This is a genomic window from Halorubrum alkaliphilum (genome assembly GCF_017873815.1).
GTDB lineage: Archaea > Halobacteriota > Halobacteria > Halobacteriales > Haloferacaceae > Halorubrum > Halorubrum alkaliphilum.
In genome coordinates this window covers 168,325-257,054 of sequence record NZ_JAGGKQ010000001.1, presented here as the reverse complement: position 1 = coordinate 257,054, position 88,730 = coordinate 168,325, and the positions used below count along the sequence as shown (strand labels likewise).

At 66.5% G+C, this 88,730-nt stretch carries 84 protein-coding genes, 3 tRNA genes and 1 pseudogene (1 of these 88 running past the window's edge); 39 read left to right on the top strand and 49 right to left on the bottom strand.

The window, feature by feature from the left end; genetic code table 11:
* Positions 1 to 7: 7 nt before the first annotated feature.
* On the bottom strand, positions 8 to 1,021 hold the full coding sequence (locus tag J2751_RS01240) for an acetamidase/formamidase family protein (RefSeq protein ID WP_209482637.1): 1,014 nt from the start codon (positions 1,019 to 1,021) through the stop codon (positions 8 to 10).
* Positions 1,022 to 1,099: 78 nt separating this feature from the next.
* A complete protein-coding gene (locus tag J2751_RS01235; protein WP_209482636.1) occupies positions 1,100 to 1,477 on the bottom strand; it encodes a winged helix-turn-helix transcriptional regulator in 378 nt (125 codons plus the stop codon).
* A 69-nt stretch (positions 1,478 to 1,546) separates the two neighbouring features.
* Here J2751_RS01235 and J2751_RS01230 point away from each other — a divergent pair, with 69 nt between their 5' ends.
* Positions 1,547 to 1,996 carry a DoxX family protein gene (locus J2751_RS01230; RefSeq protein WP_209482635.1) on the top strand — a complete coding sequence of 150 codons (450 nt, stop codon included), beginning with the start codon at positions 1,547 to 1,549 and terminating at the stop codon, positions 1,994 to 1,996.
* A 29-nt stretch (positions 1,997 to 2,025) separates the two neighbouring features.
* On the opposite strand, the gene J2751_RS01225 is transcribed toward J2751_RS01230, so the two are convergent.
* Genes J2751_RS01225 through J2751_RS01215 form a run of 4 tightly spaced genes read right to left on the bottom strand, consistent with a single transcriptional unit; the run spans position 2,026 to position 3,905 of the window.
* Positions 2,026 to 2,181: a 30S ribosomal protein S14 gene (locus tag J2751_RS01225; RefSeq protein WP_209482634.1), complete on the bottom strand. Its 156-nt coding sequence runs from the start codon at positions 2,179 to 2,181 to the stop codon at positions 2,026 to 2,028.
* Positions 2,178 to 2,525 carry a hypothetical protein gene (locus J2751_RS01220; protein ID WP_209482633.1) on the bottom strand — a complete coding sequence of 116 codons (348 nt, stop codon included), beginning with the start codon at positions 2,523 to 2,525 and terminating at the stop codon, positions 2,178 to 2,180. Before J2751_RS01220 ends, J2751_RS01225 begins: the two co-directional genes overlap by 4 nt.
* Complete coding sequence (locus J2751_RS15915; protein ID WP_449405235.1) at positions 2,429 to 2,668, bottom strand: DUF7511 domain-containing protein; 240 nt, start codon at positions 2,666 to 2,668, stop codon at positions 2,429 to 2,431. The genes J2751_RS01220 and J2751_RS15915 overlap by 97 nt, the downstream gene beginning before the upstream one ends.
* Positions 2,631 to 3,905, bottom strand: coding sequence for a CobW family GTP-binding protein (locus J2751_RS01215; RefSeq protein ID WP_209482632.1), 1,275 nt, complete (start codon positions 3,903 to 3,905; stop codon positions 2,631 to 2,633). The genes J2751_RS15915 and J2751_RS01215 overlap by 38 nt, the downstream gene beginning before the upstream one ends.
* A 102-nt stretch (positions 3,906 to 4,007) precedes the next feature.
* Between J2751_RS01215 and J2751_RS01210 the strand changes: the two genes are divergently transcribed.
* Positions 4,008 to 5,249, top strand: a complete 1,242-nt coding sequence (locus tag J2751_RS01210) for an FAD/NAD(P)-binding protein (protein ID WP_245202526.1) — start codon at positions 4,008 to 4,010, stop codon at positions 5,247 to 5,249.
* An 87-nt stretch (positions 5,250 to 5,336) separates the two neighbouring features.
* Positions 5,337 to 5,819 carry a VOC family protein gene (locus J2751_RS01205; RefSeq protein ID WP_209482650.1) on the top strand — a complete coding sequence of 161 codons (483 nt, stop codon included), beginning with the start codon at positions 5,337 to 5,339 and terminating at the stop codon, positions 5,817 to 5,819.
* 9 nt (positions 5,820 to 5,828) lie between these two features.
* Here J2751_RS01205 and J2751_RS01200 read toward each other — a convergent pair whose 3' ends face one another.
* Complete coding sequence (locus tag J2751_RS01200; protein ID WP_321168522.1) at positions 5,829 to 6,272, bottom strand: SRPBCC family protein; 444 nt, start codon at positions 6,270 to 6,272, stop codon at positions 5,829 to 5,831.
* Positions 6,273 to 6,394: 122 nt separating this feature from the next.
* Here J2751_RS01200 and J2751_RS15680 point away from each other — a divergent pair, with 122 nt between their 5' ends.
* The gene (locus J2751_RS15680; protein WP_280900817.1) at positions 6,395 to 6,523 is read left to right on the top strand and encodes a hypothetical protein; all 129 of its coding nucleotides are present in this window, start codon (positions 6,395 to 6,397) and stop codon (positions 6,521 to 6,523) included.
* Between the two features lie 120 nt (positions 6,524 to 6,643).
* Here J2751_RS15680 and J2751_RS01195 read toward each other — a convergent pair whose 3' ends face one another.
* The gene (locus J2751_RS01195; protein ID WP_209482630.1) at positions 6,644 to 7,513 is read right to left on the bottom strand and encodes a hypothetical protein; all 870 of its coding nucleotides are present in this window, start codon (positions 7,511 to 7,513) and stop codon (positions 6,644 to 6,646) included.
* 157 nt (positions 7,514 to 7,670) lie between these two features.
* Between J2751_RS01195 and J2751_RS01190 the strand changes: the two genes are divergently transcribed.
* The 4 genes from J2751_RS01190 to J2751_RS01175 all read left to right on the top strand — a co-directional run bounded on the left by J2751_RS01190 (position 7,671) and on the right by J2751_RS01175 (position 12,933).
* Complete coding sequence (locus tag J2751_RS01190; protein ID WP_209482629.1) at positions 7,671 to 8,735, top strand: succinylglutamate desuccinylase/aspartoacylase family protein; 1,065 nt, start codon at positions 7,671 to 7,673, stop codon at positions 8,733 to 8,735.
* A 136-nt stretch (positions 8,736 to 8,871) separates the two neighbouring features.
* On the top strand, positions 8,872 to 9,861 hold the full coding sequence (locus J2751_RS01185; protein WP_209482628.1) for an ABC transporter ATP-binding protein: 990 nt from the start codon (positions 8,872 to 8,874) through the stop codon (positions 9,859 to 9,861).
* Entirely contained in the window at positions 9,858 to 11,894 is a 2,037-nt protein-coding gene (locus tag J2751_RS01180) for a PrsW family intramembrane metalloprotease (protein WP_209482627.1), read from the top strand. The genes J2751_RS01185 and J2751_RS01180 overlap by 4 nt, the downstream gene beginning before the upstream one ends.
* On the top strand, positions 11,887 to 12,933 hold the full coding sequence (locus tag J2751_RS01175) for an ABC transporter permease (protein ID WP_209482626.1): 1,047 nt from the start codon (positions 11,887 to 11,889) through the stop codon (positions 12,931 to 12,933). Before J2751_RS01180 ends, J2751_RS01175 begins: the two co-directional genes overlap by 8 nt.
* Positions 12,934 to 13,418: 485 nt before the next feature.
* Here the strand turns inward: J2751_RS01175 and J2751_RS01170 are convergent, their stop codons facing one another.
* Entirely contained in the window at positions 13,419 to 14,288 is an 870-nt protein-coding gene (locus J2751_RS01170; protein ID WP_209482625.1) for a DUF2797 domain-containing protein, read from the bottom strand.
* Between the two features lie 82 nt (positions 14,289 to 14,370).
* Between J2751_RS01170 and J2751_RS01165 the strand changes: the two genes are divergently transcribed.
* Entirely contained in the window at positions 14,371 to 14,727 is a 357-nt protein-coding gene (locus J2751_RS01165) for a BsuPI-related putative proteinase inhibitor (protein WP_209482624.1), read from the top strand.
* A gap of 46 nt (positions 14,728 to 14,773) precedes the next feature.
* Here J2751_RS01165 and J2751_RS01160 read toward each other — a convergent pair whose 3' ends face one another.
* Both J2751_RS01160 and menD read right to left on the bottom strand, forming a co-directional pair.
* A complete protein-coding gene (locus J2751_RS01160; protein WP_209482623.1) occupies positions 14,774 to 15,184 on the bottom strand; it encodes a hypothetical protein in 411 nt (136 codons plus the stop codon).
* The gene (menD, locus tag J2751_RS01155; RefSeq protein WP_209482622.1) at positions 15,181 to 17,157 is read right to left on the bottom strand and encodes a 2-succinyl-5-enolpyruvyl-6-hydroxy-3-cyclohexene-1-carboxylic-acid synthase; all 1,977 of its coding nucleotides are present in this window, start codon (positions 17,155 to 17,157) and stop codon (positions 15,181 to 15,183) included. Before menD ends, J2751_RS01160 begins: the two co-directional genes overlap by 4 nt.
* A gap of 91 nt (positions 17,158 to 17,248) precedes the next feature.
* Here menD and J2751_RS01150 point away from each other — a divergent pair, with 91 nt between their 5' ends.
* Positions 17,249 to 17,893 (top strand): nucleotide exchange factor GrpE, encoded by a 645-nt coding sequence (locus J2751_RS01150; RefSeq protein ID WP_209482621.1) that lies wholly within the window; start codon positions 17,249 to 17,251, stop codon positions 17,891 to 17,893.
* A gap of 13 nt (positions 17,894 to 17,906) precedes the next feature.
* Here the strand turns inward: J2751_RS01150 and surE are convergent, their stop codons facing one another.
* Complete coding sequence (surE, locus tag J2751_RS01145; protein WP_209482620.1) at positions 17,907 to 18,746, bottom strand: 5'/3'-nucleotidase SurE; 840 nt, start codon at positions 18,744 to 18,746, stop codon at positions 17,907 to 17,909.
* 105 nt (positions 18,747 to 18,851) lie between these two features.
* Between surE and J2751_RS01140 the strand changes: the two genes are divergently transcribed.
* On the top strand, positions 18,852 to 19,208 hold the full coding sequence (locus J2751_RS01140) for a DUF5798 family protein (RefSeq protein WP_209482619.1): 357 nt from the start codon (positions 18,852 to 18,854) through the stop codon (positions 19,206 to 19,208).
* A gap of 9 nt (positions 19,209 to 19,217) precedes the next feature.
* On the opposite strand, the gene J2751_RS01135 is transcribed toward J2751_RS01140, so the two are convergent.
* Positions 19,218 to 19,814, bottom strand: a complete 597-nt coding sequence (locus J2751_RS01135) for an acyltransferase (RefSeq protein WP_209482618.1) — start codon at positions 19,812 to 19,814, stop codon at positions 19,218 to 19,220.
* A 254-nt stretch (positions 19,815 to 20,068) separates the two neighbouring features.
* The gene (gene purD, locus J2751_RS01130; RefSeq protein WP_209482617.1) at positions 20,069 to 21,352 is read right to left on the bottom strand and encodes a phosphoribosylamine--glycine ligase; all 1,284 of its coding nucleotides are present in this window, start codon (positions 21,350 to 21,352) and stop codon (positions 20,069 to 20,071) included.
* A 194-nt stretch (positions 21,353 to 21,546) separates the two neighbouring features.
* Between purD and J2751_RS01125 the strand changes: the two genes are divergently transcribed.
* Positions 21,547 to 23,712 carry a thioredoxin domain-containing protein gene (locus J2751_RS01125; protein WP_209482616.1) on the top strand — a complete coding sequence of 722 codons (2,166 nt, stop codon included), beginning with the start codon at positions 21,547 to 21,549 and terminating at the stop codon, positions 23,710 to 23,712.
* Positions 23,713 to 23,753: 41 nt separating this feature from the next.
* Positions 23,754 to 24,836, top strand: coding sequence for a geranylgeranyl reductase family protein (locus J2751_RS01120; RefSeq protein WP_209482615.1), 1,083 nt, complete (start codon positions 23,754 to 23,756; stop codon positions 24,834 to 24,836).
* A 19-nt stretch (positions 24,837 to 24,855) separates the two neighbouring features.
* On the opposite strand, the gene J2751_RS01115 is transcribed toward J2751_RS01120, so the two are convergent.
* The 3 genes from J2751_RS01115 to gcvT form a co-directional block, all read right to left on the bottom strand.
* Positions 24,856 to 25,308, bottom strand: coding sequence for a TRAM domain-containing protein (locus J2751_RS01115; protein ID WP_209482614.1), 453 nt, complete (start codon positions 25,306 to 25,308; stop codon positions 24,856 to 24,858).
* Between the two features lie 46 nt (positions 25,309 to 25,354).
* Positions 25,355 to 27,073 (bottom strand): tRNA uridine(34) 5-carboxymethylaminomethyl modification radical SAM/GNAT enzyme Elp3, encoded by a 1,719-nt coding sequence (locus J2751_RS01110; protein ID WP_209482613.1) that lies wholly within the window; start codon positions 27,071 to 27,073, stop codon positions 25,355 to 25,357.
* Between the two features lie 81 nt (positions 27,074 to 27,154).
* Positions 27,155 to 28,336, bottom strand: coding sequence for a glycine cleavage system aminomethyltransferase GcvT (gene gcvT, locus J2751_RS01105; protein WP_209482612.1), 1,182 nt, complete (start codon positions 28,334 to 28,336; stop codon positions 27,155 to 27,157).
* A gap of 128 nt (positions 28,337 to 28,464) precedes the next feature.
* Between gcvT and J2751_RS01100 the strand changes: the two genes are divergently transcribed.
* Positions 28,465 to 29,133 carry a S26 family signal peptidase gene (locus tag J2751_RS01100; RefSeq protein ID WP_209482611.1) on the top strand — a complete coding sequence of 223 codons (669 nt, stop codon included), beginning with the start codon at positions 28,465 to 28,467 and terminating at the stop codon, positions 29,131 to 29,133.
* Between the two features lie 191 nt (positions 29,134 to 29,324).
* Here the strand turns inward: J2751_RS01100 and J2751_RS01095 are convergent.
* Positions 29,325 to 29,810: pseudogene (locus J2751_RS01095) on the bottom strand (NYN domain-containing protein); the annotation flags it as partial.
* Positions 29,811 to 30,065: 255 nt separating this feature from the next.
* Between J2751_RS01095 and J2751_RS01090 the strand changes: the two are divergent.
* The gene (locus J2751_RS01090) at positions 30,066 to 30,335 is read left to right on the top strand and encodes a hypothetical protein (protein ID WP_209482610.1); all 270 of its coding nucleotides are present in this window, start codon (positions 30,066 to 30,068) and stop codon (positions 30,333 to 30,335) included.
* 1,094 nt (positions 30,336 to 31,429) lie between these two features.
* Here J2751_RS01090 and ilvD read toward each other — a convergent pair.
* The 3 genes from ilvD to purS all read right to left on the bottom strand — a co-directional run bounded on the left by ilvD (position 31,430) and on the right by purS (position 34,218).
* Positions 31,430 to 33,226, bottom strand: a complete 1,797-nt coding sequence (ilvD, locus tag J2751_RS01085) for a dihydroxy-acid dehydratase (protein WP_209482609.1) — start codon at positions 33,224 to 33,226, stop codon at positions 31,430 to 31,432.
* 63 nt (positions 33,227 to 33,289) lie between these two features.
* The gene (purQ, locus tag J2751_RS01080) at positions 33,290 to 33,970 is read right to left on the bottom strand and encodes a phosphoribosylformylglycinamidine synthase I (protein ID WP_209482608.1); all 681 of its coding nucleotides are present in this window, start codon (positions 33,968 to 33,970) and stop codon (positions 33,290 to 33,292) included.
* Positions 33,967 to 34,218, bottom strand: a complete 252-nt coding sequence (gene purS / locus J2751_RS01075; protein ID WP_209482607.1) for a phosphoribosylformylglycinamidine synthase subunit PurS — start codon at positions 34,216 to 34,218, stop codon at positions 33,967 to 33,969. Before purS ends, purQ begins: the two co-directional genes overlap by 4 nt.
* A 181-nt stretch (positions 34,219 to 34,399) precedes the next feature.
* Between purS and J2751_RS01070 the strand changes: the two genes are divergently transcribed.
* Together J2751_RS01070 and J2751_RS01065 are read left to right on the top strand one after the other, a co-directional pair.
* Positions 34,400 to 35,380 (top strand): formyltetrahydrofolate deformylase, encoded by a 981-nt coding sequence (locus J2751_RS01070; protein WP_209482606.1) that lies wholly within the window; start codon positions 34,400 to 34,402, stop codon positions 35,378 to 35,380.
* Between the two features lie 99 nt (positions 35,381 to 35,479).
* Positions 35,480 to 35,722, top strand: coding sequence for a hypothetical protein (locus J2751_RS01065; protein ID WP_209482654.1), 243 nt, complete (start codon positions 35,480 to 35,482; stop codon positions 35,720 to 35,722).
* Here the strand turns inward: J2751_RS01065 and J2751_RS01060 are convergent.
* Positions 35,717 to 38,626 (bottom strand): ATP-dependent helicase, encoded by a 2,910-nt coding sequence (locus tag J2751_RS01060; RefSeq protein WP_209482605.1) that lies wholly within the window; start codon positions 38,624 to 38,626, stop codon positions 35,717 to 35,719. The genes J2751_RS01065 and J2751_RS01060 overlap by 6 nt on opposite strands.
* Before the next feature lie 133 nt (positions 38,627 to 38,759).
* Here J2751_RS01060 and J2751_RS01055 point away from each other — a divergent pair, with 133 nt between their 5' ends.
* A complete protein-coding gene (locus tag J2751_RS01055) occupies positions 38,760 to 40,433 on the top strand; it encodes a S8 family serine peptidase (protein WP_209482604.1) in 1,674 nt (557 codons plus the stop codon).
* A 27-nt stretch (positions 40,434 to 40,460) separates the two neighbouring features.
* On the opposite strand, the gene J2751_RS01050 is transcribed toward J2751_RS01055, so the two are convergent.
* Positions 40,461 to 41,351: a hypothetical protein gene (locus tag J2751_RS01050; protein ID WP_209482603.1), complete on the bottom strand. Its 891-nt coding sequence runs from the start codon at positions 41,349 to 41,351 to the stop codon at positions 40,461 to 40,463.
* Positions 41,352 to 41,472: 121 nt separating this feature from the next.
* Between J2751_RS01050 and J2751_RS01045 the strand changes: the two genes are divergently transcribed.
* Positions 41,473 to 41,546 (top strand) — tRNA-Tyr (locus J2751_RS01045).
* 375 nt (positions 41,547 to 41,921) lie between these two features.
* Here J2751_RS01045 and J2751_RS01040 read toward each other — a convergent pair.
* Positions 41,922 to 44,021, bottom strand: coding sequence for a lamin tail domain-containing protein (locus J2751_RS01040; RefSeq protein ID WP_209482602.1), 2,100 nt, complete (start codon positions 44,019 to 44,021; stop codon positions 41,922 to 41,924).
* 260 nt (positions 44,022 to 44,281) lie between these two features.
* Positions 44,282 to 45,514 (bottom strand): mandelate racemase/muconate lactonizing enzyme family protein, encoded by a 1,233-nt coding sequence (locus J2751_RS01035; RefSeq protein WP_209482601.1) that lies wholly within the window; start codon positions 45,512 to 45,514, stop codon positions 44,282 to 44,284.
* A gap of 209 nt (positions 45,515 to 45,723) precedes the next feature.
* Between J2751_RS01035 and rqcH the strand changes: the two genes are divergently transcribed.
* The 4 genes from rqcH to J2751_RS01015 all read left to right on the top strand — a co-directional run bounded on the left by rqcH (position 45,724) and on the right by J2751_RS01015 (position 51,023).
* Positions 45,724 to 47,877, top strand: coding sequence for a ribosome rescue protein RqcH (gene rqcH, locus J2751_RS01030; protein ID WP_209482600.1), 2,154 nt, complete (start codon positions 45,724 to 45,726; stop codon positions 47,875 to 47,877).
* A 67-nt stretch (positions 47,878 to 47,944) separates the two neighbouring features.
* The gene (locus J2751_RS01025; RefSeq protein ID WP_209482599.1) at positions 47,945 to 48,325 is read left to right on the top strand and encodes a DUF5820 family protein; all 381 of its coding nucleotides are present in this window, start codon (positions 47,945 to 47,947) and stop codon (positions 48,323 to 48,325) included.
* 103 nt (positions 48,326 to 48,428) lie between these two features.
* The gene (gene purF / locus J2751_RS01020; RefSeq protein ID WP_209482598.1) at positions 48,429 to 49,928 is read left to right on the top strand and encodes an amidophosphoribosyltransferase; all 1,500 of its coding nucleotides are present in this window, start codon (positions 48,429 to 48,431) and stop codon (positions 49,926 to 49,928) included.
* 72 nt (positions 49,929 to 50,000) lie between these two features.
* Positions 50,001 to 51,023: a halocyanin domain-containing protein gene (locus tag J2751_RS01015; protein WP_209482597.1), complete on the top strand. Its 1,023-nt coding sequence runs from the start codon at positions 50,001 to 50,003 to the stop codon at positions 51,021 to 51,023.
* Between the two features lie 67 nt (positions 51,024 to 51,090).
* On the opposite strand, the gene J2751_RS01010 is transcribed toward J2751_RS01015, so the two are convergent.
* Positions 51,091 to 51,651 carry a DUF420 domain-containing protein gene (locus tag J2751_RS01010; RefSeq protein ID WP_209482596.1) on the bottom strand — a complete coding sequence of 187 codons (561 nt, stop codon included), beginning with the start codon at positions 51,649 to 51,651 and terminating at the stop codon, positions 51,091 to 51,093.
* Positions 51,652 to 51,806: 155 nt separating this feature from the next.
* On the opposite strand from J2751_RS01010, the gene J2751_RS01005 reads away from it, so the two are divergent.
* The 5 genes from J2751_RS01005 to J2751_RS00985 all read left to right on the top strand — a co-directional run bounded on the left by J2751_RS01005 (position 51,807) and on the right by J2751_RS00985 (position 55,859).
* A tRNA-Leu gene (locus tag J2751_RS01005) sits at positions 51,807 to 51,891 on the top strand.
* 177 nt (positions 51,892 to 52,068) lie between these two features.
* Positions 52,069 to 53,190, top strand: a complete 1,122-nt coding sequence (locus J2751_RS01000; RefSeq protein ID WP_209482595.1) for a pyridoxal phosphate-dependent aminotransferase — start codon at positions 52,069 to 52,071, stop codon at positions 53,188 to 53,190.
* A 104-nt stretch (positions 53,191 to 53,294) separates the two neighbouring features.
* The gene (locus J2751_RS00995) at positions 53,295 to 54,497 is read left to right on the top strand and encodes a methionine adenosyltransferase (RefSeq protein ID WP_209482594.1); all 1,203 of its coding nucleotides are present in this window, start codon (positions 53,295 to 53,297) and stop codon (positions 54,495 to 54,497) included.
* Between the two features lie 98 nt (positions 54,498 to 54,595).
* Positions 54,596 to 55,048, top strand: a complete 453-nt coding sequence (locus J2751_RS00990; protein WP_209482593.1) for a DUF5804 family protein — start codon at positions 54,596 to 54,598, stop codon at positions 55,046 to 55,048.
* A 67-nt stretch (positions 55,049 to 55,115) separates the two neighbouring features.
* A complete protein-coding gene (locus J2751_RS00985; protein ID WP_209482592.1) occupies positions 55,116 to 55,859 on the top strand; it encodes a ThuA domain-containing protein in 744 nt (247 codons plus the stop codon).
* A gap of 945 nt (positions 55,860 to 56,804) precedes the next feature.
* Here J2751_RS00985 and J2751_RS00980 read toward each other — a convergent pair.
* The 3 genes from J2751_RS00980 to pyrB form a co-directional block, all read right to left on the bottom strand.
* Positions 56,805 to 57,665, bottom strand: coding sequence for a hypothetical protein (locus J2751_RS00980; protein ID WP_209482591.1), 861 nt, complete (start codon positions 57,663 to 57,665; stop codon positions 56,805 to 56,807).
* Positions 57,666 to 57,942: 277 nt separating this feature from the next.
* Positions 57,943 to 58,401, bottom strand: a complete 459-nt coding sequence (gene pyrI / locus J2751_RS00975) for an aspartate carbamoyltransferase regulatory subunit (protein ID WP_209482590.1) — start codon at positions 58,399 to 58,401, stop codon at positions 57,943 to 57,945.
* Positions 58,394 to 59,347 carry an aspartate carbamoyltransferase gene (gene pyrB / locus J2751_RS00970; protein ID WP_209482589.1) on the bottom strand — a complete coding sequence of 318 codons (954 nt, stop codon included), beginning with the start codon at positions 59,345 to 59,347 and terminating at the stop codon, positions 58,394 to 58,396. The genes pyrI and pyrB overlap by 8 nt, the downstream gene beginning before the upstream one ends.
* Before the next feature lie 197 nt (positions 59,348 to 59,544).
* Between pyrB and J2751_RS00965 the strand changes: the two genes are divergently transcribed.
* Positions 59,545 to 59,862, top strand: coding sequence for an ASCH domain-containing protein (locus J2751_RS00965; protein WP_209482588.1), 318 nt, complete (start codon positions 59,545 to 59,547; stop codon positions 59,860 to 59,862).
* 102 nt (positions 59,863 to 59,964) lie between these two features.
* On the opposite strand, the gene J2751_RS00960 is transcribed toward J2751_RS00965, so the two are convergent.
* On the bottom strand, positions 59,965 to 61,062 hold the full coding sequence (locus tag J2751_RS00960; protein ID WP_209482587.1) for an alcohol dehydrogenase catalytic domain-containing protein: 1,098 nt from the start codon (positions 61,060 to 61,062) through the stop codon (positions 59,965 to 59,967).
* 309 nt (positions 61,063 to 61,371) lie between these two features.
* Positions 61,372 to 61,445: transfer RNA gene (locus J2751_RS00955), tRNA-Lys, on the bottom strand.
* A 162-nt stretch (positions 61,446 to 61,607) separates the two neighbouring features.
* Here J2751_RS00955 and J2751_RS00950 point away from each other — a divergent pair.
* From J2751_RS00950 to J2751_RS00930, 5 genes are all read left to right on the top strand, one after another.
* The gene (locus tag J2751_RS00950; protein ID WP_209482586.1) at positions 61,608 to 62,648 is read left to right on the top strand and encodes a TAXI family TRAP transporter solute-binding subunit; all 1,041 of its coding nucleotides are present in this window, start codon (positions 61,608 to 61,610) and stop codon (positions 62,646 to 62,648) included.
* Between the two features lie 70 nt (positions 62,649 to 62,718).
* Positions 62,719 to 63,186, top strand: coding sequence for a DUF1850 domain-containing protein (locus J2751_RS00945; RefSeq protein ID WP_321168516.1), 468 nt, complete (start codon positions 62,719 to 62,721; stop codon positions 63,184 to 63,186).
* Positions 63,183 to 65,903, top strand: coding sequence for a TRAP transporter permease (locus tag J2751_RS00940; RefSeq protein WP_209482585.1), 2,721 nt, complete (start codon positions 63,183 to 63,185; stop codon positions 65,901 to 65,903). Before J2751_RS00945 ends, J2751_RS00940 begins: the two co-directional genes overlap by 4 nt.
* Before the next feature lie 107 nt (positions 65,904 to 66,010).
* A complete protein-coding gene (locus tag J2751_RS00935) occupies positions 66,011 to 67,474 on the top strand; it encodes a DHH family phosphoesterase (RefSeq protein ID WP_209482584.1) in 1,464 nt (487 codons plus the stop codon).
* Between the two features lie 64 nt (positions 67,475 to 67,538).
* Positions 67,539 to 68,978, top strand: coding sequence for an FAD-dependent oxidoreductase (locus J2751_RS00930; protein WP_209482583.1), 1,440 nt, complete (start codon positions 67,539 to 67,541; stop codon positions 68,976 to 68,978).
* Between the two features lie 16 nt (positions 68,979 to 68,994).
* Here the strand turns inward: J2751_RS00930 and J2751_RS00925 are convergent, their stop codons facing one another.
* The 6 genes from J2751_RS00925 to nth all read right to left on the bottom strand — a co-directional run bounded on the left by J2751_RS00925 (position 68,995) and on the right by nth (position 73,496).
* On the bottom strand, positions 68,995 to 69,504 hold the full coding sequence (locus J2751_RS00925) for a hypothetical protein (protein WP_209482582.1): 510 nt from the start codon (positions 69,502 to 69,504) through the stop codon (positions 68,995 to 68,997).
* Positions 69,501 to 69,995: a phosphopantetheine adenylyltransferase gene (locus tag J2751_RS00920; protein ID WP_209482581.1), complete on the bottom strand. Its 495-nt coding sequence runs from the start codon at positions 69,993 to 69,995 to the stop codon at positions 69,501 to 69,503. The genes J2751_RS00925 and J2751_RS00920 overlap by 4 nt, the downstream gene beginning before the upstream one ends.
* A gap of 49 nt (positions 69,996 to 70,044) precedes the next feature.
* The gene (locus J2751_RS00915; RefSeq protein ID WP_209482580.1) at positions 70,045 to 70,623 is read right to left on the bottom strand and encodes a winged helix-turn-helix domain-containing protein; all 579 of its coding nucleotides are present in this window, start codon (positions 70,621 to 70,623) and stop codon (positions 70,045 to 70,047) included.
* A gap of 87 nt (positions 70,624 to 70,710) precedes the next feature.
* Entirely contained in the window at positions 70,711 to 71,790 is a 1,080-nt protein-coding gene (locus tag J2751_RS00910; protein WP_209482579.1) for a glutamate--cysteine ligase, read from the bottom strand.
* A 213-nt stretch (positions 71,791 to 72,003) separates the two neighbouring features.
* Positions 72,004 to 72,573, bottom strand: coding sequence for a DoxX family protein (locus J2751_RS00905; RefSeq protein WP_209482578.1), 570 nt, complete (start codon positions 72,571 to 72,573; stop codon positions 72,004 to 72,006).
* 239 nt (positions 72,574 to 72,812) lie between these two features.
* Positions 72,813 to 73,496 (bottom strand): endonuclease III, encoded by a 684-nt coding sequence (gene nth, locus J2751_RS00900; protein WP_209482577.1) that lies wholly within the window; start codon positions 73,494 to 73,496, stop codon positions 72,813 to 72,815.
* Positions 73,497 to 73,579: 83 nt separating this feature from the next.
* On the opposite strand from nth, the gene J2751_RS00895 reads away from it, so the two are divergent.
* Positions 73,580 to 73,948 (top strand): hypothetical protein, encoded by a 369-nt coding sequence (locus tag J2751_RS00895; RefSeq protein WP_209482576.1) that lies wholly within the window; start codon positions 73,580 to 73,582, stop codon positions 73,946 to 73,948.
* 26 nt (positions 73,949 to 73,974) lie between these two features.
* Here the strand turns inward: J2751_RS00895 and J2751_RS00890 are convergent, their stop codons facing one another.
* Positions 73,975 to 75,063, bottom strand: coding sequence for a threonine aldolase family protein (locus tag J2751_RS00890; RefSeq protein ID WP_209482575.1), 1,089 nt, complete (start codon positions 75,061 to 75,063; stop codon positions 73,975 to 73,977).
* Positions 75,064 to 75,212: 149 nt separating this feature from the next.
* On the opposite strand from J2751_RS00890, the gene J2751_RS00885 reads away from it, so the two are divergent.
* Complete coding sequence (locus tag J2751_RS00885) at positions 75,213 to 76,745, top strand: carboxypeptidase M32 (protein WP_209482574.1); 1,533 nt, start codon at positions 75,213 to 75,215, stop codon at positions 76,743 to 76,745.
* Between the two features lie 31 nt (positions 76,746 to 76,776).
* Here the strand turns inward: J2751_RS00885 and J2751_RS00880 are convergent, their stop codons facing one another.
* The 6 genes from J2751_RS00880 to trpC form a co-directional block, all read right to left on the bottom strand.
* A complete protein-coding gene (locus J2751_RS00880; RefSeq protein WP_209482573.1) occupies positions 76,777 to 77,859 on the bottom strand; it encodes an NAD(P)/FAD-dependent oxidoreductase in 1,083 nt (360 codons plus the stop codon).
* Positions 77,860 to 77,945: 86 nt separating this feature from the next.
* Positions 77,946 to 79,118, bottom strand: a complete 1,173-nt coding sequence (locus tag J2751_RS00875) for a 3-dehydroquinate synthase II (protein ID WP_209482572.1) — start codon at positions 79,116 to 79,118, stop codon at positions 77,946 to 77,948.
* A 62-nt stretch (positions 79,119 to 79,180) separates the two neighbouring features.
* Complete coding sequence (locus J2751_RS00870; protein WP_209482571.1) at positions 79,181 to 79,972, bottom strand: 2-amino-3,7-dideoxy-D-threo-hept-6-ulosonate synthase; 792 nt, start codon at positions 79,970 to 79,972, stop codon at positions 79,181 to 79,183.
* A gap of 106 nt (positions 79,973 to 80,078) precedes the next feature.
* On the bottom strand, positions 80,079 to 81,023 hold the full coding sequence (gene trpA, locus J2751_RS00865; RefSeq protein ID WP_209482570.1) for a tryptophan synthase subunit alpha: 945 nt from the start codon (positions 81,021 to 81,023) through the stop codon (positions 80,079 to 80,081).
* Positions 81,024 to 82,325, bottom strand: a complete 1,302-nt coding sequence (gene trpB / locus J2751_RS00860) for a tryptophan synthase subunit beta (RefSeq protein ID WP_209482569.1) — start codon at positions 82,323 to 82,325, stop codon at positions 81,024 to 81,026.
* Positions 82,322 to 83,101, bottom strand: a complete 780-nt coding sequence (gene trpC, locus J2751_RS00855) for an indole-3-glycerol phosphate synthase (protein ID WP_209482568.1) — start codon at positions 83,099 to 83,101, stop codon at positions 82,322 to 82,324. The genes trpB and trpC overlap by 4 nt, the downstream gene beginning before the upstream one ends.
* Before the next feature lie 300 nt (positions 83,102 to 83,401).
* On the opposite strand from trpC, the gene J2751_RS00850 reads away from it, so the two are divergent.
* On the top strand, positions 83,402 to 83,866 hold the full coding sequence (locus J2751_RS00850) for an MGMT family protein (protein WP_209482567.1): 465 nt from the start codon (positions 83,402 to 83,404) through the stop codon (positions 83,864 to 83,866).
* 19 nt (positions 83,867 to 83,885) lie between these two features.
* Here the strand turns inward: J2751_RS00850 and J2751_RS00845 are convergent, their stop codons facing one another.
* Positions 83,886 to 84,581: a DUF47 domain-containing protein gene (locus tag J2751_RS00845; protein ID WP_209482566.1), complete on the bottom strand. Its 696-nt coding sequence runs from the start codon at positions 84,579 to 84,581 to the stop codon at positions 83,886 to 83,888.
* Positions 84,582 to 84,737: 156 nt separating this feature from the next.
* Between J2751_RS00845 and J2751_RS00840 the strand changes: the two genes are divergently transcribed.
* Positions 84,738 to 85,136, top strand: coding sequence for a DUF5778 family protein (locus J2751_RS00840; RefSeq protein WP_209482565.1), 399 nt, complete (start codon positions 84,738 to 84,740; stop codon positions 85,134 to 85,136).
* 28 nt (positions 85,137 to 85,164) lie between these two features.
* A complete protein-coding gene (locus tag J2751_RS00835; protein WP_209482564.1) occupies positions 85,165 to 85,785 on the top strand; it encodes an alpha/beta hydrolase in 621 nt (206 codons plus the stop codon).
* Positions 85,786 to 85,824: 39 nt separating this feature from the next.
* Here J2751_RS00835 and J2751_RS00830 read toward each other — a convergent pair whose 3' ends face one another.
* The 4 genes from J2751_RS00830 to J2751_RS00815 form a co-directional block, all read right to left on the bottom strand.
* A complete protein-coding gene (locus J2751_RS00830; protein ID WP_209482563.1) occupies positions 85,825 to 86,154 on the bottom strand; it encodes a transcription factor S in 330 nt (109 codons plus the stop codon).
* 48 nt (positions 86,155 to 86,202) lie between these two features.
* Entirely contained in the window at positions 86,203 to 86,919 is a 717-nt protein-coding gene (locus J2751_RS00825) for a hypothetical protein (protein WP_245202523.1), read from the bottom strand.
* The gene (locus tag J2751_RS00820; RefSeq protein WP_209482562.1) at positions 86,916 to 87,845 is read right to left on the bottom strand and encodes a hypothetical protein; all 930 of its coding nucleotides are present in this window, start codon (positions 87,843 to 87,845) and stop codon (positions 86,916 to 86,918) included. Before J2751_RS00820 ends, J2751_RS00825 begins: the two co-directional genes overlap by 4 nt.
* Before the next feature lie 90 nt (positions 87,846 to 87,935).
* Positions 87,936 to 88,730, bottom strand: the 3' portion of a protein-coding gene (locus J2751_RS00815; protein WP_209482561.1) for an RAD55 family ATPase. Its footprint extends 42 nt past the window's final position; the window shows 795 of its 837 coding nt (coding positions 43–837); its start codon lies beyond the right edge, outside the window; the stop codon is at positions 87,936 to 87,938.

Genomic DNA, 88,730 nt, shown 5'->3' with positions numbered 1-88,730 from the left:
TGGCAAGTCAGACAGTAGCAATCAAGTTACTTGTTTCCGGCCATGTCGGCTTCCTCCCCGGCCTACTCGCTTCGCGCTTCCGACCGGTCGGAAGCTCTTGCTCGTTGAGGCCGGGGGCTCCGCCTCGAAAGATGCTGATCTCCAGACCACCGACGAGGCTGGAGAACAGGTACGCCTCGGTCGTCGAGAAGCCGTGTTCGTGCGTCAACAGAGGTAACAGGTCCGCGTTTGCGCGCTCGACTGCCGCCTCCATCGTCTCCGCGCTCGCGATCGTCTTGATCGCGTCACCCGTGTCGACGAGCGGCCGGTCGATCGAGACCGCGGGCTCCTCGACGACGCGGAGCGTGACGTCGATGTCCGTCCCGATCTCCGCGCCGGTTCCACACATCTCGCCGTCCGCCATGACGGCCTTCGAGTCCCCCATCGCGAGCATCGCCCCGTCCTGAAAGACCGGGAAGTAGGCGGTCGTCCCCGTCGTCATGTCCGTCGTGTCGAGGTTACCACCGTGGTCGTCCGGCGTCAACGTCGTGATCGGCTCCGTCGCCGTCGCGACGCCGATAGTTCCGATCACGGGATCGATCGGCAGGTCGATCCCCTCGAAAGAGACGGTTCCCGCGACCGAGTCGCCGCCATCCTCTCCGCCCGCATCGCCGCTCCCGCCCGCACCGTCGACCTCGGTGATCCGCGTCGCCGGGTGCTCGATGTCGTCGCGGTCCTTGAGCAGGCCGAAGCCGGGTGCGGTCACGACCCGGCCGCGGTCCTCGTTGACGCGGATGTCCTCGATGTCGACTGCCAGCACGTCACCGGGAGTCGCCCCCTCGACGGCGATCGGTCCCGTGGCCGCGTTCACCTCCTCCGGGATCTCGTCGAGTCGATCGCTTTCGGTCCGGATGGCTCCGTTCAGACTGTCGATCGTCTCGATCGTGAGTGATTCCCCATCAGCGGCCGTGTACACCGATTCCATCTCCGGCGCGAACTCGTAGACGTGACCGTCGCGATACGAGACCGTCTCTCGTGGCATACCGACAGATGGGTGGGGAGTGACTAAAACGTACCCGGCGTCGCCGCTCCACCGGCGGACGGAAGGCGTCCAGCGTGGCTACGCCTCACACTCGGCAAGCCACTCGTTGGCCCACTCGTCGATCTCCGCGAAGACGGGCGCGAGCGACTCGCCCTTATCGGTGAGGCTGTAGTACGTTGCGACGGGGGCGTCCTCCTCCATTCGACGCGCGACGAAGCCGGAGTCCTGGAGATCATCGAGCACGCGCGAGAGGGTTCGCGCGTTGGCGTCGGTCTCGCGCTTGAGCTCGTTGAACCTGTGCTCGCCGTTCTGAAGCTCGTAAAGGACGACGAGCCGCCACCGCGAGCCGATCTGTTCGAGCGAGTCGATCACCGGACACGGCGTCTCGGAGAGCGTTTCGGCCGTCTCGTCCGTGCCCGTCGATCCCTCCGCGTCGGCGAAGTCCTGTGATGACATCGGTGTTACCTACTTACTCTATTGTCCGGGAAGCGATATATAGGTTCCGTTCGTATACGTGATTACACAATGTTAGCAGAAGTTGCTGCGTTACCGTTACAGCTCGATACCCCGTTCGCCGGCGAACTGTTCCTTCTCGGTCGGCTGCTGTTCGGGGGCGTACTCGCCTTCATGGGACTGAACCACTTCATGGATCTCGACACGATGGCCGGCTACGCCGAATTTAAAGGACTTCCCGCACCGCGATTCTCCGTGGTCGCATCCGGCGTTCTCCTCGTGCTCGGCGGGATCGGGATCGTTGTCGGCGCGTACCCCGTGATCGCTGCTGGGGGGCTCGCCGTCTTCCTGCTGGTCTCCGCCGTGACGATGCACGACTTCTGGTCGATCGACGACCCCGAGGACAAACAGTCCGAGATGACCAGCTTCCTCAAGAACCTCTACGGTGCCGGCGCTGCCATCGCGCTGCTCGCCGTGGGCGGCACCGCGTGGCCGTACGGTCTCGGGATCGGCCTGTTTTAAGCCGCCCCGACTAGCCGCACCCGCGCCGATCAGTCGTACTTTTCGAACCCCATGTCGCGGGCCATCTCCCGGAAGGCCTGCCGACTGAGATAGATGTCGTACTTCCCGACTAGTCCCTGCTCGCGGCCGCTAACACGGCAAACCCGGCGCTCCGATCCGTTTTGATCGTCGGTCGCGTCGGTCATCGCCGCTCCGCCGTTCGTCTGAGTTCGTCCGGAACCGTACTGTCGGTGGCGATGTCATCGAGCGCCTCCTCGGCACCACACCGACCCAACCCGTCGATTGCTCGGCGTCGCAGGCCACCGGGAAGCCCTCGGGTGCGGACGAGCACCGCAAGGTCTCTGATCCGGCCGTCCGCCGCGAGCGTGGCGATCGCCTCTTCGCGGCGTCCGTGTTCGACGTTACCCTTGACTGCCCGCTGGAACGGCCCCGTCATCGGCACGCCTCCACGGAACAGTACGATCCCGCCGACGCGGAGATCCACGTCGTCGCCACCGGGTCCGCCGACGCGGTCGAGTAGATCGTACACTGATCCGGCTGGTCGTCTCGCTGTTCGACGACTGTATTACACTGCCAATCCGTCTCGTCGGTCGGCTGCCGCTCCCCGCGAGCGTCTCCCGAGTCGGGTGGCGACTCAGTCCGCAAGACCGATCTCCTCCCCTTCGTCGGCATCAGTCGTCGTGTCGGCCCCCGCGTCGTCTTCGGCTGGCGGCTCGAACGTCGGAAACCGGTCGTCGAACGCTGACCAGTCAGCCGCCATCTCCCGGTCCGTGAGCACACAGTCGTCGAGTCGCTCGCGGAGCGCGTCGTGGTCCATCTCGGTGCCGATCAACACGAGTTGGGTGCCGCGATCACCCCATTCCTCGTCCCAGCTCTCGTCGAGTTCCGGGATCGCCTCGCGTCGCTCTCGACGTTCCTCCGGCGGAAGCGCAGCGACCCACGGCCCAGCCGGAGCAACTCTGACGGACCGTCCTGCGACGTTGAGCATGATCGCTTCGGTCTCGCGGCCGGCCAGCCAGAAGTGTCCCTTCGAGCGGACGACCGACTCCGGAAACTCGTCGAGAAGCGTGGCGAACCGCTCCGGATGGAACGGGCGACGCGCCTCGAAGACAAATGAGGTCACGCCGTGTTCTTCCTCCGCCGACTCGTGGGGGTCCTGTAGCTCCCGCATCCAGCCCCGAGACCGGCTGGCCTCCTCGAAGTCGAACCGACCGGTGTCGACGACGTCGTCGCCTTCGACGCGGCCATGCGTCGTCCGGAGGATCTCCGCGCGAGGCTGGAGGGTTTCGAGGACCGACTCGATCTCAGCCAGCGTCGCTTCGTCGACGAGATCACATTTGTTGAGCAACAACACGTCACAGAACTCGACCTGTTCAACGAGAAGGTCGGCGAGGGGTTTCTCCGTGCCGTCGTCGTCCAACAGTTCGGTGGAGTTCATCGCCGAGTGGAACTGGTGGGCGTCCACGACGGTGACTGCGGTGTCCATGTGACACGCATCGAGCGGCTCGATTCCGGTCTCCTCGTAGAACTCGGTTGGATCGAGATCCGACTGGTCGAATCCGAGTGTCAGCGTCTGTGCGACCGGTAGCGGTTCGGCGACGCCGGTTGACTCCACGATGATCGCGTCGAACTCCCGCTCTCTGGTGAGGTTCCCGATGGCGTCCAAGAGGTCACCACGGAGCTCACAGCAGATACAGCCGTCGTCGAGTTCGATCAGCTCCTCCTCGTCGGCCGAGATGTCGGAGGACTCGGCGACGAGTTCGGCGTCGACGTTCACTTCGCCCATGTCGTTGACGAGGACGGCGAGGTCGCGGTCGCCGCTCTCGGACAACAGGTGATTGAGCGTGGTCGTTTTGCCGGCACCGAGCGTTCCCGATAGCACCGTGACGGGCGTCGTCTCACGTTCCATGTGTTACTAACGATAATCTTCTCGTAAATAGTTCTTGTTATCTTGAACAATAGATTTATTAACTTTTCACTGCTCCGTTCGAACACGACCGTGCCCATTCGCATGAACGAGAACCACCCAAATGGCGGATTCGACTGTGTGATACTCGGAGGCGGTATCCATGGAACACATCTCGCAGGACGACTGATCGAAGACGCCGGAGTTGACCGCCACGCGGTCGCTGTCGTCGATCCAAACGACCGACTGTTGAGTTCCTTCCGCCGGAAAGCGAACGCGATCGGGATGGACGCGCTTCGCTCGACGTACGTCCAGCACGTCGGCACGGAGCCGTTCAGCCTCGAATCGTTCGCGGAAGCCACCGGACGCGAGGACGAGCTCAGGCCGACCGTCGACTATCCCGACCGGCCCTCATTGGACCTGTTTCTGGATCACGCCGACCGGTTCATCGACTCAAACGGACTCGATTCGCTCCACAGGCAGGCCCGGGTCGAGCGCATTGAGAGGGGAACCAACGGTGAGCTCCAGCTCGAAACGTCCACCGGTCGGATGGACACTGCCGCCTGTGTGCTCGCCATCGGTCACGGGGGACGGAACCGCGTTCCCGACTGGGCACGAGGCGTCGACGGCATCGACCACGTCTGGGGCGACTTCGACCCCGAAGCGGACGCCACCCGAACCATCGTCGTCGGTGGGGGGATCACTGCCGTCCAACTCGCGTGTGTCCTGAGCGAGCGGGAGTCGGTGACGATGGTGAGTCGTCACCCACTGGAGTGGGAGGTCTCGGAGGCGGATCCGCCGTGGCTCAACTGGAACCATATCGAACGAGAGCTCCACCAATATCCGCGGGCCTCGAAGGCGCGGCTCGATGCCGTCCGCGATGCCGGACACTCAGCGACGGTGCCGCCGTACTTATACGAGCCGCTCGACGCGCAGATTGGCGACGGGCGGCTTCGGCTGCTCGAAGGTGACATCGAGACTGCGACCACGACCGAAGGCGGTGTCGCACTCCGGCTTCAGGACGGAGAGGTGTTGAAGGGTGACCGTGTCGTCTGTGCGACCGGGTTCGAGCCGGCTTTTCAGCAGCCGTTCACCGACCGGCTGGCTGCGGATCTGGATCTCGCACGCGGGTATCGTGGGCTTCCGATGCTCATCGACGAGACGCTGGCGTGGGAAACGACCGATGGTGCGGCTCTCCCGCTGTACGTCTCCGGTGCGCTGGCGCTCGGCGTGGTCGGCCCGTATGCGCCGAACATCCCCGGGGCCAAGCGCGCCGCTGATCGAATAACGCGTGCTGTCGAAGCCCGCCGAGTGGAGCCGACAAACACTCCAGTTCGTGCCGAGTGACGGAGACCAGCGTGCGAGACGGCAGATTACAGGCAATTCCTTTTAGCATGGACGGTAAGAGCCACGTGTACACAACCCATGACTGAAATGAGCGACCCGCCGCCAACGACCGGACTCCACCACGTCACGAACATCTGTACCGACATGGAGGCGACCGTCTCCTTTTATGAGGAGACGCTCGGCTGGCACACGGTCAAGCGGACGCAGAACTACGACGATCCGGGGACGCCACACTACTACTTCTCGTCGACGCCGAGCGGCGAACCGGGGACAACCGTCACCTACTTCGAGTACCCGAACTCACAGGGTGCGCCCGGTCCCGGCGCGAGCCACCATTTCGCGTTCGGCGTCGCCGACGAGGAGACGCTCCGCGAGTGGCAGACGTATCTCCGCGACCGCGACGTCAACGTCTCCGAAATAAAAGACCGGACGTACTTCAAAAGCATCTACTTCAGCGATCCGGACGGCCTCGTCTTCGAGTTGGCGACGCAGGGTCCCGGGTTCACCCAGGACGAGGCGGAGCCGGGGAGCGAACTCATCGACCCGTTCGAGGCGGGCTACGAGAACTGACCGGTCCGGTCACTCGTCCTCGACGAGCGTTGCGAACCGGTCGAGCGCCCGCCGGCAAACCGGCACGTAGCCGGCGGCGACGATCGGGACCTCGATCGCGACCCGACACCGCTCCGAATCGTCTGCGTACGCCTCGACACGGTGACCTGTGGCCGGGATCCCGGCGACGCGCCAGCGCCACTGCCGCCCTGAAAAGGCGGTGACCTCGAAGGGGATCCACGCGCCGGCGACGCGGACGCGACCGCGGGTTCCCTCCCGGACGAAGCGGTCGTCGCTCTCGACGCTCCCGATCGAGGGGCTCCACTCGCTCCACGTTCGGGTGTCTCGGAGGGCTTCGATCGCGCTCTCCGGTGACGTACGGACCTCACGGGCGACGAGCAACGAACACCCCTCGCGGGTCACGGTCGATCTCCGGGCGTTCCCGGCTCGGCTTCCGTCAACGCGGTGAGTCACGGTCCGTCCGTTCGAGTTCGCCACCTATAAGCAGTGTATTAATACTTCCTTATATGATATTAGGTGTCATTATCTCTTCCCACGAAGCGTTAATATATGGGTCCATAGTAGCGGGTTACAAGATGACTGACTCCGATCGCGATACCATGAAAGACGTCTCGCACACCGCACCGAACGACACCTCAGCGGACGCCGTCTGGGAACGAGGCGGACGACACCCGGACGTCGAGGAAGAGGAGGAAGAGGAGTAACGACGCCGCTTTTTAACGGGCACACGTTTTCTACTCGATCATTTATATACCGGTGAGATGCGGGTATCCCCGAGCGCTCCCTGTTATCCCGATCCGTTTCGACCTCAGTCCGATCCGTACTCAGTCCGACTCGTTCTCGTCGCCGTGATCCTCGGTTTCCAAGTCCTCTTCGGACGGACGGGGGTCGATCATCCGTCGGAGCGAGGTCGTCCCCCGACGGCGGCTCCCGCCCTTCGAGATCCGGACTCCCTCGAAGGTCCCCGGCGATCGGTCGGGTGCGGCGTCGACGTGGTCCATGTGGACGACGACGTACGAGAAGCCGAACATGGCGGCGCTGAGGGCGAGAAACGTCAACCACATCACTATCGTCGTGAGCCCGGCTCCCCCCACGGCGACGCCGGCGATCACGTAGACGAACGCGACGAACACGGAAACGACCGTCACCGTCGCGAGGAGGTCGTTGACAGCGGTGACGCGGGCGTTGTACTCGATCCACTCCGCGTAGCTCCGCAGCAACCGTTCGTTGAGGTCGACGGCGTCATGGTCGACGATGTCGTTGTCGCCGTGATCGGTTCTCTCCTCGCCGATGGACCGAGACGGGGGGGACACGATGGCCTCGATCGCGTCCGCGTCGAGCCCCCCGCGGATGTCGGAGGCGGTGTACGTCACGGCAGCGAGACCCGTCGATGCCAACAACAACAGCCCGCCTACGACCGTGAACGGATTGATAAACGCCGCGATCTCCAGGTCGGTCTGGACGAGTATCGACCCGCCGGTGACGACGAGCCCGATGAGAAGCAGGTTCGCTTTCAGGATCTCGATCGCCTTCGTGTCGATCTCTTGAAGCCGACCCACTTGGTAATCGAAGGTCACTCGGAGCTCCTCGTGAGTGACATCGAACGCCGCGGAACCGGGTCGGTCATCGAGGCTCGATCCGGACGACGACTCGCCGCTCCGCTCCGTTTCGTCTCCGTCCCGACCCCTTCTCATGACTTCGGGATCGATCACCACCGCTGTAAGCCTGTCGACGAGACGGGGAGGACCGACTGCGAGGACCGTTTCGGTGAGATCCCGTTCCGGTGGGATGCCCCCTCGCGGAGTGCCGTTCCTGCGGAGCGTTTTTGCGGATCGCACGCAACCGAGAGTCATGAACACCGAACCCGCACCGTCAGAGCCGTTCCAGTACGATGCGTCGGTCGATCCGGGGGAGAAACGACACGTCCGGTATGAGGTCGGCGAGAGCTACCTCGGCGACCCAATCGAGGTCCCAATCACCGTGATCAACGGGGAGCACGGCGGTCCCACCGTCTTCCTCAGTGCGGGGATCCACGGCGACGAGCTCAACGGGGTCAAGGTAGTACAGGAGGTCGCGGATCGATACGATCCCGAGGGACTCCACGGAACGATCGTCTGTCTCCACGTGTGTAACGTCCCGGCCTACGAAGCACAACAGCGATACACCCCGATCTACGATCAGGACATGAACCGGTCGTTTCCGGGGCGGGCCGGTTCGAACACGACCGAGCGCATGGCGAACGTGATCTACCGGCGGTTCGTCGCTCAGTGTGACCTCGGACTCGATTTTCATACCTCGACACGAAACCGGACGACCATCTACCACGCCCGCGCCGACTTGGAAGCACCGGGCGTCGAGCGACTCGCCCGCGCGTTCGCGACCAACGTTGTTCTCTACGGCACCGGCGACGCCGGGTCGCTCCGGTCGGTCGCGACGGCCGACGGCATCCCGACGGTCACCGTCGAGATGGGTCGTGCCCACCGGTTCCAGCCGGTGCTCATCGAGAAGGCTCTTGAGGGGGTCGAAAGCGTCTTCGCCGAGTACGGACTGCTCCCCGACGAGCCGGTCCACTGGCCCGGGTGGTATAAATCGACCGCGGCGGACACCACGAAGCGGTGGCTCCGGGCCGACGCCGGCGGACTCGTCGAGATGGAGTGGGGGCCGTATCCGCTGGTGTACGAGGGCGACGCGATCTGTACGGTGACGAACCACTTCAAAACCGAGGAGCGCGTCGTCGAGGCCCCCTTCGACGGGCTGATACTCGGGGCGCTCGAGAATCCGGTTGCCGCGCCGGGCCACCCGCTGTGTCACCTTCTCGAACTCGACCGCGAGACGAAAGCGGAGATCACACGCGAGATCGAGCGCGGGGAGTTCGACGGGTACCGCGCACACGGCGACGCGTGGGCCGACGACTGACGAGTGAGTCGGGTGACGAGTGAATCGTGTGACGAGTGAGTCGGGTGACGAGTGAGTCGAGACGGGATCGTACCCCGTTCTCGCCGCTGATAGCCGCGGGGGTGGGTTTAACCGACGCCACGACGGAGCCGCCGACATGATCGAGGTCGCGGGCCTCCGGAAGACGTACGGCGACTTTGCGGCCGTCGTCGACAGCGATTTCAGCGTCGGTGAGGGGGAGGTGTTCGGTATCGTCGGGCCGAACGGCGCGGGCAAGACGACGACCCTGAAGATACTCGCCGGGCTCGTCGAGCCGACCGCGGGCGAGGCACGCGTCGCCGGCTACGACTCGACTGAACCGGCAATGCGACACCATCTGGGGTTCCTCCCCGAGGAGTCCCCGTTATACGAGGAGATGACCGCGACCTCCTATCTCCGCTTCTTTGCCGACCTCTACGATGTCCCGCGACCGGTCGCGAACGAGCGGATCGAGGACGCGCTCGATCGGCTGGAGCTCGATCACCGCGACCGGCGGCTCGGTGACGTCTCGAAGGGAATGAAACGGAAGGTCGCGATCGCGCGATCGCTGGTCAACGACCCCGACGTCCTCGTGTACGACGAGCCGGCCTCCGGGCTCGACCCGGTGACGACGAACTCGGTGTTGGAGTTCACTCGCGAGCTTCGCGCAGCCGGGAAGACCGTCGTGTTCTCCGCGCACAACCTGTATCACGTCGAATCCGTCTGTGATCGGGTGGTCATCATGAACGAGGGACGGATCGTCGCCCGCGGCACCGTCGACGGGATCCGAGAGCGACACGGCGAAACGACGTATCACGTGTACACGGACATCTCGCCCGACCTCGAAGCGATCCGCAACGACCACGACGGATCGCTTCCGGACGCGACCGTCGAGGCGGTCGGCGACCGGTTCCGCACCGCGGTTCCGACGATAGACGCGGTCGAGACAGTGCGGGGGGCCGCGGCCACCGCGGGCGGCGCGGTCGTCGACATCAGAACCCGCGAACCCAGCCTCGAGGACGTCTTCCTCGAACTCGTCGGCCGTCCGATGCCGGGTCGGCGCGCCGGCGACCGCATGGACGAGAGCGACGACGCGACATCGACGGACCGACCGGAGGGGAGGGAGTGAGAACTCGGCTGAAGCGGGTCCTCCGGGTGGCCCGCTGGGAGGCGTCGCGCGCGTCGGGGGGCGTCGACCGTCGGACCGTCCTCGCTGCGGTTGCGCTGCTGGCGATCGCCGGGACCGTCGTCGGTGCGGGCGTCGCGGCCGGCGTGGTCGGACTCGACGTCGACCGCGACGTCTACCGAGTGGGCGTCGATGCCGACTCGTCGTACGCGGACGCGGTCGAGGGGGAGCCCGCCCTGACGCTCGTCCCGGCCGAACGCGCGACGCTCGGCACGAACGCGGACCTCGTCGTTCACGACCGCGGCGCGATGGAAGGCGTCGTTGTCCGCGCGACCGACACGTCGAAGGGCGAAGCCGCCGCAGCCGAGTTCCGCGAGGCAGTCGAGGCCCACAACGAGCGACTGATGTACGCCGAATTGAACCGGACGGCCGCATTCCCGCTCACCGTCACGCTCCAGTACGCGAGCCCGTCCGGGCCGTCCGGCGACGATCCGACCGTTGGCGACGATCCGACCGTTGGCGACGATCCGACCGGGGACCGCGGCACCGGAGAGGGCGATGTCGACGGTGTCGACGAGCCGACGAGCGATGGTAGTATGGACGAGCCGACGAGTGGGGACGGTGTCGACGACCGGGACGAGGGGGCCGGTGACGACGAGGACGCCAGTCTCGGCGGCGACGTGGACGACACGAGTGCGGACGCCGACGGCGAGGAGTCCGGTCTCGCTAGCGATGGCGGCGCGGATGGAGAGGACGAGGACGACGGCGGGTTCGCGGTCCCCTCGATCGGCGGCGAGGCGTTCGGGGCCGGAACGGTCGGCTCTCCCGGATCCATCACGCCGCCGTTCCCGTTCGCCTCGCTCGTGCTGGCCTTCGTCTTCCTCGTCCCGATGAACTTCCTCGTACAGGCGTACGGCTCCTCGGTTCTCTCGGAGCGGACGAAGCGCCGCGGTGAGCCCCTTCTCGTCACGCCGCTCTCGCCGGTTGACATCGTCGCGGGCAAGACCCTCCCGTACGTCGCGGTCGCGGTCGCGGTGACCGCCCTGATCGCGGTCGTCGTCGGGGGCGGTCCTGTGTCCGTGTTGGCGATACTCCCCGTCGCGGCCGCGTTCCTCGCGGCGACGTTCGTGGGAGCGGTGTTCGCGCGGTCGTTCAAGGAACTCACGTTCGTCACGGTCGCGGTGAGCGTGCTCCTCACCTCCTACGCGTTCGTCCCGGCGATATTCACGAACGTCACGCCGGTCGCGCTGATATCGCCGCTCACGCTCGTCGTGTTTGACCTCCAAGGTGAGGCCGTCTCGCTCGGCGAGTTCCTTTTCTCGACCGGCCCGACCGCAATCGCTGCCGTCCTCCTGTTCGGACTCGGCCTCGGCGTCTACCGCGAGGAGGACCTGTTCACTCAGAAACCCGTCTCTCGGAAGTTCCTCGACGCCCTCGCAGTCCGGCTGTACGCGGTCGGCGAGGGGGTCCGTCGACCCCCCGGTCTCGCGGCGCGTCTCCCGGACCGGATCCGGGGACTGGCCGCGGTCGCGTTCCTGACCGCGTGTACGATCCCCTTCGTGTTCGTCGCGGAGTTGCTCGCGGTCGCGGTGTTGTTCGCGCTCCCGGTGACCGTCTCTATCCCCGTGTTGCTCGTGACCATCGCGTTCATCGAGGAGGTCGCAAAGAGCCTCCACCTCTACGCCGGGTTCGAGCGCGAGGTCTTCGCCCGCACCGACCGGGTCGCGCTCGCGGTCGGACTCGCCTCCGGGATCGGCTTCTTCCTCGCCGAGAAGGCCACCGCGGTCGTTCAGGCGGTCGGGCTCACGGAGCTGTACGTCGGACGCGCTGCCTTCGGGTCGGTCGCGGGCGTCGCCGGGCTCTCCCCCCTCGTCCTCGCGGCGCTCTTTTTCGCACCGCTCGTCGTCCACGGGGTCACGACGGCGCTCACGGCGGTCGGCGCGAGTCGGAACCGGACGTACTACGCCGTGGCGCTCGCGTTGGCGACGCTGCTCCACGCGGCATACAACTTCGGGGTGTTAGGGATCCATGGATAGTCGACTGACGGTTGCGAAACGCGAACTCGCCGGGCTGCGCGCGGAGAAAACGATCCTGCTGGCGATCGGTATCCAGCTGTTCATCGCCGCGTTCTCGTCGTTTCTCGTGGTCGGGCTCGTCTCGATGTACGACCCGGGGGCGCTTGACGGCGCGGAAGTGGAGGTCGCCGGCGCGGGCGACGCGGTCGCGGACCTCGAACGCGCCGCAGACGAGGTGACCGGCGCGTCCGTCACTCGCTACGAGAGCGCGAGCGATGCCCGTGCGGCATTCGATCGCAACGCTGCCGACGCGGTCGTGGTCGCCACCCGCGACGATCGGGGCGGGATCACGGCGAGCGTGACCGCTCCCGACGCGACCGTCGAGACGACGGTGATCGTCGTCCAGCTCCGGGACCTGCTGCGGACCTACGAGCGGACCGAACGCGAGTCGCGGAGCAGTTGGCTGAGCGAACAGCCGCTCCCGCTTCCCGACCGGACGGGAACGAGCCCCTACTTCACGTTCACGTACACGATACTGATCCCCGTGTTGGTGTTCCTGCCCGTCTTCATCTCCGGGTCGCTCGTCGTCGACTCGATCACCGAGGAGATAGACGAGGGAACCCTTGAGCTGCTCCGGGTCGCGCCCGTGACGATCGGCGAGATTCTCGACGGGAAAGCGCTCGCGGCAGTCGCGATCGCGCCCGGACAGGCACTGTTGTGGTTGCTGCTGTTGGAGGCGAACGGCACTTCCGTAGCCAACGTGGGAACGATCCTCGCGTTAATGACCGCGCTGACGACGCTCGTGGTCGCGGTCGCCGCCGGGATCGCCGCGGTCGCTCCCGACAGACGGGCGGCGCAGTTCCTCTACTCGATCGCCGTGCTCGTCCTGTTCGGCGGCGCGACGGCGATGGCTGGCGGCCCCACGAACGCGGTCGCGCGCCTCGCGATCGACAGCGCGGATCTCGCGACGACGATCACCGTCGCCGTCTACGCCCTCCTCGCCGCGGTGGCGTATCTGGGCGTCCGACGGTTCGTGACGGAGAATGGGATCAGCGGGTAAGCGCAGACGCGTGAAGCGATCGCCCGACGGCATTTGTATTGGAGTGGATCACTCAGGTTGGCAGCGACGTGATCGCATTTAAAAAGAACGTGAGCGGCCGCGACGCTCATTTATAAATGAACGATGCGGTGGCGTCGCCGGCGCGTAGCGCCGGCTGCCGGAGAATGCTCGCCGGTGCCGGTGACCTCCGCCGGAGTCGATGCCCTCCGCTGGAGCGACGACCGGGGCTTTGGAGGTGTTCACCGTTGATCCACGATCGGTCACTTATCACTGACCGCCTCGCGTTTGACGCCGAACTCCGCACCCTCAACCACTTATAAACAGCCACCAGCAACACCGCTCGCTCACTTATAAAAGACCATCACACCGCATTGGTTTCCACTCCCGCTATCGGTCAGGGGCCCGCATCATCAACGAGTTCTTTATAAACGATCGATGTGCGCCTCGGCGGTATCGGCGTTGTCATCGGGTCCGTACGCCACCAGCTACCCGCCGAACGCGCCCAGACTCGACTGGAGGTCGCGCTCGGGGACGTCCTCGGTCAACTCGTAGCCGACCAGTTCCCGCGCGTCGACCGCGTAGGTGGACCCGTTGCGGTCGAGCACCAGCACCCGCCCCTTCCATCCGCGGACGGTCCCCGCCGCCATCGTCTCCGTGACGGGTCGTTCGGAGAGATCGAGGCCGTACTCCAACTCGAACCGCTCGATCGGGTCGAACCGGTCGAGCAGCGCCTCCCACTCCTCGGCGTCGACCGCTCTTCCGAACCCCGCGAGCTTCGTCGGCACCCGGACGCGATCGACGAGGTCGTCGCCGCGCGCGAGTTCGGCCTCGACCTCGCGGGCGACCCGGCCGTCAGGGAACGTCCGGACGTGTGCCGCACGATCCGCTCCTTGCTCGCTAAGCCGGGTTTCGAGCCGCCACAGGCGGGTGACGCCCACCTTGAACGTGTCGGGCGCGAACGCCGCGAGGTACATCGCGTGCGCCTCGTGGCAGTCCATCTCGTCTTTGAGACACGTCCCGGTACACCGCGCACACACCCAGACAGAGGCGTGTGCGTCACAGTACGGCGTGTCCGGGCGCTCACAGGCGACGTGACCGTCGTCGTGGATCGTCCCGGCACACCGGCGGTCGCCGAGTCCGAACGAGAGCCGCGTCCCCGGACTCGCGTCGAGGTAGTCGACCTCGCCGCCGCTCGCGACGTAGAACCTCCCGGATCGTTCCGCGTCGTCGGCACGGGTGCCACCGTCGTCGCCGTCGCGGGTGCCACCGTCGTCGCCGTCGCGGGTGCTATCGCTGTCGACGGGAGCTTTGCTGTCGACGGTGGCTCCACCAGCGTCGTATCCCACGACCTGCACGCTTGACAGGGACGAGCCGGCGAATAATAAGGTTCGTCGTTCGCCACCAGCGTTTATTTACTCGACGCACGAGCGTCGACGTATGCTTTCAACCACGCTCTCGGCGACGGCCGATAGCGACGCGGACGACGACACGTCCGCGGTTCAGCTCTCGCTTACCGTCAGCAACGAGGGAGTCGATCCCCTGACGCTCCGGTTCCGCACGGGCCAGCGGGCGGATTTTATCGCACACGACGCGGACACCGGCGGTCAGGTTTGGCAGCACGCTGAGGGCCGAATGTTCACGCAGGTGCTCGGAAGCGAGACGCTCGCGCCCGGCGAGTCGGCGACGTACCAGGGAACGTGGTCCGACCCACCGACCGGGTCCTATCGGGTCGTCGGCGAGCTCGCCGCTGAGGAACACGACGCGACCGCACGCACGACGGTCACCGTGGAGTGAGGTCGGACCCGTCTCGCCGACCGCTGGAGCCGGACTGCCGACGCGCTCACCGGTCGCTCAGGATCGGGTCGTCGCTGAGTTCGATCTCGATAGCGTCCCCGCCCCGATAGAGCCCACCGCCGATGAACGCCAGTGCGAAGCCGCTGACCGCCGCGCCGACCGCGGCACCCAACTCGGCCGTCTCAGCCGGGATCCCGCCGATCAGGGTACCGACTCCGTTGAGAAGCGCGATACCGCCGAGCGCGAGTATCCCAACTCCGATCAGTCGGATCGGTTCGAGATCGTATCGTTTCTCGCCGCGACCCCCTCGAACGAGCGCGAGACCGCCGCCGAGGAGGAGCAGGCCCTGTACCGCACGGAGCGGGGCGGACCAGAACCCGGTCCCGAACAGCGCCGTCGTCGCTCCGAACACGACGAGCAGTCCCCCGCCGAGAACCGCGAACCAGCCGCGTTTCATTCCTCCACCCCCGGATCTGCGGACTCCCGCTCCGCGGCGTCTCTCGTGTCCACGTCGCGAACGGCACTCTCGACTCTCGACTGGAGTCGCTCGCGGATCCGATGGCTCGACTCGCCGTCGGTTCGCACCTCGATGAGGTGTGAGCCCTCGGACTCCTGTGCCCGCGTGTATGCCTCCTCGAAGGCTTCGAGGGCGACATCTCTCCCTTCGAGGGCGTCGACCCCCCCTTCGTGTCGGGCATCATCGCTGCCACCCGGCCGGGCGTCGACCCGCGCGTAGTCGAGTCCGTGAAGTTCCGCCATCGGTTCGAATTCGATTCCGTGTGGCGTCTTGAACGCCTCCGTGAACGGGGGCTCGAACGACTCGATCGGCAGCGCGTGAAAGATTCCGCCGCCGTCGTTGTTGATCAGAACTATCGTGGCGTCGACGTCACAGCGGTCGAGCGCCAGGAGCCCGTTCGTGTCGTGATAGAGGGCCAAGTCCCCCACGACGAGGGTAAGGGCGTCGGTCGTCGCCGATCCCGCGCCGAGCGCGCTCGAAACGATCCCGTCGATCCCGGAGACGCCCCGGTTGCCGATGGCGGTGACGTTCGTCGTCGACGGCGGGACGAACCGGTCGAGGTCCCGAACCGGCATGGAGTTCGAGACGAACAGCGTCGACGGGTCTGGGATCGCGTCGGCGACGACCCGGAGGACATCGCCCTCGTGGACGCCGACTGGCTCCGGATCCGTTGCCCCGTGGTTCCCGGGCGAGTCGGTCGTGCGCCCGTGGACCGCCTCGGCGGTCCGGTCCGCGGTCTCCCACTGCTTGCGCCACGCCGAGTCGCCGCCGCTGCCCGGAACGAGCCGCGAGAGCCGCGCACACAGCCGGCTCGGCTCGGCGACGACGAGATCCGTGGCGGCGAACTCGGCCTCGCGCCAGCGACCCGTCGGATCGACGACGTACTGGTCGGCTCCCGTCGCGGCGAGGTACTCCCGGAGCGGTTTCGAGGTCGGTGACGCGCCGAGCCGGAGGACGACTTCGGGATCGAGCCACGCCTCGCCGGCGTCGGCCCGTCCGTCCACTGCGCCCGTCTCTGTCGAGTCGTCGTCGGAGCCGCCCCCGGCGAGGTCGGCCGACAGGTAGGCGTCGTACGCACCGATCACGGGCGCGACGCGGGTGTGGCCGCCGTACCGAACTCCGGAAAGCGGGTCCGCTAGGATCGGGTAGCCCGTAGCGTGTGCGAGCGCGGTCACGCCTTCCGGGTCGAGTCCGGGCGGATCCGCCGGTCCGGCGACGATCAGCCCCCGATCGGCGGAGAGCTCGCCAGCCAGCTCGCGAAGCGCGTCGTCGTCCGGCTCCGGACTCCCGGGAGCGACGTCGACGTACGGGCCGTCACGCCCGTGCGCCGCGGTCGGATCGAGGTCGTCCGGAACGTCTCCGGGAACCGGCGTCGGCTCCAGCGGCTTCGCGAACGGGACGTTGAGATGGACCGGGCCGGCGTCCGCGCCCTCGGCGGTCGCAACCGCGCGAGCGACGGTCGTCCGGACCGACCGAAGGGGTCGCTCGGCGGCGGCCGGCTCGGGGAGGTCTTTATAAAGCTGGACGGCGTCGCCGTACAGCTTCTCCTGATCCGCGGTCTGGTTCGCGCCGGAGTCGCGGAGCTCCGGCGGTCGGTCGGCAGTGAGCGCGAGCAGGGGGACGCGCGCGTTGCTCGCCTCCATCACCGCCGGGTGGTAGTTGGTGGCGGCGGTTCCCGAGGTACAGATCAGCGGTGTCACCTGCCCGGTTCGTCGAGCCCGCCCCAGCGCGAAGTAGGCGGCCGAGCGCTCGTCCAGCACCGAGAAGACGTGGAGGTCGTCGTGGCGCGTGGCGGCCATCGTCAGCGGCGTGGAGCGGCTGCCCGGCGAGACGACGACGGCGTCGACACCCGCGGCGACGAGCTCGTCGATCATCGCCCGCGCCCACAGCGTGTTCCGGTTCGGCGCAGTCATTGCCGGCGGTACGGTCGGGCGGAATAAGTAACCCGGCAACTCGCGACCGCGTTCTACAACGCTTATACGCGCCGGCGGACTTCGATCGGACATGAGCGACGACGACGCCGTCGAGGTCGAGACTCCGGAGTCGGACGACGCGGTGGAGACCACTGACGCGGCGGGTGCCGCCGACGCGGCCGAGGCGACCGAATCCAGCGAAGATGAGAACACGACCGCGGAGCCCTCCGACCTCGCCGACCGCGTGGCAGACTACGACGCGGAGCTCGCCGACGAGGTGGCGGAATTGGAGACGGAGCTCGACGAGCGACGCGAGGAAGTCGACGAACTGACAAGCAAGCTCGCACGAGTCCGAGCCGACTTCAGCAACTACAAGGAACGCGCCAAGCGCAAGCGCGACGAGATCCGCGAGCGCGCCTCCGAGGCTCTCGTCGAGCGGATCGCCCCCGTCAGGAACGACCTCCTCAGAGCCCTCGATCAGGAGGCAGGAAGCGACCTCCGACCGGGCGTGGAGTCGACGCTGGAGAAGTTCGACGAGGTGCTCGCCGACGAGGGCGTCGATCCGATCGATCCCGACCCCGGAAGCGAGGTCGACCCGGCGCGCCACCAAGTGATGCTTCGAGTCGAGAGCGACCAACCCGAGGGAACCGTCCACGAGGTGTACGAACCCGGCTACGAGATGGGTGACCGCGTCATCACCGAGGCACAAGTCACCGTCAGCGCGGGCGACGAGTAGCGGTCCCTTCCCATCACCTTCCGGGTATCCTGCCGTTTCCGTCGTATCGCTCAACGAGCTCGCCGAGAGTCCCGTTCTCGTCCGTGCCGTGCGGGACCGTCAGCGGCGAGACGGACACTTCCCCGTCGACGACTGCCCGCCGGTCGGTTCCCACCTCGTCCGGAACTGCTTCGGGCGTCATGCGACCCCAGATCGGATCGTCGAACCCGATCCGGCGGCTCCCGTCCGGCGCTTCGTCACCCTCCCGGTGATCGGCGGTCATCCCGTACCAGTCGGACGGCGTCGTGGCTCGCATCGGAGCGCCAGCCCCCGTCTCGCCGTCGTCCGCCATCGGCGCGTTCACGTTCAGGTAGTCCGCGGTCTCGAACACGTCCGCGTCGAACGCAGCGTTGACGAGGTACCGTGTCGCGAGCACGGCGTTGTCGAATCGCTCCGGCCGTAGTTCCCGCTGTCGCCAACCGGGGTGATCCCCGGGCACGTACATCGACGCTGCGACCGCGGGAACGTCGAAGAAGGCGGCCTCCACGGCCGCGGAGACCGTCCCTGACCGGCCGAGAACGTACGATCCGAGGTTCGCACCCTTGTTACAGCCGGCGACGACACAGTCAGCGTCGGGGACGAGCTCGTCCAGTCCGGCGACGACGCAGTCGACGGGAGTCCCGTCAACCGCATATCCAAGTTCGTGACTCGCCACGTCGACCTCGTCGGAGAGGGCGCGTCCGATCGAGGAGCGGTCGCCGGTCGGCGCGACCGTTACGACCTCGTACTCCGCCGAGAGGGCGTCGTACATCGCTCGCAACCCCACGGCGTCGATGCCGTCGTCGTTCGTCAACAGGATCCGGTCGACACTCATGTATCGTCCTTGCCGGGTCCGGGCAAAAGTCCGTCGTCGAGACAACTTCGCAGATCCTCGACGCGAACGGAAAGGCACAGGTAGGGTCGGGACGACGGTGGCTGTATGGGATTCGGCGACACGGCAAAACGCATCCAGCAGCTCGCGGACAAGGCGGAACGGACGTACCAGAAGATGAACGAGCTCCTCGAAGAGGTCAAGGAGACACAGGAAACGGTGACGGACACCGCCGACCGCGTCCAAGCGCTCGAAAACGAGATGGCCGAACAGCGGGCCGTCATGGACGCGGTCGCCGAGGAGGTCGGCGTCGATCTCGACAGCGTCAGCACCGAGGCGCACATTACGGAAGCAGAGGGCGAAGCCGACGAGAGCGACGGTGACGAGAGCGACGACGACGCGGACGAAACCGCTCCCGAAGACGACGGATCCGCGTCCGCGGACGACGCCACATCCGAGAGCTGATCGGAGCGCCTACTCCGGGGCGGATGCGTCGCCCGTGGCGTCGCTTTCGACATCGTCGTCGATGTCATTCTCGGCGGCGTCCGCCCGCGAGACGACCTCGGCGGGCACGCCGGCGACGGTCGTCCGCGGCGGGACGTCCTCGACGACGAGTGAGTTGGCGGCGACTCGTGCCTCCTCGCCGACCGTGACGCCCGGAAGGACGATCGCTCCCGCCCCGACCATCGCCCGGTCCTCGATAACGATGTCGCCGAGCCGGTACTCGTCCTGGAGGAACTCGTGGCACAACAGGGTGGCGTCGTACCCGATGATCGCGTCGCTGCCGACAGTGATCCGTTCGGGCCAGAACACGTCGGGCGTCGATTCGAGCCCCCACGAAACCCCCGATCCGACGGTCACGCCGATCCGCGAGAGCAGCCAGTTCTTGAGTCGGAGGCTCGGACTCACGCGCGCCAGCGAGATCGCCACGTAGTTTCGGACGACCGCGAGCGGCGACTTCGCGTCGGGCCACGACCACAGCGAGTTCCGAACCCCGCCGGTGTGGTGTCGCTCCAGTCGATCGCGTCGATCCCGTTTTCGCCCGTCGCCGCCGGTTCCCTCGTCGCTCACGGCGGATAGTTGACGTGGTGGACTATAAGTGCCGCTCACCGTCGTTGACGTGGAACCGATCGGATCTCGGTTGCGGCCCCGTGGTTCAAATCGCAACCCGCGCCCACCACCGTTGCGAGCGACGAGAGCTCACGGTCGGCCGAGGCGGGTGTGCGGTCCACCGCCGTGAGGAGGGAGCGGACCGCCTGTTCGCTGTTCGCGCCACTCATACCGCGAGCCATACCTCGCGCGTCAGGGCGATGTTTCGGTCCCGCTCAGTTACGGATCTTGTCCATGTGTTCGACTCGTCGATCGAGCAGATCCGGCTTCCCGATGTCATGGCGGATCCGAACGCGGTCGCCGGCGGCCGACAGCGCCGCGTCCGCCTGCGCCTCCGCGGCGGCGATGGAGTCGCCGCGGCCGACGACCGCGAACGAGCGCGACGTCGTCGTATATAGTCCGCCCTCGCGCTCGTCGACGCTCGCGTAGTAGAGAAGCGCGTCGCCGACGCTCTCCTCGTCGACGGCGATCCGCGCCCCCGAGTCCGGATCCGTGGGATATCCCTCCGGAACCGCGTACTTACACACCGTCGCCTCGCCGGAGAACGTGAGTTCGGGCAGCGACTCGCCGTTCCGCGCGGCGACCAGCACGTCGAGGAACGGCGTCTCCAGAACCGGCAGCGTGTTCATCGCCTCGGGATCGCCGAACCGGGCGTTGAACTCGACGACCTTCGGCCCGTCCGCCGTGAGCATGAACTGGCCGTAGAGAACCCCCTTGTACTCCGGGAGCGCGTCGACGACCGCGTCGAGCACGTCGAGTGCGGCGTCGTAGTCGCCCGACTCCATGAACGGGAGCGACGGCCCCGTGTCGGAGTATGACCCCATCCCGCCGGTGTTCGGTCCCTCGTCGCCCTCGTAGGCTCGCTTGTGGTCCTGAACGGCGGGCGTCGCCCGGAACTCGCCGCCGGCGACGAACGCCTGGATCGTGAACTCCTCGCCGACCAATCGCTCCTCGAGGACGACCCGATCGTACTCCGAGTTCCGCAGGTACGCCTTCGCCTCCTCGCTCGTGACCTGGTCACCGATCACCTTCACGCCCTTGCCGCCGGTGAGGCCCACGGGTTTCACCGCGAGGTCGCCGTCGTACTCGTCGATGTACGCGCAGGCGGCCGCCATGTCGTCGAACACCTCGAAATCGGGACAGCCGGGAACGTCGGCCTCGCGCATGAACCGGCGCTGGTACGCCTTGTCCGTCTCCAGCCGTGCCTCGTCGGAGCGCGGGCCGAAGGCGTACACGCCCGCATCGTCGAGCGCGTCGGCGACGCCGGCCTCCAGCGCTGATTCGGGCCCGATGACCGCCAGGTCCGCGCCGATATCGGTTGCGAACGCGACGATCCCGTCGGCGTCCGTCTCGTCGACCGTCTCGAACCCGTCGGCGAGTCGTCGGATCCCGGGGTTTCGGTTGCTCGCGCAGGCGTACAGGACACAGTCGTCGGCGATCGCGCGGGCGATGGCATGTTCGCGTCCGCCGCCGCCGACGAGGAGTACGGTCTCCGTCATGAGCGACGGATTCCCGCATACCAGTGTAAACCTTACCCTCTCACCCGGGCAATTGATCCAGCTCTATGGATCATATTTAAACACCCCGGTCGCTCGGCCCGCGGCCGCTTCCGGAGTCTCGTTGCGTCGTCGCATCGGCCGATATCGCCGTCCCGTGTAGCGGGGTTTTTCCGGCCCGCAGGCGAACGGAGGCCATGTCACAGCCGACGGAACGGAACCGGCTCGACGACGAGCCGAGTCCGTACCTACAACAACACGCCGACAACCCGGTCAATTGGCAGCCGTGGGGCGAGGAGGCGTTCGAGTTGGCGCGCGAACACGACGTGCCCGTGTTCGTCTCCATCGGCTACTCGTCGTGTCACTGGTGTCATGTGATGGCAGAGGAGAGTTTCGCCGACGAGGAGACGGCGACACTGCTCAACGAGTCGTTCGTCCCGGTGAAAGTCGACCGCGAGGAGCGTCCCGACGTCGACAGCACCTTCATGACAGTCTCACAACTGGTCACCGGCGGCGGGGGGTGGCCCCTCTCGGCGTGGTGTACCCCGGACGGAAAACCGTTCTACGTGGGGACGTACTTCCCGCCGGAGTCGCGCGGAAACCGACCCTCCTTCCCGGGGCTCTGTCGACGGATCGCCGATTCGTGGAGAGATCCGGAACAGCGCGCGGAGATGGAGAACCGCGCCGAACAGTGGGCGACGAGCGCGCGCGACGAGTTGGAGTCGACTCCGGGGCCCTCATCGGAGTCCCCGGAGCCGGGGCTCCTCGACGAGGCGGCCGCGGCCGCGATGCGGAGCACGGACGGAGAACACGGCGGGTTCGGGACGAGCGGCCCGAAGTTCCCGATGCCGGGACGAGTCGATCTGCTGTTGCGAGCGGCCGCTCGAAGCGGCCGCGGAGACCTCCTCGATGCGGCGACGCGTACGCTGGACGGAATGGCGTCCGGTGGAATGTACGACCAGATCGGTGGCGGATTCCACCGATACGCGGTCGATCGCTCATGGACGATCCCGCACTTCGAGAAGATGCTGTACGACAACGCCGAGCTTCCGATGGTCTACCTCGACGGGTTTCGGCTCACCGGTGATCCGCGCTACGCTCGAACCGCGTCCGAGTCGCTGACGTTCCTCGAACGGGAGCTCCGCCACCCAGAGGGGGGGTTCTTCAGCACCCTCGACGCGCGGAGCCGACAGCCCAGCGGGCGCGGCGGCGACGACCCCGACGAACGCGTCGAGGGCGCGTTCTACGCGTGGACGCCCGAGGAGGTGGACGCCGTCCTCGACGAGCCCGCGGCGTCGATGGCGCGAGCGCGGTACGGGATCCGGTCCGGCGGAAACTTCGAACGCGGGACGACGATACCGACGCTCGCCGCCGACGTCGCCTCGATCGCGGAGGAACACGGGTTCTCGATCGAGGACATCGAGGAGAGGCTGGCAGAGGCGCGGGTCGCCCTGTTCGACGCTCGTGAGGACCGCTCTCGACCGCCCCGCGACGAGAAGGTACTGGCAGCGTGGAACGGCCGGGCGATATCCGCGTTCGCGGCCGCCGGACCGGTTCTCGGCGAGACGTACGCCGACCTCGCCGTCGACGCGCTCGAGTTCTGTCGGGAGCGGCTGTACGATCCGGAAACGGGACGGCTGGACAGGCGGTGGATCGACGGCGACGTCGCCGGCCCGGGCTACCTCGACGACTACGCGTTCCTCGCGCGCGGCGCGTTCGACGTGTACGCCGCCACGGGCGACGTCGAGGCGTTGGCGTTCGCCCTAGAGTTGGCCGACGGATTGGTTTCGGAGTTCTACGATGCGGACGCCGGAACGATCTACTTCACTCGGGAGCCCGGAGCGGAATCGGCCGACGCCAACGGAACCCTGTTCGCGCGTCCACAGGAGTTTGCCGACCGATCGACCCCGTCCAGCCTCGGTGTTGCGGCCGACACGCTCGCGATCCTCGACGGGTTCCGGATCGACGACCGGTTCCAGTCGGTCGCGGAGTCGGTGGTGCGGACCCATAGTGACCGCATCCGATCGGGTCCGCTCGAACACGTGTCGCTGGTGCGAGCCGCCGAGCGGCTCGAGTCGGGGAGCGTCGAAATCACCATCGCGGCGGAGGCCGTTCCGGACGAGTGGGCCTCGACGCTCGCGGAACGGTATCTCCCCGGTTCGGTGATCGCCCTTCGCCCCCCGACCGCGGCGGGACTCGACGAGTGGCTCGATCGATTGGATCTCCCCGAGGCCCCACCGATCTGGAAGGGGCGGGACGCCGAGGACGACGCGCCGACCGTCTACGTCTGTGAGGGGTTCACCTGCTCGCCGCCGCGGACGGATATCGACGCCGCGCTCTCGTGGCTCGACGGCCGGAACTGAGGGGTACGCCGCTTATATATCGGGCGCGAGTACGGTAGAGTATGTACGACTTCGTCGTCGTCGGTGCCGGACCTCCGGGGTCACGGTTCGCGCGCCGGGCCGCCGAGGCGGGATACGACGTGGTCGCCTTCGAGAAGGGCGAGATCGGGACGCCGCTCGCGTGTTCCGGACACGTCTCCACGGACATTTGGGAGTACGTTCCGGCGGACGCGAGAGCGAACCTACGTCAGAACGAGGTGTTCGGCGCACGATTCCACGTCGGCGGGCCGGGCTCTCGTCCCCACCATTTTTACAAAACCGACCCGGTCTCGAACGTCATCGACCGAGTCGAACTCGATCGAACGCTGGCGAGGTGTGCTCGCGATGCGGGTGCCGAGGTACGGGAGGGCCACACGGTCACGGGGATCGACGAGCGCGAGGACTGCGTCGCCGTCGAGGTCAGGGGTGCCGGCGGCGGGACCGAAATCGTCGAGGCTCGGATGGTTGCGGGCTGTGACGGCCCGACCTCGCGTGTCCGACGGGAGGTCGGCATCGATGAACCGAGAGAGCTCCTTCACGGAGTGCTCGCGTTCGATCCGGATCCGGACGACGGGAACTACGTCGACGTTCATCTCACCGCCCCACGGTTCTTCGCGTGGCGGATCCCACGGGGGGCTGCCGGCGTCGAGTACGGGCTTGCGGCACCGCCCGGTGGCGACGTGAAGGCGCGTTTCAACCGATTAACCGGTGGGTACGAGGCCGCAACCGAACGGTTCTGCTCGGGAGCGATCCCGATCGGACCGCCGGAGGAGGTGACGACGGACCGGGTGTTCCTGATCGGCGACGCCGCGGCCCAGACGAAGCCGTTCACCGGGGGTGGGATACTCTACGGGATGCGGGCCGCGGACGTCGCGGCCGCGACGATCGATCCGGCGGATCCCGGAACGCTCGCCGACTACGAGGCCGGGTGGCGCGGCGAGTTGGCGAGAGAGATCCGGCTCGGGAAGGCCGTCCGGGCGTGTTACTCGCTCCCGGAACCGATCCAGCGGGTCGGGCTCCGTGCGTTATCCGGCGAGATTGGAGTCCACATGGATGAGCCGTCGTCGTTCTTCTCGCGTGAACACCTCGGAACGCTGTTCTCGTGATCGACCCTCGCTTAGTCTCTCACTCGTCGATCACGGTCGCAAACGAGACGTTCTCCCGAACGCTCGTGATCTCCACGGTCACCTCGTCGCCGAGTTCCGCGTCCGGAACGATGACGACGTAACCCCGCTCGATCTTCGCTATTCCGTCACCCTTGTCGCCGAGCGTCTCGATGGTGACGTCCCGAATCTCGCCTTCCGAGACCGGCGGACCCGAACTGGGGGTTGCGGCCACGGATCCACGGCCGCCCTCGCCGGGTCGCCGTTCGCTTGCGGGACCGGACCCGGCGGCTCCGGAGTCGGCGTCCGCCTCGGCTCCGTCGCGATCGATCACGGCGACACGATAGGTCTCTCCCGGTATCACCGTACCGTGTTCGACCTCGCGTTTCGGGATGGACACCACGTATCCGCCGTCGCCGTCGGGCTCCAGTTCAGCAGTGAACAGACACGTCAACGAATCAGTTACCTCGACCATGCCGGCCATTCGAGATACCCCAATGAAAAACTCCCTATCCACGCCTCTACAGTCGCTTCGACACGTATGGTCCGTCCTGATGGTAGTCGAGCTTGTTCCGGTAGTACTCGCGTGCGCCGATCCCGGAGATGATCGCCAACTTGCGGTAGCCGGCATCGCGGGCCAGCTCCTCCGCCCGTTCGAGCAGTCTCGTCCCGTACCCCTGATGTTGCCAGTCGCCGTCGCCGCCGATCGCGACCTCGGTCCCGTACACGTGGAGTTCGCGGATCAGTGCCGCATCCTCTAACTCGCGACGGATCGCGTCGCCTTCGGTCCCGGGTGCGCCGGGCTGATCGGGCGCGAACGACGGGAATCGAAGCCGACAGAACCCGACGAGCAGATCGCGGACGGGATCCTCGAAGGAAATGAAGTGTTCCGTCCCGCCGCCGGCATCGTAGGTGGTGACATCGAGTTCGACGTCGTCGGGCTCCGGGTCGGCGTCGTTGTGTCCGACCTCTCGCGCGCGGATGTCGCGCTGGACGATTCCCTTCTCCTCGGCGCGCTGGCTGGCAAGCTGTCGGAGGTTCGACTTCCAGACGCCCCCCTCGATGAAGTCCGCGGGGATGTCTCGCTGGACGCGCTGGAGCCGGGTGTACTTTGGAATGAGGTCCATCACCTCGGCGACGACGTCGGCCGCCTCCTCGTTGGTGAGCGGATCGAACTCGTCGCGTCGCCAGCGGTCGTACACGCGCGTCCCGCCGACGACGAGCGTCGGGTAGATCTTCAGGTAGTCGGGCCGCCAGTCGGGATTCTCGAACAGCTGCCGGAAGTCTTCGATACACATCTCCCGCGTCATCCCCGGCTGGCCGGGCATCATGTGAAAGCCGACCTTGAACGCGGCGTCGCGCAGCCGGCGGTTGGCGTTCCGGGAGGCCTCGTTGCCGTGTCCCCGGTGCATCTCACGGTTGATCCGCTCGTAGGTGGTCTGGACGCCGACCTCGACTTTCGTGGCTCCCAAGTCCAACATCCGGTCGATCTGCTCGGGGTCACACCAGTCCGGTTTCGTCTCGAACGTCGTCCCGATGTTGCGGATCGCGTTCGTCTCGTTTTCGGCGATCACGTCCTCCAGATACTCGAACTCGGTCTCCTCGGGGTTGGGCGCAAACGACTCGCCCTCGGCGGGTTCGGGCTCCGTATCGAGATCATAGTCGTTCATTGCTTGGAGGGCGCGCTTGACGAACCACTCCTGATAGTCGTGTGACCGGGCGGTCATCGTTCCCCCCATCAGAATCAGCTCTACCTTGTCGACCGGGTGGCCGATCTTGCGGAGCTGTTCGAGCCGGAGCGTCACCTGCCCGTACGGGTCGTAGTCGTTCTGTTTCCCGCGGGCCGCGGCGGGCTCGTGGCCCGTGTACGACTGCGCCGAGGAGAACTCCGAGGCCGGCCCTCCCGGACAGTAGAGACACTTCCCGTGCGGACACAGCTTCGGCGAGGTCATGATCGCGACCGGCGAGACGCCGGAGGCAGTTCTGACGGGCTTCCGTTGGACGACCTCGATCACGTCGTCGCGGTGCTCCGCCGGCGCGTGATCGAGTATCTCGGTGTTCTTCGGCACTTTCGGCGAGGAGAACTCGGAACAGGCGTCGAGCTTGGCGGATTCGAGGTCGTCGCGGTCGATCTCGCCCGCGAGGATCCGGTCGACGAGGTGCTCACAGGTGCGCACAAACGCGTCGGACTCGGCGTCGGCGTCCGCGGACTCCGCGTCGCTCGGCGCGTCGGTACTCATTACACGCCTTTCGACGGGTTCCGGTGTTAAGCGTGTCGGGCGGAGGTCGCGGCCGGCTAGGTAGCGCAGGTGCTGCTCTCCTCAGCGGTCGAGGAACGGGGGCTCGACGACCTCGGCGCGCTTCTCGTCGCCCCGCACGACCACGTTCACCTCGGTTCCCGGCTCCGCGTACTCCTCGTGGAGATAGCCCAGCCCGATCGGCTCGTCCAGGGTCGGGCTCATCGTCCCCGAAGTGAGATGGCCGACCCGTGTCAGGTCGCCGTCGGTCACGGCGTACCCGTTCCGCGGGACGCCGCGTTCGAGGAGTTTGATCCCGGTGAACGTCTCGGCCGGACCGCCCGCCTCACGTTCGGCCTCCAGCGCGTCCCGCCCGACGAACTCGGTGTCGAGCTTCACGACGAAGCCGATACCCGCCTCGTAGGGGGTTCGCGGCTCGGCCTCCGGATCGAAGTCCTGCCCGGACAGGAGGAATCCCATTTCCATGCGGAGCGTGTCGCGAGCGCCGAGTCCACAGGGCTGTGCGTCGGCCGCCCCGTCGACGAACGCGGACCAGACCGCCTCGGCGTCGCCCGCGGGACACATGACCTCGAAGCCGTCCTCGCCGGTGTAGCCCGTGCGAGCAACCCAGCTTGCGACCCCGTCAAGCGTTGCGACCGTCGCCTCGAACCGGGAGAGATCGACGACGCCCTCGGCGTCGTTCCCCGCAGCACCGGGCATCGATTCGGCCGCGTCCGGCCCCTGAACGGCGATCATCGCCCAGTCGTCGGTCGTGTTCTCGACGGTGGCGTCCAGTGCCCATTCGTCGCGGTGCTCGACGAACCGGTCGAGCGTTTCGACGTCGTGGCCCGCGTTCGGGACGAAGAGGTACGCGGGGTCGCCCGTTGACGCGTCGAGGTCCTCGTCGAGGTCCGGCAGCGTCCGAGCCGCCGATCCGGCTCCGATCCCGTCCGGGAGCCGGTAGACGACGGTGTCGTCGAGCATGACGCCGTCCCCGTTCGTGATAGCCGCGTACTGGGATTCGCCGGGATCAAGCGCGGCCACGTCGTTGGTCGTGAGTCGGTTCAACAGGGCCGTCGCGTCCGGGCCGGACACCTCTATCTCTCCCATATGGGAGACGTCGAACGCCCCGACCGACTCGCGAACGGCGGCGTGTTCCTCCCGAATGGAATCGAACTCGACGGGCATCTCCCAGCCCCCGAAGTCGGTGAACGTCGCGCCGCGAGCCTCGTGAACGCCGTGGAGTGGCGGGGTCCGATCGGTCATGTCGGTACGTCCCCCGGGCGGACCTAAGGTCTTGCTATCGGGTCGGTTCGAAGGTCCATCTCATACGGTCGATGCCGCAACCGGGAGTCGCCGATAGTCTCAAGTCCGACGCACCCGCCGAGTGATCCGTGAACGGCTCCCGGAGCGGATACGTCGGTTCCCTCCTCGCCGTCCTCCTGCTCGTAGCGTTCGCCATCGGTACCGCGGGAGCGTGGCCACCGCTCGTCGCCGTCGAGAGCGACAGCATGGCCCCCGGCGTCGAGCGCGGGGATCTGGTCGTGGTGACCGCGACGGACCGGTCCCCGTGGGGAGAAGGCGTGGTCGGAAGCGACGAGGACGAGCCCCCGGAACGGCTCGGTGGATCCGGCGATGTCGTCGTGTTCACGTCGCCGAACGTTCCGGATCGACCGATCCTTCACCGGGCCGCGTTCGCGGTAACGGCCGGCGAGGACTGGACCGAACGCGCTGATCCGGACCGGGTCGACGACGACTGTGTCGAACTCCGTTCGTGTCCCGCCCCCCACGACGGCTACGTGACGTACGGCGACGCGAACGACGGCTACGACCAGAGTACGGGGATCTCACCGGTAGTTCGTGAGGAGTGGGTCCACGCCAAAGCGCTCGGGTCGATCCCCACCCTCGGCTACGTCCGACTCGGCATCGACGCGGCGATCGCTCGGTTCGGGCTCGTCCCCGCGACGGTCGGGATCGTTACGATCGTTGCCGGAGCCAGCGGGGTCGTGTCGGTGATCCTCGGGCGGGTCCGGGACGGTCGACGGATCGACCGGAACGGGTGACGACGCTGGCGACGGCGACCGCCTCTGCGGTAGCTCCCGGATCCGATCAGGTCCCGTCAGTTCGCCTCGGAGTCGGCGCTATCGCCACCACGCCCCGTCGTCGTCCCCGTCTCGCGTTCCGTACCGGTCTCCGTCCGCGTTCCGTTTCCCCCGCGACTCCCGTTTCCCTCCTCCAGTCCTCCGGTTCCCCCCGCTTCGTTTTCCTCGTGGCTCCCCGAGTTCCCCCCGCTCTCCTCGTCGTCGAGCGTCACCGAGTCGGTGGCGGCGTTGCGGAGCGCGTCCGACCGCCCGAACGCCCCCGGGGCGATGGCGAGCGTCCGAATTCCGTACCCGTTGGCCGTCTCCAGTACGGGTTTGAAGTCCGTGTCACGGGAAGCGACCGCGAGCGTCGACATCCGCCCTTCGGCGGCGAACCGGGCGGCGTCGACCGCGAGTTTCACGTCGACGTCGCCGCTGGTCACGATCACCTCGAAGCCGCGGGCCTCCGCGGCCTGTATCAGGCCGGGCGTGGCGTGCTCGTCGAGGTACAGCCGCGTCGTCACGAGCTGTCCCTCGGCTTCTGCCGCTTCTCGGACGTCGTCGAGGTCGACGTCGAACTCCTCGCGCAACACGTTCGGGCCGTCGACGAACAGCGCGACGCCGACCGCGTCTTCGTCGTCCCGACTACTGGTGTCCATACGATCCGAACGAGGACCGTATAAAAAATACGTACTGATCCGGTTCCCGCCGGAGAAGGCCGGCCCGCCGAAAACGGGTCCGAACACGCGCCGATCCTCATCCCCGGTGTCTCTCGCGATACCCGTCACAGTGGCAGCGAGGAGCGGTGGACGGGATGCGCTCTACGCCACCTTATATTCCTATTACCCCCTCCCGGACGATCGGTGTCACTATACGAAGTATTGAAATAGGATGTCCAAGAATTAGCGGTTAAGATGACGAAGTCAAACGCGTTCACCGTCATTTCCGAACAGAACGATCACGATCACGCCACTGTACGTGCACATCCACGTAATGAGACGTACCACATCGTCGACTACGCCGACGAGACGGCTCGGGAGCAGGTTGCGGAGCTGCCGGCCGGCTCGGTCGTCGAGCTAGAGCTGTCGCGTGCGGGTCGCCGGAGCAACGTCTGGTGTGCCGAATCCATCCGCACGGCCGAGACTGACGGCGGCGTCGACATCGAGGGGGAGCCAAACGCGTAATGAGCTGATCGCGGAGATCGAACCCGATCTCCCCCGACTCGTCCCGATCCCTCATGTGGTTTCTCGTCCCGGTCCCCCCTTGTCAGTCCCCTCCGCTTGAGTTGGCTTCGTTGGAGTCCTCAGCAACTGTTGAGTTTCCCCTAATCGCTCAGTACAGACGCAGTAGTGAGTGATGCCGGGAGTAGGTCTCTCAGATCGATGGCAACGAGAGCGTATTTAAAAGAACTGTGAGCAGCTGCGACGACCATATATAAATGGACAACGCGGTGGCGCGCCCCGGTTCGCGCCCTCAAAAGGGCGCGAACCGCGAGGGACCGAAGGTCCCTCTGGCAGCCGGCGCGTAGCGCCGGCGACGACGGCGCGAGGTCGTCGGGCGTCGCCCGACTGCCAGAGAATCTTCGATTCTCGCTGGAGTCGCTGGCGGCAGCAGCCGCCAGCGACAGGGCGAGAGCGGAGCTCTCGCTAGCAACCGGCGGCAAAGCCGCCGGTGACGAGGTTGGGGAGGCGTGAGGTGCGGGTGCTGTGTGGGGTGGGACTCAAAGGGGCAGTCGCCGGACTACGTCCGGCTGCCCGAGGCACGGAGCCTCGCTGCCGTGCGGGCGGCGTAGGCGTTCGCACGGCTGGGGCTTTGGAGGTCTTAACCGTCGATCAGTAGTCAATCGCTTATAAACAGGTGGCTAGAGCTTTTCAGTAGTTCTTCATATCCTCGTCTATTTATAAACAGCTGCCAGCAGCACCACTAGTCCACTTATAAACAACAACTCCAACGTATCGCTCATGTGTAGATGATTGTTGATGGTCTGCCTTCTTGCGGTTTGACGGATTTGTCTTCGGTTCAAGAATCATCTCATAAACCGATCTTCGTGGGGTTTAGCACTCACTTCGAGTTCGACTGAGCTGTATCAACAATCTCCTACAGAAGAGCGCCAACGTATTGTGAGACCTACTCCCGAAATTGATCACTACGCACTCGTCACCGAACGGGTGTTTCAGGCGAGAACACGTCTGAAGTACAGGGTTCAATAGTTCCGTTGGGCTCGAAGTGCCCCGTCCAACCGATTCTCGTCGTCGTTTCTACTCGCCCGTGAGGGCCGTCATTCGTCGCGCGTGAGCCGCGGGTTGGTCACTGCGCCGATTGATGCCGACGAGAAGTCCCGGTAGTACTTCGCGAGCACGCCGCCGTCGTACGGGGGTTCCGGCCGTTCCCACTCGTCGGCTCGCTCGTCGAACTCGTCGTCCGAGAGGTCGACCGAGAGGTCGCGGTTCGGGATGTCGACGGTAACGTGGTCGCCGTCCTCGATGAGCCCGATCGGACCGCCGTCGGCGGCCTCGGGGGCGACGTGGCCGATCATCGGGCCGCGGGTACCGCCGGAGAAGCGACCGTCGGTGAGCAGCGCAACGTCCTCCTCGTGGCCCGCGCCGACGACCGCGGCCGTCACGCCGAGCATCTCGCGCATCCCTGGGCCGCCGGTCGGCCCTTCGTTGCGGATGACGATGACATCGCCGGACTCGATCGCGCCGGACTGGACGTACTCCATGGCGTCCTCCTCGTTCTCGAATACGCGGGCGGGCCCCTCGTGATAGAAGGCGTCGTCGCCGGTCACTTTCAGGACTGCGCCCTCCGGCGCGAGGTTCCCTTTCAGGATCTTGATCGCGCCCTCCGCCTCCTTCGGGTCGTCGACGGAGTAGAGGAAGTCGGACTCGATCTCGTCGTCGTCGGGGAGCTCGCCGCTCGCCTCCAGCTCGGCGATCTCCTCGGCGATCGTTCGCCCGGTGACGGTCATCGCGTCGCCGTGGAACAGGTCGGCTTCCAGCAGCCGTCGGATCACGACCGGGACGCCGCCGACCTCGTGGAGGTCGTTCATCACGCGGGCACCGCCGGGCTGGAGGTTCGCTATCTTCGGGGTCCGCCGGGAGATCTCGTCGAAATCGTCGATCGTTAGGTCGACGTCGGCCTCCGCGGCGAGCGCGAGCAGGTGAAGCACCGCGTTTGTCGAGCCGCCCATGGCGGTCTGGAGCGCGATGGCGTTCTCGAAGGACTTCCGTGAGAGGACGTCCGAGGGTCGGCGGTCGTTCTCGATACAGTCGAGGACGAGTTCGCCGGCCTCCGCGGCCACCTCGTAGCGCTCCTCGTCCTCCGCGGGCGGGGAGGCCGAGCCGAGCGGCGCGAGCCCGAGCGCCTCCGAGATGGACGCCATCGTGTTCGCGGTGAACATTCCGCCACACGAGCCCGCGCCGGGGCAAGCGTGTCGCTCCAACTCGTCGAGCTCCTCGCCGCTCATGTCGCCTTCCGCGTACGCGCCGACGCCCTCGAACACTTGGACGATGGTGACGTCGCGACCGTCGTGTTGGCCGGGCATGATCGAGCCGCCGTAGCAGAACACGCTCGGGAGATCCGTCCGGATTGCCGCCATCATCATCCCGGGAAGGTTCTTGTCACAGCCCGCGATCGTCACGAGGGCGTCCATGCGCTCGCCGAAGGAGACGAGTTCGACGCTGTCGGCGATCACTTCTCGGGAGATGAGGCTGGCTTTCATCCCCTCCGTTCCCATCGAGATGGCGTCGGAGATGGTGACGGTGCCGAACTCGATCGGCATCCCGCCGGCGTCGTCGATGCCGTCGATGGCCGCATCGGCGACGTCGTCGAGGTGGACGTTACACGGCGTGATGTCGGCTGCGGGGTTCGGCACGCCGACGATGGGCGAAGAGAGATCCTCGTCGTCGAATCCCATCGCGCGGAACATCGATCGGTGGGGGGCTTTATCAGCGCCCTCGGTCACGTCTCTACTTCGAAGATTCTCGTCCTTTTTGCCCGCGAAGCGGTCGGCGTCGTCGCGACCGCGGTCGTCCGCGTCCGCGGCGTCGTCCGGCTGCGGTTCCTGCTGGCTCATACCGACCGGTGGTGCCGGGCACTCTTAAATCGCCCCAACGGCACAAGGGTTTCCGAGACGGCGCTACTCGGCGAACGCCCGCAGGATCCCCTGCCCGTCCGTACTCGTTGCCACGTCCGGAAGGGTTGCTCGCTCAGGGTGTGGCATCAACACGGCGACCGTTTCGCGCTCGCCGAGGACGCCGGCGACGTTGCCGGTCGAGCCGTTGGGATTAGCCGCGTCGGTGACCTCTCCTTCGGCGTCACAGTAGCGGAAGAGGACGCGGTCGTCGGCAACGAGGTTGTCGTAGGCGTCGTCGTTGATCTCGAAGCGACCCTCGCCGTGGGCGATGGGAACCTCGATCACGTCGCCCGCGTTGTAGGCGGCGGTCCACGGGGTGTCCGCGCGCTCGACACGGAGATGGACCGGCTCACACTGGAACCGCGCGGAGGCGTTCGTCGTGAACGCGCCGGGAGTGAGTCCCGACTCCGAGCCGATCTGCGCGCCGTTACAGACGCCGAGCACGGGGACCCCGTCCTCGGCTGCGGCGCGGACCTCGTTCATGACGGGTGCGCGAGCGGCCATCGCTCCCGCGCGGAGGTAGTCGCCATAAGAGAATCCGCCCGGGAGGACGATCCCGTCGGTCTCGGCGGGCAGCCCGTCCTCGTGCCAGACGCGCTCGGCGTCGATCCCAAGGTGGCGCAGGGCGCGGACCGCGTCGCGGTCGCAGTTGGAGCCGCCGAACTGGACCACCGAGACCGTCATCGTTCCGTCACCGCGACATCGTAATCGTGGATCGTCGGGTTCGCGAGCAGCCGCTCGGCCATCTCGTCGGCTCGCTCGGCCGCCGCGTCGGCGTCAGGCGCCTCAAGATCGATCTCGAAGCGGTCGGCCGACCGCAACGCCGACAGCTCGAACCCGAGGCGTTCGAGCGCCTGCTTCGTCGTCTCGGCCTCCGGGTCGAGCACGCCCCGCTTCAGCCGAACCGTCACGGTCGCGGTGAATTCGCTCATTGTCCGGTAGTGCGGAGTCGTGTGTAAAAACCGTTTTGGAACGCGGTTTATACACACATACGTGAATATGTAGTGGTCGATCGACCGGGTGGCAGGCTCCGCCCGGAACGAAAGGGAAAAACCCCGTCGTGTTCTTCAGTGTTCATATGCCATCGTTCGAACCGGCGGAGGTGATCGGCGCATGACCCGCGAACTGACCGAGATCACGGTCGTCGGAGGAGACGACACGGGAATCATCGCGCGCGTCACCTCGCTGCTGTTCGAGCGCGGGATCAACATCGAGGACCTCGATCAGGCGGTCCGAGACGGCGTCTTCCGGATGACGACCCGGGTCGACGCCGCGGAGATGGACACGTCCAAGGGTGAACTTCGACGGGCGCTCGCCGAACTCGGTCGTGAACTCGACGTCGACATCCAAGTTCGGTTCCCGAGTGATCGCGACGCGAGGCGGGTCGCGCTGCTCGTGACGAAGGAGACGCACGTCCCCGAGGCGATGCTCGAAGCGGAGGCGAACGGCGAGTTGGCCGAGTCCGGCGAGGCGGAGATACCGGTCGTGATCGGCAACCGCGGCGATCTCAGGTCGCTCGCGGAGCGCTACGACAAACCCTTCTACGACGTCGGCGACGGGAACGGCAGCACCGACGAGAAACGACTGCTCGACCTGCTCGCGGAGTACGACATCGACCTGATCGCACTGGCCCGCTACATGCGGATCCTCTCGCCGGAGGTCGTCTTCCGCTACGAGGGGCGGATCATCAACGTCCACCCCTCCCTGCTTCCGGCGTTCCCCGGTGCGGAGGCGTACCGACAAGCGAAGGATGCGGGGGTCTGGATCGCCGGCGTTACGTCCCACTACGTGACGACCGATCTCGATCAGGGGCCCGTCATCGCACAGCGGGCCTTCGACGTGCCCGACGGCGCGGACGTCGCCGAGATCAAGCGCCGCGGACAGCCCCTCGAAGCCGAGGTTCTGTTGGAGGCCGTCCGGCTCCACCTCGCCGACGCCATCGCGGTCCACCGCGGGACCGTCCACGTCCGCGAGGGAACCGATCTCGACCCCGAACTCGGGTTGTCTGCGGCAGCGAGCGAGGCGAACCCGGACGAACCCGTCGACGGCGAGCCACTGAGTCGGTCGGGGGCGGCGACGACGGGATCGAAGTAACGCTCGCGACGAGCCTCTCACGACGATCTCCGCTCGACTCCCGAGCGGAACACCAGCGACCGAGACGTTTTTATCCGGATTCAGACCTACTATCACCCGATGAGCGGACCGAACGGCGAGGCCGGATCTCAACCAGGGGAGCGGTCCTTCAGCGTCCTCACCGACCGTGTGCTCGGCGTCGCCACAGACACGCGGGCGATCGTCCGTAGCGACGAGCGAGTACTGGTACTCTTTCTGCTCCTCCTCTCGATCGTCGCGCTCAGCGTCTTCCTCCACTACACCGTCTTGGTTCTCGGCGGGCTGCCCGAGGTTCCGCCTGGTCTCGCCGTCGTCTCCTCATGACCCGTTTCCGTCAGTGACGTCGGTGGGGTCGATATCCACGGGTTCGGCGTCGATATCTACGGGTTCGGCGTCGACGGCATCGGTTCCCGCCCGGTAGCCGCCCTCGTCCTCGCCGATCTCCGCCATCACGCGGGCGTGGAACTCCCGGAGAACCGCCGACTCGTCGTCCGCGAGGACCACGTCCGAGTCGACGAGGGTCGCGAGCCCGAACGACAGCGGCGTCGGCGAGTCGACCGTGTGGTGGACGATATCGGCGTCGTCGCATGCGATCTCGTCGAGCACCTCACGGATCCCGGCGACGTCGAGTCGGTCCTCCAGCAGCTCCCGATACGTCTCCTCAATCACGGCGAACTCGTCGAGGTCGTCAGCGAAGGAGAGCAGCATCTCGGCGGACACCTGCTGTTCGGCGGCCGACTTCTCGTACCCCTTGTAGCGTTTCAGGATCATCAGCGACCGGGCGGCGTCGATCCGGAAGTACCGCTTCAGGAGGTCGGTGCCCGCGATCGCCGATCGGAGGTCCTCCCGGACCGTGTCCGGGTCCAACTCGCGGAGCACGCGGGCGATGTCGACCTTCCGGTTGAGCGGGAAAGACAGACTGAACCCGTTGTCGGCGACCGCGACCGCGACGTTCGCGTTCGTCCGGTTTGCGCACTCAGCGGCGACGAGCCGCGAGAGCCCGTCGTTGAACCGGCGGCCGTACACCGTGTGAACGTAGTATCGACGCTTGTACTCCCCGCGATCCAGCTCCTCCTCGACGACGATCCGGGAGGGAGTCGAGACGCTCCGTGTACCCGCGTACTCGACCTGCTCGTCGTACATCCGCGCCAGCGCGCGGACCGAGTTCCCGCCGAGGGGGAGATCGCGAAGCCACGCGCGGACCGCCGGCGGCCCGCCCTCGTCGAGTTCGTCGAGCAGCCGCTCACGGAAGGCGAGCACCTCGCGGCCCAAGTCGTAGGAGAGCGGAAGTCGTTCGGCGTACCACGAGGGGACGGTGGCGCGCTCCGTCGTTCGGTCGACGTACACCTTCGAGCCGCGCCGGTAGCGGAACGCGAACCGCTCGCCGCCGAGCGTGAACACGTCCCCGGGATCGAGCGTGTCGAGGTAGGTCTCGCTCAGCGTCCCGACCCACTCGTCGTCGCGGGTGAACACGTCACAGCTGAACGAGTCGGGGATCGTCCCGACGTTCGTCATGTAGATGACCCGGGCGAGCCGGCCGCGTTTCCCGACGAGCGTCTCGCCGACCGGGAACTCCTCGTGGTGGTGTTCCCCCTCCGGCGGGTCGTTGGCGTCGCGCCACACCTTCGCGTAGACGTTCTTCTCCTCCAACCCGTCGTAGTCGGCGGTGAGATACCGCATGAGGGTCTCGTATCGCTCGTCGTCGTACCTGCGGTAGGGCCACGCGCGTCGCAGGACCTCACGGACCTCACGGTCCGGTCGGATCCGGTTTATCGCCATCCCGTAGACGTGCTGGGCGGCGACGTCGTGAGCGTTCTCGGGAACGAACACGCGGTCGACGAACCCCTCCTCGGCGCGGGCGAGCATCGTCGCACACTCGACGAGTTCGTCGCGGTCGAGCGCGAACACGCGGCCCTCGACCGTCTCGCCGGGACTGTGGCCCGCCCGCCCCACACGCTGGAGCAGCGCCGCGACCGACTTCGGCGAGCCGACCTGGACGACCAGATCCAGATGTGGCATGTCGATACCGAGTTCGAGACTCGTCGAGGTCGTCACCACGTCGAGCTCGCCGGACTTCAGTCCCTCCTCGATCCGGGTGCGCTGCGTCTCCCCGAGGCTCCCGTGGTGACAGCCCGAGTTCGACTCGTCGTAGTCGAACCGCTCGCGGAGCCCCTGAAGAACCCGTTCCGCGCCCGATCGCGAGTTCGTGAACACGAGCGTGTTCGTATGGCTCTCGATCAGCTCGTGGAGTTCGTCGTGGAACCGGTCGGTGACGACCGAGTCCGGGGTGTGGACCAGATCCGCTGCGGGGGTTCGAAGCTCCAGATCGAACTCCCGAACGAACCGGGTGTCCACGAGCTCGCACTCGCGGGGTGCGAGCCCGTCCTCGTCGCCGACCGCCCCAGAAACCCGATCCCGCCCGACGAGGAACTCCGCGATCCCCTCCAGCGGCTCGACTGTCGCCGAACAGCCGACCCGCGTCGGAGTGTCGTGCGCGAGTTCGGTCAGCCGCTCCAGCGAGACCGAGAGGTGGGTTCCACGTTTGTTCGCCGCCAGCGAGTGGATCTCGTCGACGATCACGTACTCGACGGTCCGGAGTTTCTCCTTGAATTTGGGCGAGTTGAGCAGGATCGCGAGCGTCTCCGGCGTCGTGTTGAGGACGTGTGGCGTCTCCTCCAGCATCGCCGCCCGGTCCGCCTTGCTCGTGTCGCCGTGGCGGATCGCCTGTCTGACGCCGGGCTCGTACTCGGTGCCCGCCCCGATCTCCGCCGCGATCCCCGAGAGCGGCGCTTCGAGGTTGCGCTTGATGTCGTTCGCGAGCGATTTGAGCGGCGAGACGTACAGACAGTACACCGAGTTCTCTAGGTCGCCGGTGCGGTCCCGATCGAAGAGGTCGTCGAGGACCGCGGTGAACGCGGCGAGCGTCTTGCCGCTGCCCGTCGGCGACGCCACGAGGGCGTTCCGTCCGTCGTCGATGTGCGGGATAGCCTCCCGCTGTGGCGGCGTGAACAGCCCGCCGTTTTCCGCGACGTAGCCGCCGAACTCCTCGACCCACCACCGCCGGACCGGCGGGGAGAGACGGGCGAGCACGTCCGCGTCGTCGATCGGGACCGTCTCAGGGTCGAAGGACCAGTCGCGGTCCGTCGCCGCCTCCCGGAGCAGCCGTCTGGCGGTCGCTTCCGGGTCACTGTCGGCGACATCCGTGGCTCGATCCGTCTGGTTCGTCACTACGAGATCGGAGGACGCGCGGAGGGAAATCGGTTGTGCCGCCGGGCGTACGGCGGGATCGTGGCCTCCGACGCGGAGGCCGATCCACCCGCGCTACCGAACCTATTTGCCGCCCCCCGACCCAGACACGTGTATGTCAGTCAGCAGTCGATCGCGGGCCGCCGCTCCGCGGGCCCTCCCCTCCATCGGTCTGCTTCTCGTCGCGCTCGCGATCGTTGCGCTCGCCCTGCTCGTGTTCTCCGGCGGGGCGGCCGCCCTCGGCGACCCCATCGACGAGCGGGCGGCCGACCCGCTCGCGAACGAGACCGGAACAACCGATATCGTCGTCCGGCTGGATCCTATCGGAGAGCCGGACGCCGAGGGCGACGCGGTCGTCGACGAGCTCCGGGACCACGCCGCCGACCAGCGAACTGCCTTCGAGGCGTTCGCCGAGGAGACGGACGGCATGACGATACAACGCGAGTTCTGGTTGGCGAACGCTCTCCTCGTGAGCGTCGACGCCGACGAGACGGAGGCGGCCGACCTGCTCTCGGTCGCGAACGTCACCGGGATCCACGACAACGTCGTGGTGGGGACACACGGTGACCTCGCTCCCGACGACGCACACGAACCGGTCGAGACCGGGGACACGCGCGAGCAGGTCGACATCGACCACACGCGCGAGCAGGTCGACTCACAGCCGTCCGGCAGCCACACTGCGGGGCTGGACCTGATCGACGTTCCGGACGCATGGGACCGCTTCGACACCCGTGGATCGGGGGCGACCGTCGCCGTGATCGACACGGGCGTGGATCCGACTCATCAGGACATCGAGTTAGCCGCGTGGGCGGATTTCGACGAGAACGGGACGCTCGTGAGCGACGACGTCGCGGACGCGACCGACCCGGACGGCCACGGCACACACGTCGCCGGAACCGTCGCAGGCGGGGACGCCTCCGGCACATACGTCGGCGTCGCGCCCGACGCGACGATCCATGGAATCGACGCCTTCGGCGAGGACGGCTCCGCGACGTTCGCGGGCGTGCTCGCGGCGATGGAGCACGCGACGGCCGACGAGGACGTGGACGTTCTCCAGATGAGTCTCGGCGCGAGCGGAACGTTCCGCGGGTTCATCGCGCCGGTCCGCAACGCTCGCGCTTCCGGCGCGATAGTCGTCGCCGCGGCCGGAAACGAGGGGGAGAACACCTCCTCGTCGCCCGCGAACGTCCACGACGCGCTCGCGGTCGGCGCGGTTCGGGCCGACGAGAACCGGACGGTCGCCGAGTTCTCCAGCGGCGAGCCGATCAACTCGACCGCGGCCTTCGGCGAGTTCCCCGAGGACTGGCCCGACCACTACGTCGTGCCCGACGTGACCGCTCCCGGCGTCAACGTCGTCAGCGCGGAGTCGGGGACGACCGACGGGTACGTCCGCCGACAGGGGACGAGCATGGCAGCCCCCCACGTCAGCGGGCTTGCTGCGCTCGCGGTCGCCGCGACCGACGGTCGGATCGACCCCGACGGGCTTCAAACGACCCTCGTCGACACCGCCGTCCACCCGGACGGTCCGAACGCCGGACCGGACCACCGACACGGACACGGCGTCGTCGACGCGCCGGCCGCCGTCGCGGCCGCCGTCGATGCCGCCCCACCGCCGGAGTCGCAGCCGGCCGAGAACGGTGACGACGAACCCGGTACCGGCGCGGACGGCGGTCAGGACGTCGACGACGACACGCCCGGGTTCGGGATCGCTCCGGCGATCGTCGCCGTGATCGCCGTACTCGCCGGGGTGCTGTCGGCCCGGCGGGTCCGTGGCGGGCGAAGGGTGTGAGGCGACCGCGGCGGTCGCCTTCTCCAGTTACCCCGAGAAATCGGAGAGGGAGCCGCTGCGATCGGCATCCTCGGTACCGTCCGCGTCGTCCCCGATGGCGTCAATATCGCCGTCGGAACCGGTCACGCACTCGTCATTGCCGCCGACATCGTCCGGTTCCGTCCACGGATCGTCCGGGTCGACCGGCTCGACTGCGCGGTCGAGCTCGGCCGGCGTGTAGGCCACCTCGTCGTCGAGTTCCATGGCGATTCGTTGCCACCGGGCGCTGGATTCGTCCTCGCCCTCCGGCCCGACTCGCGCGCCGCGGGTCTTGAAAAAGCGCGTGTCGCGGCCGAGTCGCGCGCCTTCGCCCGTGTGGCCGTCGAGGGCGACGTCGAACTCGCCGCCCGGTTCGAGGTCGTCCACCGGAAAGTCGTGGTCGGGCTCCTCGCCGCGCTCGCGGGCGGCGGCACGCTCCTCGGCGACCGCGGAAAAGTAGGCGTCGGCGTTGGACGACTCGCGGGTCGAGCGGGCGCGGGCCGCCGCCAGCGCGCCGTGGACCGCGCAGAGTCGACCGCGCCACTCGTCGGGTTCCCAGCGCTCGGTGGCGAGTTCCTCGTAGCGCTCGATCGTCAGCGCGACCTCGCTACCGGCGCGCAGGTCCTCAACGACGTAGAGGTTCAGCCGGTCCCAGAGGTTCCAAGCGTAACCCGAGCGCGCGAGTTCCCATGCGGCCCACGCGGCGACCTCCTCGTCGGAGCGCCGCACCGCCTTTTGAAGGAGGCTCGACACGGCGTACCGACTGTAGCCGCCGTCAGTCTCGTTCTCGCCCGTTTGCTCGCCGAAGTCGTTCTCGCCGGTCGCCGCCGGCGTGGTGTCGGTTTCGAGGCTGCCATCGCTGCCGAACGTGGCCTGTCTGTCCGGCCCGTCGTCTCCCATACGCCCGCTCCCGGCGCGATCGACTTAAATACCCCGCGGCGACGCCGAACCACGGTACGGCGACCCGAACCGCCTGCGAAAGGGAACGTTTAAGTTCGATCCAGCGGCTAGAACTCGGTAACCGCCCTTAGCTCAGCCTGGTAGAGCAGTCGACTGTAGATCGACTTGTCCCCCGTTCAATTCGGGGAGGGCGGACTTTTGCTGTGAACGAAGTGAGCAGTCAAAAGATCAATCGACCCGAATTGAGCAGACGAGTCACAGCCCGGACCGGCGAGCGAAGCGATCCGCACGCCCGGACTGTCTCGGCGAGTTCAATTCGGGGAGGGCGGACTGGGTTTCAAGCCGATATATAGCACGACGGAGGTGGGTGATAAGCACCGGCCGCGGATGCGGTTCTCAGCTTTGGACTGACGGGACACCGCTCACGCGGTGCTCTCGACGTTCTCAGTTAACTCAACGAAGAGGTGGTCGATGGCTCGAATGGTCCATGTCCGAACCCAACTGCCTCAGCGATCCTACAGGCGGCTCAAAACGAGTGCCTCTGGCCAACTCCCGAAGCACTCGCCTTGCTCATCTGTAGACACGTCGAGTGCTGACCTCGCCGTCCGGATCGAGCAGGGTTACCGTGTCGCCCTCGTCGTTGAGCGCGGCCCGCTCCCGACCGAGGTAGTAGTCGGCATCCGTATCGGTTCCGGAGCCGACGTGTATCGTCACCGTCGCGTCCGGGGCCAGCGTCGTGTCGGGGAGATCGTCACGCTGGCCGCCACTGAGATCGAGCACGTATCCCGAGAGGTCGACGGTTTCGCGGGTCGCGTTTCGCAGGGTCACTGACTCGTTAAGTGGGTCGCCGTCGCCGCCCGGTCCGGGGTTGATGGCGTCGATGACGAGCCCGTCCGGAGCACCCTCCTCGCCGAACGCGATCAGGTCGGCGAGCGTGTACCCCTCGGTGTCGGTCAACTGTGGCAGACTCGGCTCCCACCCGTCTGGCGCGGCGTTCGGGTAGGCGGCCTCGTCGGCCTCGATGAGTCCGATCAGTGTCTCCGCGACGATGCGCGTTCCGACCGCGCCGAGCCGCTCGCCATCGTTCTGGTAGCGCGCCTCGTCGAGAACGTAGTACCAGAGCGGGGCGTGTCCGTCCGCACCGCGACCGTGTTTCCGTAACGCCTCCATGATCGGGGCGTCGTCGCCGAACCCCTCGTTACGGATGGGATCGATCCCCATTCGCTTGGCGACGTCTTGACCCGACGGGAGTCCGAGCGCTCGTGCGCGCTGGAAGTTCCGCATGGCGAGGGAGTCCTCCCCGTCCATCGGGAGTTGGAACAGCGTCGGCGCAAGAAACGGCATGATCTTCCGCGCGGACTGGTAGTCACCGTCACCGGTGTCGAGCAGGCGGGTCCAGTCGACGACGAGATGGCTGGGGACCGGACTGCCGCCGCGGAGATGCGGTTCCTCGCCGGACTCCGATGGGAACATCCGGACGTTCCCGGACTGCTCGTTGATGTCGAACTCGTGACGAATGAGCGAGTGACCGAACCGGAACCCGGCGCCCGCGAACTCGACGGGAATCGCTACGTCTTTGTCCGGAGGGAGGAAGAATCGGCGGCCGTTCTCCTCGATGTCTTCGAGGACGTACGCGTCACAAACTCGTTCGAGGAAGTCGTGTCGAACGACCCACTGATAATGCCACCGGACCAGCCGATGTGCCGCGTCAGCGACCGACTCGTTCTCGCGTCTCAACTCGCCACCCGCCTCCGTCGTCAGGTAATCGACGACCCGATTGTTGAAGTTAGCGAACGCGAGGTGGATCTGCGCGATGAGCACGTTCTCGTCGTTCCGCGGGTCGCCGATGAGCGCCACTCCCTGCTCGTTTCGCTGGAGGTCGGTTCCGGGAAGTCCGGAGAGTCCGCCCTCGTCGGTGTCGGGCGCGGTCGCCGAGCCGGTGACCAGGCGCGCGTCGTGTGGGTCTTCCCGGTCAAACAGGAACGGCGTCACTCCCGGACCGGTCCGGTACAACGCGTCGAGATCGAGCGCGGGGGTTCTGAAGTTCCGTAACGCCGAGGGATCGTTCCGCCGGTCGACGTCGGACGTCGGGTCGAAGGTGATGTCGTGATCGATGAACTGCCCGAAGATCCCGTAGGCTGCGGGGGTGTCGGCGTCACCGACCGGGTCGTCGGCGGCTTCCATCATCGGCCCGTCGAGCTCGCCGTCCTCGGTCTCGCTCGCGTCGCCGAGGGTTCGAAAGAACTCGTCGGTTCGGTCGTACACGTCGAGTTCGGGAAACTGATTACAGAACCGATGGCTCCGCACCCGACCCATCCGCGTCGTCGCCGCGTGGTTCATCCCGCGGTGTTCGACGCTCCCGTGAATGGGCGTGTTCGTCGACGCCACCGTCAACTCCACGGTGGTCGTCTCTCCGTCCTCGTCGAGCGTTCGGTCGCTGATCGGGTCCGCTCCACCCCCGCGCGTCGGATCACGAACGGTGAACGAGAGGTCGGACGGATCGAGCGTCGATCCGCCGTCGGCCACGAGTGGGAACTCACCGCTTCCATCGGTTATCCAGTGGCCGATGGGGTCCGATTCTCCGCCGATCCGCCCCACGACGACACGTCCGCTCAGAGGGGATCCGGACCCATCGACGACGCGACCCAACACATTCTTAACTGATGACATGCGGCAATAATCTCAGGAAGATAATTTATGTGTTTCTAAATGAATTATAACTGGATTTATTGGTTGACGTTGGGAGTTCCGCCGTCCCGCGGGAGTCGTGGTGTCGTCGCTCCCGGCTGACGCTCGCTTATCGGGGCTGAGTTCGGCTCGTGTCGCGTGGCACCGCGAAAGTAGCGATCTCCGCGCTCGAGTTCGGCGTCCGCCTCGTCAAACGATGAGGGATTCGGCTATCTCGTCTTGTGAGTTCGATCTCGCTCCGCTCAATCGAACAACGTCTCGCCGTCGACCATATGTGCCTCGACGGTGTCCATATCGAGGGTCACGCCGAGACCCGGCTTCTCCGGCACCTCGATGGAGCCGTCCTCGATGACGTCCTCCTCGACGAGGTCCGACCACCAGTCGAGCTCATACGAGTGGTACTCGATCGCCAGCGAGTTCGGAATGGACGCGCCGACGTGTGCGGCAGCCATCGTCGCGACCGGCGAGGCGACGTTGTGCATCGCAACCGGGACGTAGTACTGGTTCGCGACGTCCGCGATCTTCCGTGTCTCGCGCATCCCCCCGACTTTCGGCAGGTCGGGCGCGACGATGTCGACCGCCTGGTTCTCGATGAGGCGGCGAAGCTCCGTAACGCGGTAGCGGTTCTCGCCGACTGCGATCGGCGTGGTCGTGGACTTCGTCACTTCCTCCTGAACCTCGAGGTTCTCCGGGGGAACGGGGTCTTCGAGCCACCACACGTCGTACTCCTCGATCGCGTCCGCGAGTCGCTTCGCGGAGCCGCCGGAGAACGTCCAGTGACAGTCGAACGCAACGTCGGCTTTGTCCTTCACCCGCTCCGTCACTTTCTCGACAATCTCCGCCTTGTGGCGGATCTCGCCGGGACGAAGGTGTCGGTTCGCGCGGTCCTTTTCGAGCCCCGACGGGACGTCGAGGTCGAACTTTAACGCATCGTAGCCGAGCTCGTCGACGACGCGCTCGGCCTCGTCGGCACACGCCTCGGGGTCGGCCTCCTCCTCGGTGTGACAGTCACAGTAGACGCGCATCTTGTCGCGGTACTTTCCGCCGAGCAGCTGGTAGGCGGGGACATCAAGGATCTTCCCCGCGAGGTCGTGGAGCGCGACCTCGATGCCGGAGATGGCGGTGACGGTCACGCCCTCGACCGAGCCCTCCCCGGACATCTTCTGGATGAGGTGTTCGTACAGCCGGTCGATGTCGAGCGGGTTCTCGCCGACGACGAACGGCTTCATCCGCTCGATCAGCTCCGGGACGCCCGCGCCCCAGTACGCCTCACCGGTCCCGACGACGCCTGCGTCCGTGTATACCCGCACGAGCGTCCACGGGAAGTTGCCGTCGACCATGGTCGTCTGAACGTCCGTGATCTCGACATCACGCCCGCCGCCCCGCGTCCCGGTTACCCCCATCGTCTCCGAGGAGAGCTCCCGCATCGTGTACTCCGCGTTCGGGTCGTGAAGCGAGTCGTAGTTTCGGCTCATATGCGAGTATTTATTCGGATTAGGGTAAGCTTTTATGTTCTACTCAGCGGATCCCTCCACTCCGGTATACTGCGCTCAGAGTGACGTCTCACGGCGGTGAATCTTCGAGTCGATCGTTCGGGGTTTCGCTCGCGACCCGCTGACTGAGGAACCGGTCCGGCGTGCCGTCACAACGACACGCCTTTTTCCCGTCCGCCTGTGTGACCCGTATGGACCAGAAGCGGGAGCTGTCGAGCATCGACCTCGGCGCGCTCGTCACCGAGTTGCATCGGTACGAGGGCGCGAAGGTCGACAAGGCGTACCTCTACGACGACGACCTGCTCCGGCTGAAGCTCCGCGACTTCGATCGCGGCCGCGTCGAGCTGCTGATCGAGGTGGGTGACCTCAAGCGCGCCCACGTCGCGGACGCCGAACACGTCGCGGACGCCCCCGGTCGTCCGCCGAACTTCGCGAAGATGCTGCGGAACCGGATGTCCGGCGCGGACTTCGCGGGGGTCGAACAGTACGAGTTCGATCGGATCCTCACGTTCGAGTTCGAGCGTGACGACGAGAACACGACGCTCGTCGCCGAGCTGTTCGGGCAGGGGAACGTCGCCGTGCTCGACGAAACCGGCGAGGTCGTCGGGTCGCTGTCGACGGTGCGGCTCAAGTCCAGGACGGTCGCGCCCGGCGCGCAGTACGAGTACCCGGCCTCGCGGCTCAACCCCCTCGACGTAAGCCTCGGGGGGTTCGAACGCCACATGCGCGAGTCCGACAGCGACGTGGTGCGGACCCTCGCCACGCAGCTCAACCTCGGCGGACTCTACGCCGAGGAGGTGTGTACCCGCGCGGGCGTCGAGAAGGAGACGCCGGTCGAGGAGGCGACCGACGACGAGCTCCGGGCGCTCCACGAGGCGCTCGAACGCATGGGCAACCGACTGCGCTCGGGCGACATCGATCCGCGGGTGTACGAGGAGGAACTCGATGTGGAATCCGAGGCGGACCGCGATCCCCGCGTCATCGATGTCACTCCGTTCCCGCTCTCCGAACACGAGGGGCTCCCGAGCGTCGGCTTCGACTCGTTTAACGCCGCCGTCGACGAGTACTTCCACCGGCTCGACCGTGACGGCGAGGGTGAGGGCGACGCGCCGGCGGACGCGAGCCCCTCCCGTCCCGACTTCGAGGAGGAGATCGCCAAACAAGAGCGGATCATCGAACAACAGGAGGGGGCGATCGAGGGGTTCGAGGAGCAGGCGAACGCGGAGCGAGAGCGTGCTGAGCTGGTGTACGCGCAGTACGACCTCGTCGACGAGGTGCTCTCGACGGTTCGGGAGGCTCGCGAGAACGAGGTCCCGTGGGACGAGATCGCCGAGACGCTCGCTGCCGGCGCGGAGCGCGGGATCGCGGCCGCGGAGGCGGTGGTCGACGTCGACGGCGGAAACGGTACCGTCACCGTCGAACTCGGCGAGGACAACACGCGGGTCGAGCTCGAAGCCGACGACGGCGTTGAGGTCAACGCCGACCGGCTCTACCGGGAAGCCAAACGTATCGAGGGCAAGAAGGAGGGCGCGATGGAGGCGATCGAGTCGACCCGCAGGGAGTTGGAGGCCGTCAAGAAGCGGAAGGCGGAATGGGAAGCGGTCGACGAGGAGGACGAGAGCGGCACGGGCTCCGACGACGAGGAGGAGTACGAGACGGACTGGCTCTCCCGGTCGTCGATCCCGATCCGGAGCCCGGACGACTGGTACGAGCGGTTCCGGTGGTTCCACACCTCGGACGGCTACCTCGTCATCGGCGGGCGAAACGCCGACCAGAACGAGGAGCTCGTCAAGAAATACATGGGGAACCACGATCGGTTCTTCCACACCCAGGCCCACGGCGGACCCGTCACCCTGTTGAAAGCGGCCGGCCCATCCGAGTCGGCCGACCCCGTCGACTGGGACGAGGAGACGCTCCGCGAGGCCGCCCAGTTCGCGGTGTCGTACTCCTCGGACTGGAAGGACGGCCGCGGCGCGGGCGACGCGTACATGGTCGAGCCGGACCAAGTGTCGAAGACGCCCGAGAGCGGCGAGTACATCGAAAAGGGAAGTTTCGTGATCCGCGGTGACCGGACCTACTTCGAGGACGTTCCCTGCCGCGTCGCGGTCGGCGTCCAGTGTGAGCCGGTGACACGCGCGATCGGCGGGCCGCCCGGAGCGATCGCCGATCGCGCGGCCACGTCCGTGACCCTCGAACCGGGGATGTACGCCCAGAACGACGCGGCGATGATGGTGTACCGTGATCTCAAGGAGCGGTTCGCCGATACCTCGTTCGTTCGGAAGGTCGCCAGCGCGGACCAGCTACAGGAGTTCCTCCCCGCGGGCGGCTCCGATATCGTGGAGTGACCGGGACTCCCTTTGAGAGTCGGCCCCGGAACGCGACGTTTTCAAGCCCGCGAGACGGAGGGGACGTATGAGCTTCGAGTCGTTGCCGGACGGCTGGCGGGTGTGGAACGAGGAGCCGAGCGGTCGCGTCATCCTCACGTTTCGGCCCGATCAGTTCGACGGCGACGACCTCCCAGCAGCGTGTCTCCCGACGATCTATCTGACCAATGGCTCTCGACGGTCGCGCCCGGGGGCGGGCCAGTACGCGACCGACCAGTGGCACGTCGTTCTCTTCTTGGAGCCCGAGATAGAGGCCGTCGCCGAGACGTACGAGGGGCGGGAGTCGGCAGTCGATGCAGCCCGTGACGTCGCCGCCCGATTTGCCGACGGCGACGTGGACTATCGGGAGGCGTATCAGGTGCCCCGAGAGGCGTACTTCGAGCGACTGGACGAACTGGTCGGACAGTGAAACCCGGGGGTACGATCCGTGTTCGTGGATAGATATAGGTCATATCATGGAGAGAAAACCATGAACACGAGGGTTTTTATTCGAGCCACGCGGACCGTCGTCCATGCAAACCGGTGGGGACCACTCCGGCGACGAGCCACGTGAGAAGTGCGGCATCGTCGGCGTTTCTCTCGCGGACAGGGCGGCCGCGCGACCGCTGTACTACGCGCTGTACGCGCTCCAACACCGTGGACAGGAGTCCGCGGGGATCGTCACACACGACGGGTTCCAGCAACACAGCCACGTCGAGCGCGGGCTCGTCGGCGACGCCTTCGAAGCGGAGGACCTCGAATCGCTCGCGGGCGCGACCGGCATCGGCCACGTCCGATACCCGACCGCCGGCAGCCTCGATAAGAGCTGTGCCCAGCCGTTCTCCGTTTCGTTCAAGTCCGGCTCGCTCGGCCTCTCGCACAACGGGAACCTCGTGAACGCCGACGAGGTTCGCGACGAGCTCGCGGCCGCCGGCCACGCGTTCACCTCCGACGGCGACACGGAAGTGATCGCCCACGACCTCGCCCGGAACCTCTTACAGGAGGACCTCGTCCGGGCGGTCAAACACACGATGAAGCGGATCCACGGCTCCTACTCGCTGACGATCACCCACGACGACACGGTGCTCGGCGTCCGCGATCCGATGGGGAACCGACCACTCTGTCTCGGGGAACTGGAGGACGGCTACGTGCTCGCCAGCGAGTCCGCCGCCATCGACACCCTCGACGGGGAGCTGATCCGGGACGTCCGTCCCGGCGAGCTCGTCGTGCTCGAACCCGACGGATCGGGATACGACACGTATCAGCTCGTCGAAAACGACGCCACGGCCCACTGTTTCTTCGAACACGTCTACTTCGCCCGTCCCGACTCCGTCATCGACGGTTCGCTCGTCTACGAGGTCCGCCGTGAGCTCGGTCGACAGCTCTGGACGGAGTCCGGCGTCGAGACGGACGTCGTGATGCCCGTGCCCGACTCGGGACGCGCGTTCGCCTCCGGCTACGCCGACGCCGCCGCCGAGGTCGACGCCGAGGGGAACCCCCGCGAGGACGACGACGTGGGCATCGAGTTCGCGGAGGGGCTAATGAAGAACCGGTACGTCGGCCGGACGTTCATCATGCCGACGCAGGACGAGCGCGAGCGGGCGGTCCGATTGAAACTCAACCCGATCAAGTCGACCGTCGAGGGCAAGACGGTCACCATCATCGACGACTCCATCGTCCGCGGAACGACCTCGACGCAGCTCGTCGAGCTGGTTCGAGAAGCCGGTGCCGAGGAGGTTCACCTCCGGATCGGCGCGCCACCGATCGTCGCCCCCTGTTACTTCGGCATCGACATGGCGACCCGCGAGGAGCTCATCGCCGCGAACGGGAGCGTCGAGGAGATCCGCGAGACGATCGAAGCCGACTCGCTGGCGTACCTCTCCATCGACGCGGTCGCGGAAGCCCTCGAATCGAGCCGCGCCGACCTGTGTCTCGGCTGTGTGACCGGCGAGTACCCCTTCGACGTGGAGGGCGAGGAGACGGATCGGGTCGTCGACAGCCCGTCTCCCGGCGCGCCGGCGGCCGACGACTAAGCTGGCGGACGCGTTGCCGTCGGTCCGAACGGTATCGAGAGGTTAAATACGCGGTCGGATCGACGTGCGGGTATGAACACGAACGCCCAGGACGCGTCGATGAGTCGTCGTGGCCTCCTCCGGACCGGGGCCGCGGGCGTTGCGGCGACGGCCGGAGTCGCCGCCGCCAGCGGAACCGTTGCGGCCGCCTACGACGGATGGCTCGACGACGTGGACAACTACGACGGAACGCACGACTACCGCGGCCAGGACGAGGTCCGGATCGAAGTCGGTGCCGGAGAGAACGGCCTCCTGTTCGGTCCGGCCGCGGTCCTGATCGATCAGGGGACGACCGTCGTCTGGGAGTGGACCGGCGAGGGCGGCGAGCACAACGTCGTCGACGAGGGGGGTGCCTTCGAGTCCGAGCAGACCGCGGAGGCGGGCCACACGTTCGAGCACACCTTCGACGACGCCGAGGAGGGGGACGTGTTCGAGTACGTCTGTGAGCCCCACGTCGGAGTCGGCATGCTCGGCGCGATCGCCGTCGGCGATGTCGACGACGACCTCGTCGAGCCCGGAGACGACACGAACGGCGACCCCTACGGCGGATGGTTCGACGACGTGGACAACTACGACGGGACCCACGACCGGCGCGGGCAGGATGAGGTTCGGATCGAGGTCGGCGCAGGCGAGAACGGACTCCTGTTCGATCCCGCTGCCGTGCTGATCGACGAGGGCACGACGATCGTCTGGGAGTGGACCGGCGAGGGTGGCGAGCACAACGTCGTCGACGAGGGGGGTGCCTTCGAGTCCGAGCAGACCGCGGAGGCGGGCCACACGTTCGAGCACACCTTCGACGGCGCCGAGGAGGGGGACGTGTTCGAGTACGTCTGTGAGCCCCACGTCGGAGTCGGCATGCTCGGAGCAGTCGCGGTCGGTGACATCGATGACGAGATCATCGGCGGCGAGGACGCCGAGGCTAGTGAGGACGGCGCGTCCGCCCGCGAACTCACTGCGCAGGACCTCGGCGCGCTCGCGCTCGGTCTCGGGTTTGCCGGTGCGCTGCTCGTGCCGCTGTTCTACGCCGCACACCGGAAGGCCGGCCGGAACGAGTGAACCGCCTCGGGGTCAAGCCCCGAGGCACTCGGCCTGCTCCGCCTGTAGATCGGTCGGATCCGTCGGCTCAATAGACGTGGTGAAGCAGGAGGTAGACGCCGATTCCCATCGCAAAGGAGATCAGCCACAGCACCGCACCCACCATGCCGACTTGCGCGTGTCGGGTGTGATACAGCTCCGCATACGGGCGGGTCGCGGCCAGCAGCAGGGCATGAAAGACGAACGGGATACAGACGACTGCGAGGAGGACGTGGATCGCGAGGAACGGCAGGTAGACGAACGTGTAGACGGTCTCCGGTCCGGGGAAATCCATGGTTCCGACGAGTATCAGTCGATAGAGATAGCCGACGAGAAACGCCGTAAACAGCGCGAACGACGCAAGCATGAACGCTCGGTGTCGGTGGACGTTGCCACGCGAGATCGCGCGCCAGCCGAGGAGGATCGTGACGATCGCGCTCGCGGAGATGACCGCGTTGAGGTGTGGGATCGCGTCGAGAACGGCGTCGCTCGCGCGGGGTAGAACGCTGCTCGGAATTACGCCACCGACCGCACCGAAGACGAGCGCGAGCGAGACGACGGAGAGAACGCCCGTCAACAGCGGGACGTTCTCGCGAGGCCAGTCTGCCATGTCCGTACCGACGTGCGGATCCCCCAAACGACTGCCGGTTTCGGCGGGTCGTGGACGCCGTGGGGCGCGCGGTGACAACGCCGGACACGGCGGTGTCGAATGGAAGGGCTTTTAATCGGGGACAGGGTACGACGAGATGCGATAGAACACCGCGAGCGTGGGTAGCCAAGCCAGGCCAACGGCGCAGCGTTGAGGGCGCTGTCCTGTAGAGGTCCGCCGGTTCAAATCCGGTCCCACGCATCGCAGGCGGCACACCCGCCACACCGATGCACGGTGTTGTCTCTACGACAGCACCCACGCACAATTCCTTTCGAACGCTGACCTTCCAGCGGCCGGTTCGTTGCCCGCGGCACGTGTCCGGGCGGGCAGCCGCTCCACGTGACAAGAACTAACTCCGGTCGGACCCCTCTCCGAGTCATGCCGAAGTTCTCCGATAGAGTGGAGCGGGTGTCGATAAGCGGGATCCGTGAGGTGTTCGAGGCGGCCGGCGAGGACGCGATCAATCTGGGCATCGGCCAGCCCGACTTCCCGACGCCGGAACACGCACGTGCGGCCGCGGTCGACGCCATCGAGGACGGCTTGGCTGACGCCTACACCGAAAACAAGGGGATCGCGTCCCTGCGGGAGGCGATCGCCGAAAAACACCGAACCGATCAGGGGATCGACCTCGATCCGGCGAACGTCATCGCCACCGCGGGCGGGAGCGAGGCGCTCCACATCGCGTTGGAAGCACACGTGAGCGCCGGCGAGGAGGTTATCGTTCCGGATCCCGGGTTCGTCTCCTACGACGCCCTGACGAAGCTCGCGGGCGGCGAGCCGGTGCCCGTACCGCTTCGCGACGACCTCACGTTGGACCCCACCGCGATCGAGGCGGCGATAACCGATGACACGGCCGCGTTCGTCGTCAACTCTCCGGGTAACCCGACCGGCGCGGTCTCCGCCGAGTCTGATGTCCGCGAGTTCGCTCGGATCGCGGACGAACACGACGTGCTCTGCGTCTCCGACGAGGTGTACGAGTACACGGTATTCGAGGGGAACCATCACTCCCCGATCGAGTACGCCGAGAGCGAGAACGTCGTCGTCGTCAACTCCGCGTCCAAGCTGTTCTCGATGACGGGCTGGCGGCTCGGCTGGGTGTACGGCTCCGCCGAACGCGTCGACCGGATGCTCCGGGTACACCAATACGCGCAGGCCTGTGCGTCCGCCCCGGCGCAGTACGCTGCCGAGGCGGCGCTCCGAGGAGATCGCGGCGTCGTCGAGGCGATGACAGACTCCTTCGAGCGCCGACGCGACATTCTTCTCGACGGACTCGCCGACGCCGGGATCGACTGCCCGACGCCGAAAGGAGCGTTCTACGCGATGCCGCGAGTCCCCGAGGGGTTCGTCGACGAGTGTCTCGACCGCGGCGTGATCGTCGTCCCCGGCGAGGCGTTCGGCGAGCACGGACGCGGATCCGCCCGGATCTCCTATGCGACCGACGAGGACGACTTGCGGGAGGCGATCTCGATCATGGCAAACGCGTACGACGCGGTACAGTGAGTGCCCTGATAGGACAATATTCGCCGGGAGATAACTGTGAAACATTATCTGGTCGCAGGAGGTTTCCGTAAGTTATACTGCTACCGGTGGAGTACGGCGACCTAATGGATCGGAACATTCAGGTCAGTCGCCTCGACCGCCAAGCGGTCGAGGATCAGGAGGTTGAGATCGTCGAGCGAAAGGGTATCGGACACCCGGATTCCATCAGCGACGGTCTTGCGGAGTCGGTGTCACGGGCGCTCTCGCAGCTCTACCTCGATCGGGTCGGAAAGGTGCTCCACTACAACACCGACGAGACGCAGTTGGTTGCGGGACGCGCGGCTCCGGCGTTCGGCGGCGGCGAGGTCGTTGAGCCCATCTACATCCTCATCGTCGGTCGCGCCACGAAGGAGTACGAGGACGAGCAGCTCCCCGTCGACTCGACCGCACTGGCGGCGGCTCGCGAGTACCTGGCGGAGGCGGTTCCCGAACTGGAGTATGGCACCGATGTCGTCGTCGACGTCAAACTCGGCGAGGGCTCCGGCGACCTCCAAGATGTCTTCGGCGAGGAGACACAGGAGGTCCCGATGGCCAACGACACCTCCTTCGGCGTCGGCCACGCCCCGCTCACGGAGACGGAAACGATCGTTCACGAGGCCGAACGCGAGCTCAACACGACCTACTACGAGGACCATCCCGAACTCGGCCCCGACGTGAAGGTGATGGGGAAACGCGAGGGCGACCGGATCGACATTACCGTTGCCGCCGCGATGGTCGATCGCTACGTCGACGACCTCGACGAGTACGACGACGCCGTGACCGACGTCCGCGAGTTCGTGACCGAACTCGCCGAGCGCCACACGGACCGGGAGGTCAACGTTGACGTCAACACCGCCGACGACTACGAGGAGGGTTCGATCTACCTCACCGTGACGGGCACCTCCGCCGAGCAGGGTGACGACGGCTCCGTCGGCCGCGGCAACCGGGCAAACGGGCTGATAACGCCCAATCGCCCCATGTCGATGGAGGCGACCTCCGGAAAGAACCCCGTCAACCACATCGGGAAGATCTACAACCTGCTGTCGACGCACATCGCCGAGACCGTCACTGAGGAAGTCGACGGTATCCGGGACCTCCAGATCCGCCTGCTCTCGCAGATCGGCCGCCCGATCGACGAACCCCACGTCGCCGACGCGCAGATCGTCACCGACGACGGGGTCGAACTCGCGGACATCGAGGACGAGGTCGTCGCCATCGTCGATGCCGAACTCGACGACGTGACTGGCGTTACCCGCCGCGTCATCGACGGCGACGTCTCGACGTTTTAACTGGTGGCGCGGCGACCGGTCCGCCCCCGGTCCGCCCGGGTCGGAGTCGAGCCGACCGGACCACAACCGATTTGAGAGCTGGCCGCGACCGTTCGACCGTGACGCGGGTGTGTCTCCTCGGCGATCCGGACGTCAGCCTCTCGTACGAGCTCCTGTCTCGGGAGACCGCACGTGATGCGCTAGCAACGTACGACATCGAGGAGCCGTTCGAGAACAGCGTCGCCGTCGACACCGTGAGCCTCGGCGCGGCCGTCTCATTATTAAACGACCTCAACTGGTATCTCGTGCGCTTCGTCGACGAGACGTTGGTGTTGGAGCCCTCGGTTTCCCGCGAGGAGTGGCTCTCCCGCGACCTCGCACGGGCGGTCCGTGACGGCGCGGTCCCGCCGGAGGAGACCGATCAGCGTTTAAAAGTGTTCGGCCTCGTCGACGGCGAGCCCGTCGAGCCGATGTTCGTCCGACGGATACAGGGGCGGACGCCTGAGTACGATCTGCGGGACGTCGACGAGACGCTCGTCGTCCGCGTGAGCGAGGCCGAGTTCTCGGGCTAGGAGCGGGAGCGGCTACACACAGCCCGGGACACCGGTTTACAAGTCGGTGCGCACGGACATCGACCGAATGGTACGTGTCACGGTCTGGAACGAGTTCCGCCACGAACGCGAGAGCGACGTCGTCGCCGAGGTGTACCCCGACGGGATCCACGCCGTCGTTGCGGACGCCGTCGCGGAGGCGGGCCACGACATCCGGACGGCGACCCTCGACGAGGGCCCTGACCACGGGCTCACGGAGTCAGTTCTCGACGACACCGACGTCCTGTTGTGGTGGGGCCACGCCGCCCACGACGAGGTACGCGACGAGGTCGTCGAGCGCGTCCACGACCGCGTTCTCGACGGAACGGGGTTCATCGCGCTCCACTCGGCGCACTACTCGAAGATATTTAAACGGCTCATGGGGACCAGCTGTTCGCTCAAGTGGCGCGAGGCCGCCGAGAGGGAGCGGCTGTGGGTCGTCGAGCCGGGGCACCCGATCGCTGACGGGCTCGGTGAGTACGTCGAGCTCCCGGAGACCGAGATGTACGGCGAACGGTTCGATGTTCCCGCACCCGACACGCTCGTGTTCAGCTCCTGGTTCGAGGGCGGAGAGATCTTCCGCTCGGGCTGTTGTTACCGCCGCGGGAGCGGCAACGTGTTCTACTTCCGTCCCGGCCACGAGACGTACCCGATCTACCACGACGAAGCCGTCCAGCAGGTCCTCAGAAACGCGGTCGAATGGGCAGCCCCCGGTGACGGACCCGATCCGGCGTTCGGAAACGCCGACCCGATCGAGGAGATCGACACGGACGACGACCGCACGGTTCACTAGGGGAGTTGTTTATAAACGAACGACTCCGTTAGAGTAGTATCTTCGGACGTATTCCCGCCTGAAACGGTCAGTAGCTGATGACCGTTCGTTGATCGATATCGGGAGTGGGTCTCGCAATACGTTGGAGTGAGTGTTTATAAGTGGACGAGTGAGGTTGCTGGCGGCGGTTTATAAGTAGGTAGTGCTGTGGTGACCGCTTCCACATCTCCAGCTGCTCGTTTATAAACGGTTGGCGACGAATCGACGGTGGAGCCCTCTAAAGCCCCAGCCTGCTCCGGTCGAGGGGCTCGCTGCGCGCTCAAAAGGGCTCACTATGCTCGCCGTTTTGAGTGCTTGCGTCGTCATCAGAACGCGCCGCGTTCTGATCGGCTCACGAGAGCGGCGCTCTCGTGAACGCCCGTCGTCCCGGAGCAGGCTGCCCCTTTGAGTCCCACCCCGTACCGCAACCGCACCTCACGCCTCCCCAGCCTCGCCGGAACGGCACTTAAAGCGCCGTTCCGGGCTCCAGCGAGAATCGAAGATTCTCTGGCAGCCGGCGCGGAGCGCCGGCGACCTCACACCGTCGGTGAGCGCCGCGCCGCGGCGTTCACCGGGGCGCGCCACCGCATTGTCCATTTATATATGGTCGTCGCAGCTGTTCACAGTCCATTTAAATACGATCACGTCGCTGCCGATGTGAGCGATCTACTCTCGGTATCACTCACTACCGTATCTGTACTGAGCGATCGGGGTGACAAATGTTACCTGTTGGAGGTCTCGGAAAAGCCACATAGCACCTTCACGCGACGGGCCGTCGGCTGGTGAGTGTAGAACGACCGCCGCTACGGTGAGGACGTTGAAAGGCCGCCGCCCCGCGCGGAGCGCGAAACGACGGGTGTGTCACACACCGGCGGCCGGTCACGTTGGACTCGACGACGTCAGTATATAAACCCTCGTTCACGCCGCTCACTCCGGCCGATGGACCTCGCCCTCGCGCGTGTCGGCGTCTTTCCGACGGAGCGCGGCCGCGGCGTTGCTGGCGTCGTAGCCGAAGAACACGTCCTTGGCGTACGTCTCCGCGACCTCGGCCGCGTTGATCAGCTCCTCGATGTCGACGTCCACGGCGTACAGCTCGATCGAGAAGGGGGTCTCCGGGGGCGCGCCGTGAAGGTCGTAGTCGCCACCGAGCCGGGAGCGGAAGCCGCGGGCGATCGATTCGAGCCAGTAGGTCGTCGCGTAGTGGAGGTCATAGACGGGGATGACGAACTCGTCGACGTGAGCAGTCAGCGCGTCGAGATCGAGGCCCGCCCGCTTACGGAGGTGGTCCGGATACGGGTCGGGATACAGCGTGAGCAGCGTCCGGCCGGGGATCCGGTCGGCCGCGTCCGCGACGAACTCGGTGATCACCGAAGCGCGCCAGTCCGACCAGTCGTCGTGGTCGCTCTCGGCAAACAGCCGCTCACAGCGGTCGCAGCGACAGAACCCCTCCCGCGGGAAGCCAACGTCGTCGAGGCGGACGTCGCCACTCTCGGCGGCACAGTCCTCGATGATCTCCATGAGTCCCTCGCGGTACTCGGGATGGGTCGGGCAGACGTACGCCCAGTCGAAGTAGTCGCGGTCGCGGGTTGCCGGCTCGCCGCGCTCGTCAACCGGCACCAGATCGGGATTCTCGCTCGCGGCCGCGTTGTCGCCGAAACACGACACCATGTTGATGGCGTTCGACAGCGGCGCGGCCGCTCGACCGGTGACGTCCTTCACCTCGTAGAAGCCCAGATCGAACGGCTCCATGTCTACCTCGTCGGCGTTCCGCGTGACGACCCCGTACATGGCAGTCGCTACGCGGTTGACGGGTAAAAACGGCGGGCTCTCGCCCGCTTTTCACGTCCGGTGCGTTACTCGACTTCGACCGGCTCCTTATCGCCGGCGAAGAGGAAGTACGCGAGGACGACGAGCGACAACACGAGGAGGAGTTTGACTTTCTTGCTCATGACGTGTCACGTATCCGTTCGATCGGGCACCGCTAAAAACTATCGGCGCGGCGCGGGCGGAACCATCGAGTCAGAGGGGGTCGTTCCGATCGACCACGCGTACGTGGAAGGCGATGTCACACGTCGATGTGAGCCGCAATGTCGGACCGAAGCACGGCCGAACAGTAATCACATCGGACGCCGCTATCGATCACGTCGAACCGGGTCTCGACCGGCTCGTCGGCGTTCGTGATACAGTTCCTGTTCGGGCACGAGAGCACGCCGACGACGGTTTCCGGCCGGGTCACGCGGTTCTTCTCGACGACCTCGAACTCGCGGATAATGTTGATCGTCGCCTCGGGCGCGATGAGCGAGAGCACGTCGACCTCGGACTGGGAGAGCTCGCGGTCCTCGACCTTGACAACGTCCTTGCGGCCGAGTCGATCCGAGGGGACGTTCATCCCGATCGAGACGCCGAGCCCCTCGGAGCCGTCGATGCCGAGGATCGCGAGGACGTTGAGCGCTTGGCCCCCCTCGACGTGGTCGATGACGGTGCCGTTGCGGATCTTCGAGACGCGAAGCTCGTGTTCACTCATGGTCAGCCCCCATCGTGGTCGCCTCGTCACCCGGCTCGTCGCCACCCAACAGCGTGTCCAACAGCGCCATCCGGACCGGGATCCCGTTGTGTGCTTGTTCGAAGTAGCGGGCGTGGTCGGTGTCGTCGACGTCCGGCGCAATCTCGTCCACGCGTGGCAGCGGGTGCATCACGGTCAGGTCGTCGTCGGCAGCCGCGAGCGTCTCGGCGTCGATCCGGTATTCGCCGGCGACGCGGTGGTACTCGTTCTCGTCGGGGAACCGCTCCTTCTGGATCCGGGTGACGTAGAGGACGTCGAGTTCGTCGAGGACGGTTTCCAACTCCTCGTGTTCGCGCACCTGCGCGCCGGTCTCGTGGAGATCGAACCGAACCGACCGCGGAAGCCGAAGCGACTCCGGGCTGATAAAGTGCTGGCGAACGTCGAAGTTAGTGAGCGCGGCCGCAAGCGAGTGGACCGTCCGACCGTACTTCAGGTCGCCCATTATCCCGACCGTGAGGTCGTCGAGGCCGTGGTTCTCTCGGATCGTGTGGAGATCGAGGAGGGTCTGGGAGGGATGTTGGCCTGCGCCGTCACCGGCGTTGATGACGGGGACGTCGACGAACTCCGCGGCCAACGTCGCTGCCCCCTCACTCGGGTGGCGAAGCACGAGGGCGTCCGCGTACCCCTCGATGACGCGGACGGTGTCCGCGAGCGATTCCCCTTTCGACACCGACGAGGAGTCGACGTCGCCCATGTCGATGGTGTCGATCCCCAGCCGCTTCGCGGCGGCGTCGAAGCTCATTCGGGTGCGCGTGCTCGGCTCGAAGAAACACAGCGCGAGCACCGTCCCCGCGTGGCGGTTTGCGTACGCCGCGGGGTCGGCAGCGACCTCGCGCGCCCGGTCGAGCACCGCCTCGATGTCATCCCGCGAGAGCTGTGTCGCGGTGATGAGGTGGTCCTGACGCATCGTCGGAGAAGGGGACCGGCAGTATCTTGAATCCCTCGGCTCGGGGATACGCGACCCTGATCATGGGCGTGGATCGGCCCGACACACCGGGTTTCGATATCCGTAGTGGCCCGCAGTCCACGCGGCGTCGGCGCGGGATCGGGGGATATGTGGCGTCGGCGCGGGTATATAAGTCGACGGCGTACCAACGATCGAGTATGTCCGAGAACGATCCGGCTGACCTGCTCCCGAACGATCGCGTGAAGCAGGCGGCAATCGACGGCGACGTGACGCAGCTACATCGCGGGAACCAGTACGGAGAGGAGGGCGACTCCTTCGAGATCGACGGGGTACGCTTCGAGTTGACCGAGGTGAGCGACCGAACCCTCGGCGACATGACGGACGCGGACGCGAACCGGGAGGGATCGCCGTCGCTGGAAGCGTACAAGGAGCGAATGGTTCGCGCACACGGCGGGCAGTTCGAGTGGGACGACGACGCCGACGTGGTGCGTCATCGGTTCGAGCGGATGAACTGAGTTTCGGACGACGATTTCGACCCACTGCTTCGGCTTAGTGGTTCCCCAGCAGTTCAGTCTCTCGGTCGGTCCTGAACCGTCGTCCGGCGACGTTTGCGGAGGTCAGTTGAACTCGGTGACGACCTCGATTCCCTCGACTCCGTAGGTGTCCATTGCCGCGAGCCGATCCGATACCTCCGAGAGGGCCAGTTCGCGGCTCACGAGCGCGCCCGGATCGAGCCCGGTCGTCTCGATGAGATCGAAGAGGGCGTCGTAGTTCGTGGGCGGCATCCCGCGTGAGCCGACGAACGAGACCTCCCACCGCGTCATCCGGTCCGTCGGCAGCGAGACCTCGCCGCGTTCGGCCTCCGTCGTCAGCCCGACCTGGACGTGCGTGCCCCGTGGTCGAACCGAGCACACCGAGTTCCGGCAGGTCTCGGCGATGCCGAGCGCGTCGACCGAGACATCGACCCCGCCGTCCGTGAGTTCTCGGATCCGGTCGGGGACGGACGCGTCGTTCTCGCCACCGGTAGCGCTGTGGGCCTCCATCGACTGCGGATTGATGCGCTCGTCGACACCGAGCGAGGCGGCCCAGTCGAGCGCGTCGTCGTCGACGTCGACCGCGACCACGCGCGCCCCGAGCGCGCTACCGAGTTGGACCGCGGAGAGGCCGACGCCGCCGCAGCCGTGGACGGCGAGATCCGCGCCGGCGGTCAGTCCGGCACGCTCCGCGAGCGCGTGATACGCGGTCATGTACCGACAGCCGAGCGCCGCCGCGTCGCGCGCGGAGAGCCAAGAGGGCCGCTCGACGAGGTTATAGTCGGCGTTCGGAACGGCGACCCGCTCCGCGAACGCGCCGGGGGCGTCGGACTCGAACCCGAGCGCCCGGCCGTCCGAACAGACGTTTCCGTGCCCCTGCTGACAGTACCGACAGGTCCCGTCGCCGAGCGAGAAGGGGACGACGACGCGGTCGCCGGAGGCGAAGCGTTCGACGCCATCGCCGACGGCGACGACCTCCCCCGCGGGCTCGTGGCCGAGGATCTGCCCCCGTGAGACGCGGTCGTCCGCCCACTCGCCGTGGCCCTTCCACGCGTGCCAGTCGCTGCGGCAGACCCCGCAGGCCTCGACGCGAACGACGACACCGTCCCGGTCCGGCTCGGGGTCGGGCACCTCACGGAGCGCTAGCGGTTCGCCGTACTCCCGAAGCACTGCGGCGTTCATGCCATCCGGTTCGAGCGGTTGACTCAAAGAACTGTGTTCTCCGGAACGCACCGCGCTTGTGTTATTGAACGGTATATTCAGAATTCAAACTGCGCTGACCGCTTTGCTCTTCGCGAAGTTGGTCGTCACAAAAGCGGGCCGGGCGCGATTTGAACACACGGTCGGACGTGCTCACTGCGTTGCGCGCGACCTCCCTGCGTTCAAACCGTGCCTGCCGGTTCGTTCGACGGTTCGCTGCTCGCGACTTCGTCGCTCGCCATCGTGGCGTTCACTCCGTTCACGCCACGCATCGCTCACCGTCTTACTGTACGGGCCGGGCGCGATTTGAACACGCGACCGACGGATTAAGAGTCCGTCGCTCTCCCTAACTGAGCTACCGGCCCTCACTAATTCGTACCGCGGTCAGCATAAAAGGCCTTTTCATTCGACGGCGCAGCAGCGACCGAACCGACGATCGGTCGAAAAAACGATCAAAAACCGATGATCGACGCGCTCATCTCCCAGTGGGAAACCTTTATCAACTCCCATGGTGTACTACGTGTCGTATGTCAGACAACCAAATCAGTGAACGGATCGACCGCCGAACGCTCCTGCGTGGAGCGGCAGCGGCCGGTGTGGTCGGTATTGCTGGCTGTGCGGACAACGGCGACGGCGCAACCGACGACAACGGCGCGACCGACGACGACGGCGCGGCCGACGACGACGGCGACGACACCGGCGGCCAGACGGACGTCATCCGCTGGCACGCGGGTGGCACCGGCGGGACGTACTTCCCGCTCTCCGGTGAGATCGAGGGTATCGTCGAGGATACGACCGACTACAACGTCGAGGTTTCTTCGACGGGCGCATCCGTCGAGAACGTCGGCAGCCTCGGCAACGGCGACGCCGACTTCGCACTGATCCAGAACGACGTCGCGTTCTTCGCCGCTAACGGGACGGGCCTCGAAGCGTTTGAAGGCGCACCGATAGAGAACCTCCGCGGCGTCGCGACGCTGTATCCGGAGACGATCCACGTCATCGTCAACCCGGACTCGGACATCGACTCCATCGCCGACATGGAAGGGATGGCGATCAACACCGGCGACCTCGGGAGCGGGACCCAAGTGAACGCGCTTCAGATCCTCGAATCCGTCGCCGGGCTCACCCCCGACGACTTCGACGAGCAGAACACCGACTTCACGCAGGCGGCGGACCAGATCCGTGACGGCGACGTTGACGCGGCGTTCGTCGTGGGCGGCTGGCCCGTCGGTGCGGTCGAGGAGCTGGCGACGACCTCCGATATCGAGATTCTGAACATGTCCGCCGACGAGCGCGAGGCCGCACGCGAAGACGCCTCGTGGTTCGCGGACGACACCATCCCGGGCGGTACCTACGAGGGCGTCGACGATGACGTCGACACCGTCTCCGTCCAAGCGATGATCGCCACCCGCGAGGAGTACAGCGCTGACATCGTCGAAGACATCAGCGAGACGATCTTCGAGAACACCGATCAGCTGTCGATCAAGACCGACTTCATCAACCGCGACTCCGCACAGGACGGGATGTCCATCGAACTCCACGAGGGCGCGGCTCGCTACTTCGAGTAGCGTGGCCCTCCGGTCGCGGCTCTCCGGCAGCGCTGACGGATCGCGGTCTGTCAGGGTCGTCCTCACTGCCGTGACCGCAGTCTTGGTGAGCGCTGCCGTCGCGGTCGCCGCGTCCTCGGGAGCGCTCACCGCAAGTATCGAGCCCGAACCGGCGATCGTCGTCACCGACGATCGCGGCGAGGAGATCGTCGTGTCGCCGGTCGGTGAAGAGACCGAAATCGTTCTCGAATACACCCACAGCGTCGAGAAGACGCTCGTACGGGACGTGTACGTCGCCGTCGACGGACAACTCGTGTCGGTCCGCATGGAGTTCAGCTCGTTCGGGGCGGGTCTCCCGTCTCAAGCGACGGTGACCCAACGAGACGGACGATACGTATATGAACCCCCACGGGTTGAGTACGAGGCACTGCGTGTCAAGACGGGTGTGATCGCGGATCACGACCTCATCGTCGGCGGAAACCGATACGATATCGCCGCGCTGGCTGACGGCGGAGCAGTGGAAATAACGGTGCAACAACGTCGGAGGATATTCACGTGACGACGAGTACACCAACCGAGTCGAGATCGAACCCGGAGGCCAACACGGATGTCGACGAGGTCTTCGAGGAGATAGACAAACGGCGAACGGTCCGCGGGATCGCGGCCGTCGTGGTCGCGGTCGTCGGGATCACGTTTTCCGCGTTCCAACTGTGGATCGCCGCACGGGGCTTCGTCTTCGAGTTTACCGTTCCCCTGTACGACACGATCCGGCTCGGGGCGCTCGCCCAGCTCCAGATCCGTGCGATACACGTCAACTTCGCGCTGATCCTCGCGTTTCTCCTGTTCCCCGGTTCGACCGGGAACGGACCGATAACGGGTCGGCTGGCCGCGACCCCGTCGCTGGTCCGTAGTAAAGCCGGAGACGGAGCCGTCTCCCGAGGCGTAACCCGCGTCCACGACGCCGTCCGGTGGGTGTTCGTCGACGCGGAGTCGAAGCGGATTACGCCGTCGGACCTCGCGTTGATCGCGCTGTCGTTCCTCCCAACAGCCTACTACGTGACGCGGTACGACGAGGTAACCAACATCGTTCGCGTCCGGGGGCTCGGAGGGGCTGGAACGGTTGGAGAGGTGTACCCGTGGCTCGGTTTCGCCGAGTTCGGGTTCCTCGCCGAATACCCGATCGCCTATCTCATGGGTGTGCTCGCGATCCTCCTCGTCTTGGAGGCGACCCGTCGCTCTCTCGGGCTTCTCCTCACGCTGCTCGTCTCGGTGTTCCTCTTGTACGCGAAGTACGGGTACCTGATCCCGCGAGACGCGACCGGTCTCGGGACGTTCGCCACGTCTCAGCTCCGGTGGGACCAGATCGTCCAAAACCTCTGGTACACCGTGGAGGGGATTTTGGGGGTTCCTGTCGGAGTCTCCGTCCGGTTCATCTACATCTTCATCCTCTTCGGCGCTTTCCTCGAGATGTCGGGGGCGGGCAAGTGGTTCATTGACCTCGCGTACTCGATCACCGGGACTCGACAGGGCGGTCCGGCGAAAGCCAGCGTCGTCTCCTCCGGGTTCATGGGGATGCTCTCCGGATCGTCGGTCGCGAACACAGTTACGACCGGTGCGTTGACGATTCCGCTCATGAAGCGGTCCGGCTACTCGCCGGAGTTCTCCGGCGCCGTCGAGTCGTCTGTCTCGTCGGGCGGACAGATCCTTCCACCGGTGATGGGGGCGGCAGCCTTCCTCATCGTCGAGTACACGGCGACCCCGTTCCGCGAGGTCGTCATCGCGGCGACGCTCCCGGCGCTCGCGTTCTTCTTCGGCATGTGGGTGATGGTCCACTTCGAGGCAGCGAAGGAGGGGATCGGCGGACTCACCCGCAGCGAACTGCTCGATGTCGGCCCACACATGCGGCGTGGTTGGTTCTATCTGGTCCCGCTCGGACTCCTCTTGTACTACCTCGTGATCGCCCGACTCTCGGTTGGACGTGCCGGGTGGCTCACCATCGCTGCGACCGTCGCACTGATCGCGCTCGTTGCCGCCTACAACGAGCGGACCGGCCCGACACTCGTCGGCGGGGTCGCGGGTGGGTTCATCCTCTTCGCGGTGTCACTGTACTACGCGGGGGTCACACCTATCGAGATCCTCTTTGCGGGGATGCCTACGGACCCGGCGTCGATCTCCGCCGTCGAGGCGCTCCGGGAGGCCGCCGGCTCGCTCCCAACGATCGCGACCGCTATCGCCGTCCTCTTTCTCGTCTTCGACCCTCGTGGTGACGCCCCGCTTCTCGACCTCGACGATAGCGTTGAGGAGTCGGCAGCCGCGTTCGACGAGCAGACGGGGGGCACCGTCGCTGACTCACGTGCCGGCCGATTTGCCGCCTTCGTCCTCAAATCAATGGACAACGGTGCGCGGACGGCGACGATCGTCGTCATCGCGGTCGCGGCCGCCGGCATCATCCCTGGCGTCATCGGGATCACGGGACTGGGCGGGAGCCTCCGGGCGCTCATTCTCGACGTGAGTGGCGGGTCGCTCGTCCTCCTGTTGATCCTCGCCGGGATCGCCTCCGTCGTCGTCGGAATGGGGATGCCAACGACGGTGATGTACATCATCATTGTCGTGCTACTCGGCCCCGTGCTCCCCGAATTCGGGATCGCTATCCTCGCGGTACATCTGTTCGTGCTCTACTTGGGGCTGATGGCCGACGTGACGCCACCGGTGATGGTGGCGGCGTATGCCGCAGCGGGGGTAGCGAAGTCCGATCCGTTTGAGACGGGGAAGAAGGCGTTCCTTCTCTCGTTGAACAAGATCCTCGTTCCCTTCGCGTTCGTGTTCGCCCCCGGGATCCTCCTGTTGCGGTCCGGCGAGAACGGGGCGTCAATACTGACGACCGCCGATGTCGCCGACCTCGGTTTCTTCCTTCCCGAAGTCGTCACGCCGGTGGTTGCGACGTTCGCGGGTGTGTACGCGCTCGGTGTCGCCATTATCGGTTACTACCACACCCACGTCTCTCGCGCGTCGCGAGTGTCGCTGTCGGCTGCTGCGGTGCTGCTTTCAGTCCCCGCGATGGTGTTGTTGCCTCTGGGAACTGCGATCGGCCTCGTCGGCGTCGATGTCACGCTGTACACCCTGACAAACGATCTACTGGTACGTGGGCTCGGTGCTGCCCTCCTCGTCGGTGGATTGGTTCGGAACCGCCGGCGGGCCGCGGCGGAACCGGACGGTGGGTCGGGTGACGATAGCACGGACGCAGCCGACGAATCGATGCGTTCGTCGTCGGCTTGAGAACTCGACTTGAGGTCCGCAGGGACCGACCCGCCCAGTCGGCCCGAATGGGAGTGCCCGCGGGAAGAGCACACTCGTTAAGTGTCGTCCCACGGAAATCAGACGTAATGAGTGGCACATCCGGTTCGGCACGAACGCGGTACGCGATCCTCGGCTGCGGGAGCGTCGGGCACGCGGTCGCGGAGTCGCTGTCGGACCGCGGTAAGGACGTGCTCATCCTCGATCGGGACGACAGCCGCGTCGAAGCGCTCCGCGATCAGGATCTCAACGCCCGCGTCCAAGACATCGCGGACCCCGATGTCGTCGAGGCGGTCGCCGACCGGGACATCGTGTTGATCCTCGCATCGGATGTCGAGGCGAACAAGGCGGCCGTCTCCGCCATCCGCGAGGTCGACGGCGACCAGTACGTGGTCGTTCGCGCCTCGGACCCCGTCAGCGAGGACGAACTGCGCGAGCGCGGCGCGGACGTCGTGATCAATCCCTCGACGGTGATCGCCGACAGCGCGCTCCAGTCGCTCGAAACCGGCGAGCTGGAGTACATGGCCCGACAGCTCGCGGAGATCATCGAGGAGGGCGGCGGGCGGATGGCGATCCTCACCCACGACAACCCCGAGCCGGACTCGATCGCCTCCGCGACAGCGCTCCAAGCGATCGCGGACGCGTTCGGGGTCGAAGCGGACATCCTCTACTCGGGCGACGTGGGGCATCAGGAGAACCGCGCGTTCGTCAACCTCCTCGGGATCGATCTGCTCGCGCGGGCGGACGCGCCGCCGCTGTCGGAGTACGAGACGGTCGCCGCCGTCGACCTCGCGAAGTCCGCCGAGGACGACGTGGACCCCGAGACGGGGATCGACGTCTACATCGACCATCTGGAGTCGGACGCGCCGCCGGACGCCCGGTTCGTCGACGTGCGGACCAACGTCTCCTCGACGTCGACGATCCTGACGAAGTACCTCCAGGAGTTCGACCAGTCGCCGACCGAGGCGGTCGCAACGGCCCTCTTATACGGTATCCGTGCTGAGACGCTGGATTTCAAACGCGACACCACGCCCGCCGATCTGACGGCGGCCGCGTACCTCCATCCGTTCGCGAACCACGACACCCTCGAACAGGTGGAGTCGCCGTCGATGAGCCCGGAGACGCTCGACGTGCTCGCGGAGGCGATCCAGAACCGGCAGGTCCAGGGAAGCCACCTGTTCTCGACGGCCGGGTTCATCCGCGACCGGGAGGCGCTTGCGCAGGCGGCCCAACACCTCCTCAATCTCGAGGGGATCACGACGACGGCCGTCCTCGGCATCGCTGACGACCACATCTATCTCGCGACGCGCTCGAAGGACATCCGACTCAACATCGGCAACGTCCTTCAGGAGGCGTTCGCGGAGATGGGCGACGCCGCGGGACACTCCACGCAGGGCTCCGTCGAGATACCGCTCGGCATCTTCACCGGTATCGAGGCGAACGAGGGGAACCGGGATACGCTCTTACACCTCACCGAGGAGGCCGTCCGGCGAAAGCTGTTCGACGCGCTCGGCGTCGAGGGCGGAACCGAGGGCGGGAACGGTTCGTCGTAGCGCCGACGCGCCGCGATCACACGACGGCCGTGTCTTTTTATCATCCCTTGGCGACGGTACGAGCATGAGCGACCCCTTCGTCGTCGTCGGTGCGGACGCTGCCGGGCTGAGCGCAGCCAGTAAGTTTCGGCGGGAAGCACCCGACCGCGATGTTGTCGTCTTCGAGAAAGGTCGGTGGATCTCGTTTGCGTACTGCGGAATGCCGTACTTCATCGAGGGACGCGTCGAGCGCATGTCGGATCTCCTCTCGTTGTCGCCGAGCGAGGTTTCCGAACGTGGTATCGACTTACGACGCGGTCACGAGGTCGTCGCCGTCGACCCGGACCGTGAGGAGGTTGCGGTCGAGACGACCGACGGAGACACTTTCACACAGCCGTACTCGACCCTCCTCGTCGCTACCGGCGGGCGTGCGACCACCGGCCCGTTCGATGTCCTCGGGGTCGACGGGGCGTTCACACTCCACGACATGGACGCCGCCGCGGCCATCGACGCCTACATCGCGGAGCCGGACGAGTACGACCCGGACAGGGCGGACGTGTCGGCGGTCGATCGCGAGCGCGTCGATCACAACGCGGCCCGGCGGGCTCCCGAGACGGCCGCCATCGTCGGCGGGGGATACGTCGGCGTCGAGATGGCCGAGGCGCTCCGCGGGCGCGGGCTCGACGTCCATCTCTTCCAGCGCTCGGGTCACCTCCTCCCGCCGTTCGGGGAGACGGTTGGCGACCGCGTCGAGGCCGAACTCGAAGCAACGGGTGTCACGGTCCACACGGGGACACCGGTCGATGAGCTCGTCGCGGCAGACGACCGGATCGAGGCGGTCGCGTTCGGCGAGGAGCGGCTCCCGGTGGATCTCGCGGTCGTCGGCGTCGGGATCCGACCGAACGTCGAACTCCTCGACGGAACGGGCGTCGAAACCGGCCCGGCCGACGCGATCCTGACGGACGAGCACGGTCGGACGAGCCTCCCCGACGTGTACGCCGCGGGCGACTGTGCGACCGCGATCCACGCGGTCACCGGCGAGGCGGCGTGGAGTCCCCTCGGTCTCACGGCGAACCGCGCCGGACGCGCGATCGGCGCGACCGTCGCCGGGACCCCGACCCCGGTCGGCGAGATAGTCGGAACCGCGGTCGTCAACGCGTTCGACATGGAGTGTGGCCGGGTCGGCCTGCTCGACGAGGAGGCGGCGATCGAGGCGGGATTCGACCCAGTACGGGAGACCGTGACCGCGGGCTCCCGCTCGGGCTACTACCCGGGAGCAGCGGAGACGGACGTGACGCTCGTCGCCGACCGCGACTCCGGTCGCCTGATCGGCGGGAGCATCGTCGGTGCGGACCGGGCGGCAGTCCGGATAAACACTCTCGCGACCGCGCTGGAGTCCGGCATGACGGCCGCGGAGTTCGAGCGACTCGATCTGGCGTACGCGCCGCCGTTCAGCCCCGTGTGGGACCCGCTGCTCGTCGCCGCGAAGGTGTTGAACGGGGCGCTCGACGAGTGGAGCTCATAATCGCCTCGTCACCGTCTCAGTCGTCGTCTCCGGCGGACGTCTGCGCGTCTCTGTCCCCCGATCGCGCGTCGTCGACGTCGTTGTCGGTCGGTCCCGCGAGCGCGCCGAGGCTACGGCCGGCGACGTAGCCGGCTCCACCGACCGCGACCGCGGCGGCGACCGCGACGGCGAGGGGCTCCGCCACGGACGACGCGACGCCCACGACGGTTTCGGCGTTGGGTGCGAACACCACGCCGCCGCCGGCCGCGAGCGAGACCGTCGGCCCGACCGTCTCGAAGAGGACGGCGGCGAGCGGGCCGTACGCGAGAAGCACCGACGGGAGAACCCCGCCGCCAACGCGAGCGAACCCGATGACGCCGAGCGCGGTCACGATCGTACAGGTGGCCGCGACCCAGCGCGCATCGGGGCCGCCGATGACGGTTGCCCCGCGAAACGCGGCGAGCGTCACGCCGAATCCGACCGCGGTCCAAACGGCGGCCCGCTCGAACCCTTGATCGCCGACGAGCGCCCGCGTGAGGTCCGTCATTCCGGTCGGGTCGCCCCTCGTCCCTCACGCTCGGGCGTTCTATTGCCGTGTTCGTCGATCTCACCGGCGACAATCCGAGTCGAGGAGATGCGTTCGCCGTCCTCCGCGGGCACGTGGTCGACGACGACGACGTCGAGCGGGTCGTGGCCGCGTCGCTCGCGGATCTCGTTGATCCGATCGCCGCCGTCCTTCGTCTCCGGGGAGACGATCAACGCGTTGAACTGTGGCTCGACGGCGATCCCGGTCGGTTCCTCCAGTTTTCTGACGGTGTACTCCCGGTCGTGTGCCGCCGCGATGGGGGCGAGTTCGGCCTCCAGATCACGCTTCCGGTCGGTGAACGACCGGACGTATCGTTCGACGTGGCGGGTCTCCGGGGCGAGCTCGTCGGATGTCAGTCCGACGGTCACGTCCCCCAACTCGAAGGCCCGTTCGAACAGCGCACGATGGCCGTCGTGAACGGGATCGAACGTGCCGCCAAGCGCGACGTCCATGACCGTTCGTTACGTGGCTGGGACTTAAATCATCACGAACCGCGCCGCGTCACTCGTCGTCCCGCCGCTCTCGTTCGTCGCGTTCGTCCTCGTCGTCGCTCCGGCCCTCGTCGCCGTGATCGTCCTCGTTGCCGGCGACGGAGATCTGGACGGGCTCGTCGTCGCCCTCGGTCGACTCGCCGCCGAGCCGCCGGTCGAGGTTGAACACCGTGTTCAGCTCCGCCTGTACGTCGCCGACGACGCCGCGAACCAGTTTGCTCGGCGCGATCGCCTCGTACTCGTAGGGGTTATTGCCCGCGCCGTCGGCCTCGCGTTTTCCACGGGAGACCGTCTCCTCGTCGTGAAGCTCCGCCAGCGCCTCCCGAACCGTGCTCGGATAGAGGCCGGTCCCGTCGGCGACCTCGTCGCTGGTGCTCTCGGGATGCTCACGGAGGTAGACGTATATCCGGGCGCGCGTCTCGGTGTCGAGCAGCCACGCCAGCAGGTCGACGACGTTGTCGTCGAACCCCTTGACCGCCTTGTCAGCCCCCTCGCCGAGCCGCTCCCGCGTCTTCCGAAGCTCCTCTTTGGTTCGCTCGGTGGGAGTGTCCTCCCCACCAGCATCTTCCGGCGTGTCGTCCGTAGTCATGCTCGTGAGTCGGCACCCCGCGGGGAAAAGCGTTTCTCGTCGTCTCGGTTCCGACGGAAAGCGAACCGAGCCGCGACGCTGCCGAACTCAGGGGTTCAAAACGAGATCCCGGCGAAGCGCGTCAAACCCGTCCTTGGCGTGGACCCGTCGTTGTCGGGCACTGCCGCTTTCCGCGTCGTATACGTCGCGGATCCCGTCGATCCCCAACCGGTCACAGACGCGGTCGACGATCTCGCCGAGATCCACCGTTTCCTCGCCGTTCCGATCGATGAAGGTGGCATCGTGCCCGTGTCGTGCCGCGCTCCACTTGTTCTCGTCGAGCAGTTCGCGTCTGTGAAGCGATCGCGACTCGCCGTCCTCGTACCGCTCGGCGAGGTCGACGACCAGCGCGTGGACGTACTCCACCAACGCGAGGGTGTACTCCGGGTTCCGCTGGGCGTCGGGCGCACGCACCTCGACGGTTCCGTGACCCGTGTGGGGCCGGACGTCGAACCAGATCTCGCCGCGGTCGTCGATCGACCCGTGGTCGACCATCCGGCGTTCGAACCGATCGAAGGCGGCGAAGTCGTCGAAGGCGGACGGGATCCCGGTGTTCGGGAGGTTCTCGAAGACGACGGCGCGGGCGGAGGCCAATCCCGTGTCGTGCCCGTTCCAGAACGGGGAGTTCACCGATAGCGCCAGCAACACGGGGCAGTGCCACCGGAGCCGGTTAGCGATCCACACGGCCTTATCCGCGTCGTCGACGCCGACGTGGACGTGGAGCCCGGCCGTCGTGTTCCGGTGTTGCGGGTACTGGATCCGCTCCAGTTGGGAGCGATAACGCGGCTTCTCCGCGTGGTCCAGCTCCCGCCATCGCGCGGCCGGGTGTAACCCGGCCGCAGCGATCCGATAGCCGCTCTCGCTGGCGTGTTCGACGAGCGCCTCACGAACCGCCCGGAGTTCGGTCGACGCCCTGTCCGGATCCTCGATCAGGGGCGTCTGCGTCTCGATCGTACACTTGAACAGTTCGTGGTCGAACCCGTCGGGGACGGCTTCCGGGGGAAGCCGCTCGTACACGAGATCGTCCGTCCCCGACGTGGGACGGCCGTCGGCGTCCACGATGAAGAACTCCTCCTCGATCCCGAGGGTCCCCATCCGGGTGAACGCCTCCCGCGATCCGAGTTCCATTACCCGTCGTTCACCCCGAGCGTTCTTATATGAATTGAAACGGGAAACCGACTCGACTCCGAGGGATAGCTGCCGCTCGACGGAGTTGCGGCGCGGTCGAAGCCGGCGCTCCGAGGGGTGAAGCGATCGAAAAGGGACCGTCACGTCGATTCGAAAACGAGACGGGTCGAGGGTGTTCGGTACGTCGAAACGCAACCGCTCGCGTTCCCGGCGTTAGCCGAGGAGGTAGCGAGCGATCGGGAACCGCTCGACGAGGGGTTCACCGCCCACTTCGATGTTCTCGATGTAGCCGTCGAGGCCGAGGATGCGACCCGCACCGAACGCCGCGACCGTGAGGAACACGAACGCGTAGATGAGCGTCGAGTCGAACAGGGCGAGGAACTCGCCCTCCCAGCCGCCGAGGTAGAACATCATCATCTGCATGGCACCGCCGAGGGCAGCCAGCCGGACGAACGCGCCGGCGATGAGCGCCACACCGATGAGCACCTGCGTCACCGGGACGATCACGTTGACCATCTCAACGAACCAAGCCGTCTGTCCCATCGCGGCGTAGATTCCGCTCACGGGACTCGCAGCGTCGACACCGTGGACCAGGTACCCGCTCGCGTCGAACGCCTCGCCGCCCGGAACGGCGGCGAACTTGCCGAGGCCCGCGAACAGGATCATCCCGCCGATGAGCCCCCGCAGCATGACGATGAACAGCGCCGACAGCGAGTGCGCCTTCCCTAGCAGCGTTACTCCACCGAACTCCCCGCCGAACTCGTTGCGTGATTTCGTGGACATAGTGTCTCTCTCCACTTACGGATACGCCTGCTACCCCTATAAAAACGGAAGCGGGTTCTAACGTCCGTGGAAGGATGGCGTCGGATCCCCCGATCGTTGGGGGTTTTATATACTCCCTAGCAGAATTATATGGATGATAAATGGTTATAAAGCGGCATAAAAACAAATACACAATAATATTCCCGAATATATGATCGAATGATTCCGAGCCTCCGTCGACGGACGGGCTCCGTTGGCAGTCACCACTCCTCGCCGCTCGCCAGATCGACATCGGCGTCAGGCTTCGTAGATGGACAGAGATCGGCCAGCACGCAGTCGGTACAGTCCGGGTTGATCGCGGTACACGTCGCGCGCCCGTGATCTATCATCAGATGTGTGAACTGCTGCCAGTCCTCCTCGGGGACGATATCGAGCAGATCCTCCTCTATCCGCTTCGGGCTCTCCTCCTCCGTGATCGCCAGCCGCCGTGTGAGCCGCTGGACGTGGGTGTCGACGACGATCCCCTCGACGATGTCGTGGCCGTGCTGGAGCACGACGTTGGCGGTTTTGCGGCCGACGCCCGCCAGATCAGTTAGGTCCGACATCGTGTCGGGGACCTCGCCGTCGTGTTTCTCGGCGATATCGGCACACGCGGACCGGATATACGAGGCCTTGTTGTTGTAGTAGGTGATCGAGTCGATGGCCTCTGCCATCTCCTCTTGGGGGGCGTTCGCGTACTCTTCGGGCGTCTCGTACGTCTCGAACAGATCGGCACACACCTTGTTCACCCGTTCGTCGGTACACTGTGCCGAGAGGATCACGGCGATCAGCAGTTCCAGTCGGTTCGAGTAGTTCAGCGAGATAGTGGAGTCCGGATACTCCTCATAAAGCCTCTCGAGGACCTCATCGACCTGCGCCTCCCGCGGTTCCAGCGGCGTGCCCATACGCGATCCATCGACTCCGATATATAAAACGATCCGAAATCGGCGACCGATACGTTGAGGATGTCCCCGGCGCACTCTCGGACGTGTCCCGCTCTCGCGACCGCTCACGCCGCCACCCCGCGTATCTCCGTCGCCCGCGCGAGTTCTACACGCTGTGGATCGCGGCGACGACCACCTATGGGGTCGGCGACATCGTCTCCACGATCGCGTTTCTCCGGTACGTCCCCGAGATCGAGGAGGGGAATCCGGTGGTCGTCGCCGCGCTCGACGCGTTCGGACTGGCCGGCCTCGTCGGCCTCAAGATCGCGGTGTACCTCGTCATGCTGTGGATCAGCGTTCACGGCGCGCGTGAGGGCGACGGACTGCTCTACTACTTTCCGCCGGTGTTGTTGACCCTCGTCGGGCTCTTCTTGACCACGAACAACGTCTGGCTGATGTGGACCGCGACTTAATCGGTCCGGGCGACGTGGACGACGGTTCAGTCCGGCCGAGCGTCAACGGGAGCCGCGCCGTCGACGACGTTCGCGATCCGGTCTACCGCCGCGTCGACATCGTCGCCGTCGACGTCGAGGTGGGTCGTGAACCGCGTCGTGTAATCGTCGAACTCGACACAGCCGACGCCGGCCTCCTTACACTCGCTCACCAGCTCCGAGGCGGGGATCCCCGCGTCGGCCGTGTGTGCCACGACGATGTTCGTATCGGGTTCGGGTGCGTCGACGCCGGAGAGGTCGTCAAGCGCGTTCGCGAGCCGGGCCGCATTCGCGTGATCCTCGGCGAGTCGGTCGACGTTCTCCAGCGCTAACAGTCCGGGCGCGGCGATCATCCCGGCCTGCCGCATACCGCCGCCGAACAGCTTGCGGACGCGCCGCGCGGCCTCGATGAACGTCTCGTCGCCCGCGAGGATCGAGCCGACGGGCGCGCCCAACCCCTTCGAGAGACAGAACGTGACGCTGTCGACCGGCTCGACGACATCGCTCGCGTCGACCCCGAGCGCGACCGCCGCGTTGAACACGCGCGCGCCGTCGAGGTGGACCGGCACGTCCCCGTCTGCGGCGGCAGCGGCGGCGGCCTCGATCCGGTCGACCGGAACCGCGACGCCCCCGCGATAGTTGTGCGTGTTCTCCAGCGCGAGCAGCCCCGTTCCGGGGCGGTGGAGGTCCTCCGTAACAAGCCCCTCGGTGACCGCTTCCGGCGTGGGGACACACCGGTCGGCGGCGTCGATGGTCCGAGTCTGAACGCCGGAGAGCGTTGCCGCACCCGCGAGCTCCCAGCGGTAGATATGCGATTCACGCTCCAAGAGGAGCTCTTGGCCCGGCTCGGTGTGAACGTGGACGGCGATTTGGTTGGCCATCGTCCCAGAGGGAACGTAGAGGGCGGCCTCCGTGCCGACGGCCTCCGCGGCGGCCGCCTCCAACTCGGTGACGGTCGGGTCGTCGCGGTACACGTCGTCACCGACGTCGGCGTCGCGGGCGGCGTCGCGCATCGCGTCCAACGGCGTCGTGACGGTGTCCGAGCGCAAGTCGATGAAGTCGTCGTCGGTGTCAATGGTGTCGTCGGCGTCTGGCATTCGTTGCCGGGAGTTCGGCGGCCCGCCGGAAATAGGTCGCGTTCGATATCGGAGACGAACCGAGTGTGGCCCGATTGTGGGCCGAACGCGACCCGGCGGCGGGTTCCGCGTCCGGTTCCTTCTTGTCGCACGCGCCCGATCCGTGCGCTATGGGGACTGAAGCCACAGCCGACGACGGAGCGGCGTCCGATGCGCCGGACGCATACGACGCCCTCCTCGACCGTGTCCGCCGCTGGAACACCCTCGGGAGCGCCGCGGGCGTCCTCGGATGGGATCAGCAGGTGATGATGCCGGAAGGCGGCACACCGGCCCGGTCGAAACAGCTCTCGACCATCTCGTCGATCCGTCACGACATGATCACCGACGAGGAGACCGGTGATCTCCTCGACGAACTCAACGACGCCGACCTCACCGACGAGCAGGCCGCAGTGGTCCGGGAAGTGCGCCGCGACTACGAGCGCGCCGATGCCGTCCCCGTCGAACTCGTCGAGGAGATATCCGAAGCCGGCTCGGAGGCGTTACAGGCGTGGGAGGAGGCGAAAGCCGAGGACGACTTCGAATCGTTCGCGCCGCATTTGGAGAAACACGTCGAACTCAAACGCGAGTACGCCGAGCACATCGACCCCGACCGTGACCCCTACGAGGTCCTGTTCGAGGAGTTCGAGCCGTGTCTCTCGATGGAGCGCGCGGAGTCGATCCTGGAAGAACTCCGCGAGACGCTCGTCCCGATGATCGACGCGATCCGCGAGTCGGACCGCGAGCTCGCCGTCGACACCTTCGAGGGCCACTTCCCCGAGGACGACCAGGAGGCGCTCGCCCACGACGCGCTCGAACTCCTCGATTACGACTTCGACCGCGGCCGGCTCGACGTCTCCTCACACCCCTTTACGTCCGGGAACCAGTTCGACTGCCGGGTGACGACCCGGTTCGACGAGTCCGACCCGCTCGGCGCGGTCGGCTCGACGGTTCACGAGTACGGGCACGCCCAGTACAACCTCGGACTCCCGCAGGAGCACTGGGCGACCCCGCTCGGCGAGTCGCGTGACCTCTCCGTCCACGAGTCGCAGTCGCGACTCTGGGAGAACCACGTCGGCCGGAGTCGTGCGTTCTGGGAGGAGTTCCTCCCGGTTTTTCAAGAGCACTTCCCCGACACCACGGATGCGACCGTCGAGGACGCCTACGAGGCGTTCAACCAGGTGTACGAGGATAACCTGATCCGCGTCGAGGCCGACGAACTCACCTACCACCTCCACATCATCGTCCGGTTCGAGATCGAACGCGACCTGATCCGCGGCGACCTCGCGGTCGAGGACGTGCCCGAGACGTGGAACGACAAGTACGAGGAGTACCTCGGCATCCGCCCGGAAAGCGACGGTGAGGGCTGCCTTCAGGACATCCACTGGAGCCACGGTAACTTCGGCTACTTCCCAACCTACTCGCTCGGCTCGGTGATGGCCGCCCAGCTGTACGCGACCGCCGAGGCGGAGATCGACGACCTCGAAGCGTCGATCGCCGAGGGCGACTTCGATGACCTCCACGACTGGCTCGGCGAAAACGTCCATCGACACGGCTCCCGCTACGAGACGAACGAACTCGTGACGCGTGCGACCGGCGAGGAGTTCTCGGCGGACGCGTTCCTCGCGTACGTCGAGGAGAAGTACGGCGAGCTGTACGACCTGTAGTCGGCGCACTCCCGAACCCGTTTTCGACCGCTTAAATGCCGTGAGCGACCCGCTCGCCCACGTCGAGTCCGTTCGCGAGCGCGGCGTGGAGACGGCCCTCCCCGACGACCCAGTCGCCGAGCACGTAGAAGTCCTCGTCAGCGGCCGAGTCGACCGGGCCACGTTTCACGCCGCCTTCCGGGATCGCGTACCGCCAGCCCTGGTGGTCCGTCCAGTTCGGGTCCGCAAGCCGTTCATCGCCGACGATCTCGGCCGCGTGACTCGCCAGTTCCGCGACGTTGTCTGCGGGGTCGTCGTCGTAGTGGGCCGTCGACCACTCCCCGCCCGCCTGAACGACGAGCAGGGACTCCCCGCCGGGAACGTGACCCGCCTTACACTCCTCGCGGGAGATCCAGCCGACCGCGTGCTCCTTGTCGGTGTTCACGAGCCCGTAGTAGGGCCGGTCGATCTCGAACGGGTAGTGTAACACCGCGGTCCAGACGCTCCGGTAGGGAACGTCGGCGGCGGCCGCCCGAAGTTCCTCACGGACCGGCGACTTCCACTCGGCGTCCGCGAGCAACTCGGCCGTCTGTGGCGCGGGCGGGTTACAGAGGAGAACGTCGAAGGGCCCCCACACCTCCCCGTCGGTGTCGATCAGGGTCCAGCCCTCGTTCGTCTTTCCGTTAGCCTCTCGTCGGACCTCCTCCCCACCCTCCCGGCGGATCGTCTCGACGCGAGTACGACGATGGACCGCCGCGTCGGTGCCGCCGAACAGCCGCTTCGCGATCTGGGTCAACCCCGTCCGGTAGCTCCACTTGTGATCGTCCGCGTCGCGTCCGGGTTCGACCTCGCCGTCCGCCTCGAAGGTGTGGATCGGCTCGGTCGCGTCGACCATTCCCTCGTCGCTCAGCGTCTCCGTGACTAGTTCGACGACGCGGTCGTCGTCGGATTTGAGGTAGTTCGCGCCGTAGTCGTACACCAGGTCGCGGTCGTCGTTACGCCGGGTTGCGGCCCGGCCGCAGAGCCCGCCCGACTTCTCGAGGACGGTTATCTCCGCGTCCGGGACGGCCGTGTCGAGGACGTACGTCGCCGCGGCCGCACCCGCGCCCGCGCCGACGATGCCGATGGTGGTCATCGTTGGCCGTACCTTCGAGCGGCAGCGGCTAACAGTTGTCGGGACCGGAAGCGAGGGGTCACACGAGGCCCTCGGCCGTCACCGACTCACTTCTCGATGATGCTCTCCTCGACGGCCTCACCGAAGTGTCTCGCGACGTCCTCGTAGTAGATCAGCGCCTCGTCACCGGCGTCGAGGTCAGTGACCGCGGTCCGACCGCTTGCGGTCGCGATCTTCACCGTCTCGGCGTTCTGGATCAGCGTCTCGACGCGGTCGATGCCGTCGTCCGTCTCGACCTCCGCCTCGATGCGGAACATGGGCCGCTTCTCTATTTTCACCCGTCCGACGATCGCCTCGCGGGTGTGGCCGGCGGTGTCGACGAGCTGTACCTCGTCGCCGCTCGACAGCTCCGCGAGGTAGTTCGTGCCGCCCTCGGGGTTGCGAACGTACGCGTGGACCGCACCCGCATTCACGCGGAACGGACGCGACTCGACGTACGGCGACTCGGCAGTCTCCGCGTGGACGAAGAAGAGCCCGCGGGACATCGAGCCGACCAGCATTCCCTCGTCGCCGTCCATCAGCGACCCGGTGTCGATACAGACGCGGTCGGCCATTCCCGTTCGCTCGACGGCAGTGATCTCGGCGTATCGCAGATCGAGCGTCTCGCGATCGGCCGCGTCGCGGGCCTCGACCGCGCCGCGGATCTCGTCGGGTGAGTCCGTGTCGAGGAGGACGCCGTCGGCACCGATCTCCAGCGTCTCGAAGGCAGTTTGCGCCTCCGCGGCAGTGGTCGCGCCCGCGACGAGGTGGGTCTCCTCGCCGACCCGCGCGATGAGGTTCTCCAGCGGGATGATAGACCAGTCCTCGCCGACGATGACGGTGAAGTCCGCGGTCGCCGCGGCCTCCTCCGCGAACGCCTCGTACTCGGTCCCGAGCACGCGGACGTAGGCTCCTTGTGCGCGGTCATCGCGCCGGCGGAGCGTCGTGAGGTCCGCGGAGCCGGCGAAGTCCTCCGGGAGGTCGATCGTGCCGTCACCCTCGCCGTCCTTCCCGACGAAGTAGGCGTCGGCCTCGGCGCTCCCGTCATCGCCGTCGACGACGTCCGCGTCGGCGAGAAACGCCGCGACGTTGACGTCGCCGAGCTCCCTGACGCGTCCGACGTCTCCCTCGTCGACGAGCACCCAGTCGACGCCAGCCTCGATCCCGGCCGTGATCCGGCGTTTTCGTGTCTCCCAGTCCCCGACCGTGGCGTCGGCTTTGACCCAGACCGTACGTGTCATACTGATCGACTCGCGCGGGGCGGGCTTGAAAACTGCGGAACGAACGGGGGAGATGGTTGCGGCTACGCCTCGACGAAGCCGCCGGCGCGGAGCGCCTCGTCGACGCCGGCGTCGTCGTGAACGACCGCGGACACCGCACTCGCGATCCCCTCCGGGTCGTCGTGTTGGAAGATCGACCGCCCCATCGAGACGCCGGCCGCGCCGCCGTCCATCGCGCCCCGCACCATCTCGACCGTCTCGCGGTCGGTCCCCTTCGATCCGCCGGCGATGACGACCGGGAGGCGGGTTGACTCCGTGACGCGCTCGAAGGAGTCGCCGTCGCCGGAGTAGCCCGTCTTTACGACATCTGCTCCCAGCTCTTCGGCCAGCCGGACGGCGTGTCCGAGCGACTCGGGGTCCGTGCTATCGACGCCGGGGCCGCGGGCGTACGCCATCGCGAGCACGGGGAGACCGAGCCGGCTTGCGTCGTCCGTCAACCCCGCTAAGTCCTCGATCTGTTTCGGCTCGTACGTCGAGCCGACGTTGATGTGGAGCGAGACGGCGTCTGCGCCGGCGCGGACGGCCTCCGTCGCGGTCGCGGTCATCCGCTTGTCGTTCTCGTCGGGGCCGATCGTCGTCGAGGCGTTGACGTGGACGATGTAGCCCGCGCCGTTCTTATTGTCGTGGACTCGGTCGGCGATCCCCTTCTGTGTGAGGACGGCGTCCGCCCCGCCGCGCGTGACCCCGTCGATGGTCGATTCGATGTCGACGAGTCCCTTGACGGCACCCATCGTGATCCCGTGGTCCATCGGGACGATCAGGTATCGGTCGTTCGTCGAGATCCGGTCGAGTCGTGCTGAGAGTCCTGCTGTCATGTGGAATGGCTCGTTGTGTGAAGGTGTGTCAATCCGAGGTAAATCGGTTTCGTTCGGGGACGTATTGGTTCGAAGCGTCGAGAGGGGCGGTCGCGTTCACCGGCGCTCACGACTCCGGCGTGCCGATCCGGCTCTCGTACCCGCGCTCGGCACCCGCTTTCAGCTCCCGCGAGAGCGCCGTCAGTCGGTCGGCGACCTCCTCGACGGGGTCGTCGTTCTCGGCACCCTCGGCGACGATGTCGACGAGCGCGGAGCCGACGATGATCCCGTCGGCCCCGCCGGCGACGATCCGCTCCGCGTGCTCGCCCGACGAGATCCCGAATCCGACGGCCTTCGGAACGTCGTACTCGCGAAGCCGATCGAGACTTTCCGCGGTGCGGTCCGACACCTCCGTCTTCGCGCCGGTGGTGCCGAGCCGTGCTTGGACGTAGACGTACCCCGAAACCCGGCTCATGATCCGTTCGAGCCGGTCGCCGCGGGTCGTCGGCGCGACGATGAAGACGAGATCCAGCCCGAACTCGTCACAGGCAGTCCGGAGTGGGTCGGCCTCCTCGGCCGGGAGATCAGGGACGACGAACCCCTCCAGACCGGCCTCGGCGGCCCGCTCGACGAAGGCACGGGGACCGTCGTGGCTTGCGGCGTGGCCGCTCGCGTCCGAGGCGCTTCGCGCCTCGCCAGCCCCGTACTGATAGATCAGGTTGTAGTACGTCATACAGACGAGCGGGGCGTCAACGTCGAGCTCCTCGACGAACTCGAAGAACCGGTCGGGGGTCATCCCCCCGTCGAGCGCGCGGACGATCGCTCCCTGAATCGTTGACCCCTCGGCGATGGGCTCCGAGAAGGGGAGCCCGAGTTCGATGATATCGGCTCCGCCGCGGTCGAGCGCCTCGACGTACGCCAGAGACGACTCGTAGTCGGGGTCCCCGACTGCGAGGTACGGGACGTACGCCGGGCCGTCGGCGAACGCGGCCGCGATGGCCTCGCTGTTGCCGGTCTGGTCATCTGTCCGTTCCTCGGCCGACTCGGCGGCCGCCGGTGTCTCGCCCGCCATCTACATCCCCCCCGTGAACATCGACATATCGGGCGCACCCGGAACGTCGCGTTTGTCGGTCTCCTCGATGGCGGCGTCGAGGTCCTTGTCGCCCCGCCCGGAGACGTTCACGATCACTCGTTCGCCGAGGTCCTCGGTGTGTTCCTCCAGATAGCCGAAGGCGTGAGCGGTCTCCAGCGCGGGGATGATCCCCTCCGTCGAGGAGAGCCGATGGAACCCCTCCAAGGCCGCGTCGTCGTCGACGGCGACGGGGGTCACCCGCCCCTCGTCGACGAGGTACGCCAATTCGGGTCCGACCCCGGCGTAGTCGAGTCCGGAGGAGATCGAGTGGCTCTCCATGATCTGTCCGTCCGAGTCCTGAAGCAGCTTCGTGCGCGCGCCGTGAAGCACCCCCTCCTCGCCCGTGTATAGGGAGGCGGAGTTGGGGGCGACCCCGGTCTCCTCGTCGACCTCCAGCGTCGATCCGCCCGCCTCGACGGCGTGGAGGGCGACCGACTCGTCGTCGACGAACGCCGCGAACGTCCCCATCGTGTTCGAGCCGCCGCCCGCGCAGGCGACCACGTCAGTCGGAAGCTCCCCGACCCGATCGAGCGACTGCTTCCGGGCCTCCTCGGAGATAACCGCCTGGAAGTCCCGGACCATCACCGGGAACGGGTGCGGGCCCACGATCGACCCGATGACGTAGTGGGTGTCCTCCACCGTCGCCGCCCAGTCGCGCATCGTCTCCGAGATGGCCTCCTTGAGCGTGCCGCGGCCCGCGGTGACGGGTTTCACGTCGGAGCCGTTGAGTTTCATCCGGAAGACGTTCGGTCGCTGACGGTTGATGTCGCGCTCGCCCATGTAGATCGTACAGGGCATGTCGAGGTGCGCGGCCGCCATCGCGGTCGCGGTACCGTGTTGCCCGGCGCCCGTCTCCGCGATGATCCGCTCTTTCCCCATGTACTTCGCCAGAAGGACCTGCCCGAGGGCGTTGTTCAACTTGTGTGCGCCGCCGTGAAGCAGGTCCTCGCGTTTGAGGTAGATCTCACGGTCGTAGCGCTCCGAGAGTCGGTCGGCCCGCTGAAGCGGGGTCGGACGACCGCCGAAGTCGGCGAGTCGCTCACGGAACTCGTCCATGAACCCGTTCTCGTTGCCGAGGACGTAGCGCTCGTAGGCGTCGGTCAGCTCCTCGATGGCCGGCATCAGCGCTTCCGGGACGTACTGGCCGCCGTAGCGGCCGAATTTTCCGTCTTCGCGGCCGCGCTCGCGGCCCGGTCTCGTCGTCTCGCTCGCGTCGGTCGTCGTGGATTCCGTCTCGCTCATTGTGGTGTGGTGTGCTCGCCGGTAAGTGTCCGCGTGTTCGCCTCCACGTCTCCGTCCATGATGGCACTCCCGATCAACAGCGCGTCCGCGCCCGCCGCACGCATCCGGCGGACGTCCGCGGGCGATCCGATCCCGCTCTCGGCTATCAGCGTGACATCGTCGGGCACCTCGGGTGCGACCGACTCGAAGGTCGCGAGGTCGACTTCGAGCTCCGCCAGATCGCGGTTGTTCACGCCGATGATCGTCGCGCCCGCGTCGAGTGCGGCGGCGAGCTCCTCCCGGTCGTGGACCTCAACGAGGACTTGGAAGCCGCGGTCGCGCGCGGCCGCGAGCAGCTCCGGGAGGTCGTCGCCGACGAACCGCGCGATCAGCAGGACGACGTCGCTCTCGACCGCGTCGAGCTGTGACTCGTCGACGACGAAGTCCTTTCGGAGGACCGGTACGTCGACCGCCGCACGGACCCGTTCGAGGGTCTCGACACTTCCGCCGAAGTGTGCCGGCTCCGTGAGCACCGAGAGCGCCGCCGCCCCGCCCGCGACCATCGACTCCGCGAGCGCGACCGGGTCGTCCTCGCGGGTTCCCTCGGTCGTCGGACTGGTCGGCTTTACCTCCGCGATCACCGGGACGCGCCCGTCCGCCTCGGCCGCCTCGAAGGCGGCGGGCAGGTCGCGCGCGCCCTCGACTGAGACGGTTCCCGACCGACCCTCGGCCGCGCGGTCGCGTGCGGCGGACAGGATCGACCGGACCGCCGGGGCCAACTCCGCTGTGTCCTCCATTACTGTACACTAATGGACTCATCTGTACATAAGAGTTGCGGGAGTGGGACGGGAGGCCCCGTCTGGGGCGGGGTGAGTGTGGTGGTGTGGATCCGTCGGACGGGATCGGTTTATAACTGGTACACGACCCGATTCCGGACGTTTATAAACAAACCGCGAACCCTACGCGAGCGCCGGGCATCAGCGGTCGCCGTCCGCGAACGCGTCCGCGACGGGACCGAGCGTCGGATCGAAACCGGTCGCAAACACCGGTCGAGACGCTTCCCACCGCTTAAGCGTCGCCGTATCCGACCATGGGGCATGAACGATACCGGTACCTCCGGCGTCTTCGCGCGCGAGTACGACGACCTCGACGCCGTCGTCGAGGTGGGTTTCGCCGGCGGTCGTGTCATCGCCGTGTCGTTCCCCGGAGCGGTCGCGGACGACGCCGACACCGAACACGCATTGCTCGACCGGATCGGCGACTATCTCCGTGGCGATCGCGAGACGTTCGGCGACATCGACACCGCGCTCACGGTCCCGACCGACCGGCGTGCGGTGCTCGACGCGCTCGACGACGTGCCCTACGGCGAGTCGGTCTCAGTGAGTCGGCTGACGCGGCTGGCCGGACTCGACGACAACGAGCCGGAGGACCTCGAACTCGTGACGAGCGCGCTCCGGGCGAACCCGATCCCGATCCTGATCGCGGACCACCGCGTGGAAGGCGGGCCGTACGCGACACCGGGAGACGTTCGGGCGACGCTTCGGCGCCTTGAGGATATATAAAGAGACGGCTCCACTGAAATCATGGTTCAGTGACGATCCCGGGTTCGTCGCTGGCGATGACGACGATCCGGTCGGTTACGTCCTCCATCGTGTTAGCGAGTTCGTCAAGGAGAATGGCGAACTCGCGGTACAACAGCGCGTCGGCGGTCCGCCCGTCGTCGAAGGCCGTCTCGATCACCTCGTCGCGGATCGCGTCACAGCGGCTCTCGCCGTTCTGAACCGTTTCGATCCCCTCCACCAAGGTCACGGTAGCGTTCGGGACGGTGAGTCCGTGGACGAACCGCTCCACGACCCCCTGAAGCGCCGACGCCATTTCGACGGTTTCAGCAGCCATCTCGGCTAATCCATCGAAGGGAGCGGTACCGTGTTCGGGGCGAGTCATCGCGAGCTCTTGGGTGATCCGCTCGGTGTGGTTGGCGATCACGTCCAGATCGTTGTACAGCTCGATGAGCGACGCGGCGTTGAAGTTGATCCGGGTGTTGAGCAGTCCCATCTCCTCGGGCCCGGAGTCAGTGATCGATCCGGTTATCTCGCGGTTCAGCTCGTCACACTCGCTCTCGATGGCCCCGATCCGCTCCACGGTCTCGCGGTACTCCGCGTCGGCCTCGTATCGATCGAAGGCCTCCGGAAGGTGCTCGATACAGTCGTTCAGTCGATCGAGATACGTCTCCGTCCGTGACTCCAGTCGATCCCCGAAGTCGGCATCGTCGGTCATGGGTCGTCTCGATCTCTCGTTCGGTCGACGCCGGTTAAGTCGTGTCGGCCGAGTCCGCGTCGACAACCGTGGGGATCGCGCTCGGTCGACGCGGGAGAGTCCGATCTCCACGGCCGGATCGCCACCCGTTTAATCGCCGAGGTCGAAACCGAACGTATGAGCGAGGCTATCGACAGCGACCTCTACGAGCGGACGAAAGCGCTCCTAGAGCCCGGGGACATCGAACTCGTCGGCTGTGTCGTCCACACGACGCTGAGCGGCCAGGAGGACCTCGAACTCCACGAGTTGACCGTCGAACTTAACGACATCATCGCCGAGCACGCCGCGAAAGGCGAGACGTACATCGAGGCGGGCAACGACGACACCGACTTCTCCTCGAACCAGTTCCAGGGACTCACCCTCGACGATGAGTCGTTCGTCTGGGAGTGTCAACAGCTGCTCCGTGACGGCACCTTCGATATCGTGGTCTACTACGAGGCCGGCGTGGATCAGGACGCCCTCGCCGCGGACATCGAGGCCCTCGACGGCGTCGACGACGTGACGCAGGTGCCGTGATCGCGCACGAGCGCCGCCTCATATCTCCGTGAGCAACACCGTTCTCATCCCGGGCGGGCGGGACGTGCGAGCGACGCTGGACATCGCCGAGAGCGACGGAACTCGGTCCGACGCCGTCGTCGTCGCCTGTCCCCCGCATCCGCAACACCGTGGGCATCGCGGCGACGAGCGACTGACCGCCGTCAGCGACGCGCTCGCGGACCGCGGAATCGACTGCCTTCGGTTCGACTACGGCGAGTGGGACGAGGGGTACGGCGAGTGTACCGACGCGGACGAGGCGGTCGGCTGGGCGCGCGAGCGGTACGACCGGGTGGGCCTGTTCGGGTTCTCGTTCGGCGGGACCGTCGCGCTCGTCACGGCCGCGTCGTGGCCCGATCTCGCCGGCGTCTGCGCGCTCGCGCCCACGGCGCGACTGAACGCCGACATCGACGCGATCGCCGCGCTCGACGACCTCGTCGACCACGGGGTCCCCGTCCGAGTTGTGTACGCGACCCGTGACTCGACCGCCGACTGGGAACCGGTCGTCGAGCGCGGCGAGACGCTGGGGATCGGGACAGTCGCGTTCGAGGCCGACCACTTCTTCATCGGCCGGACGGGGAACGTCGCCGAGGCGGTCGCCGAGGCGATGGCGCCGTGGCTTTCGGACTGACACTCGACTCTCGAACCACTCCCGACGCCCGGGACGCGATCAGTTGTACCCGCGCCAGCGTCGACCGCACTCCTTGCATTTAAAAAAGCGCGTCGGCGGCTCGTCGGCGGAGCCGGTCTGTTTGATCGTGTACCACGCTTCTTCGTGGCCGCACTCGTCACAGACGACGTCGGTGGCGGTGGGTTTCCCCTCGAAGTTCGCGCCTTCTTCCGTCTCGATCAGCTCGTCGCCGGTCTGCTCGACGGTCGACTCGAACCGCTCGGCGAGCCCTTCATCGCGGGCCGTGGTCGCCCCGCAGTCGTCGTTCTGGCACAGCATCTCGCCGTCGGTCGAGACCATCATCGAGCCGCAGTCGTCACAGAACTGCATATGGCCATCAGTCCGTACCCGAGCGGTTTAGGTTCGGTGACCGAGTCGTCACCGGCTTCGGTCGAAGCTCGGCCCGTCCTCGCTCACCATCGGACAGCCTCGAAGGCGGAGCTCGTCGAAGCCGATGACCTCGACGATGTCCGTTCCCTCCAGCGTACAGGCGGTCTCGGGCGGTTCAGCGAAATGTGGACAGCGCTGGCAGTAGGTGCGTTTGTCGACGACATCGTCGCTTCGCGTGTCCGGTCCCGACTCGTCCCCGGAAACGGGCGGGAGGTCCGTGTCGTCGTCGAGCGCGTCCCACACGTCGTCCATGTCGACCTCGTCGACCGCCATCCGCTCGAAGGGGTCCCCGTCCGACCCCGGGGGTGCGTCCGGGTCGGGTGAGGCGTCGAGCTCGGCAAACGGGTCGGTCCCGTCGTCCGCGCCGTCCGGCTCCGTCCTCGCGCCGAGAGCGCGGTCCGGGGATCCGTCGTGGGAGACGTCTCCTCCCCCTTGACTGACGGCCGACTCCTCGTGGTCCCCGCCGCTTTCGTGGTCGACGTTCCGATCGTCATCCAACTGGCCGTCATCCAACTCGGCGAAGGGGTCGACCTCGTCGTCGGTCCCGATTCGTTCGAAGGGATCTCCGTCGACGTCGTCATCCGTATCCGGAGCAACTGCGGCCGACGGGTCCTCCGAGCCGAGAAGCTCCTCCCGGTCGTCGTTGTCGGGGTCGCCGCCCTCGATCCCATCGCGTTCGGGGTCGCCGTCTTCCGGGCCGGTCATCGCGCGTCCCCGACGCCGGTGTCGGAGGAGTCGTCGCTCCCGGCGTCACGAGTGCTGACATCCGGTCCGGCCGGATCCTCCCGGTCATCGGCTCTTCCGTCCGTCGGTTCTCCGCTCGCGGAACCTCTAGTGGCCTCTCCGCTCGCGGCCCTCTCGTCCGGGGCTCCGCCGGTCGCCTCTCCGCCGTCCTCCGTCGCCGCGACGGCTCCTTCGAGGGCGGGCGTGTTGTCGACGCGAAGCCAGGTGGTCCCGATGAACCGTCGACCCGGATCGATCGCGTCGATCCGACCCTCACAGTAGGGACACTCCGGCTTCGACAGCAGCGACAGTCGAACGCCGTTTCCACAGCCGTCACACTCCGCCGTTCGGATCCCGTGACGATTGGCTTCTGCGAGGAGGTCGTCGAGACGGTCGCGTTCGGACTGCTCCCGTTCCAGCGCCCGCAGTCGTCGCTGCGTGCGGACGACTGCGCTGGCGACCCGCGAGAGCTTGTCCATGGCGTCGTCGTTCGCGTCGGCCAGCGACTCGACGCGCGCCGCCAGATCCTCGACCCGATCCTCGGCGTCCGCGGCCGACTCCGCAGCCGCGGCGACGTCGCCCGCAACTGACTCGGTTCGGTCGGCGAGCGCGTCGAGATCCGTCTCCAGTCGAGCGGTGACCTCGTCCATCTCGTCGACATCGGCCGCAACGGCGTCGATCCGGTCGGTCGTCTCGGGGTGCGTGTGATCCTCCTCGGCTTTCCCTTCGACATCGCGATACACCCGGACGAGCCGCTCGCGAAGGTCCTCGACGTCCTCATCGACCCGTTCCGTGAGTTCCTCCACGCGCGACTCCAGGGCCGCGATGTCGGTCGGATCGTCGACGTCGCTCTCGCTGCTGACGTCACTGACGTCGCCGACGGCGTCCGACGGGCCGGGATCACTCATCACGGGTCCTCCGCATCGAGATACCGTTGATGTGGGAGACTTAAGTAACCTGTCGCACGATTCTCCGAGTCGATACTCGGAGGCGATCGCTTAACGGATCTTTCGTACGTCGCTGATGTCGAACCCGCCGTCGTGGACCTCCGTCTCGAACCGAACGATGTTCTCCGCCTCGAGCCGCGAGAGCACCCCGCGGAACTCCCGGACGAACATGGTACGCGCACGCTTCGACCCCCCGCTCTCCCACGCGAACTGGAGGGTGCCGCCGGCGGCGTCCATCAGCGTCCCGAACTCCTGATCGGTCAGCGAGTCCTCGTTGACCAACACCAGAATGAGCCCCTGCCAGCGGGCGGCCGCCTTTTTTAACCCCTTCATCACCATCGCGATGTCGCTCCACTCCATGTCGTCGGAAACGACGCTCACGAGGTCGGTCACGGAGTCGATACAGACGAGGTTCCCCGTCGCGTTCTCGGTGAGGTAGTCGCCGAAGGCGGTGAGTACGTCGTCATACCGGCCGCGATCTCCCAACTCCGTGATCGAGGAGGTTTCGCCCTCGTACCACTCCCGCGGGATCGGACTGAGCTGGAAGAACTCCGGCGAGAGATCTCGAAACTCGATCCCTTCGACTGCGGCGTCGACCACCTCGTCGGCCATCGTGTACCCCATCTCACGGGTGAGCGCGTCCTCGCCCGCGGTGAACGATAGGTAATGGACCTCCGGCGGAACGGATGCGTTGCCCGGTACGTCGCCGTAGTACAGGTCGAACAGCTCCTCGTCGGTTCGTGCGAGCGCGTTCATCGCCGCGCTCGTGTAGAGGAACTCACGCGCGCCGGCTCCCGATTCGCCAGCGAGCAACACCACGCTTCCCGGCGGTGCGCCCCCGTCGAG

Bases quoted from the DNA above. Each gene is read 5' to 3' on its own strand.
- J2751_RS01240 (WP_209482637.1), bottom strand. From the start codon at position 1,021: ATGCCACGAGAGACGGTCTCGTATCGCGACGGTCACGTCTACGAGTTC.
- J2751_RS01235 (WP_209482636.1), bottom strand. From the start codon at position 1,477: ATGTCATCACAGGACTTCGCCGACGCGGAGGGATCGACGGGCACGGAC.
- J2751_RS01230 (WP_209482635.1), top strand. From the start codon at position 1,547: ATGTTAGCAGAAGTTGCTGCGTTACCGTTACAGCTCGATACCCCGTTC.
- J2751_RS01225 (WP_209482634.1), bottom strand. From the start codon at position 2,181: ATGACCGACGCGACCGACGATCAAAACGGATCGGAGCGCCGGGTTTGC.
- J2751_RS15915 (WP_449405235.1), bottom strand. From the start codon at position 2,668: ATGCCGACGAAGGGGAGGAGATCGGTCTTGCGGACTGAGTCGCCACCC.
- J2751_RS01215 (WP_209482632.1), bottom strand. From the start codon at position 3,905: ATGGAACGTGAGACGACGCCCGTCACGGTGCTATCGGGAACGCTCGGT.
- J2751_RS01210 (WP_245202526.1), top strand. From the start codon at position 4,008: ATGAACGAGAACCACCCAAATGGCGGATTCGACTGTGTGATACTCGGA.
- J2751_RS01205 (WP_209482650.1), top strand. From the start codon at position 5,337: ATGAGCGACCCGCCGCCAACGACCGGACTCCACCACGTCACGAACATC.
- J2751_RS15680 (WP_280900817.1), top strand. From the start codon at position 6,395: ATGACTGACTCCGATCGCGATACCATGAAAGACGTCTCGCACACCGCA.
- J2751_RS01195 (WP_209482630.1), bottom strand. From the start codon at position 7,513: ATGAGAAGGGGTCGGGACGGAGACGAAACGGAGCGGAGCGGCGAGTCG.
- J2751_RS01190 (WP_209482629.1), top strand. From the start codon at position 7,671: ATGAACACCGAACCCGCACCGTCAGAGCCGTTCCAGTACGATGCGTCG.
- J2751_RS01185 (WP_209482628.1), top strand. From the start codon at position 8,872: ATGATCGAGGTCGCGGGCCTCCGGAAGACGTACGGCGACTTTGCGGCC.
- J2751_RS01175 (WP_209482626.1), top strand. From the start codon at position 11,887: ATGGATAGTCGACTGACGGTTGCGAAACGCGAACTCGCCGGGCTGCGC.
- J2751_RS01165 (WP_209482624.1), top strand. From the start codon at position 14,371: ATGCTTTCAACCACGCTCTCGGCGACGGCCGATAGCGACGCGGACGAC.
- J2751_RS01160 (WP_209482623.1), bottom strand. From the start codon at position 15,184: ATGAAACGCGGCTGGTTCGCGGTTCTCGGCGGGGGACTGCTCGTCGTG.
- menD (WP_209482622.1), bottom strand. From the start codon at position 17,157: ATGACTGCGCCGAACCGGAACACGCTGTGGGCGCGGGCGATGATCGAC.
- J2751_RS01150 (WP_209482621.1), top strand. From the start codon at position 17,249: ATGAGCGACGACGACGCCGTCGAGGTCGAGACTCCGGAGTCGGACGAC.
- surE (WP_209482620.1), bottom strand. From the start codon at position 18,746: ATGAGTGTCGACCGGATCCTGTTGACGAACGACGACGGCATCGACGCC.
- J2751_RS01140 (WP_209482619.1), top strand. From the start codon at position 18,852: ATGGGATTCGGCGACACGGCAAAACGCATCCAGCAGCTCGCGGACAAG.
- purD (WP_209482617.1), bottom strand. From the start codon at position 21,352: ATGACGGAGACCGTACTCCTCGTCGGCGGCGGCGGACGCGAACATGCC.
- J2751_RS01125 (WP_209482616.1), top strand. From the start codon at position 21,547: ATGTCACAGCCGACGGAACGGAACCGGCTCGACGACGAGCCGAGTCCG.
- J2751_RS01120 (WP_209482615.1), top strand. From the start codon at position 23,754: ATGTACGACTTCGTCGTCGTCGGTGCCGGACCTCCGGGGTCACGGTTC.
- J2751_RS01115 (WP_209482614.1), bottom strand. From the start codon at position 25,308: ATGGTCGAGGTAACTGATTCGTTGACGTGTCTGTTCACTGCTGAACTG.
- J2751_RS01110 (WP_209482613.1), bottom strand. From the start codon at position 27,073: ATGAGTACCGACGCGCCGAGCGACGCGGAGTCCGCGGACGCCGACGCC.
- gcvT (WP_209482612.1), bottom strand. From the start codon at position 28,336: ATGACCGATCGGACCCCGCCACTCCACGGCGTTCACGAGGCTCGCGGC.
- J2751_RS01090 (WP_209482610.1), top strand. From the start codon at position 30,066: ATGACGAAGTCAAACGCGTTCACCGTCATTTCCGAACAGAACGATCAC.
- ilvD (WP_209482609.1), bottom strand. From the start codon at position 33,226: ATGAGCCAGCAGGAACCGCAGCCGGACGACGCCGCGGACGCGGACGAC.
- purQ (WP_209482608.1), bottom strand. From the start codon at position 33,970: ATGACGGTCTCGGTGGTCCAGTTCGGCGGCTCCAACTGCGACCGCGAC.
- purS (WP_209482607.1), bottom strand. From the start codon at position 34,218: ATGAGCGAATTCACCGCGACCGTGACGGTTCGGCTGAAGCGGGGCGTG.
- J2751_RS01070 (WP_209482606.1), top strand. From the start codon at position 34,400: ATGACCCGCGAACTGACCGAGATCACGGTCGTCGGAGGAGACGACACG.
- J2751_RS01065 (WP_209482654.1), top strand. From the start codon at position 35,480: ATGAGCGGACCGAACGGCGAGGCCGGATCTCAACCAGGGGAGCGGTCC.
- J2751_RS01055 (WP_209482604.1), top strand. From the start codon at position 38,760: ATGTCAGTCAGCAGTCGATCGCGGGCCGCCGCTCCGCGGGCCCTCCCC.
- J2751_RS01050 (WP_209482603.1), bottom strand. From the start codon at position 41,351: ATGGGAGACGACGGGCCGGACAGACAGGCCACGTTCGGCAGCGATGGC.
- J2751_RS01040 (WP_209482602.1), bottom strand. From the start codon at position 44,021: ATGTCATCAGTTAAGAATGTGTTGGGTCGCGTCGTCGATGGGTCCGGA.
- J2751_RS01035 (WP_209482601.1), bottom strand. From the start codon at position 45,514: ATGAGCCGAAACTACGACTCGCTTCACGACCCGAACGCGGAGTACACG.
- rqcH (WP_209482600.1), top strand. From the start codon at position 45,724: ATGGACCAGAAGCGGGAGCTGTCGAGCATCGACCTCGGCGCGCTCGTC.
- J2751_RS01025 (WP_209482599.1), top strand. From the start codon at position 47,945: ATGAGCTTCGAGTCGTTGCCGGACGGCTGGCGGGTGTGGAACGAGGAG.
- purF (WP_209482598.1), top strand. From the start codon at position 48,429: ATGCAAACCGGTGGGGACCACTCCGGCGACGAGCCACGTGAGAAGTGC.
- J2751_RS01015 (WP_209482597.1), top strand. From the start codon at position 50,001: ATGAACACGAACGCCCAGGACGCGTCGATGAGTCGTCGTGGCCTCCTC.
- J2751_RS01010 (WP_209482596.1), bottom strand. From the start codon at position 51,651: ATGGCAGACTGGCCTCGCGAGAACGTCCCGCTGTTGACGGGCGTTCTC.
- J2751_RS01000 (WP_209482595.1), top strand. From the start codon at position 52,069: ATGCCGAAGTTCTCCGATAGAGTGGAGCGGGTGTCGATAAGCGGGATC.
- J2751_RS00995 (WP_209482594.1), top strand. From the start codon at position 53,295: ATGGATCGGAACATTCAGGTCAGTCGCCTCGACCGCCAAGCGGTCGAG.
- J2751_RS00985 (WP_209482592.1), top strand. From the start codon at position 55,116: ATGGTACGTGTCACGGTCTGGAACGAGTTCCGCCACGAACGCGAGAGC.
- J2751_RS00980 (WP_209482591.1), bottom strand. From the start codon at position 57,665: ATGTACGGGGTCGTCACGCGGAACGCCGACGAGGTAGACATGGAGCCG.
- pyrI (WP_209482590.1), bottom strand. From the start codon at position 58,401: ATGAGTGAACACGAGCTTCGCGTCTCGAAGATCCGCAACGGCACCGTC.
- pyrB (WP_209482589.1), bottom strand. From the start codon at position 59,347: ATGCGTCAGGACCACCTCATCACCGCGACACAGCTCTCGCGGGATGAC.
- J2751_RS00965 (WP_209482588.1), top strand. From the start codon at position 59,545: ATGTCCGAGAACGATCCGGCTGACCTGCTCCCGAACGATCGCGTGAAG.
- J2751_RS00960 (WP_209482587.1), bottom strand. From the start codon at position 61,062: ATGAACGCCGCAGTGCTTCGGGAGTACGGCGAACCGCTAGCGCTCCGT.
- J2751_RS00950 (WP_209482586.1), top strand. From the start codon at position 61,608: ATGTCAGACAACCAAATCAGTGAACGGATCGACCGCCGAACGCTCCTG.
- J2751_RS00935 (WP_209482584.1), top strand. From the start codon at position 66,011: ATGAGTGGCACATCCGGTTCGGCACGAACGCGGTACGCGATCCTCGGC.
- J2751_RS00930 (WP_209482583.1), top strand. From the start codon at position 67,539: ATGAGCGACCCCTTCGTCGTCGTCGGTGCGGACGCTGCCGGGCTGAGC.
- J2751_RS00925 (WP_209482582.1), bottom strand. From the start codon at position 69,504: ATGACGGACCTCACGCGGGCGCTCGTCGGCGATCAAGGGTTCGAGCGG.
- J2751_RS00920 (WP_209482581.1), bottom strand. From the start codon at position 69,995: ATGGACGTCGCGCTTGGCGGCACGTTCGATCCCGTTCACGACGGCCAT.
- J2751_RS00915 (WP_209482580.1), bottom strand. From the start codon at position 70,623: ATGACTACGGACGACACGCCGGAAGATGCTGGTGGGGAGGACACTCCC.
- J2751_RS00910 (WP_209482579.1), bottom strand. From the start codon at position 71,790: ATGGAACTCGGATCGCGGGAGGCGTTCACCCGGATGGGGACCCTCGGG.
- J2751_RS00905 (WP_209482578.1), bottom strand. From the start codon at position 72,573: ATGTCCACGAAATCACGCAACGAGTTCGGCGGGGAGTTCGGTGGAGTA.
- nth (WP_209482577.1), bottom strand. From the start codon at position 73,496: ATGGGCACGCCGCTGGAACCGCGGGAGGCGCAGGTCGATGAGGTCCTC.
- J2751_RS00890 (WP_209482575.1), bottom strand. From the start codon at position 75,063: ATGCCAGACGCCGACGACACCATTGACACCGACGACGACTTCATCGAC.
- J2751_RS00885 (WP_209482574.1), top strand. From the start codon at position 75,213: ATGGGGACTGAAGCCACAGCCGACGACGGAGCGGCGTCCGATGCGCCG.
- J2751_RS00880 (WP_209482573.1), bottom strand. From the start codon at position 77,859: ATGACCACCATCGGCATCGTCGGCGCGGGCGCGGGTGCGGCCGCGGCG.
- J2751_RS00875 (WP_209482572.1), bottom strand. From the start codon at position 79,118: ATGACACGTACGGTCTGGGTCAAAGCCGACGCCACGGTCGGGGACTGG.
- J2751_RS00870 (WP_209482571.1), bottom strand. From the start codon at position 79,972: ATGACAGCAGGACTCTCAGCACGACTCGACCGGATCTCGACGAACGAC.
- trpA (WP_209482570.1), bottom strand. From the start codon at position 81,023: ATGGCGGGCGAGACACCGGCGGCCGCCGAGTCGGCCGAGGAACGGACA.
- trpB (WP_209482569.1), bottom strand. From the start codon at position 82,325: ATGAGCGAGACGGAATCCACGACGACCGACGCGAGCGAGACGACGAGA.
- trpC (WP_209482568.1), bottom strand. From the start codon at position 83,101: ATGGAGGACACAGCGGAGTTGGCCCCGGCGGTCCGGTCGATCCTGTCC.
- J2751_RS00850 (WP_209482567.1), top strand. From the start codon at position 83,402: ATGAACGATACCGGTACCTCCGGCGTCTTCGCGCGCGAGTACGACGAC.
- J2751_RS00845 (WP_209482566.1), bottom strand. From the start codon at position 84,581: ATGACCGACGATGCCGACTTCGGGGATCGACTGGAGTCACGGACGGAG.
- J2751_RS00840 (WP_209482565.1), top strand. From the start codon at position 84,738: ATGAGCGAGGCTATCGACAGCGACCTCTACGAGCGGACGAAAGCGCTC.
- J2751_RS00830 (WP_209482563.1), bottom strand. From the start codon at position 86,154: ATGCAGTTCTGTGACGACTGCGGCTCGATGATGGTCTCGACCGACGGC.
- J2751_RS00825 (WP_245202523.1), bottom strand. From the start codon at position 86,919: ATGACCGGCCCGGAAGACGGCGACCCCGAACGCGATGGGATCGAGGGC.
- J2751_RS00820 (WP_209482562.1), bottom strand. From the start codon at position 87,845: ATGAGTGATCCCGGCCCGTCGGACGCCGTCGGCGACGTCAGTGACGTC.